The 115343-nt window shown below is 70.7% G+C and carries 89 protein-coding genes and 2 pseudogenes (2 of these 91 cut by a window edge); 56 read left to right on the top strand and 35 right to left on the bottom strand.

Annotated features, from left to right (window positions below; genetic code table 11):
* The 7 genes in view from ACFVXE_RS01410 to ACFVXE_RS01380 are tightly spaced (each overlapping or abutting the next) and all read left to right on the top strand, a layout consistent with a single transcriptional unit that may run on beyond the window.
* Positions 1-2298: the 3' portion of a type I polyketide synthase gene (locus tag ACFVXE_RS01410; RefSeq protein ID WP_389668012.1), read on the top strand. 276 nt of this gene lie to the left of the window's left edge; only the last 2298 of its 2574 coding nucleotides appear in the window; its start codon lies off the left edge, out of view; its stop codon occupies positions 2296-2298.
* Positions 2295-3032 (top strand): thioesterase II family protein, encoded by a 738-nt coding sequence (locus ACFVXE_RS01405; protein ID WP_389668010.1) that lies wholly within the window; start codon positions 2295-2297, stop codon positions 3030-3032. Before ACFVXE_RS01410 ends, ACFVXE_RS01405 begins: the two co-directional genes overlap by 4 nt.
* Positions 3033-3926 (top strand): 3-hydroxyacyl-CoA dehydrogenase family protein, encoded by an 894-nt coding sequence (locus ACFVXE_RS01400; RefSeq protein WP_389668008.1) that lies wholly within the window; start codon positions 3033-3035, stop codon positions 3924-3926.
* Positions 3919-4188, top strand: a complete 270-nt coding sequence (locus tag ACFVXE_RS01395; RefSeq protein WP_389668007.1) for a phosphopantetheine-binding protein — start codon at positions 3919-3921, stop codon at positions 4186-4188. Before ACFVXE_RS01400 ends, ACFVXE_RS01395 begins: the two co-directional genes overlap by 8 nt.
* A complete protein-coding gene (locus tag ACFVXE_RS01390) occupies positions 4173-5351 on the top strand; it encodes an acyl-CoA dehydrogenase family protein (protein ID WP_389668005.1) in 1179 nt (392 codons plus the stop codon). The genes ACFVXE_RS01395 and ACFVXE_RS01390 overlap by 16 nt, the downstream gene beginning before the upstream one ends.
* Positions 5348-6535 carry a hypothetical protein gene (locus ACFVXE_RS01385; RefSeq protein ID WP_389668003.1) on the top strand — a complete coding sequence of 396 codons (1188 nt, stop codon included), beginning with the start codon at positions 5348-5350 and terminating at the stop codon, positions 6533-6535. Before ACFVXE_RS01390 ends, ACFVXE_RS01385 begins: the two co-directional genes overlap by 4 nt.
* Positions 6532-7848 (top strand): acyltransferase domain-containing protein, encoded by a 1317-nt coding sequence (locus tag ACFVXE_RS01380; protein WP_389668002.1) that lies wholly within the window; start codon positions 6532-6534, stop codon positions 7846-7848. Before ACFVXE_RS01385 ends, ACFVXE_RS01380 begins: the two co-directional genes overlap by 4 nt.
* A 5-nt stretch (positions 7849-7853) precedes the next feature.
* Here the strand turns inward: ACFVXE_RS01380 and ACFVXE_RS01375 are convergent, their stop codons facing one another.
* Complete coding sequence (locus tag ACFVXE_RS01375) at positions 7854-9068, bottom strand: MFS transporter (protein WP_389668000.1); 1215 nt, start codon at positions 9066-9068, stop codon at positions 7854-7856.
* Positions 9069-9316: 248 nt separating this feature from the next.
* Here ACFVXE_RS01375 and ACFVXE_RS01370 point away from each other — a divergent pair, with 248 nt between their 5' ends.
* Genes ACFVXE_RS01370 through ACFVXE_RS01355 form a run of 4 tightly spaced genes read left to right on the top strand, consistent with a single transcriptional unit; the run spans position 9317 to position 14207 of the window.
* Positions 9317-10693 (top strand): condensation domain-containing protein, encoded by a 1377-nt coding sequence (locus ACFVXE_RS01370; protein WP_389667999.1) that lies wholly within the window; start codon positions 9317-9319, stop codon positions 10691-10693.
* The gene (locus ACFVXE_RS01365) at positions 10690-10929 is read left to right on the top strand and encodes an acyl carrier protein (RefSeq protein ID WP_389667997.1); all 240 of its coding nucleotides are present in this window, start codon (positions 10690-10692) and stop codon (positions 10927-10929) included. The genes ACFVXE_RS01370 and ACFVXE_RS01365 overlap by 4 nt, the downstream gene beginning before the upstream one ends.
* 17 nt (positions 10930-10946) lie before the next feature.
* On the top strand, positions 10947-12422 hold the full coding sequence (locus tag ACFVXE_RS01360; protein ID WP_389667995.1) for an AMP-binding protein: 1476 nt from the start codon (positions 10947-10949) through the stop codon (positions 12420-12422).
* Positions 12423-12452: 30 nt separating this feature from the next.
* Positions 12453-14207 carry an amino acid adenylation domain-containing protein gene (locus tag ACFVXE_RS01355; protein ID WP_389667993.1) on the top strand — a complete coding sequence of 585 codons (1755 nt, stop codon included), beginning with the start codon at positions 12453-12455 and terminating at the stop codon, positions 14205-14207.
* A gap of 117 nt (positions 14208-14324) precedes the next feature.
* Here the strand turns inward: ACFVXE_RS01355 and ACFVXE_RS01350 are convergent, their stop codons facing one another.
* A complete protein-coding gene (locus tag ACFVXE_RS01350; protein WP_389667991.1) occupies positions 14325-15389 on the bottom strand; it encodes a biotin/lipoate A/B protein ligase family protein in 1065 nt (354 codons plus the stop codon).
* Between the two features lie 901 nt (positions 15390-16290).
* On the opposite strand from ACFVXE_RS01350, the gene ACFVXE_RS01345 reads away from it, so the two are divergent.
* On the top strand, positions 16291-17040 hold the full coding sequence (locus ACFVXE_RS01345; protein ID WP_389667989.1) for a hypothetical protein: 750 nt from the start codon (positions 16291-16293) through the stop codon (positions 17038-17040).
* Between the two features lie 198 nt (positions 17041-17238).
* Complete coding sequence (locus ACFVXE_RS01340; protein ID WP_389667988.1) at positions 17239-17793, top strand: SMI1/KNR4 family protein; 555 nt, start codon at positions 17239-17241, stop codon at positions 17791-17793.
* A 66-nt stretch (positions 17794-17859) separates the two neighbouring features.
* Here the strand turns inward: ACFVXE_RS01340 and ACFVXE_RS01335 are convergent, their stop codons facing one another.
* From ACFVXE_RS01335 to ACFVXE_RS01315, 5 genes are all read right to left on the bottom strand, one after another.
* On the bottom strand, positions 17860-22260 hold the full coding sequence (locus ACFVXE_RS01335) for a hypothetical protein (RefSeq protein ID WP_389667987.1): 4401 nt from the start codon (positions 22258-22260) through the stop codon (positions 17860-17862).
* A gap of 441 nt (positions 22261-22701) precedes the next feature.
* The gene (locus ACFVXE_RS01330) at positions 22702-23262 is read right to left on the bottom strand and encodes a hypothetical protein (RefSeq protein WP_389667985.1); all 561 of its coding nucleotides are present in this window, start codon (positions 23260-23262) and stop codon (positions 22702-22704) included.
* 3 nt (positions 23263-23265) lie between these two features.
* Positions 23266-25065 (bottom strand): DEAD/DEAH box helicase, encoded by a 1800-nt coding sequence (locus ACFVXE_RS01325; RefSeq protein WP_389667984.1) that lies wholly within the window; start codon positions 25063-25065, stop codon positions 23266-23268.
* Positions 25066-25067: 2 nt separating this feature from the next.
* On the bottom strand, positions 25068-25604 hold the full coding sequence (locus ACFVXE_RS01320) for a hypothetical protein (RefSeq protein WP_389667982.1): 537 nt from the start codon (positions 25602-25604) through the stop codon (positions 25068-25070).
* Positions 25605-26231: 627 nt separating this feature from the next.
* Entirely contained in the window at positions 26232-27290 is a 1059-nt protein-coding gene (locus tag ACFVXE_RS01315; RefSeq protein ID WP_389667980.1) for an NAD(P)-dependent oxidoreductase, read from the bottom strand.
* A 309-nt stretch (positions 27291-27599) separates the two neighbouring features.
* Between ACFVXE_RS01315 and ACFVXE_RS01310 the strand changes: the two genes are divergently transcribed.
* The 7 genes from ACFVXE_RS01310 to ACFVXE_RS01280 all read left to right on the top strand — a co-directional run bounded on the left by ACFVXE_RS01310 (position 27600) and on the right by ACFVXE_RS01280 (position 35937).
* Positions 27600-29183 carry an ABC transporter substrate-binding protein gene (locus ACFVXE_RS01310; protein WP_389667978.1) on the top strand — a complete coding sequence of 528 codons (1584 nt, stop codon included), beginning with the start codon at positions 27600-27602 and terminating at the stop codon, positions 29181-29183.
* Positions 29180-30133 carry an ABC transporter permease gene (locus ACFVXE_RS01305; RefSeq protein WP_389667977.1) on the top strand — a complete coding sequence of 318 codons (954 nt, stop codon included), beginning with the start codon at positions 29180-29182 and terminating at the stop codon, positions 30131-30133. Before ACFVXE_RS01310 ends, ACFVXE_RS01305 begins: the two co-directional genes overlap by 4 nt.
* Positions 30130-31029 (top strand): ABC transporter permease, encoded by a 900-nt coding sequence (locus tag ACFVXE_RS01300; RefSeq protein ID WP_389667975.1) that lies wholly within the window; start codon positions 30130-30132, stop codon positions 31027-31029. The genes ACFVXE_RS01305 and ACFVXE_RS01300 overlap by 4 nt, the downstream gene beginning before the upstream one ends.
* Positions 31026-32105 (top strand): ABC transporter ATP-binding protein, encoded by a 1080-nt coding sequence (locus ACFVXE_RS01295; RefSeq protein WP_389667973.1) that lies wholly within the window; start codon positions 31026-31028, stop codon positions 32103-32105. Before ACFVXE_RS01300 ends, ACFVXE_RS01295 begins: the two co-directional genes overlap by 4 nt.
* 83 nt (positions 32106-32188) lie before the next feature.
* Positions 32189-33145 carry an ABC transporter ATP-binding protein gene (locus ACFVXE_RS01290; RefSeq protein WP_389668091.1) on the top strand — a complete coding sequence of 319 codons (957 nt, stop codon included), beginning with the start codon at positions 32189-32191 and terminating at the stop codon, positions 33143-33145.
* Between the two features lie 65 nt (positions 33146-33210).
* Positions 33211-35046: a gamma-glutamyltransferase family protein gene (locus ACFVXE_RS01285; RefSeq protein WP_389667971.1), complete on the top strand. Its 1836-nt coding sequence runs from the start codon at positions 33211-33213 to the stop codon at positions 35044-35046.
* A 63-nt stretch (positions 35047-35109) separates the two neighbouring features.
* Positions 35110-35937 carry an inositol monophosphatase family protein gene (locus ACFVXE_RS01280; RefSeq protein WP_389667970.1) on the top strand — a complete coding sequence of 276 codons (828 nt, stop codon included), beginning with the start codon at positions 35110-35112 and terminating at the stop codon, positions 35935-35937.
* Here the strand turns inward: ACFVXE_RS01280 and ACFVXE_RS01275 are convergent.
* Positions 35873-36795 (bottom strand): annotated as a pseudogene (locus ACFVXE_RS01275) (SDR family NAD(P)-dependent oxidoreductase). The gene ACFVXE_RS01280 and the pseudogene ACFVXE_RS01275 sit on opposite strands and share 65 nt — an antisense overlap.
* 284 nt (positions 36796-37079) lie before the next feature.
* On the bottom strand, positions 37080-37853 hold the full coding sequence (locus tag ACFVXE_RS01270) for a nucleotidyltransferase domain-containing protein (protein ID WP_389668089.1): 774 nt from the start codon (positions 37851-37853) through the stop codon (positions 37080-37082).
* 162 nt (positions 37854-38015) lie between these two features.
* Between ACFVXE_RS01270 and ACFVXE_RS01265 the strand changes: the two genes are divergently transcribed.
* The 12 genes from ACFVXE_RS01265 (at position 38016) to ACFVXE_RS01210 (ending at position 53559) form a co-directional block, all read left to right on the top strand.
* A complete protein-coding gene (locus tag ACFVXE_RS01265; protein WP_389667968.1) occupies positions 38016-39431 on the top strand; it encodes a phytoene desaturase family protein in 1416 nt (471 codons plus the stop codon).
* Between the two features lie 467 nt (positions 39432-39898).
* Entirely contained in the window at positions 39899-40834 is a 936-nt protein-coding gene (locus ACFVXE_RS01260; protein ID WP_389667966.1) for a sugar phosphate isomerase/epimerase family protein, read from the top strand.
* 304 nt (positions 40835-41138) lie between these two features.
* Positions 41139-42875 carry a dihydroxyacetone kinase family protein gene (locus ACFVXE_RS01255; RefSeq protein WP_389667964.1) on the top strand — a complete coding sequence of 579 codons (1737 nt, stop codon included), beginning with the start codon at positions 41139-41141 and terminating at the stop codon, positions 42873-42875.
* A gap of 65 nt (positions 42876-42940) precedes the next feature.
* Positions 42941-43456 carry a ribose-5-phosphate isomerase gene (locus ACFVXE_RS01250; protein WP_389667962.1) on the top strand — a complete coding sequence of 172 codons (516 nt, stop codon included), beginning with the start codon at positions 42941-42943 and terminating at the stop codon, positions 43454-43456.
* Positions 43457-43518: 62 nt separating this feature from the next.
* Positions 43519-44943, top strand: coding sequence for a gluconate:H+ symporter (locus ACFVXE_RS01245; protein WP_389667961.1), 1425 nt, complete (start codon positions 43519-43521; stop codon positions 44941-44943).
* Between the two features lie 149 nt (positions 44944-45092).
* Positions 45093-46031, top strand: coding sequence for an NAD(P)-dependent oxidoreductase (locus tag ACFVXE_RS01240; protein WP_389667959.1), 939 nt, complete (start codon positions 45093-45095; stop codon positions 46029-46031).
* A gap of 91 nt (positions 46032-46122) precedes the next feature.
* On the top strand, positions 46123-46803 hold the full coding sequence (locus ACFVXE_RS01235) for a GntR family transcriptional regulator (protein WP_389667958.1): 681 nt from the start codon (positions 46123-46125) through the stop codon (positions 46801-46803).
* A 267-nt stretch (positions 46804-47070) separates the two neighbouring features.
* Positions 47071-49389, top strand: a complete 2319-nt coding sequence (locus ACFVXE_RS01230; protein WP_389667957.1) for a beta-glucosidase — start codon at positions 47071-47073, stop codon at positions 49387-49389.
* Between the two features lie 124 nt (positions 49390-49513).
* Positions 49514-50842, top strand: coding sequence for an MFS transporter (locus tag ACFVXE_RS01225; RefSeq protein ID WP_389667955.1), 1329 nt, complete (start codon positions 49514-49516; stop codon positions 50840-50842).
* Positions 50843-50969: 127 nt separating this feature from the next.
* The gene (locus ACFVXE_RS01220; protein ID WP_389667954.1) at positions 50970-51506 is read left to right on the top strand and encodes an O-acetyl-ADP-ribose deacetylase; all 537 of its coding nucleotides are present in this window, start codon (positions 50970-50972) and stop codon (positions 51504-51506) included.
* Positions 51507-51555: 49 nt separating this feature from the next.
* On the top strand, positions 51556-53028 hold the full coding sequence (locus ACFVXE_RS01215; protein ID WP_389667952.1) for an AlkA N-terminal domain-containing protein: 1473 nt from the start codon (positions 51556-51558) through the stop codon (positions 53026-53028).
* A 12-nt stretch (positions 53029-53040) separates the two neighbouring features.
* On the top strand, positions 53041-53559 hold the full coding sequence (locus tag ACFVXE_RS01210) for a methylated-DNA--[protein]-cysteine S-methyltransferase (RefSeq protein WP_389667951.1): 519 nt from the start codon (positions 53041-53043) through the stop codon (positions 53557-53559).
* Between the two features lie 67 nt (positions 53560-53626).
* Here ACFVXE_RS01210 and ACFVXE_RS01205 read toward each other — a convergent pair whose 3' ends face one another.
* Complete coding sequence (locus tag ACFVXE_RS01205; RefSeq protein ID WP_389667949.1) at positions 53627-54211, bottom strand: TMEM165/GDT1 family protein; 585 nt, start codon at positions 54209-54211, stop codon at positions 53627-53629.
* A 349-nt stretch (positions 54212-54560) separates the two neighbouring features.
* Between ACFVXE_RS01205 and ACFVXE_RS01200 the strand changes: the two genes are divergently transcribed.
* On the top strand, positions 54561-54995 hold the full coding sequence (locus tag ACFVXE_RS01200) for a (2Fe-2S) ferredoxin domain-containing protein (RefSeq protein WP_389667948.1): 435 nt from the start codon (positions 54561-54563) through the stop codon (positions 54993-54995).
* Positions 54996-55032: 37 nt separating this feature from the next.
* On the opposite strand, the gene ACFVXE_RS01195 is transcribed toward ACFVXE_RS01200, so the two are convergent.
* Both ACFVXE_RS01195 and ACFVXE_RS01190 read right to left on the bottom strand, forming a co-directional pair.
* A complete protein-coding gene (locus ACFVXE_RS01195) occupies positions 55033-55776 on the bottom strand; it encodes an NAD-dependent deacetylase (protein ID WP_389667946.1) in 744 nt (247 codons plus the stop codon).
* Positions 55777-55816: 40 nt separating this feature from the next.
* Complete coding sequence (locus ACFVXE_RS01190) at positions 55817-56326, bottom strand: NUDIX domain-containing protein (RefSeq protein ID WP_389667944.1); 510 nt, start codon at positions 56324-56326, stop codon at positions 55817-55819.
* A 153-nt stretch (positions 56327-56479) separates the two neighbouring features.
* On the opposite strand from ACFVXE_RS01190, the gene ACFVXE_RS01185 reads away from it, so the two are divergent.
* From ACFVXE_RS01185 to ACFVXE_RS01160, 6 genes are all read left to right on the top strand, one after another.
* Positions 56480-57595 (top strand): glycerate kinase, encoded by a 1116-nt coding sequence (locus ACFVXE_RS01185; RefSeq protein WP_389668087.1) that lies wholly within the window; start codon positions 56480-56482, stop codon positions 57593-57595.
* Positions 57596-58214: 619 nt separating this feature from the next.
* The gene (locus ACFVXE_RS01180) at positions 58215-59012 is read left to right on the top strand and encodes an ABC transporter ATP-binding protein (protein ID WP_389667943.1); all 798 of its coding nucleotides are present in this window, start codon (positions 58215-58217) and stop codon (positions 59010-59012) included.
* Positions 59000-59815 (top strand): ABC transporter ATP-binding protein, encoded by an 816-nt coding sequence (locus tag ACFVXE_RS01175; protein WP_389667941.1) that lies wholly within the window; start codon positions 59000-59002, stop codon positions 59813-59815. Before ACFVXE_RS01180 ends, ACFVXE_RS01175 begins: the two co-directional genes overlap by 13 nt.
* Positions 59812-60702 carry a branched-chain amino acid ABC transporter permease gene (locus ACFVXE_RS01170; protein ID WP_389667939.1) on the top strand — a complete coding sequence of 297 codons (891 nt, stop codon included), beginning with the start codon at positions 59812-59814 and terminating at the stop codon, positions 60700-60702. The genes ACFVXE_RS01175 and ACFVXE_RS01170 overlap by 4 nt, the downstream gene beginning before the upstream one ends.
* Before the next feature lie 7 nt (positions 60703-60709).
* Entirely contained in the window at positions 60710-61822 is a 1113-nt protein-coding gene (locus ACFVXE_RS01165) for a branched-chain amino acid ABC transporter permease (RefSeq protein WP_389668085.1), read from the top strand.
* The gene (locus ACFVXE_RS01160; RefSeq protein WP_389667937.1) at positions 61819-63078 is read left to right on the top strand and encodes an ABC transporter substrate-binding protein; all 1260 of its coding nucleotides are present in this window, start codon (positions 61819-61821) and stop codon (positions 63076-63078) included. The genes ACFVXE_RS01165 and ACFVXE_RS01160 overlap by 4 nt, the downstream gene beginning before the upstream one ends.
* Positions 63079-63134: 56 nt before the next feature.
* Here the strand turns inward: ACFVXE_RS01160 and ACFVXE_RS01155 are convergent, their stop codons facing one another.
* Complete coding sequence (locus ACFVXE_RS01155) at positions 63135-65486, bottom strand: discoidin domain-containing protein (RefSeq protein ID WP_389667936.1); 2352 nt, start codon at positions 65484-65486, stop codon at positions 63135-63137.
* A gap of 339 nt (positions 65487-65825) precedes the next feature.
* On the opposite strand from ACFVXE_RS01155, the gene ACFVXE_RS01150 reads away from it, so the two are divergent.
* Positions 65826-68345 carry a SpoIIE family protein phosphatase gene (locus ACFVXE_RS01150; RefSeq protein ID WP_389668083.1) on the top strand — a complete coding sequence of 840 codons (2520 nt, stop codon included), beginning with the start codon at positions 65826-65828 and terminating at the stop codon, positions 68343-68345.
* Between the two features lie 159 nt (positions 68346-68504).
* On the opposite strand, the gene pssA is transcribed toward ACFVXE_RS01150, so the two are convergent.
* From pssA to ACFVXE_RS01100, 10 genes are all read right to left on the bottom strand, one after another.
* On the bottom strand, positions 68505-69323 hold the full coding sequence (gene pssA / locus ACFVXE_RS01145) for a CDP-diacylglycerol--serine O-phosphatidyltransferase (protein ID WP_389668081.1): 819 nt from the start codon (positions 69321-69323) through the stop codon (positions 68505-68507).
* Between the two features lie 22 nt (positions 69324-69345).
* Entirely contained in the window at positions 69346-69993 is a 648-nt protein-coding gene (locus ACFVXE_RS01140; protein WP_389667934.1) for a phosphatidylserine decarboxylase, read from the bottom strand.
* A 181-nt stretch (positions 69994-70174) separates the two neighbouring features.
* Positions 70175-71380 carry an acyl-CoA dehydrogenase family protein gene (locus tag ACFVXE_RS01135; RefSeq protein WP_389667932.1) on the bottom strand — a complete coding sequence of 402 codons (1206 nt, stop codon included), beginning with the start codon at positions 71378-71380 and terminating at the stop codon, positions 70175-70177.
* Positions 71381-71382: 2 nt separating this feature from the next.
* Entirely contained in the window at positions 71383-71910 is a 528-nt protein-coding gene (locus ACFVXE_RS01130; protein WP_259929497.1) for a MaoC family dehydratase, read from the bottom strand.
* Between the two features lies 1 nt (position 71911).
* A complete protein-coding gene (locus tag ACFVXE_RS01125; protein WP_389668079.1) occupies positions 71912-72865 on the bottom strand; it encodes an HpcH/HpaI aldolase/citrate lyase family protein in 954 nt (317 codons plus the stop codon).
* Positions 72866-72927: 62 nt separating this feature from the next.
* On the bottom strand, positions 72928-74940 hold the full coding sequence (locus ACFVXE_RS01120; RefSeq protein ID WP_389667930.1) for a protein meaA: 2013 nt from the start codon (positions 74938-74940) through the stop codon (positions 72928-72930).
* A gap of 1 nt (position 74941) precedes the next feature.
* Positions 74942-76315 (bottom strand): crotonyl-CoA carboxylase/reductase, encoded by a 1374-nt coding sequence (ccrA, locus tag ACFVXE_RS01115; RefSeq protein ID WP_389667928.1) that lies wholly within the window; start codon positions 76313-76315, stop codon positions 74942-74944.
* A 397-nt stretch (positions 76316-76712) separates the two neighbouring features.
* Complete coding sequence (locus ACFVXE_RS01110) at positions 76713-77510, bottom strand: GNAT family N-acetyltransferase (protein ID WP_389667927.1); 798 nt, start codon at positions 77508-77510, stop codon at positions 76713-76715.
* A 149-nt stretch (positions 77511-77659) separates the two neighbouring features.
* The gene (locus ACFVXE_RS01105) at positions 77660-78475 is read right to left on the bottom strand and encodes a TetR family transcriptional regulator (RefSeq protein ID WP_389667925.1); all 816 of its coding nucleotides are present in this window, start codon (positions 78473-78475) and stop codon (positions 77660-77662) included.
* Positions 78476-78566: 91 nt separating this feature from the next.
* Complete coding sequence (locus tag ACFVXE_RS01100) at positions 78567-80348, bottom strand: 3-hydroxyacyl-CoA dehydrogenase family protein (RefSeq protein ID WP_389667924.1); 1782 nt, start codon at positions 80346-80348, stop codon at positions 78567-78569.
* Positions 80349-80703: 355 nt separating this feature from the next.
* Between ACFVXE_RS01100 and ACFVXE_RS01095 the strand changes: the two genes are divergently transcribed.
* Positions 80704-81276 (top strand): adenylosuccinate lyase, encoded by a 573-nt coding sequence (locus ACFVXE_RS01095; RefSeq protein WP_389667922.1) that lies wholly within the window; start codon positions 80704-80706, stop codon positions 81274-81276.
* Here ACFVXE_RS01095 and ACFVXE_RS01090 read toward each other — a convergent pair.
* The 3 genes from ACFVXE_RS01090 to ACFVXE_RS01080 form a co-directional block, all read right to left on the bottom strand.
* Positions 81254-81817: a GNAT family N-acetyltransferase gene (locus ACFVXE_RS01090; protein WP_389667920.1), complete on the bottom strand. Its 564-nt coding sequence runs from the start codon at positions 81815-81817 to the stop codon at positions 81254-81256. The genes ACFVXE_RS01095 and ACFVXE_RS01090 overlap by 23 nt on opposite strands.
* A gap of 93 nt (positions 81818-81910) precedes the next feature.
* Positions 81911-83506 (bottom strand): alpha/beta hydrolase, encoded by a 1596-nt coding sequence (locus tag ACFVXE_RS01085; RefSeq protein ID WP_389667918.1) that lies wholly within the window; start codon positions 83504-83506, stop codon positions 81911-81913.
* A gap of 129 nt (positions 83507-83635) precedes the next feature.
* Positions 83636-84685: an Rv2578c family radical SAM protein gene (locus tag ACFVXE_RS01080; protein WP_389667916.1), complete on the bottom strand. Its 1050-nt coding sequence runs from the start codon at positions 84683-84685 to the stop codon at positions 83636-83638.
* 150 nt (positions 84686-84835) lie between these two features.
* Here ACFVXE_RS01080 and ACFVXE_RS01075 point away from each other — a divergent pair, with 150 nt between their 5' ends.
* The 4 genes and pseudogenes from ACFVXE_RS01075 to ACFVXE_RS01060 form a co-directional block, all read left to right on the top strand.
* Entirely contained in the window at positions 84836-85279 is a 444-nt protein-coding gene (locus ACFVXE_RS01075) for an SRPBCC family protein (protein ID WP_389667914.1), read from the top strand.
* 187 nt (positions 85280-85466) lie between these two features.
* Entirely contained in the window at positions 85467-87953 is a 2487-nt protein-coding gene (locus tag ACFVXE_RS01070; protein ID WP_389667912.1) for an MFS transporter, read from the top strand.
* A 62-nt stretch (positions 87954-88015) separates the two neighbouring features.
* Positions 88016-88453, top strand: a complete 438-nt coding sequence (locus tag ACFVXE_RS01065; protein ID WP_389667910.1) for an ATP-binding protein — start codon at positions 88016-88018, stop codon at positions 88451-88453.
* Between the two features lie 120 nt (positions 88454-88573).
* Positions 88574-88942, top strand: a pseudogene (locus ACFVXE_RS01060) (SAM-dependent methyltransferase); the annotation flags it as partial.
* Between the two features lie 8 nt (positions 88943-88950).
* Here ACFVXE_RS01060 and ACFVXE_RS01055 read toward each other — a convergent pair.
* Genes ACFVXE_RS01055 through ACFVXE_RS01045 form a run of 3 tightly spaced genes read right to left on the bottom strand, consistent with a single transcriptional unit; the run spans position 88951 to position 92686 of the window.
* Positions 88951-90057, bottom strand: coding sequence for an acyltransferase (locus tag ACFVXE_RS01055; RefSeq protein ID WP_389667908.1), 1107 nt, complete (start codon positions 90055-90057; stop codon positions 88951-88953).
* Positions 90057-92384, bottom strand: coding sequence for a bifunctional polysaccharide deacetylase/glycosyltransferase family 2 protein (locus ACFVXE_RS01050; RefSeq protein ID WP_389667907.1), 2328 nt, complete (start codon positions 92382-92384; stop codon positions 90057-90059). The genes ACFVXE_RS01055 and ACFVXE_RS01050 overlap by 1 nt, the downstream gene beginning before the upstream one ends.
* The gene (locus ACFVXE_RS01045; RefSeq protein WP_389667905.1) at positions 92381-92686 is read right to left on the bottom strand and encodes a hypothetical protein; all 306 of its coding nucleotides are present in this window, start codon (positions 92684-92686) and stop codon (positions 92381-92383) included. Before ACFVXE_RS01045 ends, ACFVXE_RS01050 begins: the two co-directional genes overlap by 4 nt.
* A gap of 411 nt (positions 92687-93097) precedes the next feature.
* Here ACFVXE_RS01045 and ACFVXE_RS01040 point away from each other — a divergent pair, with 411 nt between their 5' ends.
* Positions 93098-94147 (top strand): chitinase, encoded by a 1050-nt coding sequence (locus tag ACFVXE_RS01040; protein WP_389667903.1) that lies wholly within the window; start codon positions 93098-93100, stop codon positions 94145-94147.
* A 31-nt stretch (positions 94148-94178) separates the two neighbouring features.
* Here the strand turns inward: ACFVXE_RS01040 and ACFVXE_RS01035 are convergent, their stop codons facing one another.
* Positions 94179-95093 (bottom strand): LysR family transcriptional regulator, encoded by a 915-nt coding sequence (locus tag ACFVXE_RS01035; RefSeq protein WP_389667901.1) that lies wholly within the window; start codon positions 95091-95093, stop codon positions 94179-94181.
* A 117-nt stretch (positions 95094-95210) separates the two neighbouring features.
* Between ACFVXE_RS01035 and ACFVXE_RS01030 the strand changes: the two genes are divergently transcribed.
* Positions 95211-96203 carry an aldo/keto reductase gene (locus ACFVXE_RS01030; protein ID WP_389667899.1) on the top strand — a complete coding sequence of 331 codons (993 nt, stop codon included), beginning with the start codon at positions 95211-95213 and terminating at the stop codon, positions 96201-96203.
* 185 nt (positions 96204-96388) lie between these two features.
* Here the strand turns inward: ACFVXE_RS01030 and ACFVXE_RS01025 are convergent, their stop codons facing one another.
* Positions 96389-98635, bottom strand: a complete 2247-nt coding sequence (locus tag ACFVXE_RS01025) for a M4 family metallopeptidase (protein ID WP_389667897.1) — start codon at positions 98633-98635, stop codon at positions 96389-96391.
* Between the two features lie 854 nt (positions 98636-99489).
* Between ACFVXE_RS01025 and ACFVXE_RS01020 the strand changes: the two genes are divergently transcribed.
* The 8 genes from ACFVXE_RS01020 to ACFVXE_RS00985 all read left to right on the top strand — a co-directional run bounded on the left by ACFVXE_RS01020 (position 99490) and on the right by ACFVXE_RS00985 (position 109060).
* Positions 99490-100587, top strand: coding sequence for a LuxR C-terminal-related transcriptional regulator (locus ACFVXE_RS01020; protein WP_389667896.1), 1098 nt, complete (start codon positions 99490-99492; stop codon positions 100585-100587).
* A 464-nt stretch (positions 100588-101051) separates the two neighbouring features.
* Positions 101052-101885 (top strand): M55 family metallopeptidase, encoded by an 834-nt coding sequence (locus ACFVXE_RS01015; RefSeq protein WP_389667894.1) that lies wholly within the window; start codon positions 101052-101054, stop codon positions 101883-101885.
* On the top strand, positions 101878-103221 hold the full coding sequence (locus ACFVXE_RS01010; protein ID WP_389667893.1) for a M20/M25/M40 family metallo-hydrolase: 1344 nt from the start codon (positions 101878-101880) through the stop codon (positions 103219-103221). The genes ACFVXE_RS01015 and ACFVXE_RS01010 overlap by 8 nt, the downstream gene beginning before the upstream one ends.
* Positions 103222-103242: 21 nt before the next feature.
* A complete protein-coding gene (locus ACFVXE_RS01005) occupies positions 103243-105231 on the top strand; it encodes a prolyl oligopeptidase family serine peptidase (RefSeq protein ID WP_389667891.1) in 1989 nt (662 codons plus the stop codon).
* Positions 105228-106178, top strand: coding sequence for an LD-carboxypeptidase (locus tag ACFVXE_RS01000; RefSeq protein ID WP_389667890.1), 951 nt, complete (start codon positions 105228-105230; stop codon positions 106176-106178). The genes ACFVXE_RS01005 and ACFVXE_RS01000 overlap by 4 nt, the downstream gene beginning before the upstream one ends.
* A gap of 142 nt (positions 106179-106320) precedes the next feature.
* Positions 106321-108111 carry a CocE/NonD family hydrolase gene (locus ACFVXE_RS00995; RefSeq protein ID WP_389667888.1) on the top strand — a complete coding sequence of 597 codons (1791 nt, stop codon included), beginning with the start codon at positions 106321-106323 and terminating at the stop codon, positions 108109-108111.
* A gap of 113 nt (positions 108112-108224) precedes the next feature.
* Positions 108225-108464, top strand: a complete 240-nt coding sequence (locus ACFVXE_RS00990) for a lipopolysaccharide assembly protein LapA domain-containing protein (RefSeq protein WP_389667887.1) — start codon at positions 108225-108227, stop codon at positions 108462-108464.
* A gap of 26 nt (positions 108465-108490) precedes the next feature.
* On the top strand, positions 108491-109060 hold the full coding sequence (locus ACFVXE_RS00985) for a GNAT family N-acetyltransferase (protein WP_389667885.1): 570 nt from the start codon (positions 108491-108493) through the stop codon (positions 109058-109060).
* 103 nt (positions 109061-109163) lie between these two features.
* Here the strand turns inward: ACFVXE_RS00985 and ACFVXE_RS00980 are convergent, their stop codons facing one another.
* From ACFVXE_RS00980 to ACFVXE_RS00965, 4 genes are all read right to left on the bottom strand, one after another.
* On the bottom strand, positions 109164-109886 hold the full coding sequence (locus tag ACFVXE_RS00980) for a carbon-nitrogen hydrolase family protein (RefSeq protein WP_389667883.1): 723 nt from the start codon (positions 109884-109886) through the stop codon (positions 109164-109166).
* Positions 109887-110075: 189 nt separating this feature from the next.
* Positions 110076-112298 (bottom strand): NADP-dependent isocitrate dehydrogenase, encoded by a 2223-nt coding sequence (locus tag ACFVXE_RS00975; protein ID WP_389667882.1) that lies wholly within the window; start codon positions 112296-112298, stop codon positions 110076-110078.
* A gap of 199 nt (positions 112299-112497) precedes the next feature.
* Complete coding sequence (locus ACFVXE_RS00970) at positions 112498-112776, bottom strand: hypothetical protein (protein ID WP_389667880.1); 279 nt, start codon at positions 112774-112776, stop codon at positions 112498-112500.
* Between the two features lie 113 nt (positions 112777-112889).
* On the bottom strand, positions 112890-114440 hold the full coding sequence (locus ACFVXE_RS00965; protein WP_389667878.1) for an esterase: 1551 nt from the start codon (positions 114438-114440) through the stop codon (positions 112890-112892).
* A 341-nt stretch (positions 114441-114781) separates the two neighbouring features.
* Between ACFVXE_RS00965 and ACFVXE_RS00960 the strand changes: the two genes are divergently transcribed.
* Positions 114782-115343 carry the start of a PP2C family protein-serine/threonine phosphatase gene (locus ACFVXE_RS00960; protein ID WP_389667876.1) on the top strand. It continues 569 nt past the right edge of the window, so only the first 562 of its 1131 coding nucleotides appear in the window; the start codon lies at positions 114782-114784; its stop codon lies beyond the right edge, outside the window.

The raw sequence follows: 115343 nt of genomic DNA, 5'->3' as shown, positions 1-115343 counted from the left end.
GTTCTCCTGGAGTGCGCCGTGACCGCGCTCGAGAACGCCGGCTACGACCCCGCCCGTCACCCCGGCCGCATCGGCGTGTACGCGGGCAGCAGCGAGAACGAGTACGCGCAGATCCTCAAGGCGCAGCGGGCGCAGCTGCCCTCGGTGTCGGACTGGGAGATCCGGGTGGCCAACGGGCCCGACTTCCTGTGCAGCAGGATCGCCCACAAGCTGGGTCTGCGCGGTCCCGCCGTCACCGTCCAGGCCGCCTGCGCCACCTCGCTGGTAGCCGTGCACCTGGCGGTGCGGGGTCTGCTGGACGGCGACTGCGACCTCGCCCTGGCCGGCGGCGTCACGGTACGCGTCCCGTTCCGCCTCGATGCGTCCGACGAGGTGGGGATCCAGGCGCCGGACGGCGTCGCCAGGGTCTTCGACGCCGGCGCCCGCGGGGTCGTGGGCGGCGACGGAGCGGGCATCGTGGTGCTCAAGCGGCTGGCGGACGCGCTGGCCGACGGGGACCGGGTGGACGCGGTCATCCGTGGTTCCGCGGTGAACAACGACGGCGCCGACCGGATCGGTTTCACCGCCCCCGGAGTCGACGGGCAGGCCGCGGTGATCGAGCAGGCGCAGCGCGCGGCGGGGATCGAGGCGGGATCCTGCACCTACGTGGAGGCCCACGGCACCGGTACCCCGCTCGGTGACCCGGTCGAACTCGCCGCCCTGACCCAGGCGTTCAGGCGCGACACCGAGCGCCGGGGATTCTGCGGGATCGGATCGGTGAAGACCAACATCGGGCACACCGACGCCGCCGCGGGCGTGGCCGGGCTGATCAAGACGGTTCTGGCGGTGAAGCACGGGGTCATCCCGCCCAGTCTGCACTTCACGGTGCCCAACCCGGAGATCGACTTCGAGACGAGTCCGTTCCGCGTGGTCACCCGGCGGCAGGACTGGCAGCCGCAGGGGGTGCCGCGGCGCGGCGGCGTCAGCTCGTTCGGCGCGGGCGGCACCAACGCCCATGTGGTCGTGGAACAGCCGCCGGTACGGCCCGACCCCGAACCGGCCGACCTTCGCTGGCAGTTGCTTCCGCTGTCGGCGAGGACGCCCACCGCGCTGGATACCGTCACCGGCCGCCTTGCCGAGCACCTGGGCGCGGAGCCCGGGCAACCGCTCGCGGGTGTCGCCTGGACGCTGCAGGCCGGACGCCGCGAGCAAGGCCACCGGCGGTTCGCGGTGGTCCGCGATCATGCGGACGCCGTACGGGTGCTGACGGGTGATCAGTCGGCCGGGCTGATCACCGCGGACCGGGAGACTCGGTCCCGGCCGTTGCTCCTCCGGTTCCCGGCGACGGTAGACCCCCTTGCAGACAGGGACACTTGGGCGCGTCTCCAGGGCAGCGAGCCGGTGTTCCGGCACGCTGCCGGCGACTGCGGCGCGCAGGAGGCGTTCAAGGACGGTGGCAACGAGCCGGGCCCGCTCGTCGCGTTCGCGGGACAGTACGCACTGGCGTGTCTGTGGCAGCACTGGGGAGCCGAACCGGCCGCGGTCGCGGGCGAGGGCATCGGCGCGCTGGTGGCGGCGACCGTGGCCGGGGTGTTCCGGCCGGCCGACGCGGCCCGCCTCGCGGTGCAGGCCGCTGCCGGACCGGAGACCTCGCGGCTCACGGAGCTGATCGGACGAATCGGCCCGCGCGCCCCCCGGATCCCCCTCGGCGCGGCGGCCGGAGGGAGACGGACGTCCTCCGCGCAGGCCACGGATCCGGCGTACTGGGCGGAGCGTCTGAGGATGTCGTGGCGACCCGGCGACCCGGCGCCCGCCCTGCCCGACGACCCGGACCGCACGGTGCTCGACGTGGAGGCCGGGCGGGTGCCGGGTGACGAGCAGGGCGTGCTCCGCGTACTCGGGCAGCTCTGGCTGTCGGGTGCGCGGATCGACTGGGCGGGGGTGCACGAGGGCCGGCCTCCCCGGCGGGTCGCTCTGCCGGCCTACCCCTTCGAACGGCAGCGTCACCTCGTGGAGGCGGCGGTGCCAGGACCTGACGCAGGTTCCGCCGCCGTCCCCGTACCGGCGTGGTCCGCGGGGGCCGGAACGCTGGACCGGGTGGCCGCGCTGTTCGCCGAGATCCTCGACCTGCCGGACGTCGAACCGGACGACAGCTTCTTCGACCTCGGGGGCGACTCACTCATCGCCACCCAGTTCGTGGCACGGGCGCGCCTGGTCTTCCCGGTCGAACTCGTACCCCGGACACTCTTCGAGGCCCCGACGGCGGCGGAGCTCGCCGCCCTGATCGACGAGCGCGCGGCCGCGGGTGGTGAGCGATGACGCGATGGGCCGTCCGCCGGCACAGGCGGCCGGACGCGGTCACCTCCCTCTACTGCTTCCCGCACGCCGGCGGGTCGCCGGGGGAGTACGTCCGCTGGTCCGACGACCTGCCCGAGATGCAGGTCTGGGGAGTGCACCTGCCCGGCCGGACCACCCGGCTGGCCGAGCCGCCCTTCACCCGCATGGAACCCCTGGTGGACGCCCTGGTGTCGGCCGTCACCTTCGACGGACCCTTCGTCCTGCTCGGCCACAGCCTCGGGGCGCTGGTGGCGTTCGAGGTGGCGAGGGAGCTGCGCAGACGGGGGCGGCCCCAGCCGGACCGGCTGATCGTGTCGTCCTGCCCCGCTCCGCCCCCGCCGCCCGTCCGGCAGTCGGTCCGCGGCCTTCCGGACGACGTGCTGCTGGACGGGATCGAGCGGCAGGGGGGCGAGTCGATGGACCACCTGCGTGACGATCCGGGCCTGCGGGAGCACGCACTCGCCGCCTACCGGGCCGACTTCGCCCTCCTGGAGAACTACCACTACGTGCCGGACGACCCGCTCGACCTCCCGATCACCGCCCTGGCCGGCGCGGAGGAACCAAGGGCGCAGCAGGCCGGCGGCTGGGCCGCGCACACCAGCGGTCCGACGGAGCTGAGGCTCGTGCCCGGGGGGCACTTCTACTTCCGCGAGGAGCGACACGAGACGCTGCGCGTCCTGCGGGAGACCGTTTTCTCGACGAAGGGGAGGCCTTGAGTGGACCGGATAGGCGTGGTGGGCGCGGGCACCATGGGCAGCGGGGTGGCGCAGCTGTTCGCCGAGGGCGGGCACGAGGTCGTGCTCGTGGACGTCGCGGACCACATCCTCGAAGCGGCACTGGCCGGCATCAGCAGGCACGTACGGCTTGCGCCGCTCATCCGCCCCGGGACGCCACCGCGGCCGCCGGAGGAGGTCACCGGGCGCATCCGTTTCACCACCGACCTCAAGCAGCTGTGCCAGGTGGACTATCTGATCGAGAACGTCACCGAGGACTGGGGGATCAAGCGCCCGCTCTACGCCGAGCTGGACGCAGTGTGCCCGCCGCACGTGCCCTTCGGCGTCAACACGTCCGCCATCCCCATCACCCGGATCGCGTCGGCCACCGGGAGAGCGGACCGGGTGATCGGGACACACTTCATGAACCCGGCCCCGCTCAAGCCCACGGTCGAGCTCATCCGCGGTCACCACACCTCGGACAGCACGGTCGCACACACGCAGTCACTCCTCGACGGAGTCGGCAAACGGCACGTCGTGGTGGCCGATTCCCCGGGGTTCGTGACGAACCGGGTCCTGATGATCACGCTCAACGAAGCGATCTTCACGCTCCACGAGGGTGTCTCCACCGCCAGGGACATCGACCGTCTGTTCAAGGAGTGCTTCGGGCACGCGATGGGACCGCTGGAGACCGCGGACCTCATCGGGCTCGACACCGTGTACCTCTCGCTCCAGGTCCTGTACGAGGACTTCAACGACCCCAAGTACCGTCCCTGCCCGCTGCTGCGCAGGATGGTCGACGCCGGCCTGCACGGCAGGAAGACCGGTCAGGGCTTCCATTCGTACGAGCGCTCGAACGAGCCCTCCGACAAGTCGGGAGACCGCCAGCATGGCTGAGGACGACAAGGACCGGATACGCGACTTCATCGCCACGCATGTGCACGACGTGGAGGTGGACGACGACGAGGACCTCTTCGCCGCCGGGCTCGTGAACTCGCTCTTCGCCGTACAGCTCGTCATGTGGGTCGAGCGGACCTTCGACCTCCAGGTGAGCGCCAAGGAACTCGACTTCGCGAACTTCTCGACGGTCGACGCGATCGCGGGCTTCGTGGCCGGCAAGCGGACCCCGGCCGGAGACGGCGCGTGGACTTCGAACTGACCGTCGAGCAACGCGCGCTCCGCAAGGAGGTGATCGCGTTCGCACAGCAGGAGCTCGGCCGCGACGCGGCCGCGGACGACCGCGAGGGCCGCTTCCCCCGGGAGGACTGGCGCCGGTGTGCGGAGTTCGGCGTACTCGGCTGGCCGGTGCCCGAGGAGTACGGGGGGCGCGGTTTCGACCCGCTGACCACGATCGTCGCCCTGGAGGCGCTCGGTTACGGCTGCCGTGACAACGGACTCGTGTTCGCCGTCAACAACCATCTCTGGGGCTGCGCGATCTATCTGCTGCTGCACGGCACGGAGGAGCAGAAGCAGCGCTACCTGAGACCCCTGAGCGCGGGCACCCTGATCGGTGCCCACGCGCTGTCGGAGCCCGAGGCGGGCTCGGACGTCCTCAGCATGACCACCACCGCTGAACGCGACGGTGACGGCTACCGGTTGCACGGGACCAAGTGCTTCATCAGCAACGGTCCGGTCGCCGACGTCTTCGTCGTCCTCGCCCGCACCGGCGACGGGGCGCGGGCGCAGGACCAGCTGTCGGCGTTCGTCGTCACCAGCGACATGCCCGGTGTCGTCAAGGCGCGCGAACTGCCGAAGATGGGGCTGCGGACCACACCGATGGGGATCGTCGAATTCGACGGCACCCCGGTGCCTGCGGCGAACCTGCTCGGGCGGGAGGGCGCCGGCTACCCGGTCTTCACCTCGACCATCGAATGGGAGCGGTCCTTCATGTTCGCACCCCAGGTGGGCGCCATGGAGCGGATCCTGGAGACCTCGGTGCAACAGGCCAATTCCCGGGAGCAGTTCGGGCGCACCATCGGCACCTTCCAGGCCGTCTCGCACCCGATCGCGGACATGAAGATCCGGCTGGAGCTGGCCCGGACGCTGCTCTACCGGATCGGATGGCTGAAACGGGAGGGCCGGCTGGCGCTGCTCGAAGCCACGATGGCCAAGATCTTCATCAGCGAGAGCCTGGTGCAGACGGCGATGGGAGCGGTGGAGGTGCACGGAGCACGTGGATACCTGACCGACGACGGGATCGAGCGGGAGCTCCGCGACGCGCTCGGCGGCCCCATCTACGCCGGGACGAACGCCGTGCAGCGCGGCATCCTCGCCGAGCTGCTCGGAGTGCGCGGGGCGCTCTCCTCGGGCGGGCCCCGATGACCAGGATTCCGCTCGCCGCACCGGTGCCCGCGACACTCGCCGATGAGCTCGCCAAGCGCGTCTACTTCGTCTCGGACACGATCACCGGCTTCTCCCTGGTCCGTTCCGGGGACGAGATCACGGCCGTGGACGTGACCACGCGTGCGGCGGCCGGCGCCGTCGACCCCGGTGAACTCGCCCGCAAGCTCCACCTCGTCGTCGCGAACGACGTGGTCGGCCAGCGGTTGGTGGAGCCGAAGGTGGTCTGGCGTGCCGCCGCCCCGGGGGCGGTCCGGGACGTGTTCGGCGAGCTGCTGGCCCAGGGGGCCGCCACGGAGGCCGGTGAAGGTCAGATCGCCCTCGGCGAGCCCGTCCTGTCGCTGATGGACCATCTCGACCGGGAGATCCGGGCCCTGGTCATGGAAGAGTTCGGGGCACGGGAGTTCCGCTATCCCACGCTGATCCCGTCCGACGCGCTACGCCGCACCGGCTACTTCGAATCGTTCCCGCAACTGCTCATGTTCGTCTCCCGGCTGCACGGCGACGCCGACGCCTACCGGGGGTTCCTCGACACCATCGCCGACGGCGGCGATCTCTCGGAGGGGCTGCGCGCGCACGGCGGCGGCTTCGACCACTGTCTGCCGCCGACCATGTGCTTCCACACGTATCACCAGTACGCGGACCGCCCGCTGCCGTCCGGGTCACTGGTGGTGACGTCCCGGGGGAAGTCGTTCCGGCACGAGTCCCGGTACAGCCGTTCACTGGAACGGCTGTGGGACTTCACGATCCGGGAGATCGTGTTCCTCGGATCGCCCGAATTCGTCCTCGGCGCCCGCACCCGGCTGATGGAACGCACCTACGCCCTGGTGGAGTCACTCGGTCTGGGAGGCCGGTGCGAGGTCGCGGGTGACCCGTTCTTCCTCAACGACGCCACCGCGGCACGTGCCTGGTCGCAGCGGCTGCTCGAGCTGAAGTACGAGCTGCGGCTGCCGCTGGACGGGGAACGCGACGTCGCCGTCGGATCCTTCAACTACCACGAACAGCTCTTCGGGAAGTCGTTCGGGATCCGGAGCAGTACGGACGAGGCCGTCTTCACCGGCTGCGCCGGCTTCGGGCTCGAACGGTTCGCCTACGCCTTCCTGTGCCGGCACGGCGTGGACCCCGCAGACTGGCCCGCAGCCGTCAGGGAGGCGGTGGCGCCATGACCGTGCACCCCCGTCTGCTGACGCTCTCCGCCCCGACGTCCGAGGCGCTGGAACGGGCCACCGATGAGCTCGCGGGGCAGCTGGAGAGCCTGGACGACGCCGGGTTCGCCGGACTGCCGGCGGTGCCGGCCGGGCAGGCCCCACCGGGTTCCGTACGGCGGGCGGTCGCGGCGAGCACCGCGGCGGACGCGGCGCGACGACTGCGTAAGCGCGATCCACGAAGGGTGTCCACCGGCGGTCCGGGCTCCCGGTCGTCCCGTGTGTTCCTGTTCTCCGGGGTCGGGGACCAGTACCCCGGGCTCGGCGCCGGCCTCTACCGGTGTCTGCCGGCGTTCCGTGAGGAACTCGACCGCTGTTTCGGGCTGCTTGCCACCGACCACAACCTGGACCTTCGCCCCGTCCTGTTCCCGCCGGACGCTCCGGCGGCACCCGGCGACAGCGGCCCCCCGGGCCTGGCCGCGCTCTTCGACCGGCGTGAGACCGCGCAGGAGATCCACCGCACGGTCGTGGCCCAGCCCCTGATGTTCTCGCTCCAGTACGCGCTGGCCCGCGCCCTGACCTCCCTCGGCGCCGGGCCGACCGTCCTGGCCGGCTACAGCATCGGTGAGTACGCGGCTGCCTGCATCGCCGGTGTCCTCCCGCTCGACCACGCCCTGCGCCTGGTGACGTGCCGCGCCCGGTTGGTGGACGAACTGCCCGGCGGTGCGATGCTCGCCGTCATGGCCGGACCGGAGCCCCTGCGGCCGTATCTGGGCGGGCCGGTGTCACTGGCCGCGCTGAACGGCCCCGGGCAGACGGTGCTCTCCGGGCCGGTCGAGGAGATCGAGCGAACCGCACGGCAGCTGACCGACGCGGGGCTGGCCTGCCGGCGCCTGGCCACGTCGCACGCCTTCCACTCGGCGATGACGGAGCCGCTGACCGAACCTCTGGAGAAACTGCTCGGGACGCTCCCGCTCCGCCCGCCGGCCCTGCCCGTCCTGTCGAACGTGACGGGCACCTGGCTGCGCGACGAGGAGGCGACCAGCCCCGCTTACTGGGCGGGGCAGCTGAGCCGGACGATCCGGTTCGCCGACGAGGTGGCCGAAGTGTGGCGGCTCCCCGACCCGCTCCTGGTGGTACTGGGCCCGGGGCAGGCGCTGGCCGGTCTCGCCCTGCAGAACCCGAACCGTCCGGCGGACGCGGCGAGGTCCGTCGTGCAGACCCTGCCCGGCCAGTTCGAGAGCCGTACGGAGCGCGAGCTGCTGCTCACCGCCACCGGTCAGCTCTGGGCCGCGGGAGTGGAGATCGACTGGCACGGACTGCGGGAGGGGTGAACGGGTCAGACCTCGGCGGGCGCATCCGGAAGCTCGCGCAGCGCCGGGACCGGTGACCCCAGCAACGGCAGCCAGGAGACGGCACCGATGGCGGCGGCCACGACGATGGCGCCCCGCAGCCCCAGCGTCCCGGAGAGGAGACCCGAGAGAGGGCCGCCGACCGCGATGGTGCTCCAGATGACGAACCGCATGGACGCGTTCATCCTTGCGTGCAGCCGGCCGGGTGTGATCGCCTGCCGCAAGGTCACCTGGGCGATGTTGAACAGTGGTACGCCGAAGCCGAACAGCAGCTGGCCGACGGCGAGGAACGGAAGCGACAGCCCCGGCGACGCGGCGGGCATCAGGACCAGGCCCACCGCGCACAGCGCTGCGCCGCCCGTGATCGAACGACCGTACCCCAGGCGGGCTATGACCCGGCTCGCGCACAACGCCCCGCCCACCAGGCCGACACCGGCCAGCGAGAAGACCACACCGACCAGGGCGGAGGGATAGCCGAGCGTCCGCACCATGTACAGCGTCAGCAGCACCATGAGCATGGACGAGCTGAGGTTGAGCAGACTGGCGCAGGCGGCGACCGCGCGGAGCATCCGCTGCCGCAGTACGAAGCCGAGACCTTCGCCGACCTCCTTGCGCAGCGACCGAGGCGCTCCGGCGCCCGCCTTCTCCGGCGCGGGCTCGGGGTGCCGGATCGCACGGCACAGCAGGCCCGAGGCGAGGAAGCTCAGTGCGTCGAGGAGTACGGTCGCGGCGGCCCCCAGGAATCCGGCCAGGACACCGGCGGCGGCAGGACCCGCCATCTCGGCCGCCGAAGCGCTGGCGGTCAGTTTGGCGTTGGCGTCCGCCAGTTCCTCACGCCGTACCAGCGTGGGCAGATAGCTCTGGTAGGAGACGTCGAACGCCACGGTGAACACGCCGACCAGGAGGACGGCGACGTAGAGCTGGGCGAGCGAGAGCACACCCAGGGCGTACGACACCGGCACGCTCGCCAGCAGGGCCGCCCGGCACACGTCCGAGACGATGAGGACCGGCAGCCGGCGCATCTGGTCCAGCATCGCCCCCGCCGGCAGCGCGAGCACCAGGAAGGGCAGCATGCGGGCGCTGGTCAGAAACCCCAGTTCGGTGGCGGAGGCGTGCAGCGCCCCGACGGCGAGCAGGGGCACGGCCAGCTGGCCGATCTGGGTTCCTGTCTCGCTGACCGACTGCGCGGCCCACAACCGCATGAAATCCGGTGAACGCCACAGACCACCGCGGGTCACCGGGCCGTCACGGTCATTTTCGCCACCCCTCGTCGGCACAGGCGTCCCACCCTAGGGATCTCCGGCACTGCTGTCATGAGCACGAGGTGAATCATTGACACAGGGTGGGCGCTTCGCCTCTACTTGATGTGCTCATGGCCGCCCGAAAAGGGGACTTACGTATGAGTGGCGGAACCGGGCACGTTGGGGGGCGGGGCGCGGGCATCCGTCCCGTGCCGCGTAGTGGACACCTGCCGCTGTCCTGCTCCCAGGAGCGGCTGTGGTTCGTCCTGCAACTCCATCCGGGCATCCGTGCCTACCAGTTCCAGGCGACGATCGAACTCACCGGCACGCTCGACGGGGACGCCCTCGCCGGGGCCCTGACCGAAGTGGTCCGCAGGCACGAGATCTACCGCACGACCTTCGCCGACGGAGCCGAGGGTCCCCGGCAGGTGGTCCATCCGCCCTTCCGGGTCGAGCTCCCCGTCGACGATCTGCGCGGCGAACCGCACCCCGAGTCGGCGGCGCGGAGGGTGATCCGCTCGGCGGTGGACGCCGAGATCCCGGTGGAAAGACTGCCGTTGGTGCACTGGCGGCTGCTCAGGGTGACCGACGACCGGCACATCCTGCTCCACCTGGAACATCATCTGGTCCACGACGGCTGGGCGTTCAACCTCTTCATCGACGAACTGGCCACGGTGTACGAGGCGTACGCCGCCGGCCGGCCGTCGCCTCTGCCCGAACCCGAGCTCCAGTTCGCCGACTTCGCGGCGTGGCAGCGGTCGTGGCTGGACGGGCCGGCGGCCGATGAACAGCTCGCGTACTGGCGGAAGCAGCTCGACGGTGTCCCGCACTTCCTCGACCTGCCCACGGACCGCCCCCGTACCGCCGTGCGCCGGTTCACCGGCGACGCGCCCCGGTTCGTCGTCCCGGCGCACGTGGCCGACCGGGTGCGAGGCCTGGCCCGGCGGGAGCGGGTGTCGCTGTTCACCGTGATGCTCGCCGCCTTCGAGGTCCTGCTGCACCACTGGTCGGGGAAGGACGACTTCAGCGTCGCTTCGGGGGTCGCAGGGCGCGGCCGGCCCGAGACCGAGCGTCTGCTCGGCATGGTGGTCAACACGGTCGCGCTCCGCGCCGACCTGCGCGGCGATCCGTCCTTCCGTGAACTGCTCGGGCGGGTACGGGCGACCACGTTCGGTGCTCTGGAGCACCAGGACCTCCCGTTCGACCGGGTGGTCGCCGCGCTGCGTCCGCGACGCGTACCGGGGCGGCAGGCGCTGTGCGAGGTGCTGTTCGCGTTCCACGACGCCCCGATGCGCGCGGTGCGCATTCCGGGGCTGGAGGTCGAGGTGATCCCCGGAATCACCAACGGCAGCGCCAAATTCGACCTGAACGTCATCGCGATACCCCGGGCCGAGCAGGCTGTCGGACAGCGCGGCCACCAGGAGTCCGGCGCCATCGAGTTCATCTGGGAGTACGACCGGGACCTGTTCGACGCCGCGACCGTCTCGGGGGCGGCCGAGGAGTACGAGCGGCTGCTCACCGCGGTCGTCACGGATCCGGGGGCCCGGGTGTCGGCGCTCGGCAGGGACGGGGAGGACACGAAGTGACCGAGGACGAAGACCTGTTCGGCGCGGTGCGTGAGGCCTGGGCCGAGACGTTGGACATCGACAGGGAGGCGGTCCCGCTGGAGGAGGGCTTCTTCGACGCGGGCGGCAATTCGATGCTGCTGGTGCTGCTGTGCGATCAGCTCAACGAGCTGACCGGCCGCACCCTCCGGGCGACCGAACTGTTCCAGCACTCCACGGTGCGGGCGCAGGTGCGACTGCTCGCGGGCGACCTGTGAGCGGCAGCCTCCACCAGGTGTTCACGGACACCGCCGACCGTCATCCGGATGCCTCCGCCGTCGAACTGCCGGACGGGTCCATGACCTACCGCCGGCTGCGGGACGCGGCGGAGGCGGTCGCCGAGCTGATCCGGGACACGCACGGCGACGTCGCGCGGATCGGCCTGTTCGCCTCACGCGGCGCGGTTGCCTACGCGGGCTATCTGGCCGCGCTGCGGCTCGGCGCGGCGGTCGTGCCGCTCAACCCCGGCTACCCCGCCGCCCGCAACCGCGGGATCTGCGACGCGGCGGGGGTGGACGTCGTGGTGGCCGACGCGACTGCCTGGAAGCAGAGCGGACAGGAGTGGACCGGCCCCTTTCCGGTGCTCCCGCTGACCGACGACGACGTCCTGTCCGCGTCACCCGGCGGGCGGCTCCCGCCGTACGAGGCGCACCCGGACCGGCCGGCCTATCTGCTGTTCACCTCGGGCACGACCGGCCGGCCCAAAGGGATTCCGATCAGGCACCGCAACGTGCTGCCCTTCGTCACGTACAGCATCGCCCGGTACGAGGTCGGCCCCGGCTGCCGGATGTCGCACAACTTCGACCTGACCTTCGACCCCTCCCTGTTCGACCTCTTCGTCACCTGGGGCGGCGGAGCGACCCTGGTGGTGCCGGACCGGACGGAGATGTTCTCCCCGGTCGACTACCTGACCCGCCGGAAGCTCACCCACTGGTTCTCCGTCCCCTCGGCGATCTCGGTGGCTGCCGGACTCGGTCAGTTGCCCACCGGGCAGCAACTCGCTCTGCGGCACAGCTTGTTCGGCGGCGAACAGGTCACGTACGAACAGGTGGCGGCCTGGCATGCGGCAGCGCCGGAATCCGCCATCAACAACGTCTACGGCCCCTCCGAACTCTCCGTCGCCTGCGCTCATTACCGACTGCCCCGGGACCCGCGGCAGTGGCCGCGAACCTCGAACGGAACGGTTCCCATCGGTCGCGTCCACGGCGGTCTGGAGTACCTGATCACCGAGGACACCGGCGAGCTGTGCGTACGCGGCCCCCAGCGGTTCGACGGCTATCTGGACCGGCGGGACGACGCAGGCCGCTTCCTGGACCACACCGGCGCCGGCCGGCCCGACGCCGAGCACTACTACCGCACAGGGGACCGGGTCGGTGTCGAGGGCGGGCAACTGGTCCATCTGGGCCGGCTGGACGACCAGGTGAAGATCCGTGGCCACCGGGTGGAGCTGGGTGAGGTGGAGGCCGCGATGCGGAAGCTGCCCCAGGTGAGCCAGGCCGTCGCGGTCACCGCCACCCGGGACGGCCTGACCGAGCTGGTCGCCTGCTACACCGGGCAGCTCGCCCCCCGGCGGGACCTGCTGCGCGCACTGCGCGGGACGCTGCCGATCCACCTGGTGCCACGCCGCTTCCTGCACCTGGAGTTCCTGCCGCTCAACAGCAACGGCAAGGCGGACCGGGGCGCGCTCCGGGAACTCGCCGCCGAGTCCTGACACTCCGAATCGAGAACTGGAGCACACGAATTGGGCATACTGCGGGGCCCCACGACGTCCTATCCGGCCGAATCGTCACTTCCTGAGCTGTTCGCGCGACAGGTGCAGGCACGGCCGGAGGCCATTGCCGTCGTCGACGGGGAGCACTCCGTCACGTACGCGGAGCTGGATGCCCGGTCGAACCGGTTGGCGCAGTCGCTGCGGGGCCGGGGCGTGGACGCCGAGGCGCGGGTGGGAGTGCTGCTGGACCGGGGGCATGAGCTGATCACGGCGGTGCTGGGGGTGCTGAAGGCCGGTGGTGCCTATGTGCCGGTGAGCCCCGGGTATCCGCGCGAACGTCAGCGGGACATGCTGGCCGACGCCGAGGCGTCGGTGGTGGTGACGCGGGACGACGTGCGTGCGGCCGCCGTGCCGGATGCCCTTGCGGTCGCCGAGCCGGTGGCGGTTGATGCGCGGGCGCTCGCCTACGTGCTCTTCACCTCCGGGTCGACGGGCCGGCCGAAGGGCGTGATGGTCGAGCACCGTTCGGTGGTACGGCTGGTCTGCGACACCGACTATGTGGAGTTCGGGCCCGATGAGCGGGTGGCCCAGGTGGCCGACCCGTCCTTCGACGCGTTCACGTTCGAGGTCTGGGGGGCGCTGCTGCACGGGGGCACGGTCTGTGTCATCCCGACGGAGGCGGTGCTGTCTCCCGGCGGGCTGGGGCGGGCCCTGGCGTCGCACCGTGTCACCACCATGTTCCTGACCTCGGCGCTGTTCAGCGAGGTGATGGCGGACCGGCCCGACACGTTCGCCGGTCTGCGGAATCTGCTGGTCGGCGGGGACGTGGTGAGTGTGTCGTGGGCGCGTGAACTGGCCGCGCGGGAGCCGTCGTCCCGGCCGGTGCGTTTTCTGAACGGGTACGGGCCGACCGAGGCGACCACCTTCGCGGTGTGCGGGGTGATCGAGTCGGTCCCGGAGGGTGCCCGGTCGGTGCCGATCGGCAGGCCCATCGCGAACACCTCGTGCTATGTGCTGGACGCTGAGCTGACACCGGTACCGGCCGGGACGGCCGGGGAGCTGTACATCGGCGGTCCGGGCGTCGCCAGAGGGTATGCGGGGGAGCCCGGGCAGACGAAGGAGCGATTCCTCGCCGATCCCTTTGCGACCGAGGCGGACGCGCGGATGTACCGCACCGGGGACGTGGTGCGGTGCCGGGCGGAAGACGGGGTCCTCGAATTCCTGGGGCGGGTCGACGACCAGGTCAAGATCCGGGGCTACCGGGTCGAGCCGGGCGAGGTGGAAGCGGCGCTGGGCCTGCATCCCGACATCAGGCAGTTGACGGTGGTGGCGGACGTGACGGCCGACGGGCCGCGGCTGGTGGCCCATGTGGTTCCCGCCGTCCCCGGGGAGAGGCCGGTGGGGATGCGCGAGTTCCTCGCCGCGACCCTCCCCGAATGGATGATCCCCTCCGCCTTCGTGACCTCCGCCGGTCTGCCCCTGACCGCCGGCGGAAAGGTGGACAGGTCCGCGCTGCCGCCGGTCCCGGACGATGCCCTGGACACCGGAGCCGTCGCCCCGCGCACCGACCTGGAACGGCAACTGGTGGCGATCACCGCGGACATGCTCGGTCTGACCACCGTCGGCGTCACCGACGACTTCTTCGCGCTCGGCGGCCACTCACTGCTGGCCATGCGACTCGTGTCCAGGATCAACGACACCCTCTCGGCAGATGTGTCCCTCAGTGACTTCCTCTACGACCCCACGATCGCCCGACTCGCCACCGAGGCGTCGCGTGACCGATGACCATCCATGGTGTTCCCGCTCTCCACGAAGGTCGGAGGGCGAAGACACCACGAGCCTGCGTGATCACGGGCAGGGGCCTGCGCCCCGTCGGACGCCACACGGCATCCGGCGGGGTGTTCACGGCACCCGCGCGGTCCACTCCTCGGTGGCGAACTTCGTCCGCACCAGCTCCTCCGCCCGGGCCAGCTCTTCCGTCGTGAGTTCGCCTGTGGTCAGCCCGTAGCGGTTACGGAAGGAAGCGATCATGTTCTCGATCACCTGCTCACGGGCGAGGCCGGTCTGGCGGCGGAGCGGGTCGACGCGCTTCTTGGCGCTCTTGGTGCCCTTGTCGGACATCTTCTCCTTGCCGATACGCAGGACCTCAAGCATCTTGTCCGCGTCGATGTCGTACGACATGGTCACGTGGTGCAGGACGGCTCCAGGGCCACCGTCAGGGCCGACCATCCGCTTCTGGGCGGCACCGGCGATCTTGCCGGCGTCGGTGGCGATGTCGTTGAGGGGCTGGTACCAGGCCTTGATTCCCATGTCGCCGAGAGCGCCCAGGACCCAGTCGTCGAGGTAGGCGTAACTGTCGGCAAAGGAGAGGCCCAACACCAGCGACTCCGGCACGGACAGAGAGTAGGTGATCGTACTCATGGGCTCTACGAACATCGCCCCGCCACCAGAAATGCGGCGTACCACGGTCATCCCGTGCCTCGCCGCCCCTCCGGGGTCCACCTCGTTCCGCAGCGACTGGAAGCTGCCGATGACCACGGCAGGTGTGGCCCATTCCCAGACCCGCAACGTGGGTGCCCGTCGCCCGGCGGCGACCTCGGCGGTGAGGACCTCGTCCAGCGCCATGTGCAGGGCCGGGGCCTGCGGTCCCATGTGCACCAGCTGCCAGCCGTAGTCGCTCCACTCGGTCGCGTGGGCCAAGGCTCGCCGTACGGCGATGCCGACGCCTTCCGCGCTCAGTCCGAGCATGACGGTCGACGCCGGCAGCGCCGCCGTGATCCGGGCCGCCAGGCCCGCGGCGTCCATCGAAGCAGGGGCACCCTCCAGGGCTCTGTCGATCGAGAGGATCGCCTCGTCGGGCTCCAGGAAGAAGTCCCCGGCGACTCTCACGTTGCGGAGGACGCCTTCTTCGACGTCCAGATCTACGACGACCAGCTTGCCGCCGGGCACCTTGTACTCGCCATGCACGGCTTCGTTCCCTTTCCAGTGCGCGGTGTGGATCCTGAGTCCGTTGCTCCGATGTCCGGAGATATGCACTCGTATCGCACCTTAATGCTTGCCTGAGACGAGCGGCTACGCAGCCCTGACGCCGCTGGAGTGGGCCCGTGGGCACGACCGTCAGGTCGGCCATACGTCTGCGTGCCGAACAGAACCCGGCGTACAGGCCGACTCGTCCGCCGCCACCTGCGGTTTTGCTTCCGGAAGGCCTCCGATCTGCGTCGGAGGCCCTTTCCGGGCTTTCGAGGGCAAGCGCATGGAACGTGCCGACGGTGGCCGCAACTGCCCGGTGGTGGCCTGCCCTTCGGTGTGAATGTTTGATTCTGCGTGAAGTCACGTGTTTGCAAGCAAGTATTGACACTCCTCGACTGGAGGCGCCATAGTCCTCCGCAGGCAAGGGACTTCAGAGTTCCGGCGAACGAAGAAAGTGCCTACGGGTGCGGTGGCTGTCGGTGCACGGCTCTTTTCGGGGCCAAGTAGGAAGATTTCGGCATGCTTATTGTCAGGTGCATGGCGACAGTGTGGTCGCCTTCCCTTCGCTCCACGTCGATGGGAGAGAACTGGACACCGGGGCACCGGTGCTCGGGGTGCGCGCAAGGGGCCCCGGGCACCGCTACCGGATGACGTCAACCGGCGTGTTCTGTCACCGGGCTCAGCACTGCAGGCCCGAAAGGACGCCTCTGAGCATCCGTGTCGCGAAGCAACGGGAAACCAGGCTGGTCGTCGGCCCCGGAGCCGAGGCGACAGAGCCACCTCAGACATACCGCGAGCACTGTGGCGTAGTCGTCAGTGCCTGCGGACCTCATCCGAGAAGGCGTGGCCAACCGGTCACGACCAGGCTCGACTTCAACACCCCCTTGAGGAGAATCAGATGAAACGAGCGTTGACACGCACTGTGGTGGCAGCCCTGGCTGCACTCGTCCCGTTCATCGCAGCACCTGACGCACAGGCACAGACCTTCGGCGGGAACGAACTCCTGTCGTGGTCCATCAGCGGGGCTCCCAGTGGGGGACTGACATCCCTCAACTTCCCGATCACCGTGAACACCGGCACCGCCCATGTGGCCGGGACCTACTTCGCGATGCAGTACGGGTTCACCGGGCAGAGCGACCTTGGGTACGCAGGACTGCAGCCGCGGCCGGATGCGAACGGGCACCAGCGCCTGCATGGGGTGTTCTCCTCCTTCATCAGCGGCACGACAAGCACCCACGCCAACTGTTCGGACGGGGCTGACGGCGGCGCCGGCGTCAGTTGCGGAGTGGACTTCGACGCCGTGTACGGCCACACCTTCCGCGTTGTGGTCGCACAGGCCGGCACGGACACCTGGTCGGGCACCGTGGTCGACACCAACACCGGACAGCAGATCCCCATCGGCACCTACAAGTTGCCCACAGGCTCCGGCAACCTGAAGGCATCACAGGTGGGTTTCATCGAGTACTACAACGTGACCAGCTGCGACCAGCAGCAGCGGTACGACGTCACGTTCGGCGGACCGTCCTCCGGCTCCCTGTCCGGCACAACCACGTGGAGCCAGGAATACGGAGAGTGCGCCGGCTACGGCAGCACCAACGTGACCACGGTCGGCACAGGTGTGCGCGTGACCCGCGGTAGCGTGGGTTAGCGCGCCGGGCAGGGCTTTCCAGTTGCCCTTGGGATGATTTCGGGGCGGCTGGAACGTGATCGGGCTGATGGCTTTTCAGGGGCGGTCTCGCGGAGGCCGCCCCTCGATCATGTGGGAGTCAGAGGCGGTTCCAGCGTCTGGACGAAGACGACGTCGTAGGCTGCGCCTGGAGTCACACGTTTGGGGAGAGGAACGACCGTGGGAGATGTGCAGCTGGCGTGGCAGCGATTGATGGACTGGCTGGAGACGAATGCACCGGCGACTGCATCGTCGGTCCTCGCTCCCGCCGCGCCGGCAGCGATCACCGCGGCTGAGGAGCGCATGGGCGTCGGTTTCCCGGTCGAGCTTCGAACGTGGCTCCTGACCTCCGGGGCCGACAACGGCCCTGTTGGTGTCACGGAGGGGGTCGTGCCCGGCAACAACCGCGATTTGCTGGGACTCGCGGCCATGGAGCGGGCGTACCACTTCAAGATGGAGATCGAGCGCGACGACCCGTCCCCCGATCCGGAGTTTCCGTTCTGGCATGAGCAGTGGATTCCGATCATCTCGGACGATGATACTTGTTATGGCAAGTTCCTGGATGTGCGTAGCGGTCAGATCGGTTCATTCGGCGATGGGGATGAGCCATCTTTCGGAGTTCACGAGTCACTGACCGCTCTGTTCAGCGAGATGGTCGCCCTCATGGAGCAGATTTCTGCGGGGGAGCAGCGCGCTGCTGGACGTGTTCAAGACGGCAGGCTCATCTGGAACTGATGGTCGGCATACGAACAGGGCCCATGGCGTCGACCGACGCCATGGGCCCCACTGTCTTTTGCTGTGCTACTGCGGCTTGGCTATGTCGAGCCAGTACGGGTCACCGTCAAGAACGCGGAATGCGTACATGAAGGTGGTTCCGAAGCGGTTCATGGAACCTTGGTTATGCCTGCCGGACATGGCAGAGCGGCCGCACGTCTCGGTCCAGGTCGGGACCTTCTCGCCCGGCGCCGGGTGCAGTCGCCACTTGCCATCCGGATCCTTCATGGTGACGGTGTTGACACAGTCGGCTCCGGTCGTGACCGGGTTGGGGTTCTTGCCACCGTCGACCTTGGACATTCCGCCGCTCTGGTAGGTGGCAGCGAAGGTGAACTCGTCGCAGTTCGGCTTGTCCGAAGCTGTGACGAGCGTTGGATTGAATGCATTGGCCCACCCTCTGGGGCAAATGACGTCGCGGTTGACGTCCTTCTGCATCTTGGTGGGATCGCTCTTCTGGGGGGTGTCGTTGGCAAGGAAGTTCAGCGGGTCTCCTTGGCCCTTCAGCCCGAGGTGGGAAGGGAGCTTGTGCTGAAGCAGCCAGATATGGGCAGCGGCAGCGGGGTACTTGGATTCGCTGAACGTGTAGGTGGGCTTGTAGCGCGGGAAAATGCATCCCGCAGGTCGGCTGGTGAGCTGGTCGTCGCAGCGGATCGTAAGATCGTCCTCGCTCGCGGTGAGCGGGTCCGGGGCCGCCATCCCGTTGGTGCTGGCAGTACTGCTCCACGACAACTCGATATCGCTCTTGCCGGTGCCGGTCCACTCCGTGGTCTGGGTGGCCGTCAGGTGGTGTAGGTCTCCGGCACCGGTGAAGGTCTTCGAGCCGCTCCAGGTTGCGGGGTTGTTCTTGCAGTAGCCGAGTTTGCATTCGAAGTCGAGGTTGACCGTCGCGCTGGTCACGTTCGACGTGGCGCTGTCAACGCTGATGTCAACCTTCTGCGTGATGATCTTGGACTTGTAGTCGGTGTGAATCTCGTGTCGATAGTTGAACTCGACATCTATGGGCTCGTCCTGGAACACCCCGCTAAGTCCCATCTGGCTGACGATGCACGCATCGGTGCGGTCGTAGTTGATGGACAGCTGAGTGAGCGAGCAGGAGGCTGTGTCCGCCGCGCTGACGGCCGTCCGCGTGGTCGTACTGGCGGGTTCGGCTCCCTTCATCACCGGACCGGCGGCCTTTGCAGTCAAGCCGGTCACACCCGGGGTCCAGAACGGATGTCCGGAGATCTCCTGCGGGTCCTCGGGGAACTCGGGATCGGGGCCGCTCTCATCGGTGGGGTCGGAGAACGCCAGGTCGGTGGGCAGTCCCCAGTAGTCACCGGGAACGAACGCCACCGCGTCGAACGCGATGTCCGCGCTGCCGTCACCGCCGTTGAAATTGTCCAAGGAAACCTGAGGTGTCACCCCGGTGAACGAGTAAGCACCCAGGTCCACCCATTTGTTGGACTGGTTGTCGCTCTGCGAGATCACCTTCTCGGTGACGCCGCCGCCTGATGTGATCTTGTAGTGAGCTGCTCCGGTTTGCGCCCCGTGGTCCGGGATGTGCGCGTACACCCTGGCCTGGCCGTCATAGGCGGTCAGTTCCTTGCCGAGCTTCCACGTACCCGTGACCTTCATCCGGTCGCCCGGTGGCGGGTAGGACTCCGCGGAGCGGGTGTGGGTGAACCAGAAGTGGTTGCCGTAGCCGGCACCGATCTGGTGGGTGTCGACCTTGCCGGGGTAGGTGGTGATGGTCTGCCCGGTGTCGGCGTCGATGATGTCGGAGGGCTGGTAGGTCAGGTCGAACGTGCCGTCCGACTTCGCCGCGCCACACCCCCGTGAGCTTGATCCCGCTGGTGTTGTGCCGTCGGGGATGTCATCGACGATGAGCGCGTTGGACGGCAGGCCGGTGGAGCAGCGGGGTGGATAGGAGTTGCCGTCGGGCTGTTCCGGGTAGCTGGTGTTGAACCGGTGGACCTGGTGGCCGCATTCGGCCAGCTTGTCGCAGTCCTTCCACTGGGCCGACTTGTCCCACCAACAGTGCAGCCAGTGCGCGTTGGTATCGCTGTCGCCGGAGTCCAGAGTGCAGGCGCCCTGGCCGGGGTCGTTGGAGTCGCTGTCGCTGATCTTGGACGGGTCGCAGTTGTTGCTGCTGTCGCAGAACAAGTCGATCGGCGGCTTGACCGCAGCGCGCTCTGCGGTGCTGTTCCACCAGGAGGCGAGGTAGCCGGGGCCGAAGGTGTTGGGAGCGGACATCGCGGAGATGGGGCGTGCGGCCCAGCCGAGGACCTTCTCCTCGTAGGGCCAGTCCTGCGGGTGCGCGGCGTGGCTGTAGTCATCCTTGGCCGGGTCCGCCGCGTTCTGCAGGAAGGGGACACGGTTGGCCTTCCACAATGGGTTGGCCGGGTTGTTGGTCCAGCCCAGGCCCTGGTGTCCTGCGGAGTCCGGGGTGTTGTAGAAGCCGGAGTTGTAGGCCCACAGGGCGTAGAACCAGTTCTCGATCCACTGCGGGTTACCGCCGTTGATCTTCATCCCGGCGTAGTAGGTGTCATTCCACTTGTGGGAGAGGATCTGCACGCCGTAAGCGATGTTGGCGGTGTAGTCCAGGGCGACGGCTTCCTGGGTGCTGGGCGGCAGCGCAGTCTCACCCGGCTTCGTCTTGCCCGCCAGACGCATGCCGTCGGTAGCCTGGGTGATGCCGTAACCGCAGTCCGCCTCCGAGAAGTTGACCCGCCAGGGGTCGGCCTGGGTGCCGTCAGCGGTGTACTGGGTGCCGTAGTAGTTGCCGATGAGGCTGTTGGCGGTCACCCCGGGGACGGCGTATCGACCGGCCTGCCACATGTTGGATTCCTGCGCGGTGACACCGAGCATCACCTGCGAGGGGATGTGCCAGCGATCGGTGACGTCGGGGTCCTCGTTGTCGAGGGTTCCGGTGGGGTCACCTGCGAGTACGACCGGGGGGAACAGCCCGTTGGGGCTGTAGCTGTCCATCCCGGTGTTCTTCCAGTTCGCCGGACGGTCGGTGCGCAGTTCACCGACGACTGCCTGGTCCACGGCCCATTCGACCTGACGCGGCGTGGGCTGGTACGCCTGCTTCTTGACGTCGTTGCGGGCAACGGCGCAGTAGCGCTCGTCCGTTCCCTCGCCGGGTCCGGTCGGGGACGCGGCCAAGGTTCGAGGCGAGACACCGCTGCTGGATCTGGCGGTCTTCCTCTGTGAGGGAACGCCGAGGGCGGGTGACGGCTTGATGCCGGTGCCACCGTTCTTGCCCGTAACCTTCGGGGCCGTGTCCAGGACAACCGTCTTGCCCGTGGCCAGCACCGTGACTTGAGAGCGCGCGGCACGGACGGAGTCTGCACCCTTCGGGGCGATCAGGCTTGTCCTGCCATCCGCCCACGCCGTCGACACGGCGGCATGGCCCAGGCTGGACATGCGCACGCCCTCAGCCAGACCACCCGGGTTGGCGAGGCGCGCGGGCAGTTTGCCCTTGCTGGCGGCCTTGCCCGTGATGAATACACGTCCCGAGGCGGTGCCGGTCAGGTCCCAGTCGGCGAGCTTCCCGGCTGCCACCGTGGCGGCAGCAGCCTTGCCACCGCGCGTCTTGGCCGGGGTGAGGTACTTGGCCCAGCTCTCCGGCTTGCTCGATTCCTTCTTGTCCAGCTCACGCTCGATGAACGTCACCCCGCCGTCAGCATCGGCGGTGAGCTGGAAGGGGACCGTGCGCGTACGCACGAGCTCGGTCTCCTTGGCGCCGTTGAGGCGCACCAGCCTGTTGCCGTGCGCGGCGATGATGCCGCTCTTGGCCGGGATCGCGGAGGTGACCTGGCCAGGAACGGTGACCGGCGTGGACTGCTTGCCGGTCGTCGCGTCAACGGAGATCAGCCGGGACTGCTGCTTCTTGTCGCCGTCATAGCTGAGCTGCGTGAACACCGCCTGGTCGCCGTTGCCGCAGCCGGGGCTGAAGTACGCCAGCGACGCCGTGAACGGCAGCTTGGTGACCTTGCCCGAGGTGAGGTCGACCACGGCCGTGAATCCGCCGCGCACCATCAGTTCGGGCCGGTTGGTGAACGTACGCGGCGCGTAGGCGACGGCTGCGTACTTCCCCGAGGAGGTCAGGCAGGCGTTGCCGATCCACGAGTCGGCGTCGAAGCCGTCCTCCCGCAGGGTGGCGGCCGTCTTCCACCCGTACCCGTTGGTCTCGTCGGCGACGAGCAGGTGGAGACCGGCACCGTCGCCGCTGGTGGTGAAGGCGGTGTCCTTGGACGCTTTGTACTGTGCGCCAAGGGTCTTGGCGCGGTCCTTGACCGGGATCGCGGACGGCTTGGCGGGATTGTTCGTCGGCTGGCTCTGCCGGCCTTGTGCCGCATTCTTGGGCGGGGAGGGCTCAGTGGCCTGCGCGGGCAGGCCGAGCGGTATCGCCACCGCCATGGCCACTGTGGCGGTGACCGCCACACGTAGGCGGCGTATTCGTCTCTTCAACACTCTTCCTCGGGTTGGATGGACGGTCCGTTCAGTTCCGGCTGTTGGCCGAGCGGATCTCTGCCGCCCGATCACGCAGGCGGAAGCTTTGCGCGCCCTGGACACGGGACTTGGTCGACAGGGCCGCTTGAAGGGCGAGGAAAGCCACGGTGGATGGGGCCCGTAGTGCAGATTCACCGGCTGGCACCGGCAGACCGCAGTCCTCAACATCGTTTACGCGAGGGCAGGTTATTACAGAGCCGACCCGACGGGCGACCGAGCCGTTGGCCGATCGCGCTACGGAGATGCGCAGTAAGGGCGTGCAGATCGGGGACGCGCGCCGACTGGGCGAGCGGGGCATCCGGCCCGTGTTCGTGCCTCGGCCGGACCCGTGCCGGAGGTGCGTGTTCCTCTGCCTGCCGCGCGGGACCCGGGTTACTCCGCCACGATGAAATAGGCGGCGGGGTCAAGGGCGTTGAGCGCGATCCATCGTTGCGGTGTCGCCGACGTGGATGCCTCGGAGGTGTCCGCCGAGGCATGGAAGAAGCCCTGAACATCGAGAGCGATGCGCGGGTCGTCGTCGATGCGCCGCGCCATGTCGTAGTAGACGGCCAGCTCATGGATGCACCGGAGGCCGGCCGCCGGACAGGAGCAGTCGACGGAGACGAGCTCCGGTGCGGGGGCGTGACCCGCGTCGGTGATCGCGACGTACAGATCGTCGGTCAGGACGGGCTGGGCGCCGCTCAACTGGCGGGAGACCTCGGCCGTCGTCCCGGCGGACATCGGCGCCACCTCGATCGTGGTGACCGTGGTGCCGCGGCCGCGGCGCACGACGGCGCGCACGGTCCGGCCGTCGAACGTGATCTGCACCTTCCCGTCGCACGCCATCCGGCGCGCGCTCGGCAGTTGCGTATTCGGGCGGGTCTGGCGCAGGGACTCGGCGAACCGGACCCAGTCCTTCCCCCATATCGTGCAACCCAATTCGTTGTCGGCCATGGGTCAGTTGTCCCGCTTCCGCCGCAGGACCTCGATCAGGCGGTCGTCGTCCAGACGGGTCAGCTCGGCCACGCTGGACAGGTCGGCGATGTCAGAGAGGGCGGATTTCCGGGAGTGCATGGCCGCGATGTGCTCCTCGATGGTGGTTCCCGTGGTCAGGGTGGTGACGGTGACCGTGCGGGTCTGGCCGATCCGGTGGACCCGGTCGGACGCCTGCGCCTCCACGGCGGGGTTCCACCAGCGGTCGAAGTGGATGACGTCGGCCGCCCGGGTGAGCGTGAGCCCGGTGCCGCCTGCCTTCAGGCTGAGAACGAGCACCCTCGGACCGTCGTCGGCCTGGAATCGGCGGACGATGTCGGCCCGTTGCTTCTGGTTCAGACCGCCGTGGAAGAACGGCGCGCGCACGCCGAACTGTTCGTCGAAGTGCCGGATCAGCACCTCACCCGTCTGCCGGTATTGGGTGAAGACGATGGTCGGATCGCCGTTCTCCAGGTTGCCGGCCACGATGTCGGTGCACAGGTCGAGCTTTCCCGACCTCCCTGCCAGCTCATCGAGGTCGTCCGTGATCAGGCCCGGGTGGTTGCAGACCTGCTTGAGCGAGGTCAGGACGGCCAGCACCTTGGTCTGGCGCCGGGCGCCGCTGCCGAACCCGTCGTCGATGACCTGCTCCAGCAAACGGTCGTACAGCCGCTGCTGTTCCTCGGTGAGGTCGCAGATGAGGTCCGCGTGGATCTTGGGCGGGAGCGAGCTCGCGACCTGGGACTTCTTCCGCATCAGCACGACCGGCTCGATGGCCCCGCGCAGCCGGGCGGAGGCGGCGGGGGAGCCGTCCGCGACCGGCCGGACGAAGCGGCGACGGAACTGCGTCCGGTTCGCGAAGAGATGCGGGGCGACCAGATTGAGCAGGGCCCAGAGCTCGTCGAGATGATTCTCCACGGGTGTTCCGGTCAGGGCGATCCGCGCCTCGGCCGCGATGGTGCGCGCGGCCTTCGACACCTGCGTGCGGGGGTTCTTCAGCACCTGCGCCTCGTCGAAGACCGCAGTGGTCCACCGGTGCCCCGCCATGGCCGGGCTGTGTGTGCGCAGGGTCGGATAGCCGGTAAGCACCACCGTCCCGCGCTCCATCGCCTTCAGCGGGCCGCCGCGCCAGATCTCGGACCGCAGGTCCGGTGCGAACCGGGCGATCTCGTGCGCCCAGTTCCCGACCAGTGACGTGGGGCCGACCACCAGCTGCGGCCCCTCCTCGGCGCGCCCGGCGAGGCAGCCGATGGTCTGGAGCGTCTTGCCGAGCCCCATCTCGTCGGCCAGCACCGCGCCGCTGTGGGCGGCGATGGTCTCGCGCAGCCAGCTCACACCCCGTACCTGGTACGGCCGGAGCGCGGCGGTGAGCGTGGTGCGCAGTTCGGCCGCCACGGCGGTGGTGTGCCGGAAGACGGCGGCGGCGTGCTCTGCGGTCGTCACGGCGACACCCGTGGCGTCGGGCACGGCGTGTGCCGCGACCGGCAGGGCCGGTGTGCCGCCCGCGATCCACGACCGCCAGACGTCCACGGACAGGCCGGGCGCGTCGAGGGGGGTGTCCGTGAGCCGGTCGGGCTCGATCAGCGCGCAGTCGACGTCGGAGACCTTGAGCCTGCCGAGGTCCGGCGTCGGGACGGCCAGGGGGAGGGTCTCGATGTCACCGACCGGCGGGGCCGCCCCCACGGTGCCGCCGGACCAGGTCCACAGGGCGAACATGTGACGGTCCGGCAGGTACGTGGCCTGACTGTCCGACGGCGCGGCGGGGAGCTCCTGCCTGGTTGCCATGGTCAGTGGGTGCCCAACTCTTCGCCCTCACGGGCGAGGCGGTCGTCGGCCTCGGCCCGGAGAGCCGTACCGGTCGCGGAGGGAGCGGCTTCCTGGCCGGATTCCTGTACGGACTCCGCCTCGCGTACGGACGCCGTGGGCTTCTTGGCCGAGCGCAGGGCGATCAGCAGCACGGCCGCCCCGAAGAGCGCCACGAGCATGATCCAGACCGCGCCGACGTGCATGGCGTGGACGAACGCCTCCTCGGCGGAGCGCACGAGGGCCGGTCGGTCGGTGGCCTTGGCGATGGGCCGGGCCTGTTCGGCGGAGATCCGCGCCTGATCCTCTACGGCTCCGGGCACGCCGTCCAAGGAGGGTTCGATCGCGCGCCGGTAGACGATCGACATGATCGTGCCGCCGACGGCGATCCCGATGACGCTGCCGGCCCGTTCCAACGGCAGTGTGCAGACGGTGTTGTCCAGCCAGATCAGCAGGGAACACACCATGAGAACGGCAAGAATCAGCTGCCGCCCGAACTTCGGTAACGCGCATGCAGTCATGAATACCTTCGGACGCGATCGGGAAATCCTGACGAGCGGACCGTAGGCAACCGTCAGGCATGTGTCAATTCCCTGGTGCTCGGAAACAGTTGTCGATTTCCGGGCGCTGCCGAGGGCATGTCTCCACGTTCTGTGTCAATTCTTGAGCAAGTAGCGGACTGCCGGTCGAGCAGGGCCCCCGAGGCCATGCCGACAGCGCCCTGTCAAATCCTGTCCCGGTGTTTGACCTCGCGAGTATTTCGTGCCCCAGCCGAGCATGCGGCACCTCGCTCCGGGTTCCCGTATCGGCGGCCCGCTCCCGCCAGGGGCCTTGTCGGGGCTGTCGGGAACGGTGGCGGCGTACCCGGACAGCTACCCCGTACGGGCGGCTCTTTCGGCGTATCGGTTCAGCAGGCCGAACGCTCTTTCCCGTGTATCCATCGAATGAGAGATTCGGAATTCACCCGGGTCAGCGGATCGGAATTCTCTGGGTGTATGCACGGAGAAGCGAGAGGCGCGCCCGGGTGAGGGGAGATCGAAAGCACATGATTCGGGACGGCCCTGCGGAGTGATTCCGCTGCGGCGGCATGCCTTTCCTTTTTCAGGAGGCCGGGATATCTCCGCGGTGCCGAAACTCCGGTGACGAGATCAGGCGGTCACCACGGGCACCCCGTCAGGGCGGCCGGCCAGCAAGGAGGCGATGTGGTCCGCGCACCGGACGGCCGCCACGGACATGGCGGCCCGTGTCATCCCGGCCACGTGCGGGGTGAGGAGGGCGTTCGGCAGACCGAACAGCGGTGAGGCGAAGGCGGCGTGTTCATGTGCGAAGGTGTCGACGGCGGCCGCCGCGAGCGGGTGCGCCGGATCGCCCAGCGCGTCGGCCAGCGCCTCTTCGTCGACGATCTCACCCCGGGCGGTGTTCAGCAGGATCGACCCCGGACGCATCAGTGCCAGCTCCGCCCGACCGATCATGTTCCTGGTCCGCGGAGTGAGCGGGAGGTGCAGGGAGATCACGTCGCTGGTGGCCAGCAGGGTGGTGAGGGATTCGGCCCGGGGCACCGGTGCCCCGGCCGGGCGCCGCGAGAAGCCCTGGACCGCCAGGCCCAGCGCGGTCGCCCGCTCGGCCAGGGCCAGGCCGGTCCGGCCCAGCCCGATGACGCCCAGCGTCAGCTCCGACAGCTCCGTCGCAGGGGCGGCCGGTGCGCTCCAGCGCCCCTGATGCGCGGCCCCGTTGTGCGCCGGGAGATCCCGGGTCAGTGCGAGCAGCTGGGCCAGTGCGAACTCCGCGACCGCGTTCGCGTTGGAACCCGGGGTGTGGGTGACGGCCACACCGTGGCGTGCTGCGGAGTCCAGATCGACGTGGTCGGTTCCTGCGCCGGCCCGGCCGATCACCCGGAGCCGCCCGGTCAGCGCGGGGTCGGTCGCCGCCGCGAGGAAAGCCGCACGCAGCGGAACACCCGCGCGGGACTTGACCGCGTGGTAGCCGGACCCGTCCCGGACGGTCTGGGCGATCAGCGCCGGCTCGTCGAAGGCGTCGAAGTCGGCGAAGTCCACGCGCCCGGCCCAGGCGGCCCGCGCCGCCGGCCTGTCGGCCACCCGCCGGAGGTTCAGGGTGACGGCCAGCCCGTGACCGAGCAGACGCCCCACCTCCCGGTCGAGCAGCTCGCCGGGAGCGGCGTCCAGCAACAGCACCCGCAGCCGTTCCATCGGTCTCCCTTCCCAGGGGACGGACCTTACTGCGGTCCAGGGTCCCGGGGAGAGCGCTCCGCGCCCCCGGCGCCGCCCGCTCCCGTCGTTCCGTGCCGCCCGCGTGACGGCCGGCCGAGGGGGTCGGTTCGGGGCGAACCACCCATTCGGGGCCTCCGTATCCGCACCGTTACCGGATCGTCAACAAAATCCGTCCGATATGTGGGAACCGCTCTTGCCTTGCGGACTGTATGCGAAATACGGTCTGCGATATTCCTTGATCACCCTCTGCGGGAGGTAATCCTCGTGCGCCGAAAAGCGGTTGCCCTGGTGGCAGTTGCATTGGTGTCCCTCACCTCGGGATGCGCATCGCTGCAGTCCTCGGCGACCGAGGTCGGCGGTGTGCGTAAGACCGATGAACGGTCCGTGCGCGACGGCGGCACGCTCACCGTCGCTCTCAACTCCGACCCGGACAAACTGGACCCCAGCCTGGCCCAGACGCTCGTGGGCCGGACGGTCTTCGCGGGCATGTGCGAAAAGCTCTACGACATCGACGAGAGCGGCGCGCTCGTGCCGCAGCTCGCCGCCGCCATGCCCACCACCTCGGCCGACGGCCGCACCGTCACCATGCAGGTACGCCACGACCTGAAGTTCAGCGACGGCACGCGGCTCGACGCCAAGGCCGTCGTGACCTCGCTGCTGCGCCACCGTGATCTGCCCGGATCCGCGCGCGGCACCGAGCTGGCCCCGGTCAAGTCCATCGAGGCCACCGGCCCGTACACCGTGCGGATGGGACTCGAGCACCCCTATGTGCCGCTCACCGGTGTGCTCGCCGACCGGGCCGGGATGGTGATGTCACCGACCGCGCTCAAGAAGTACGGGAAGAACTTCACCAACCACCCCTCCTGCGTGGGACCCTTCCGCTTCGTCGAACGGGTCGGCGGCGACCGGATCGTGCTGAAGAAGGACCCCAACTACTACGACGCGGACAAGGTCCACCTGGACCAGGTCATCTACAAGCCCATCCCCGACGGCAACGTCCGGCTCGCCAACCTGCGCTCCGGTGACGTCCAGGTCGGCGACCAGATGGCGCCCGTCGACGTACAGAGCGCCCTCACCGAGTCCAAGCTGCAGCTCTTCAACTCGCCCTCGCTCGGTTACCAGGGCATCGGCCTCAACGTCGGCAACGTGTACGGCCTCGGCAAGAAGCCGGGCAAGCTCGACACCCCGATCGCCCGCGACGTCCGGGTCCGCGAGGCGTTCGAGCTCGCCATCGACCGCGATCTGATCAACAAGGTCGTGTTCCAGGGCATGTACGAACCGGCCTGTGGCCCGATTTCCCCGCAGTCCGCCATCGCCCCCGGCGTGAAGCCGCAGGACTGCCCCAAGCGCGATGTGGCCAAGGCCAAGAAGCTCCTGAAGGAAGCCGGGGTGAAGACCCCGCTGAAGATCGAGCTGAAGACCTCCACCACCCCGGAATCGGGGCGGGTCGCCCAGGTGCTCCAGGCCATGGTCAAGGAGGCCGGCTTCGACCTCTCGCTGCGGCCCACCGAGTACGCCACCATGCTCTCGGAGACCGACGCCGGGCACTACGACGTGTTCACCAGCGGTTGGTCGGGACGGCTCGACCCCGACGGCAACGTCTCCAACTTCCTGGGTACCGCAGGCGCAATGAACGCCTACGGACTCTCCGACCCGGTGATCGACAAGCTGATCGCCGAGGGCCGCTCCATCGCCGATCCGGCCCGGCGCACCAAGATCTACAACGAGCTGACCCAGCGCGTTCAGGATGCCCACACCATGATCTACCTCTACCGGCAGAAGAACTACGTCGTGACCACCAAGACCGTCGCGGGCGTTCGCGTCTACGGCGACGGCCTGGTCCGGGTCAAGACTGCGGGGTACGCCCGATGACGAAATACCTGCTGACGCGCCTTCGTCAGTCCCTCATCACGCTCGTCCTGGTCAGCATGGTGGTCTTCGCCGGCATCCGGGCGCTGCCCGGTGACCCGGCGCTCGCCCTGGCCGGCGAGGAGCGCAGCCCCGAGGCGCTCGCCGCGATCCGTGAGGCCTACGGCCTCAACGACAACATCGTCGTGCAGTACGGACGGTTCATCGGCCACGCCCTCACCGGCGACCTCGGCACCTCCTCCCGTACCGGGCTCCCGGTCGCCGACGCCATCGGCCAGGCGTTGCCCGTCACCCTGGAACTCGCCGCGCTCTCCCTGGTGTTCGCGGTGGTTCTCGGCATCGGAGCCGGCATCGTCGCCGCCGTGCGGCGAGGCAAGCCGGAGGAGTGGCTCGCCAACGCCATCGCGCTGATCGGGCTCTCCATCCCGACCTTCTGGCTCGGCATCGTGCTGGTGCTCGGATTCGCCATCGCCATCCCGGTGTTCGCCGCCTCCGGTTACGTACCGTTCGGCACCGATCCGCTCGACAACCTGCGCCGCATGGTGCTGCCGTCGATCGTGCTGGGCTCCGGACTCGCCGCCGTCGTGATGCGGCAGACCCGGGCCGCGATGCTCGACTCGCTCTCCGCGGACTACGTCCGCACGGCCCGCGCCAAGGGGCTGTCCCGGCGGGCCGTCGTCGGCGGACACGCGCTGCGCAATTCGCTCGTCACCGTCGTGACCGTGCTCGGCCTCCAGCTCGGCCATCTGATCTCCGGCGCCGTCGTCACCGAGCAGATCTTCGTCCTGCCGGGCTTCGGCAAGCTCACCATCGACGCCGTCTTCACCCGCGACTACGCGACACTCCAGGCCGTGGTGCTCTGCACCTCCGCCGCGTACATCCTCATCAATCTGCTGGTCGACGTGGTCTATTCGGTCATCGACCCGCGCATCAGGCTCGGAGGTGCCCGGTGACCACAGCGACCACCCCCGTCCTCACCACACCGGGGACGAAGAAGACGACGAAGAGGCGGACGGGCAGCGGCAAGCTGCGCGCCCTGCGCAAGAACCGGCTCGCCCTGATCGGCGCGGTCATCGTCGCGGTCTTCATCCTCGCCGCGCTCCTCGCGCCGCTGATCGCCCCGTACGACCCCGCCAAGCCGGACTTCGGGAACGTGCTGGCCGAGCCCAACTGGTCACACTGGCTCGGCACCGACGACCTCGGCCGTGACCAGCTCTCGCGCATCGTGTACGGGGCGCGGGCCTCGATGCAGGTCGGCGTCGTCGCCGTCGTGCTGGCCTTCGTCATCGGCGTGCCGCTCGGCCTGGTCGGCGGCTACTACGGCAAGTTCGCGGACGGCGCCGTCTCCCGGCTCACCGACACCATGCTGGCCTTCCCGTTCCTGGTGCTCGCCGTCGGCCTCGCCGCGATCCTCGGCCCGTCGCTGACCAACGCCACGATCGCCATCGGGATCTCGCAGATCCCCGCCGTCATCCGCATCACCCGGGCCGAGACCCTGCGGCTCAAGCACGTCGACTACGTCGCGGCGGCCGTCGCCAACGGCGGCGGCGACGGAACCGTGCTGTTCCGGCACATCCTGCCCAACGCCACCTCCGCGCTGATCGTCCAGGCGACCGTCGGCATCCCCGCCGCGATCATCGGTGAGGCGCTGCTCAGCTTCCTCGGCCTCGGCGTCCAGCCGCCGGCCCCGTCGCTCGGTGTGATGCTCTCCGGCGCCCAGTCCTTCCTGGCGCCCGCGCCCTGGCTCGCCGTCTTCCCCGGCCTGGCGATCGTCGCGGCGACGCTGGCCTTCAACCTGCTCGGCGACGGACTGCGTGACGTCCTCGACCCCCGTGGAGGCACCCGATGACCGAGACCGTCCTCGAACCCGTACGGGATTCCGTGAGCGAGCCCGTCCTCAGCGTCCGCGACCTGTCGGTGTCCTTCCGGTCCGACACCCGGACCGTGCACGCCGTCGACGGAGTCTCCTACGACCTCGCACCCGGCGAAGTGCTCGCCGTGGTGGGGGAGTCGGGGTGCGGCAAGTCCGTCACCTCGATGGCGACGATGGGCCTGCTCCCGCCCACCGCGCAGATCGGCGGCTCCATCCGGCTCGGCGGCCGCGAACTGGTCGGCGCCTCCGAGAAGGAGCTCCAGAAGGTCCGCGGCAAGGACATCGCGATGATCTTCCAGGAGCCGATGACCTCGCTCAACCCGGTCCTCACCATCGGTCGGCAGATCGGCGAGGTGCTCCGCAGGCACCAGGGGCTCACCAAGAAGGAGGCGAAGGCACGCGCTGTCGAACTCCTCGACCTGGTGGGCATTCCGGCGCCGCTGCGCCGCGTCGACGAGTACCCGCACCAGCTCTCCGGCGGTATGCGGCAGCGCGTGATGATCGCCATCGCGGTCGCCTGCGACCCGTCCGTACTCATCGCGGACGAGCCGACCACCGCACTCGACGTCACGGTGCAGGCCGGCATCCTCGAAGTGCTCCAGTCGCTGCGTGAACGGCTCGGCACGGCGATCGTCCTCGTCACCCACGACCTCGGCGTGGTGGCGGACGCCGCCGACCGGGTCCTGGTGATGTACGCCGGACGCTCCGTCGAACAGGCCCCGGTCCACGACCTGTTCGCCTCCGCCCGACACCCGTACACCCGTGGGCTGCTCGGCGCCGTGCTGCGGCCCGGCGGCGAGGGCAAGCGGCGGCTGCCCGAGATCCCGGGCCTGGTGCCGAGTCTCGACAGCCAGCCGGACGCCTGCACCTTCGCCCCGCGGTGCGCCCGCGCCGACGACACCTGCACGGCCGGCCGGCCCGGCTTCAAGGCCATCGACACGAAGGCGGGCACGGACGCCCTTCACCGGGCCGCCTGCTGGCACCCGTTCGGTGCGGACGACTCCGCCACCCCCGCAACCACCCCCGCACTCGACCCGGAGGCCGGACAGTGACCACCGCACAGACCGTGCCCACACCCCGCGACAGCGGTGAGGGCGCTCCCGGTCACCACTCACCGGTGCTCGAAATCACCGATATGGAACGGCACTTCGGTGCCTCGGGCGGCGGCGTCGTGCGTGCCGTCGACGGGGTCTCGATCACCATCGGACGCGGCGAGGTCGTCGGCCTGGTCGGCGAGTCCGGCAGTGGCAAGTCGACCGTCGGCCGTTGCGCCGTCCGCCTCGACGAGCCCACCGCCGGTACCGTCCACATCAACGGCACCGATGTCACTCATCTCTCCCGCCGTGCTCTGCGCCCCCTGCGCAAGGACTTCCACCTGGTCTTCCAGGACCCGTCGTCCTCGCTCGACCCGCGCATGACCATCGGCCAGATCATCGCCGAACCGATCAAGCTGCACGGCCAGGCCCGCGGCGAGGCCGTCCGGGCCCGGGTCGAGGAGCTCCTCGGCCAGGTCGGGCTGCGCCCCGAGCACGCCGACCGGCACCCGCACGAGCTCTCCGGAGGCCAGCGCCAGCGCATCTCCATCGCCCGCGCGCTCTCCTGCGACCCCGATCTGGTCGTCGCCGACGAACCGACGTCCGCACTCGACGTCTCCGTGCAGGCGTCCGTCCTCAACCTCCTCGCCGACCTGCAGCGCGACCGCGGCTTCGGCTGCCTGTTCATCACCCACGACCTGGCCGCCGTCGAGTTCCTCGCCGACCGGATCGCCGTGATGTACCTCGGGCAGATCGTCGAACAGGCCCCGACCGCCGAGCTGTTCGCCTCCCCGAAGCACCCGTACACGCAGGCCCTGCTCTCCGCCGCGCCGGTCCCCGACCCGGTCGACCAGCGCACCCGCGAGCGCATCGTGCTCCACGGCGACCTGCCCAGCCCCCTGGACCCGCCGTCGGGCTGCCGCTTCAACACCCGTTGCCCGCTCGCCACCGACCGCTGCCGCACCGAGGTGCCGGTCCTGCGCGAGCTGCCCGGCGGGCGGCAGGTCTCCTGCCACCTCGTCGGCGAGGACGGCACCGCCCCGGACGCGGCCGCCTGACCTCCCGTACGTACGATCCGAACAGCGCGCACCACGCAGCATCACCGCAACAAGGAGCCATATCCGTGTTCACCACCCGGCCGACCCTCCAGGGCACCTTCGGCATGGTGTCCTCCACCCACTGGCTCGCGTCGCAGTCCGCGATGGCCGTTCTGGAGGACGGCGGCAACGCCTACGACGCCGCCGTCGCCGCCGGATTCGTCCTGCACGTCGTCGAACCGCACCTCAACGGCCCGGCCGGTGAGGTGCCGATGATCCTGGCGCCGAAGGACGCAGAGGTGCAGGTGCTCTGCGGCCAGGGCCCCGCCCCCGCGGGTGCCACGGTCGCCCACTACCGCTCGCTCGGCCTCGACCTCGTCCCCGGCACCGGACCGCTCGCCGCCGCGGTTCCCGGCGCGTTCGACGCCTGGATGCTGCTGCTGCGCGACCACGGCACCAAGTCGGTCGCCGAGGTGCTCCGGTACGCGATCGGCTACGCCGAGGACGGCCACGCCCCCGTCGACCGGGTCGGCCAGACCGTCGAGACCGTCCGTGAGCTCTTCGAGACCGAGTGGCAGTCGTCCGCCGACGTCTACCTCCCCGGTGGCAAGTCCCCGAAGCCGGGCGAGCTCTTCCGCAACCCGGCCCTCGCCGCGACCTGGCGCCGCCTGATAGCCGAGGCGGAGGAGACCGGCGGCGACGACCGCGTCGCGCAGATCGACGCCGCCCGGAAGATCTGGAGCGAGGGCTTCATCGCCGAGGCCCTGGTCCGACAGGCCGCCCGCCCCACCATGGACACCAGCGGGACCCGCCACACCGGCACGCTCACCGCCGCCGACCTGGCCGGCTGGTCCGCGTCGTACGAGGCGCCCGCCACCTACGACTGGAACGGCTGGACGCTCGCCAAGGCCGGCGGCTGGAGCCAGGGCCCCGCCTTCCTCCAGCAGCTCGCCCTGCTCCCCGCCGAACTGCCCCGATACGGCTCCGCGGAGTACGTCCACCTGCTCATCGAGGGCTGCAAGCTCGCCATGGCCGACCGCGAGGCCTGGTACGGCGACGCCGCCGAGGTGCCCCTCGACGTACTGCTCTCGGAGCCGTACAACACCGAGCGGCGCGCACTCATCACCGACAAGGCGTCGCGCGAGCTGCGCCCCGGCAGCCCCGAGGGCCGTACCCCGGTCCTCAGCGGGCACGCGCATGCGGTGGCCGCCGGAGAGTCCGGCTTCGACGCCATGGGCATCCCGGCCGCCGGCGTCGGCGAGCCCACCGTCGCCAAGGACGGCGCCGGTGAGCCGGCCGTGGCCGAGAACGGCGCGACCCGTGGCGACACCTGCCACGTCGACGTCGTCGACCGCTGGGGCAACATGGTCTCCGCCACCCCCAGCGGCGGCTGGCTGCAGTCCAACCCGGTCGTCCCGGAGCTCGGCTTCCCGCTCGGCACCCGTCTCCAGATGGCGTGGCTCGACGAGGGCCTGCCGAACTCCCTCACCCCCGGCTGCCGCCCCCGTACCACCCTCACCCCTTCCGTCGCGCTGCGCGACGGGGTGCCGGTGATGGCGTTCGGCACGCCCGGTGGTGACCAGCAGGACCAGTGGCAGCTGCACTTCTTCCTCGCCGTCGCGCTGCGCGCCGAGGTCCGCGGCGGGCTCGACCTGCAGGGCGCCATCGACGCCCCGAACTGGCACAACGACAGCTTCCCCGGCTCGTTCTTCCCGCGGGGGATGCGGCCCGGCAGCGTCACCGTCGAGGAGCGCATGGATCCGGAGGTCGTCGAGGAGCTGCGCCGCCGCGGCCACGAGGTCACGGTCGGCGACCCGTGGTCCGAGGGGCGGATGTGCGCCGTCGCCCGCGACCCGGAGACCGGGGTGCTCTCCGCCGCCGCCAACCCGCGCGGCATGCAGGGGTACGCGGTCGGTCGCTGAGCGGCCACCTCCCCGTCATGACCAGGTCGTCAGGGACCCGGTGGACCGTGCTTAGCTGGAGTCATGATCGATGACTTTCTTGCCGGGGACCTGACCGACGTCGAGGAGGCGGTCCGCGCAGCGGCCGCCGCCGAGATCTTGCCGCGCTACCGGCAGCTCACGGCGGACGAGATCATCGAGAAGAGCGGTCCGCACGATCTCGTCACCACCGCGGACCGTCTGGCCGAGGAACACCTCACCGCGTCCCTGACCCGGCTCCTGCCGGGCTCGGTGGTCGTCGGTGAGGAGGCGGTACACGCGGATCCGAAGGTGTACGAGGCGCTGGGCGGCGACGCACCGGTCTGGATCGTCGACCCGGTCGACGGGACCCGTCAGTTCGTCCGAGGTGAGCCGGGCTTCTGCACCCTGGTCGCCCTGGCCCACCACGGAGAACTCCTCGCCTCCTGGACCTATGCCGCGGCTCTGGACGAGATGGCCGTCGCGGTGCGCGGCCGGGGCGCCGTTCTGAACGGCGCCCCGATACGCTCCGGATCGCCCGCGCCCGGCGCCGTCCTCAAGGTGGCGATGTCGCATCCCGACTACACCACCGACGCGCAGAAGCACGCCCTGCGGGGCCTGTTCATCGACGGTGTCGACGCCCGCCCCTGCGGCTCCGCGGGCCTCGAGTACCTGGCCGTCGCCCGCGGCGACCAGGACGCGGTCGCCTTCAGCTGGGAGTTCGCCTGGGACCATGCGGCAGGTCTGCTCCTGGTCACCGAGGCGGGCGGTTTCCAGGCCACGCTCTCGGGCGCGCCGTTCCGCATCATCGGCGGCAACGACCTGCCGTTCACCGCCGCCCGTGACCGGGAGACCGCCGAGCGGATCCTGGCGGCGCTGCGCACCGGGGGCTGACCTCTCCGGCGGGGCCCGGTCGGTCGACGAGCGCTCGGGTCATCGCGGCGAGTCGGGCCCGGGCCTCGATGTCGTAGGCCTGCTCATGCGCGGTGGAGTCCGTGAACCGGTCGAAGTAACGCCCGGTGACGGTGGCCAGAGCCGGATCGGTGATCAGCCGGACCACGGGCCGTACGCCGTCGTCGACCGGCACCGCGGGCGTGAACCCGCACTCGCGTACCGCCCGGGTGTCCATCAGGTGCGCCGGATGCAGCGCGTTGACGGTGACACCGGTATCCGCCAGCTCGGCCGCCAGGTCGAAGGCGACATGATCATTGCGAGTTTGCTGCGGCAGTACGCGTCGAGGCCCTCGTAGTCCCGCTCCACCATGAGGTCGTCGAGGTCGACGGGCGCCTGCCCCATCGAGGCCACGTTGACCACCCGGGCCGGCGCGGACGCGATCAGCAGCGGCAGCAGCTCACGGGTCAGCAGATACGGTGCCAGGTGGTTCACCGCGAACCGCAGCTCGTATCCCTGCCGGCTCACCTCCCGGCGGTCCGGACTGGCCCCGCCGCCGACTGCCGCGTTGTTGACCAGGACGTCGAGCCGGGGTTCGGTGCCGCGGATCCGGGCGGCCATGGCCCGGACCCGGTCGAGGTCGGCCAGATCGGCTAGCTGGGTCCGCACCTGCGTGCCGGGCGCCGCCGACCGTACCTCCGCGGCGACGGCGGCCAGCCGTCCCGCGTCCCGTCCGTGCAGCAGCAGCGTGGCGGTGCCACGGGCGGCGAGACCGAGGGCGAGATGGCGGCCCAGTCCCTGGGTGGCCCCGGTGACGAGGACCGTCCTGCCCGGCGCCGCATCGGGCCGCGAAGTATCCACGGTCCGAGTTTTCCTCGTGCGCTGCGTCACCGCCATCCGGGACGAGTGAGGGCGATGGCCCCCGCCCCGGCGCCCCGCACGGAACGGGCACCCTGCCGGACCGGCGGACCCGCCGCGGCCGTCCGGCCCGTTCCCGCCCGCCGCCCCGGTCCCGTTCGCGGCCGCCCGAGTACGGCCGGCGGAACCCGGCCGGGTGTACGGGGCCGGAGCGGTCCGGCGTCATGGGAACCGGAGTGCGCGGTTCCCGGCCGACCCCGACCGGAGCCGGGGCGCCCGCACTCTCCTCACCGGAGCGCCGCCCGCACATCACGCACCACGGACGCCGCCGTCTCCACCGCCGCCGGGTCCAGACCGCGCAGCGCGGCGCCGACCCGTTCGGTGAAGTCCGCCGGAGTGTCCGGCAGCAGCGCGGCCGCGGCCAGCGCCCCCTTCTCGTTGAGGCACCACGCGCGGTGATGGGCGTGGAGCGCCTGGGCCAGAATGCCGAACGCCCTCGACAGGCACAGGCCGACATGGAGGGTGTCGCCGGACGGCGCCGACTTGCGGGCCGCCTGCACCGAGAAGTCCGCCTCCCAGGCGGCGTCGACGACGGACCGGCGCAGCGGCTCCGGATAGGCGCGGGTGTCGGCCTGAAGCGCCGTCAGTTCGCCGTGCGGATCGGCCAGTACGCGGCCGAGGGCGACCTCGCCCGGATAGCAGGGCGACCAGAAGCCCAGGGGATGTCCGGGCTGGATGCCGATCTCGAAGCGGCCTTCGCGGCAGTCGGACCACACCTTCTCGACCCGGTCCAGATCGCGCAGGATCCAGTCCACCGCGATGCCGTCCACCCGCAGCCAGGCCCCGCCGTCGACCCACGGACCCCACCCGCCGGGACCCGCGACCTCCACCGGTGAGCCCTGCGCCTCGCAGGCGAGAGCGGTCAGGGCGGCCAGGTCCGGTGCGCCGCGGTAGTAGACGCCGAGATCCCAGTCGGAGTCCGGGCGATGGGTCCCGCGGGCCCGGCTGCCGCCCAGCACGACGGCCCGCACCCCCCTCACCGAGGTCAGCCGGGCCGCCATCCGGAGGACCAGCGATTCGCCGGCCGGTGCGGCCGGCGTTCCGGGGGATGATTCCGCAGCAGGATCCGTGTTCATCGGCCGGGACCTTACCCGCGGGCGGGCCGGTGGCGCAGCGGAATATCCTGGGGTCTCATGGCCGTCGGCTGACGAAGGAGTCCGAAGGTGCCGTCGATGCTCGATGCCGTCGTTGTGGGGGCGGGACCCAACGGGCTGACCGCCGCAGCCGAGCTGGCCCGCCGTGGTTTCGCGGTGGAGGTGTTCGAGGCGGCGGAGACGGTCGGGGGCGGCGCCCGCACCGAGGAACTCACCCTCCCCGGCTTCCGGCACGACCCGTGTTCCGCCGTGCACCCGCTGGGTATCGGCTCGCCGGCGTTCGCCGCGATGCCGCTCGCCCGGCACGGCCTGGAGTGGCTCCAGCCCGAACTGTCGCTCGCCCATCCGTTTCCCGACGGAACCGCCGCCGTGCTCTCCGGCTCGGTGGGGGAGAGCGCCATGTCGCTCGGTCCGCGGGACGCGGGGGCGTACCGCAGACTCGTCGCCCCGTACCTGGGGCACTGGGACTCGCTCGCCGAAGACTTCCTGCGTACGCCGTGGGACGGGCTGCCGCGCCATCCGTACCGATGGGCGCGGTTCGGGTTCGATGCGATCCAGCCCGCCACACTTCTCTCCCGCCGTTTCCAGGGGGCGAAGGCGCGTGGCCTGTTCGCCGGGCTCGCCGCACATGCCATCGCCCCGACCACCGGACTCGCGACCGGCGGAGTCGCCCTGCTCTTCGCGCTCGCGGCGCACGCGAACGGCTGGCCGGTGCCGCGTGGCGGCTCGCAGGCCGTCTCCGACGCCCTTGCCTCGTACCTGCGTGAGCTGGGCGGCACGATCCGTACCGGCGCGGAGGTCAAGCGTCTCGACGAGCTCCCGCCGGCCCGGGCCTATGTCTTCGACACCTCGCCGACCGCCCTCGCCCGCATCGCCGGGCTGGGGCACGCCTACCGCGGCTATCGGTACGGTGCGTCCTGCTTCAAGATCGACTATGCGTTGTCGGGTCCCGTCCCGTGGGCCTCGGAGGAGGCCCGCCGGGCCGGCACGGTCCATATCGGGCCGACGGCGGGCGAGATCGACGGCGCGTTGCGGGCGGCCGTGGCGGGGCGTGACCCGAGCGTGCCGTTCCTGATCACCGCCCAGCCCAGTCTTGTCGACCCGTCCCGGGCGCCGGAGGGCCGTCATGTCTTCTGGGTGTACGGACACGTCCCGGCGGGCTGGGAGGGCGACGCCACCGAGGTCATCGAGCGGCAACTGGAGCGGTTCGCCCCCGGATTCCGCGATCTGGTACTGGCCCGCGCCGTCGCGGGACCGCCCCAACTCGCCGCGCGCAACGCCAATTACATCGGCGGCGACATCGCCTGTGGTGCCTTCGCGGGCCTGCAGACGGTGATCCGGCCCAAGCTCGCCCGCGTCCCCTACGCGACGGTGCATCCGGCCGTGTTCCTGTGTTCCTCGGCCACCCCGCCGGGGCCGGGCGTGCACGGCATGTCCGGTCACCACGCGGCGAAGGCGGTCTGGCGTCGGCTGCGGACGGTCTGACCTCCTCCACGCCACCCCGGGGTCTTCCACGACGCCGGCTCCTTTCCTGACGGAGCGTCAAGTGCCGTTGGGGTGAACGGGTATGGGCCGGCGCCCGTGAAGAGCCGGACGACGCGGCCCGCGCGGCGCCCGAATCGACGCGCGGCTGATCCCGCACGGGGCGCGCCGGTGTCCGGTACACGGCTGCCCGGCCGTTCGCGTACCGGCGCGCTCCGCGACAGGGGCGACGGGCGCCGCAAGCGGACTCCGGCGCTCCCGGGTCCGATGCTCCCGGCTCCGGCGCTCCTGGGTCCGGCGCTCCCGGCTCCGGCGCCGGCTCCCTCCTTGCTCCGTTCCGTGAATGCGTTGCGCCCCGTCCGCCCCGGGGCCGGACGAGCCCGGGGCCCGCCTGGGGGTGCGTGACGCGGGCCACATTGACAGGCTCCACAATTCTAGATCCTATATGAAATAGAGAAAGGGAGCCGTTGATGACTCACACCGCAGAAACCTGGCCGATCGCCGCCGCCCTCCTGCAGTTCCCGAACGTGGGGCCCGATGGCGTCTCCACCCAGGAGCAGACCGCCCAGCAGTGGGCCGAGAGCCTGCAGGACGTCGTGGACGCCGGCTTCACAGAGGTCGACCTGACGGACGGGTGGCTGCGCCCCGGCGACCTCGCCCCCGCCCGCCTCGAGGAACTGCGGGCGACGCTCTCCGAGGTCGGTCTGAGCGCTCCGGCCATCTCCGCGATCCGCCGCAGCGTCATCGACCCCGTCGACGGCGACGCCAACCTCGCCTACTCGCACCGGACCATCGACGCCGCTGCCGCGCTCGGCGTGCCGCTCGTCTCGGTCGGGTTGCACCGGCCGCTCACCCCCGAGCAGCAGGCCGTGCTCTGGTTCTGGACGGTGCCCGGCCCCAAGGACCCGGTCGGCGATCGCGAGACCTGGGACAAGGCCGTCACCCGCCTGCGCGAACTCGCCGACCACGCCGCCTCGGTGGGTGTCGAGCTGTCGCTGGAGATGTACGAGGACACCTACCTCGGCACCGCGGATTCCTCCGTCGCCCTGCTCACCGACATCGGCCGCGACAACGTCGGCCTCAATCCGGACCTCGGCAACCTCATCCGGATGCAGCGCCCCATCGAGTCCTGGGAATCGATGGTCACCAAGACGCTGCCGCACGCCAACTACTGGCACGTGAAGAGCTACTACCGGGTCGAGGACCCCGCCACGGGCACCGTTCTGACCTCCCCGGCCCCCATGGAGTCCGGATTCGTCAGCTACCGCCAGGCCGTCCGGATCGCCCTCGCGCACGGCTACACCGGCGCGTTCTGCGTCGAGCACTACGGCGGCGACGGCCTGAGCGTGGCCGCCTCCAACCGCGACTACCTCAGGCGGATCCTGCCGCGCCGCACCGGGGCCTGAGGAACTCCGCGCGGCCCCGGCGCACCGCGGGACACGGAGTCCGACGCGGCGCCGTGACGCGCGGCCACCGTGCACCGCACCTCGGGGTGGCGGGGCCTGCTCGCCCCGCAGGCCCCGGCCTCCGCCCCTGTCCCGCCTGCCCCTTGCGACCGCCCCGGCCCGCTGCCGCGTCCTGGACGGTCCGGAAGCCGGCGCGTGAAGTGGCCCTCCGCCGCAAGGGACTTGCTCCACGGGCCGCTCCCGGCGCGACCACGACATCCCGCACCCGTACCCCCGTACTTTCTCCGACAAGGAACTCACCGCCATGACCCGGCTCTTCGACGACCCCGACCGCTTCAGCGAGGACCAGCTGCGAGGCTTCGCCGCGGCCTACCCGGAGCACGTCACCGTGGTGCCCGGTGGCGTCGTCCGCGCGCGGCCGCAGAGCGCGGGCCGGGTCGCGGTCGTCGTCGGCGGCGGTTCGGGGCACTACCCGGCGTTCAGCGGACTGGTGGGTGAAGGGCTCGCGGCGGGCGCCGTGGTCGGCAACATCTTCACCTCGCCCTCGGCCCGGCAGGCCGAGTCGGTGGCACGGGCCGCCGACGCCGGTGCCGGAGTCCTCTTCTCCTTCGGCAACTACGCGGGCGACCGAATGAACTTCGGTATGGCCCAGGCCCGCCTGCGCGACGCCGGGATCGACACCCGTACCGTCATGGTCACCGACGACGTGGCCAGCGCCCCTGCCGAGCGGCGCCACGAACGCCGGGGTATCGCGGGCGACTTCACCGTCTTCAAGGTCGCCGGAGCGGCCGCCGAGGAAGGCCTCGACCTGGACGGCGTCGAAGCCGCGGCCAACCACGCCAACGACCGCACGTACTCCTTCGGCATCGCCTTCGACGGCTGCACCATGCCCGGCGCCGACGCTCCGCTCTTCACGGTTCCCGAGGGCAAGATGGCCATCGGCCTCGGCATCCACGGCGAACCCGGCGTGCGCGACGCCGACATGGCCGACGCTCCGGCGATCGCCCGCACCCTTGTCGAGCGGCTCCTCGCCGAACGCCCGGAAGGGGCGGGTCCGCGCGTCGCCGCGATCCTCAACGGACTGGGCGCCACCAAGTACGAGGAACTGTTCCTGCTGTGGGGTCACGTGGCCGACGCCCTGGCCGGAGCCGGGCTCACGGTGGTGCGGCCCGAGGTCGGGGAACTCGTGACCAGCCTCGACATGGCCGCCTGCTCCCTGACCCTGATGTGGCTCGACGAGGACCTCGAACGCTGGTGGTGCTCCTCCGCCGACGCCCCCGGCTTCAGCCGTCTGCCCCTGCCGAAGGTCCCGGACGGGCCGTGCGTCCTGCCCGACGCGATCCCCGGAGCCCCGATCACCCAGGGGGACGCCGCATCGCGCGAGGCCGCGGCCGGCACCCTGGCCGCCCTGCGGGCGCTGCGCACCGCACTGCACGAGGCCGCCGCCGAACTCGGCCGCGTCGACGCGGTCGCCGGCGACGGTGACCACGGGCGCGGCATGACCAAGGGCGTCGACGCGGCCGTCCGGGCCGCCGAGGAAGCCGACTCGGACGAGGCGGGCGCCCGTTCGCTGCTGAGCGCAGCCGCCGACGCCTGGGCCGACGAGGCCGGCGGCACGTCGGGCGTGCTGTGGGGTGTCGCCCTGCGCGCCCTGGCCCAGGAGCTCGGCGACACCGGCCGGGCCGACGGGCTGCGCACCGCCGCGGGTGCCCGCGCCGCTCTCGACGCCGTCACCTCGCTCGGCGGCGCGAAGCCCGGCGACAAGACCCTCGTCGACGCCCTCGCCCCGCTCGTCGACACCTTCACCACAGGCGTCGCACGGGGTGCGAACCCCCGTGCCGCCTTCGCGGAGGCGGCAGCCGTGGCCACCGAGGCCGCCGCCGCCACCGCCGCGCTCACCCCGCGCCTGGGCCGTGCCCGCCCGCTGGCCGAACGCAGCGTCGGAACCCCCGACGCCGGAGCCCTCTCCCTGGCCCTCTGCGCCCGGACCGTCGCCGCTCTGCTCGGCAACGGCGACGCCGACAGCGACGACAACGGCTGAACGGCAGCCACGACGCACGGCCCGAACGAACCAGACCATCACCACCACCCCACGGGAAACCCGACATGACGCAGAACCAGCACCCCGTTCCGCTCCGCATCGTCATCGGCTGCGACGACGCCGGATACGCGTACAAGGAGGCCCTCAAGGCCGACCTGGAAGCCGACCCGCGCGTCGGGTCCGTCCTCGACGTCGGGGTGACCGCGGACGAGCACACCGCCTACCCGCACATCGGGGTGGCCGCCGCACGTGTGGTCGCCGACGGGGAAGCCGACCGGGCCCTGCTGCTGTGCGGCACCGGACTCGGCGTCGCGATCAGCGCCAACAAGGTGCGCGGCATCCGCGCCGTCACCGCCCACGACAGCTTCTCCGTCGAACGGGCGGTACTGAGCAACAACGCCCAGGTCCTCACCATGGGCCAGCGCGTCATCGGTCTCGAACTCGCCCGCCGGCTGGTGCGTGAGTGGCTCGGCTACCGCTTCGACGCGTCCTCGCCCTCGGGCGAGAAGGTCGCCGTCCTCGACGCGTACGACACCGCCGCGGCCGCCGGGCCCGAGGGCGGGCCGGCCACCGGCTGCTGACGCCCGCCCGTTCCGCCGCATCACCCCTGCCACCACTTACAACGACGTAAGGTGCACCCCGCATGTCTCCGCTCGCCCTGACCGGGACCGACGTCCTGGCCGCGGCGACCGCGCCCTGGACCGGACACGACACCCGGCTCATCGTCATGGTCGCCCTCGCCATCGGCGTGATCATCTCGCTGATCGCGATTCTCGACTTCCATCCGTTCGTCGCCCTCATCGGCGGTTCGGTCGTCCTCGGCATAGGTTCGGGCACCGAACTGGCCAAGGTGGTCGACTCGTTCAGCACCGGAATGGGCTCCACGCTCGGCTCCACCGGCGCCCTGATCGCGCTCGGCTCCATCCTCGGCAAGCTCCTCGCCGACTCGGGAGGCGTCGACCGCATCGTCGACACGATCGGCTCGCGCTCGGGCCCCCGGCTGCTGCCCTGGTCGATGGCGCTGATCGCCGCGGTCATCGGCCTCCCGATGTTCTTCGAGGTGGGCCTCGTCCTGCTGGTGCCGATCATCGTGGTCATGGCCAGGCGGACGAACACGCCCCTGGTGCTCCTCGCCGTGCCCGCCCTCGCGGGCCTGGGCACCATGCACGCGTTCGTGCCGCCGCACCCCGGCCCGCTGGTCGCCGTCAGCGCGCTCAACGCCGACGTCGGCACCACACTCGGCCTGGGCCTGCTCGCGGCGATACCCACCGTGATCATCGCGGGACCGCTGTACGGGAAGTTCATAGCCCGCCGGGTGCGCAGCGAGGCCCCGGCCGAACTCGTCGCCTCCCTCGTCAAGGAGGCCGACCGGGCGCGGGAGACGGGTGCGGCCCGGCGGCTGCCGAGCTTCGCCGTCTCGGTCGGCGCGGTCGCCCTGCCCGTCGTACTGATGCTCGCCAAGTCGGTCGCCGACATCGCGTTCCCCGGTGACGCCTGGTACAACCACCTGCTGGACTTCCTCGGCACCCCGCTCGTCGCGATGTTCATCGCGGTGCTCGTCGCCATGGTCGTCTTCGGTTTCCGCCTCGGACGCGACCGTGCCGAGGTCCGCGCGACCGTGACCGCGGGCCTGCCCGCGGTCGCCGGCATCCTGCTCGTCGTCGGCGCGGGCGGCGGCTTCAAGCAGCTCATCGTGGACACCGGCGTCGCCGACGCCATCGGCAAGTTCGCCGCGGAGGCGCACATGCCGCTGCTCGTCCTCGGCTGGCTGCTCGCCGTCCTGATCCGCCTGGCCACCGGCTCGGCGACCGTCGCCACCACCGCCGCCGCGGGCATCATGGCTCCGATGGCGGCGGGCGTGCCACCGGTGGAGGCCTCTCTGATCGCGCTCGCCGTGGGTGCGGGATCACTCTTCTTCTCCCACGTCAACGACGCCGGCTTCTGGCTGGCGAAGGAGTACTTCGGGATGAGCGTCTCCCAGAACATCAAGACCTGGTCTGCGCTCTCGACGATCGTCGCCGTGATGGGCCTGGCCATGTCCCTGCTCATGTACGCGGTCTTCGTCTGACCCGTCGCATCTGCGAAGTCCGCGCCCGTACGCCAGCGGCCCGCACCCGTTCCGACCTCGAACGGGAAGGGTCCGGGCTCCCGCGGACACCGTAAGAGAATCTGTCCATGCGGCCCTCACGACCGCATCCCGCAAGGAAGAAGCACCCGATGTCCGCTGAGCACCCCACCTCCGCCCCCACCACCGCCGTCCTCGGTCTCGGTGCCATGGGTCTGCCCATGGCCACCCGCCTCGCCGGCGCCTTCCCGGTCCAGGCGTTCGACGTCTTCGAGGAACGCCGCGCCCTCGCCGCGCAGGCCGGTGCCACGCCCGCCGCCACTCCGGCCGAGGCCGCACAGGGCGCCGATGTGGTCGTCATCGCCGTACGCGACCAGGAGCAGCTGGAGTCCTGTCTGTTCGGTGGGGGGATCGTCGAGCGCGGGGCCGCCGAGTCGCTGCGCGAGGGCGCGGTCGTCGTGGTCACGTCGACCGTCGGCGTCGACGGTGTCCAGGCCGTCGCGGCTCGCCTCGCCCAGCAGGGCGTACTGCTGGTGGACGCCCCCGTCAGCGGCGGTTCCGTACGCGCCGGCACCGGCGATCTGCTGATCATGGTCGGCGCGGACGACGCGGCCCTCGCCGCCTCCCGGCCGGTCCTCGCCCGGCTCGGTTCCACGCTGCACATCGTCGGACCGCGCATCGGTGACGGCCAGATCATGAAGACCGTCAACCAGCTCCTGTGCGGCATCCACACCGCGGCCGCCGCCGAGTCGCTCGCGCTCGCCCGCGCCCTCGGTATCGATCTGGACCGCGCCGTCGACGTCCTGGGCCAGGGCGCCGCGGCGTCCTTCATGCTGGCCGACCGCGGCCCGCGCATGGTCCAGCAGTACGAGGTGAAGGAGGACGGCACCGGTGGCCCCGAGCTGCGTTCCCGGCTGGACATCATCCGCAAGGACATGAACATCGTGGTGTCCCTCGCCAAGAAGGCCGGCGTCGCCACCTCCGTGGCCGCCGCGGCCGACCAGCTCTACCAGCTCGCCATCAGCCAGGGTCTGGCGGCCGAGGACGACTCGGCGCTGATCACCCTGCTGTCCCCGCGCACCGCGCACTGAACGCGGCCCCACGGGGGGAGGGGCCGCCGCTCCGACTAGGCTGAAAGCCGGTCCGCCGGAAGCGTCCGGCACATCACAGGGAGAGTCAACGATGGGACCAGTCGGCAGGCAGGTGCGTCCGGCCGGGCTCGGCAGGACCGTGCTCATGGACGAGGCGTACGACGCGTTGCTCGCCCTGATCCTCGACGAAGGTCTGGAGCCGGGCACACCCCTGCGCATCGACACCATCGCCAAGGACTGGGGCGTCTCGCCGACGCCGCTGCGCGAGGCGCTCGCCAAGCTGGAGAACACCGGCCTGGTCGTCCGGGTCCCGCACCGCGGCTACACGGTCGCCCCGCTCCTGGACGACGCGGGGTTCCGCGAACTGATGGGCGCCCGGTTGCTCATCGAGCCGTACAGCGCCCGCCAGGCGTGTGAGCGGGACGCGGCGGGCACGGCGCGCGCACTGGCCGAGAGCCACCGGCTGATGGAAGCGGCGGCGGCGCAGCGGGTGGCGGACGACTTCCGGGCCTACCTCCAGGCCGACTCGGCCTTCCACGCCACCATCGCCCGCGCGGCGGGCAACCGTTTCCTCTCCGCGGCGATCGACCCGCTGGGCGCGCACATCCAGCGCTTCCGCCGTTTCACCGGCGGCCGGGTCACCGACACCGAGGAAGCGCTCGCCGAACACGCCGCGGTGCTCGGCGCGTTCGAGTCAGCGGACGGAGACGGCTGCGAGGCGGCGATGCGCGCGCATCTGGAAGGTGTGGCGCACCGGTCGTTCGGCCACTGACGCCCGCGTCGCCCGCGGCTGCACCCCTGCGCCACCGAGGCCCGAAGCGGCTGCGCGCTGCCCCGAAAAGGGCCGCGCAGCCGCTCTTCGGCATGGCCGGAATTATCCGTTCCGGATTGTTGAAGACGATGCCGAGAACCTATTGACCTGGCCGTTTGCTCCTGTGCATGCTTCACGCGTCTTTTTGTAAATGGCGTGAATTTATCTAACCGGCCCGGACTCCCGACGTGGCGTCGCAGGCTTACGGCCGGGAGCAGGAGCCCCCCCATGAACCACTGGAACGACACCTCGCTCGGGGACGACGAGCGGGTCGAGGCCCTCATGGCCGCGATGACGCGGACCGAGAAACTCGCCCAGCTGGGCAGCTACTGGGCCAAGGCCAATGTCGGCAGCGGCGACGCCCGGGTCGCACCGATCGAGGAGGCGCTCGCCGCCCGCTCGGGCGAGTCCGCAGCCCTCGCCCACGGCATCGGCCATCTCACCCGCCCCTACGGCACCAGGCCCCTCACCCCCGAGGAGGGCCGCGCCGAGCTCGTCCGCCTGCAGCGGCTGCTGATCGACACCACCCGCCTGGGCATCCCGGCCATCGCCCACGAGGAGTGCCTCACCGGCTTCGCCGCGTTCGGCGCCACCGTCTACCCCACGCCGCTGGCCTGGGCCGCGACCTTCGACACCGCGCTGGTCGAGGAGATGGGCGCCGCGATCGGCCGCGACATGGCGTCCGTCGGCGTCCACCAGGGGCTCGCCCCGGTCCTGGACGTGGTGCGCGACTACCGCTGGGGCCGTGTCGAGGAGACCCTCGGCGAGGACCCGTACCTGACCGGGCTGGTGGGCACCGCCTATGTGCGCGGCGTGCAGTCCCAGGGCGTCATCGCGACCCTCAAGCACTTCGCCGGTCACGCGGCCTCGCGCGGGGCCCGCAACCACGCGCCCGTCTCCATCGGCGCCCGCGAGATGGCCGATGTGATCCTGCCGCCGTTCGAGATGGCGGTACGCGAAGGCGCCGTCGGTTCGGTGATGAACACCTACACCGACCAGGACGGCGTCCCCGCCTGCGCCGACGAGTCCCTCCTGACGACCGTGCTGCGCGAGCAGTGGGGCTTCACCGGAACCGTCGTCTCCGACTACGGGTCGATCGCGTTTCTGCGCACCATGCACCGCGTCGCCGCCACCGAGGGTGACGCGGCCCGCCTCGCCCTGGGCGCCGGCATGGACATCGAGCTTCCCAACACCCGCTGTTACGGCGAACCTCTCGCCCAGCAGCTCGAAGCGGGCCAGGTGGCCCCCGAGCTCCTGGACCGCGCCGTCGAACGCGTCCTGCGCCACAAGCTCCAGCTCGGCCTGCTGGACGCCGGCTACACCCCGGAGACGGACGCCGGTGTCGGCACCGCCGTCGACCTGGACTCCCCGGCCAACCGCGCCCTCGCGCGCACCCTCGCCGAACGCTCCGTCGTCCTGCTCGCCAACGAGGGCGCCGCCCTGCCGCTGGCCGCCGCCCGCACCCCGGCCATCGCCCTGATCGGCCCCGGCGCCGACGACTCCGGCACCTTCCTGGGCTGCTACTCGTTCCCCAATCACGTGCTGCCCAAGCACCCCGGCCACCCGGCCGGGCTCGCCCTGCCCAGTCTGCGTGAGGCGCTCACCGCCGAACTGCCGGACGTCACCTTCACCTACGAGCAGGGCTGCACGGTCAGCGGCACCGACCGTTCAGGCCTGCCCGCCGCCGTCCGCGCGGCCGCCTCGGCCGATCTGGCCCTGGTCGTCGTCGGCGACCGCTCCGGCATGTTCGGCAACGGCACCTCGGGGGAGGGATGCGACGCCTCCGACCTCCGACTCCCCGGCGTGCAGGTGCAGTTGGTCGAGGAGGTGCTGGCCACCGGCGTCCCGGTCGTCCTGCTCGTGGTCTCCGGACGCCCGTATGCGCTCGGCGGTCTCGCCGAACGCTGCGCGGCCGTCGTGCAGACGTTCATGCCCGGCGAGGAGGGCGGTCCCGCACTGGCCCGGGTGCTGTCGGGCCGGGTCACCCCCGGCGGCAAGCTGCCCGTGCAGATCCCGGCCTCCCCGGGGAGTGGTCCGGGTACCTACCTCAACCCGCCCCTCGGCCGCTTCAGCGACGGCATCAGTGTCCTCGACAACACGCCCCTGTATCCCTTCGGGCACGGCATCTCGTACACCTCCTTCGAGTACGAGGACCTGCGGACCGCCGAGGACGGGCGCGTACCCACCGACGGGTTCATCGAGGTCTCCTGCCTGGTACGCAACACGGGTGACCGCGCCGGCCGGGAGACGGTCCAGCTGTACTACGACGACCCGGTCGCCCAGGTGGCCCGGCCCACCCAGCAGCTGGCGGCCTTCGGCGTCGTCGACCTCGAACCCGGCGAGGCGACCCGGGTGTCGTTCCGGGTGCACGCCGACCAGACCTCGTACACCAAGGACGCCTCGGGCGACGGGCGGCGCATCGTCGAGCCCGGCACCATCCGTCTCATGGTCGGCTCCTCCAGCGGCGACATCCGGCTGAGCGCCGACATCGAACTCACCGGACCTCAGCGCCTGGTGGGCGCGGACCGCCACCTCACCCACGGCTGACCAGCTCCCGCGCGGCCCGTCGGGGACGTCTGCCCGGCCCCACGGGCGGTACGCCTCCCCGACGACGCGAGACCACCTGCCGCAGCCGACGGCATCCGAGCCCCGCCTCGCACCGTGCCTCCCCATGTCTGCGCACGTCCTGCCCGCTCAACAGGAAGCAACCCTCACCATGACCACGGACACCCTTCGCAGCGACACCGGCGCGCCCCCGCCCGGCGAGTCCGCCCCCACCGTCCAGAACCCCCGGCCCCGACTGGTGGTCGGCATGGCGGCAGGCCAACTCGGCCTGTTCCTGGCCCTCTTGACGCCCATCCTGGTCAGCCTGCAACTCAAGGTGCAGTCGATCGTCCCCGAGGACGACCAGGTCACCGCGCTCGGCATCGTCACCACGACCGGTTCGGTGGCCGCGATGCTGGCGAACCCGTTCTTCGGGCGCCTCAGCGACCGCACCACCAGCCGCTTCGGCCGCCGCAGGCCGTGGCTGGTGCTCGGCATGCTGGGCCTGCTGATCGGACTGCTGATCATCGCGACGGCGAGCAGCGTCGCCGTCGTCACCGTCGGCTTCGTCATCGCCTCCGCGTCCGCCAACGCGGCACTCGCCGCCTTCGTCGCGACCGTCGCCGACAACGTCCCCGAGCAGAAGCGCGGCAAGATCAGCGGGCTGCTCGGCATCATGCAGAACCTGGCCCCCACCGCGGGCACCTGGATCGCCAAGTGCTTCACCGACCAGATGCTGCTGCTCTTCCTGGTCCCCAGCGCCATCGGCATCCTCCTGGTGATCGGCTACGTCCTGGTCCTGCCGGACAAGCCGCTGGAGCAGAAGCTCCCGCGGGAAGGGTTCAAGGCCGTCCTGCGCACCTACTGGGTGGACCCCAGGCAGCACCCGGACTTCGCCTGGGCCTGGCTCTCACGCTTCCTGCTGACCCTCGCCAACTGGATGTTCACCACCTTCCGTCTCATCTACCTCCAGCACGAGATGCGGCTCTCCACCGCGGAGGCGACCGAGACGCTCGCCACCGGCGTCCTCATCTACGGGCTCTGCGTGATGGGCTCCGCGCAGGCCGCGGGCTGGCTCTCGGACCGCTTCGGGCGCCGCAAGCCGTTCATCGCCGTCGCCGCGGTGCTGTTCGGCGTGGGCATGCTGATCCTCAGCCAGTCCGACACGATCGGCCTCTTCTACTGCGCGGAGATCGTGCTGGGCCTGGGCTTCGGCACCTACCTCGGCGTCGACCTCGCCCTTGTCATCGACGTCCTGCCGGACCCCGGTAATCCCTCCAAGGACCTCGGCATCTTCAACATCGCGATGTCGGCCCCGCAGATCTTCGCCCCCGCGCTGGGAGCGCTGCTCATCTCCCTCGGCGGCGGCCACAACTACTCGATCCTGCTGATCACCTCCTCACTGGTGTGTCTCTGCGGCGCGCTGGCGATCCTGCCGGTGCGCAAGGTGCGCTGACGGCCCGTACGACGGCCGGTCCCCGGCAGCCCGCGGCGCGGGCTGCCGGACGTCCGGAAAAACACCAAAGTTGCACCGGAGTCCACAAGCGATGTCCGGCCGGCGAGGACACGGCATCATGGGCCACATGCGCAGAACCGAGGCCGTCGCCGTCACCCTGGTACGCGGTGACATCACAGAGCAGTCCGCCGATGTCATCGTCAACGCGGCGAACTCCTCCCTGCTCGGCGGTGGCGGGGTCGACGGAGCGATCCACCGCCGCGGCGGCCCGGAGATCCTCGCCGCCTGCCGCGAGCTGCGTGCCTCGCAGTACGGAAAGGGGCTGCGGACCGGCCGGGCCGTCGCCACCACGGCCGGGAAGCTCGACGCCCGCTGGGTGATCCACACGGTCGGTCCGGTGTGGAGCAGCGTCGAGGACCGGTCCGTTCTGCTGGCCTCGTGCTACCGCGAATCGCTGCGGGTCGCCGCCGAGCTGGGCGCCCGTACCGTCGCCTTCCCCGCCGTCTCCACCGGCATCTACGGGTGGCCCCTGGACGACGGAGCGCGGATCGCGGTCCGCACGGTCCTGGCTGAGGCGGCCGCGCCGGTGGAGGAGGTGCGGTTCGTGCTGTTCGACGCACACGCGTACGCGGAGTTCGAGGAGGCCCTGGCGGCGCAAGGCTGATGTCGGATTCCCGCCAGCCCGGCCATGTCCGGTGGCTCATGCTGGAGACATGCACACCGACACCGAGCGTTGCGTAAGGGCCGTCCGGTCCAAGGACGCCCGCTTCGACGGCTGGTTCTTCACGGCGGTTCTGACCACCCGGATCTACTGCCGTCCGAGCTGCCCCGTCGTGCCGCCCAAAGTCGAGAACATGACTTTCTACCCCAGTGCCGCCGCCTGCCAGCAGGCCGGCTTCCGGGCGTGCAAGCGGTGCCGGCCCGACACCAGCCCCGGCTCCCCGGAGTGGAACGCCCGAGCCGACTCGGTCGCCCGCGCGATGCGGCTCATCGGGGACGGCGTCGTCGACCGCGAGGGGGTGCCGGGGCTGGCCGCCAGGCTCGGCTACTCCGCCCGGCAGATCGAGCGCCAGCTGCTCGCGGAGCTGGGTGCCGGTCCGCTCGCCCTGGCCCGCGCCCAGCGCGCCCAGACCGCCCGGCTGCTCATCGAGACCACCGGGCTCCCCATGGCCGACGTGGCGTTCGCGGCCGGGTTCTCCTCCGTCCGTACCTTCAACGACACCGTCCGCGAGGTCTTCGCTCTTGTGCCGAGTGAGCTGCGCACCCGCGCCGCCCGGTCCTCGAAGCCGCCGGTGACCCCGGGAGTGATAGCGCTGCGGCTGCCGTACCGGGCACCGCTCAACCCCTCCAACCTCTTCGGCCACCTTGTCGTGACCGCGGTCCCCGGCGTCGAGGAGTGGCGCGACGGCGCCTACCGCCGCACACTCGACCTCCCCCACGGGCACGGCATCGTCGCGCTCACCCCGCAGCCCGACCACATCGGGTGCCGGCTCCTCCTCACCGATCCGCGCGATCTCACCCTCGCCATCAGCCGCTGCCGCTGGCTGCTGGACCTGGACGCCGACCCGGTGGCCGTCGACGACCAGTTGAGGTCCGACCCGCTGCTCGCGCCGCTGATCGACAAGGGGCCGGGGCGGCGGGTGCCGCGGACCGTCGACGGCGCGGAGTTCGCCGTACGGGCGGTGCTCGGCCAGCAGGTCTCGACGGCTGCCGCCCGCACCCACGCGGCCCGGCTGGTCACCGCCCACGGCGTTCCCGTCGACGACCCGGAGGGCGGCCTCACCCACCTCTTCCCGACCCCCGGGGCACTTGCCGGGCTCGACCCCGAACAGCTGGCGCTGCCGCGCAGCCGTCGTACCACCCTCACCACCCTGGTCGGTGCGCTCGCCGACGGTTCACTGCGGCTCGGCACCGACACCGACTGGGAGGGGGCCCGGGCCGAACTGGCCGCACTGCCGGGTTTCGGCCCGTGGACCGTCGAGGTCATCGCCATGCGGGCGCTCGGGGACCCGGACGCCTTCGTCCCCACCGACCTCGGCATCCGCCGGGCGGCACAGGAACTCGGTCTCCCCTCGACCCCCGCGGCGCTCACCGCACGTGCGGCGGCCTGGCGCCCATGGCGGGCGTACGCGGTCCAGTACCTCTGGACCGTCGACGACCATCCCATCAACCATCTGCCCGCGTAAGGGAGTTCACCGATGAGTGCCACACGCGCCGCGACCCGGCAGTACACGGTCGTCGACAGCCCGTACGGTCCACTGACCCTCGTGGCCACCGAGGGCGTGCTCGCGGGCCTCTACATGACCGGTCAGCGCCACCGGCCGCCCGAGGAATCCTTCGGCGACCCGGACCCGCGGCCCTTCACGGAGGCGGCCCGCCAGCTGGACGCCTATTTCGCGGGTGAGCTGAGGGAGTTCGACCTGCCGCTGCGCCTGGACGGCACCCCGTTCCAGCGCAGTGTCTGGGACCAGCTCCAGCAGATCCCGTACGGCGTGACGCGTTCGTACGGAGAACTCGCCGAACGCCTGGGCAAGCCGGGCGCATCCCGCGCGGTGGGCCTCGCCAACGGCAAGAACCCGGTCGGGATCATCGTCCCCTGCCACCGGGTCGTCGGAGCCTCGGGCAGCCTCACCGGCTACGGCGGCGGACTCGACCGCAAGCAGCGGCTGCTGGCCTTCGAGAACGGCACGGAGGGTGACACTCCGGCATTGTTCTAGACACGGCGAAGCCCGACGGCGCAAGGCGACCGTCGGGCTTCCGTCCGTCCTGCGACGCGGATCCGGCTCAGCCGGTGAAGATCTCCACGACCGACCAGATCGCCAGCCCCAGCATGCACAGTCCGCCGACGCGCTGGACCGTCTTGAGCGGAACCCGCTTGGCGATGAAGCGACCCGCGAGGAGCGCGAGCGCCGACACCGACATCAGTGCGGCCGCGGACCCGATGGCCGTGGACCAGGTGCCGTTGCTGGCGGCCAGGTTGGCGGTGGTGATCTGGGTGAGGTCACCCCATTCGCTGATGAACACGGCCATGAAGGCGGTCGAGTACACCGGCCAGAAGCCGGTCACGGTCTTCGAGTCCGCCTCGTCGTCACCGTCGTCGCCCCCGGCGCGCAGCAGCATGAAGGCGCCGAACGCGAAGAGGGACGCGGAGATGACCTTGACTGTCCAGTCGGGCAGCAGCCCGATCAGGCCGCCCGCTCCGACGGCGATCGCGACATGCACGATGAACGCGGACGAGGTGCCGAACCAGACGTACAGCGGGCGCATGCGCGTGCCCATGGCGAGCGACGCGAACATGGTCTTGTCGGGGAGCTCCGCGAGGAAGATCAGCCCGAAGGCGGTGATGATCGCCAGGGGGTCGAGATGCATTCCGGGTGGCTTTCTGTGAGAGCCGGGCCCCGGGTCTTTCCGCGAAGCGCCACTCGGGCTTTTCGGAGGACCACTCGGCCCGGCATGACTGCAGTGCCCACGGAGTGCGGGCACGTCATACCTGACCGAAGGTCTCGCCCGCCCGTAACGATCACGAGCCCGGCCACCGGGAACCCGGAGGTTCCAGTGTGTCGACGACCGGTTTGCAGGGCTACTCCCCTTCGCAGCCATCCACTCTACCCCACAGGCCCGGGCCCGCCGCGGCCGGAGGCGTGCAGCTGTTCGAGCAGGTGCACGCTGGGTACAGTCCCACGGTGATCATCCGCGCCACGACCTGGAGCACATACGCATGAGTCGCCGCACCGGCAGGGCCGCCACGCCGGACCGGGGCGCGTCCCGGCCCACCGTCAGCGTCTGCCGCGGATGCTGCTGCGGTACCCCGAAGGTCCCGGACGTGGACCACGCCGCACAGCTCGCCACCCTGCGCCGGTCGCTCGACGGAAGTGCCACGGTGCGTGCCGTGGAGTGTCTGGACGCCTGCGAGCAGGCCAACGTCGTCGTCGTGCAGCCTTCGGCCGAGGGCAGGAGGGCGGGCGGCCGCCCGGTCTGGCTCGGCCTGGTGAACGACCCCGATGCCGTCGCCGACGTCGTCGCCTGGGCCGAGGCGGGCGGGCCCGGCCTCGCGGACGCCCCCGACATCCTCGACCTGTACACGTTCCGGCCCTCGCGCCGGATACAGCAGGAACTCGAGGGCCGGGGCCCGGCCCGGCCGGGATGCGCGTGACCACCGGCCCGCCCGCCGCGGCTTGCCGTCCCGCCACTCAGCCGGTGGTCCCCGCGTCCGTCCCGGCGGACAGCCGCGCGAGCAGCGACGGCAGTGCGGTCCCGATGGGCTCGCGGATCGTCTCCTCGGCCAGTTCGTCGTACGGTGTCGGCTCGGCGTTCACCACGATCAGCCGCGCACCGTGCTCCGCGGCGATCCCGGCCAGCGACGCGGCGGGCTGCACCTGAAGCGTCGTACCGACCGCGATGAACACCTCGCACGCCTTCGCGATCGACATCGCCTCGCCCAGCACCACCGGATCGAGCCGCTCGCCGAACATGACCGTCGCCGACTTCAGGATGCCGCCGCAGACCGCGCACGGCGGATCCTCCTCGCCCTGCTCGACCCTGGTCAGCGCCTCGGTCATCGGTGAACGGGCATGGCAGCGGGTGCACACCACCTCGCGCGCGGTGCCGTGCAGTTCGAGGACCTTGCGGGCGGAGAGCCCGGCCAGCTGGTGCAGCCCGTCCACGTTCTGCGTGATCACCCGCACCGCGACCCCGGACCGCTCCAGCTCCACCACGGCGCGGTGCGCGGCGTTCGGCTCGGCCTGCCAGGTGGCGCTGGTGCGGCGCATCTGCCAGGAGCGGCGGCGGATCTCCGGATCAGCCATGTAGAAGCTGTACGTGACGAGCTTCTCCGCCTCCGGGTCCTTCCGCCACAGACCGTTCGGCCCGCGGTAGTCGGGGATGCCGGAGTCGGTGGAGATTCCGGCGCCGCTGAGGATCGCGACGAGAGTCATACGGTGAGCGTACGCAGCGGTGGCCGGGGCCCGCGAGGTCTTAAAGGGCGGGTCGCAGTCCGTCCGCGGGCCTGCCGTCCTCCAGTTCCACGGTGCCCGTTCCCGAGTCGAGCACCTGGAGCGCCGCCCGCACCCGGAGGCCCAGCGCGGCGGGCAGATACCGGTCGAGCGAGCCACGCTCCACCAGCTTCCAGGACAGGAGTTCCTCCTCCTGCAGCCGGATCTCCCGCAGCCGGGCGGCGTCCAGGATTCCGCCGTCGTACAGATAGGCGGCGATCGGGGGCCGTTGAGGGCTGCGCGCCCAGTCGATGGCGAGCAGCCGTCCGGGCTCCAGGTCGAGCCCGATCTCCTCGGCCGTCTCGCGCCGCGCGGCCTGCCGCGGGGTCTCGCCCTCGTCGGACTCGATGGTCCCGCCGGGCAGCGCCCAGCCGTCCCGGTAGTTCGGCTCGACGAGCAGCACGCGTCCCTCCTCGTCCAGGAAGACGGTTGCCGCGGCGGCCAGCACCCTGGGCAGTCCCGCGATGTACGTGGCGTAGTCAGTGGTGGTCACGTGCGCAGCGTAATCGGGCACCGCGCCGGCCACCGGACCGCAGGTCCAGGGCACGGACACCCATGGGCACGGGACGGGTGCTCCGGATAGGGTCGGGGCGGCGCGACTGCCTGTTCGAAAAACAAAGGATGCAAGGTGACGGACGGAGCAGTGATGGAGACCGCCGGTGTGCTCGTCGCGGCGGACAAGTTCAAGGGATCGCTCACCGCGGTTCAGGTCGCGGAGCGGGTGACGGCCGGACTGCGGCGCGTCGCCCCGGGGGTACGGGTCGAGACCCTGCCCGTGGCGGACGGCGGCGACGGCACGGTGGCGGCGGCGGTGGCCGCGGGATTCGAGCGGCGTGAGGCACGGGTCACCGGGCCGCGCGGGGAGAGCGTGACGGCGGCCTACGCGTTGCGGGGCACCACCGCGGTCGTGGAGATGGCCGAGGCATCGGGTCTCCAGCACCTCCCCGCGGGAGTGTTCGCCCCGTTGACGGCCACGACGTACGGCTCCGGCGAACTGCTGGCCGCAGCGCTCGACGCGGGTGCCCGGACCATTGTGTTCGGAGTCGGCGGCAGCGCCACGACGGACGGCGGCGCGGGCATGCTGACCGCCCTCGGAGCCCGCTTCCTGGATGCCGACGGCAAGCCGGTCGGCCCCGGCGGCGGTGGCCTCGCGGAGCTCGCCGAGGCCGATCTGTCCGGCCTGGACCCGCGGTTGGCCGACGTGGACCTCATCCTCGCCAGCGACGTGGACAACCCGCTGACCGGCCCGAAGGGCGCCCCGGAGGTCTACGGACGGCAGAAGGGCGCGACCGAGGACGACATCGCGGTGCTGGACGCTGCGCTCGCCCATTACGCGTCCGTGCTGGGCCCGGACCACGCGGAGCTGCCCGGGGCGGGCGCGGCGGGCGGTATCGGATACGGGGCGCTGGTCGCCCTCGGCGCGCGGTTCCGCCCCGGCATCGAAGTCATGCTCGATGTCCTCGGCTTCGCCCCCGCGCTGGCCCGAGCCACACTGGTGATCACGGGTGAGGGCTCCCTCGACGAGCAGACCCTGCACGGCAAGGCTCCGGCGGGCGTCGCGGCGGCGGCCCGCGCGGCGGGGCTGGAGGTGGTGGCGGTCTGCGGACGGCTCGCGCTGCCTCCGGAGGCACTGGGCAGGGCCGGCATCCGACGCGCTTACGCCCTCACCGATCTGGAGCCGGACCCCGCGGTGTGCATGGCGCAGGCGGGGCCGCTGCTGGAACGGCTGGCGGAAGGGCTCGCCCGCGACTTCCTGCTGTAGACCGGGCCGGACGGTCTGACGGCGGGGCGGGTCGGGGCGGTCCTGTACGGCGGGCATGCTCCCCGCCCGCCCCGCCCCCGCCCGCCCCGCCGAACCGTCCTACCTCGGCCATACGTCCGGCGCCCTCACCGGCAACGCCCGGCTCCCGGGGCTCGTGCCGAACGCGGGGTGACGCGCGGAACGCCGCGAGCGCGGCACCCGGCTCGGCGAGGCCGGCCACCTCCGCATGTCACTCCTCCACCGCATGCCCGCACCGCTCACGGCCCCGCTGACGGAGCCCGTGCCCGCCGGTGAGGATGCCATCGACGGCGACCGGGGCGACCGTAACGGCGCCTCTCTGTGCGCGTGCACAACCAGGGCCGTCAAACGCTGGTCAGTCGCAGCGAGTCGGTGTCCGGCCGTGGACGGCCGGCCCGCCGGCTGCTGGTCTGTGGCCTCACAGCGCCACGGCGCCGCCCCGGAGCGGCACGGCACCACGGCGCCATGTCGGCCGGCCAGGCCCGGCTCGACGGGCCGACGACCGGCCGACGGCAAGAGTCCTCCGTTCGGATCAGGCCGGGCCCGCGTGGTCCGGTCCGATCCGGCCGAGAGGCCCTGGGCGGAAGGAGGAGGACGACGCATGGCAACGCTCGAGATCCGCGCACTGTCCGTCGGCTACGGCCCGGTCCGGTCCCTGCGCGAGGTCTCCGTCGATGTACCCGCCGGCGCGATCACCGCCGTGCTCGGCGGCAACGGGGCAGGCAAGACCACGCTGCTGCGGGCCATCTCACGGACCCTCGGATTCCACCGAGGAACGGTCACCGGCACCGTCCGCTTCGACGGGCACCCGCTGGACGGGCTCGGCCCCGCCAGGGTGGTGGCCGCCGGAGTCGTCCAAGTGCCCGAGGGGCGGCAGGTGTTCGCCCGGATGACGGTGGCCGACAACCTGCGGGCCGGTGCCCTCGGTGCCCGTGGCGGCCGCAGGGCGTCGGCCTCCGCGCTGGCCCGTGTGCACGAGCTGTTCCCGGTGCTGGCGCAGCGCGCACACCAGCGGGCCGGGCTGCTGTCGGGCGGCGAACAGCAGATGCTGGCGATGGGCCGGGCGCTCATGGCCCGGCCGCGACTGCTGCTGCTCGACGAGCCCTCACTCGGTCTCGCCCCGCTGATGGCGACCAGGATCGCCGAGACGATCCAGGAGATCAACGCGACCGGCACCTCCGTCCTCCTCGTCGAGCAGAATGCCGCGATCGCCCTGCGGCTCGCCTCGACCGCGTACGTACTCGAGGTCGGTGAGGTCACCCTCGAAGGTCCGGCCGACGAGCTCGCGGCCTCCGACGAGGTGCGCCGTCGTTACCTCGGCGTCGTCGACGGGACGGCCGCCGAGGAGGCGGCCGCGGCCGGGCGGACCGTGCGCACCCTGAGCAGGTGGTCCGCGTGACGCCGGCCTCCACGGGTGCCGACGATGCGGCCACGGCACCCGCCGCGCTCGCGGTACGCGACGTCACGGTCCGTTTCGCCGGGATCACCGCCCTCGACGCCGTCTCGTTCACCGTCGAACCCGGCAGTGTCCACGCCGTCATCGGCCCCAACGGTGCGGGCAAGTCCACCTGCTTCAACGTGCTTTCGGGGGTGTACCGGGCCGCCTCCGGCAGCGTCCGGCTCGGCACCACCGAGCTGACCGGGCTCGCCCCGCACCGGATCGCCTCCCTCGGCGTCGCCCGCACCTTCCAGAATCTGGCGCTGCCGCCGCACGCCACGGTCGCCGACAGTCTCCTGCTCGGCCGGCACCGGCTCACCCGCGCCGGGTTCCTCGCCGCCGGCCTGCGGCTGCCGTCCGCGGTACGCGAGGCGCGGCGTCATCTCGCCCGGGTCCGAGAGATCGCCGAATTCGTCGGTCTGGAAGGGGAGTTGGACAGACAGGCCGGGGATCTTCCGTACGGGCAGCAGAAGTTGGTCGAGCTCGGCCGCGCGCTGTGCATGGAGCCGCGGGTCCTGCTCCTCGACGAACCCGTCGCCGGGATGACCGCCGACGAGCGCCGCCGTACCGCCGTCGTCGTCGCCGGTGTGCGCGACAGCCTCGGCATCTCGATCGTGCTCGTCGAACACGACATGGGGGTGGTGATGCGGCTCGCGGACGCGGTGACCGTACTCGACTTCGGACGCCGGATCGCGGCGGGCACCCCCGCCGAGGTGCAGAACGATCCGGCCGTCGTCCAGGCCTACTTGGGGGCACAGGAATGACCACCTTCATCGAACTCCTCCTCGGCGGCCTCTCCATCGGTTCGGTCTACGCACTGATCGCGCTCGGCTTCGTCGTCATCTTCAAAGCCACCGAAGTCGTCAACTTCGCCCATGCCTCGCTGCTGCTCGCGGGCGGATACGTCACCGCCGTTCTCCACGACGACATCGGCTTCTGGCCCGCGCTCGTCGTCGGCATCGCGGGCGCCGCGGCCGTCGGGGCCGGCGTCGAATTCCTCGTGATGCGGCGCTACCGGGGCAGTGACCACAGCGTCCTCGCCATCGTCACCATCGGCGTCGACATCCTCCTCACCACCGAACTCACCCGTCGGATCGGCACCGATGTGCTCTCCCTCGGCGACCCGTGGGGGGACCGGGTCATCACCATCGGCGATGTCACGCTCGCCCAGACCCGGGTCGCGGCCTTCCTCGCGGCGGGCCTGCTCATCACGGCGTTCCTGCTCGCCTTCCGTTTCACCGCGTGGGGCGTGTCGATGCGGGCCGCCGCCGAGAATCCGCAGACCGCCGCCCTGATGGGGGTACGGCTGGGCCGGGTCTCGCTCGCCGCATGGGCGGTCGCCGGAGCACTCGCCGCCGTCGCCGCCCTGTTCCTCACCGTGTTCCCGACCCCCGGGCTCGAACGCGCCACCTCCCTGGCCGCGCTCAAGGCGTTCCCCGCCGCGATCCTCGGCGGCCTCGACTCGACGACCGGGGCGCTCGCCGGCGGACTGATCGTCGGCGTCACCGAGTCGCTCGCCACCGGCTACCAGAGCGATCTCTCCTTCCTCGGTCGCGGCATCGGCGACCTGGCCCCCTACCTGACCATGGTGATCGTGCTGCTGGTGCGGCCCGCGGGACTGTTCGGCACGAAGGAGCTCGCCCGTGTCTGAGGCAACCATGACGGTCCCGGGCGTACTCGGCGCCCGGCTCCGGCAGCCCCGTACGTACGCCTGGACCGCGGGCTCGGTACTGCTCCTGGCGTTCCCGTTCTACCTGGACCGCTTCTGGCTGCAGGCGGGACTCTTCGCGATGGCCGCCGCGATCGGCGCCATCGGTCTCAATCTCCTCACCGGAGCGACCGGCCAGCTCTCCATGGGGCACGCCTTCTTCCTCGCCGTCGGTGCGTACGGCTACTGCGTCCTGGCGGGGGACGGCACCACCGAGAACGGTCACGATCTCACCGGCCTGGGCCTGCCCGGCTGGCTCGCGGCGGTCCTCGCCGTCCTCCTCGCCGGCGCCGCGGGAGGACTCTTCAGCCCCATCGCGAGCCGGTTGCGGGGCGCGTACCTCGGCATCGCCACGCTCGCGCTGATCTTCGTCGGCCAGCATGTGCTGTTCAACGCCGGCTCCCTGACCGGAGGTTTCAACGGCCGGGCCGTCCCGCCGCTCTCGCTGTTCGGCATCGACTTCGACGACACCGAGGTGGTCGTCGCGGCGGTCCCCTTCCACTCCTCCGAGAAGCTCTGGTACGCGAGCCTGCTCGCACTCCTGCTCAGCGGGGTCTTCGCCCGCGGGGTGCTGCGGGGCAGGCCGGGCAGGGCGCTGAACGCCGTGCGCGACCACCGCATCGCGGCAGGGGTGATGGGAGTGCCGGTCGCCCGCTACCGGGCGGCGGTCTTCGTCCTGTCCTCGATGTACGCGGGCCTCGCGGGCGTCCTGCTCGCGCTGGTCTTCCAGCGGACCGTCCCCGAGTACTTCGGCATGGTCCTGTCCCTCGAATACCTCGCCATGATCGTCATCGGCGGGCTCGGCACCGTGGCGGGGGCGGTCGTCGGCGCCGCGTTCGTCTCGTTGCTGCCGCAGGTGCTCACCCACTACAGCGACTCCCTGCCCCTCGTCTCCGCCCCGGGTACGGGCGGTCTGGCACCGGGCGAGGCGTCCCGATATCTGTACGGCGCCGCGGTGGTCGCGGTCGTCCTGTTCCTGCCCGGCGGCCTGACGCGTCCCGGCGGCACGGTGCGTGCCGGGGGAGCACTTGCGCGTGCCAAGACATCAGGGGAGAAGAAATGAAGCCACGTGTGTTCGGAGCCGTACTCGCGGCCCTCGCCCTCGCCCTCACGGGGTGCAGCGAGAAGGCGGGCGGGGGAGGTGGCGAAGCCCAGGACAAGGGCGGGGTGAAGACCGGCGAGGGGGTCACCGCCTCGGCGATCTCGCTGGGTGTGCTGACCGACATGACGGGCGTGTACGCGTCGCTCGGCAAGAGCGTCACCCAGGCCCAGCAGCTGTGGGCGAAGCAGACCAACGCGGCGGGCGGCATCTGCGGCCGGAAGATCGAGCTGACCGTCCGTGACCACGGCTACGACCCGCAGAAGGCGGTCGCCGCGTACACCGAACTGGAGCCCGACGTGCTGGGCTTCGTCCAGTTCATCGGCTCGCCGTTCGTCGCCGCCGTCGAACAGCGCATCGACGGCCAGGACAAGGGCCTCGTCCTGCCGCAGGCGTGGTCCGCGAACCTGCTCGGATCCAAGTACGTCCGGGTCATCGGTGCGACGTACGACGTCGAGACCATCAACGCGATCGACTACCTCCTGAGCGGGAAGCGCATCGCCGAGGGCGACAGGATCGGCCATGTGTACTTCGAGGGCGACTACGGCGAGAACGCCCTCGCCGGCTCCGAGTACGCCGCCCGGCAGGCGGGCCTCACGGTCGTCCAGCAGAAGATCAAGCCGACCGACAACGACATGACCGCCCAGGTGGCCGCGTTCAAGCAGGCCGGCGTCAAGGCGATCGTCGTCAGCGCGGGACCTCGTCAGGCGGCCTCGCTGGTCGGGATCGCGGCAGCCACCGGCTTCAAGGTCCCGGTCGTGGGCAACAACTCCGCCTTCGCCCCCCAGCTGCTGAAGACGCAGGCCGGACCGGCGCTGCTGAAGGACTACTACGTCGCCGCCTCGACCCTGCCGATCGGTGACCCGGGCGCGGGCCCGGAGAAGCTCGCCAAGGAGTACGCCGCCCAGTACCCGAAGGACGGCCTCGACAACGGCGTCATCGCCGGATACACCGCCGCTTCCCTCTACGGCGAGGCGCTCACGACGGCCTGCGCGGCCAAGGACCTCACGCGTGAGGGCGTCGACAAGGCCCTGCTGACCATCACGTCGTTCGGGAAGGACTTCGGGATGAGCCACAACTTCTCGGACCCGTCGGCGCCGTCCACCCGGGAGAGCGTGATCATGAAGCCGGACGCCACGACGCCCGGTGGTCTGAAGGTGGCCCCCCCGGCCTCGGCGGCGGCCCCCGCCACCTCCACCCCCCACAACAAGTCGCCGTAGCGGCCCCGGGCCGGCTCACCGCCGGGGCGGCCCCCGGCGGGACCCCGGCCACGTCGTCAGCTCGTGTAGGCCTCCAGTTCCGAGAGCTGGCCCGCCGGCCACCCCGTGTTGGCGGTGAACGTGAGCCGCAGGTAGCGGGTCGCGGTGCCGGGCAGGGCCACGGTCACCTTGTTGCCGCCGGCCGGGTCGAAGGTGTAGCCCGCCGATGCCTTGAGCGAGCTGTACGAGGAGTTGTCGGTACTGCCCGACACGCTCAGGGTCTGCGTGCGGGTCGCCCACGCGGTCGCCGGCGGCAGCTTCAGCACCAGCCGTTTCAGGGCCTTCGCCGCGCCCAGATCCACGGTGATGCTCTGCGGGAAGGCGTTGTTGGTGCTCTCCCAGTAGCTGTTCGCGTTGCCGTCCACGGCGTTGGCTGCACCGTAGACATCGGCATGGCCCGACTCGGTGACCGGGCGGCCCTGGGCGAGATTGCCCGAGTCGGCCGGGGGATCGGTGGGCGGGTCGGTCGGCGGATCCGTCGGACCGGTGCCGCCACCCGGCACCCCGCCGTTGGTCCACACCGGGTCGGGCCAGGTGCCGGTGCAGGCGGGCGGGTCCGCGTACCAGCCGGAGTTCCCGGTCCCGCGGGTGATCTGGAATCCGCTGCCGACACAGTTGTGGATCGGGTTCGACTGCGCGATGTGGGTGGCGACGACATTGTTGAACGTGGCCGTGCCCGGGGCCTGGATCTGCAGGGCGTAGGTACCCGCGCCGTCGATCCTGACATTGTCGAAGTGGAGCCCGTTGGTCGCGCCCTCGATGAGATGGATCGCGGCGTACGAGCTGTCCAGTATTTCGGTGTCCGAGATGTTGATCGTTGCGTTGATGGGTTCGTTGAGCCCGCTGAACCATATGGCGCCGACGCCGAACCGCCAGTTGTAGTCGTTGTTGCCGGTACGGATCAGCGTGTTGCGAGCGGCCGTCGTCGTACCCGAGACCGCCGTGCCCTGACCCGAATTCACTCCCGGATAGCGATTGGCGACGTGCAGCCCGCCGCCATTGGTGATCGTGTCCGCCATGACGTTGTCGGAGATGGTGATGTCCTTGCCGCCGTACGTCACGATGTTGTTGGCGAGGATCGGCAGGACCACGGTGTTGAACGTGAATTTGTTCTTCACATTCGGTACGTTCTCCGCCCACATCGCCAGACCGTCGTCACCGGTGTTACGGACGAAGGTGTTGGTGACGGTGGAATTCGTGACGCCGTAATGGAAATTGACGCCGTCGGCTGTCTGGTCCAGAATCCGGCTGTTCTTGACCGTGAAATTGTCCATCGGCCCGTCCATCCAGGCGCCGCACTTCGTGTGCTGCATCCAGACGTTGTCGACGACCGAATTCGACAGGGCCCCGCCGATGGCGTTGACCTGGTCGTTGTCCACCCGCTCACGGATGTCGCCGATGATCGCGAAGTCCTTGAGGGTGACATTGCTGCTGCCACCGTTCGCGGCGTACTTGCCGTAGACGCCGACGGCCTTGCTCCGGTCCGAGGGATCCCGCCCGGTCAGCACGCTGTACCAGGGTCCGGCGCCGCGCAGTGTCACCTTGTCGACGACGATGTGATCGCGGACCTGGAAGGTGCCCTGCGGGATGTACACCTCCTTGCCCTGGGTGCGGCCCGCGTCGACGGCCGCCTGGATCTTCGCCGTCGAGTCGGCGGCCCCCGTCGGGTCGGCGCCGAAGTCGCTCACCACGTCGAGTGCCCCCGACGGCTTGCCGACCGGGGCGCCGACCTGCTCGAAGTCGGCCAGATCGATGGTGAAGCCGGGCGAGGCCGACGTGGAGGACACCTGCAGCCGGACCTTCGTACCGGCGGCGAGCGTCGACCCGAACATGGTCCGGGCCTCGTCGTAGAAGTGGTGCGGGTTGGTGTCTCCCGGGTTGTTGTTGAACGGGTAGCCGCCGTAGTACCAGCCGTACTTCGACGTGACGGGAACGCTCTTCGGCGCCCCGCCGCCGACGCGCACGTCGATCGAGGCGTCCCGGCCCGTCCCGTCGGCGCTGTCCGGCAGCGAGTAGCGGAACGACATCGCGTTCGCCGGAGCGGTCAGCGTGAACTCCACGTACTCGCCGACGGCGTCCAGTGTCACGGCCTGCCGGCCCGACGCCTCGGAGGGCAGCGTGCCGTACAGCCGGTTCGGTCCGATCAGCGTGCCGTTGGTGGCCGCGTACTCGGCTTCCTGTTCCTTGAACGGAACGGTCGCACCGCGGCCGGGGACGGCGAGGGGGGAGGGGGCGGGGACGGCTGCCGCCCGGGCGGGCGGGGCGCTGGACAGTACGACCGCGGCAGCGGTGGAGAACGCGGCCAGGGCCAGGGAGAGGGAGGCGGACAGGGAGCGTCTGAGCAGAAGGCGTTTCGGTGGTGGGGTCACGTGATCGTCGTCCTTGCGGCTCGTGGGGGCTCTTCGGACGCCCCACAGGCTAGAAGCAATTCCGCAAACACGTCCATGCCGCTGCGCAAAATATCGCTCTGATCGCTCAAAATTGAGACTCTCGGTGAGCTGGTTCGCGGGGAATGGTGCGAAATGTAGCCGTCTGGGCGCGAGTGGCCGGGGTGATGGCGCAAGGAAAGGTCATGGGGTGCGTTTCGGTCACGCCTCTATGTCTGCAAAAAACTCACACAATGATGGAAAATATCGTTCATTGTCATGACCGATGGGCAGGGCGGCGGACACGGCCCCCGCCGTCCTGCCGCGGCCCGGTCCACCGACGTGCGCGGCACCGGAGCGAGGGCGCATCCTGACTGTGTGACCTGGCACGGCGGGCTCCGGCGCGCCCCGTCCGAGAACGCGGCGGAACCGGAGAGGGCGAGCGGCGGCCGAGCCCCGGACGAGCTGTCCCTGGTGCTCGCACAGGCCGTGGTGAGCGCGATCGAATACGCCGACGGGTACGCCGGCGGCATCTATCTGCGCTCCCGTAACTCCCAGCTGCTGCGCCTCGCGGTGCTGGCGGGACTGCCGAACCCGCTGTTCCGCCCCTGGTCACGCATGCATGTGAACCGGCCCTTCCCGGTGGCCGAGGCCTACACCTCCGGCCGGCCCGTCCTTCTCGCCAATGCCGAGGAGGCCATGAGCCGGTTCCCGCAGCTGACGGCGGGACTGCCGTTCCCGTTCGGCTCGCTGTACCTGCCCGTCACCGACGGCCGGGAGAGGTTCGGGGTCCTGGTCGTGCTGCGCCCGGCCACTCCCGGGCAGCCCGTCCCGTACACCGACTGCCGCGGGCTTCAGCAGATCGCCCGGCACCTCGGCACGGAACTCGCGGGTCTGGCGCGCGAGGGCGCGCGGGTCGTCTGGGACGAGGAGCCGGTCCCGGTCCAGCTGCCCTTCACCACCACGTCACCGGTACGGATCGGGCACTTCGCATGGGACATCGACACCGGCGCGGTGGAGGCCGACGACGAGCTCTGCCGCATCCTCGGCACCGACCCGGCACGGTTCCCCGGCACCATCGACGCGCTGACGGCGTTGCTGGCGCCGGAAGAGGCGTACGGACTGCGGACCCTCGCCCGCGGGACGGGGCACGCGGGCGGACCGGTCGTCCGCCGGATGCGGCTGCGCGGCCCCGACGGCCGCACCAGCCTCCTCGAACTCGCCGGTCGCCGCACCGGGCCGTCCGGCGAGGTCCCGGACAGCCGGCTGGACGGCTTCCTGGTGGACCTCGGGGCCGGGCCGGTCCACACGGAGGCTGCCGACCGGCTTCCGCGCGGCATCTTCTCCCTCGACCGGCTCGGACGGATCACGTACGTCAACCAACCGGCCGAGAAGCTGCTCGGCCGAGCGCGGGCCGAACTGGTCGGACAGGTCCTGTGGGAGGTCCTGCCGTGGTTCGGGCACCGCTCGTACGGGGACCACCACCGGGCCGCACTGCTGGCCCGTGAACCCGTGCACTTCCTCGCGCGCCGCAGTGCCGACGACTGGCTGTCGGTGTCCTTCTACCCGGGCCACGACGGCGTGACGGCCGCCCTCTGCGCCACGGAGCAGCCCGCCCACGCACCGGAGACGGGACTCGGCTTCCTGGACGAGGAGGCGGCCGGGGTGTACCGGCCGGTGGCCCTCGCCATCGCGCTCACCGAGGCCGTCACCGCACGCCAGGTCTCCGCGGTGGTCACCCAGGAGCTGCTGCCCGCGTTCGGCGGCAGGCAGCTGGCGATCTATCTGCTCAGCGAGCGCCACCTGTACCTGGCCTGGGAGACCGGCTTCCCCAAGGGCTTTCTCGACCGTTTCGACGGCGTCGGCCTCGACGCCGAACTGCCAGGGGTCCAGACGCTCACCACCGGCCGCCCCATCTTCTTCGAGTCCATGCAGCGCCTGGCCATGGCCTATCCCGGCGTCCCTCTCGACGCGGACATCGGGGCCCGCGCCTTCCTGCCGCTCATCGCCTCCGGCCGCCCCGTCGGCTCCTGCATCCTCGGCTTCGACCAGCCGCGCGGCTTCACCCCGGAGGAGCGCACGGTCCTCACGGCCCTCGCCGGACTCATCGCCCAGGCACTGCAGCGCGCCCGGCGCTACGACTCCGAGGCCGCCCTGGCCCGGGGCCTGCAGAACGCCCTGCTGCCGCACCGGCTGCCGGTGCTCGACCACGTCGACACCGCGGCGCGGTACCTCCCCGGCACCCAGGGCATGGACATCGGAGGCGACTGGTACGACGTCATCGAGACCGGCCAGGGACTGGCCCTCGTGATCGGGGACGTCCAGGGGCACGGCGTCGCAGCGGCCGCGACCATGGGCCAACTGCGCAGCGCCGTAAGGGCCTTCGCGCTGAGCGGGCACGACCCGCAGGAAGTGGTGAGCGGCACCAACCGGCTGCTCATCGACCTCGATCCGGGCCAGATCGCCAGCTGCTGCTACATCGTTCTCGAACCCGCCACCGGTGTCACCCGGGCGGTGCGGGCCGGGCACCCGCAGCCTCTGCTGCGCCGTCCCGACGGAGCCGCCGAGGTCCTGGACCTCCCCGGCGGCATCGTGCTCGGCGTCACCCCCGACGCCGCCTATCCCGTCAGCACACTCCGGCTCGCCCCGGGCTCGGTCCTGGCGCTGTTCACCGACGGGCTGGTCGAGCAGGCGGGGGTCGACATCGACGTGGGCATCGAGCGGCTGCGCGGCACGGTCGAGGCAGCCGTCGCGCCGACCCTCTCCGAAATGGCGGACCGGGTGATCCGGGAGGCGAGACAGGAACCCGACCGGCCCGACGACATCGCACTGCTGCTCGCCGCCCGCCGGTCCCACCCGTAGCGGCCGCCGGTGCGGACCCGGGACGCGGTGCGGCCCCGCAGTGTCGGCGCGGCCCGGGCCGGCCGCGAGGACGCGCCACCGCGGCACGCGGAAGGGCCCGGGTGCTTGGGGAAGCACCCGGGCCCTCGTCGTCGTTCTGTGCGGCTTCGCCGCGCAGCCCTAGGGCAGCTGAGCCGCCCGGGCCTCGCGTCGGTTGTCGCGGAAGGAGTTCACCCGCCGCGCCGTCGCGAAGAGCGGGATGACCGCTCCCAGGACCACCTGCAGCGCGCAGCCGGTCTGCAGGAGCAGCTGACCGCCGGGGGCGTCGAACGCCCACGCGGCGAGCAGACCCATCGCGCCCACGATCCAGCTGAGCATCGCCACCGCGAGGACGCCCCGCGGCTTGGGGTACTCGACCCGGCTGACCATCAGCCACGCCACTCCGATGATCGCGAGCAGCGTCGGTACGAAGGGCAGCTCCAGGAGCACGATCGAGACGACCGTGAGCGCTCCGAAGGGGCTCGGCATGCCCTGGAACATGCCGTCCTTCATCGTCACGCAGGAGAATCTCGCCAGCCTCAGCACCACGGCCAGCAGCACGACGATCGCCGCGAGCGCCGACACCCGCTGGTACGCGTCGTCCGCGACCATGCCGTACACGAGCACGAAGTAGGCCGGAGCCAGCCCGAAGCTGATCAGGTCCGAGAGGTTGTCCAGCTCCGCGCCCATCGGGGAGCTGCGGAGCTTGCGCGCCACGAGCCCGTCGAAGAGGTCGAAGACCGCGGCGAGGAGCATCAGGATCACGGCGGTGGCCGCGGAGTGCCTGGCCATGCCGCTCTCGTCGCTGCCCGTGAGGTGCGGGATGAGGATGCCCGTGGTGGTGAAGTACACCGCCATGAAACCGCAGGTGGCGTTACCGAGGGTAAGGGTGTCCGCTATCGACAGCCGCATGGAGAGCGGCATGTCCTCGGCGTCGTCGTCCGACTCCGCCTCGGGCACCCAGCCGGCCTGTGTGTCGGGATCAATCACGGTCAATTCGAGTCACCCCCGCGGTGGTGGCCTGGCCGACCTCGACCGCGACCTCGACACCCTCCGGAAGGTAGATGTCGACCCGGGATCCGAAGCGGATCAGGCCGATGCGTTCGCCCTGCTCGACCTTCGTGCCCTGCGGGAGGTACGGGACGATGCGCCGCGCGACCGCACCCGCGATCTGGATCATCTCGATGTCACCGAGCTCGGTGTCGAAGTGCCAGACAACGCGCTCGTTGTTCTCGCTCTCCTTGTTGAACGCCGGGACGAACCCACCGGGGACGTGCTCGACCGAGGTCACCGTGCCGGCCAGGGGCGCGCGGTTGACGTGGACGTTCAGCGGGCTCATGAAGATCGCGACGCGGGTACGTCCGTCCTTCCACGGCATGATGCTCTGCACCACACCGTCGGCCGGCGAAATGACGCGCCCCTGAGTGATCTCGCGCTCGGGGTCGCGGAAGAACCACAGCATGCCCGCCGCGAGGGCGGTGGTGGGTACGGCCACAGCGGCCCAGCGTCCGGACCTGCGGGCCCGGACGAGGCTGAGCGCCGCGGTGGCGACGGTCGGGAGGAGCCACGGCGAAGCTCCGCGCGCAAGGCGGACCCCGCCGCGTGGTGCAGAGGTTTGGCTGTCGGGCATGGATGACCTTCGTAGCGGATGAGGCCGCGCTGGCAACGGGGGACGGCGGCTTTTCCGGCGATGTTATCGGTTGCGAGCCGCAACTGGGCAAGCCAGCAGCCGAGTCGGACGGCTGGAAGGCACCGGCAGAGGATGACAGGGTGTGATCTTCTTCGCGACTAAATCGGCGCAAAGGGGACAATCAGCCCTGGAACCGGTATTCCTCGAGGAGTCGGCGCCCAATGATCATTTTCTGGATCTCGGCGGTACCTTCACCGATCAGCAGCATCGGGGCCTCTCGGTAGAGGCGCTCGATCTCGTACTCCTTGGAGAAGCCGTAACCGCCGTGGATACGGAAGGCGTCCTCGACGACTTCCTTGCAGTATTCGGAGGCGAGGTACTTCGCCATCCCTGCCTCCAGGTCGTTTCGTTCCCCGGAGTCCTTTTTGCGCGCTGCATTCACCATCATCGCATGGGCGGCCTCGACCTTGGTGGCCATTTCGGCCAGCTTGAACTGGATGGCCTGGTGCTGGGCGATCGGCTTTCCGAAGGTATGACGCTGCTGGGCGTAGGAAACGCCCAGTTCGAATGCACGCTGTGCGACACCGCAGCCACGCGCAGCCACATTTACCCGGCCGACCTCGACTCCGTCCATCATTTGGTAAAACCCTCGGCCGGTGGTGCCGCCGAGTACACGATTGGCCGGAATGCGTAGTCCGTCCATGATGAGTTCGGTCGTGTCGACGCCCTTGTAACCCATCTTGTCGATCTTTCCGGGGATGGTGAGCCCCGGGCACACCTCGCCGAAGCCGGGCTCCTTCTCCACCAGGAAGGTCGTCATCGACTTGTGCGGGGCGGTCCCCTCGGGGTGGCCTTCGTCACTCCGGCACAGCACGGCGACGAGCGAGGACGTGCCCCCGTTCGTCAGCCACATCTTCTGACCGTTCAGGACGTACTCGTCGCCGTCCCTGACGCCCTTGGAAGTGATCGCCGAGACGTCCGAGCCCAGCGCCGGCTCGGACATCGAGAAGGCGCCGCGCACCTCGCCCAGGGCCATTCGCGGCAGGAACGTGTCCTTCTGTTCCTGGGTGCCGTGCTGCTTGAGCATGTACGCCACGATGAAGTGCGTGTTGATGATTCCCGACACGCTCATCCAGCCGCGGGCGATTTCCTCCACGCACAGCGCGTATGTGAGAAGCGACTCACCCAGACCCCCGTACTCCTCGGGAATCATCAGTCCGAAGAGGCCGAGTTCCTTGAGCCCCTCGACGATCTCCGTCGGATACTCGTCCCGGTGCTCCAGCTGGGTCGCGACCGGAATGATCTCCTTGTCGACGAAATCCCGGACCGTGGAGAGGATTTCCTGCTGGATGTCGGTCAGGCCGGCGGTCTGGGCGAGTCGCGTCATGGCTACTTCTCCACGTTCTTCTGCGAAGGCTGGTTCAGCTCCGGGCGGCCGGGCTGTTCGCCGCCGCGCTCCTTGATGTACGTCTCGGTGGGGACCATCACCTTGCGGCGGAACACGCAGACGAGCGTTCCGTCCTGCTTGTAGCCCTTGGTCTCCACGTAAACGATTCCGCGGTCACTCTTGGACTTTGACGGAGTCTTGTCGAGGACGGTGGTCTCGCCGTAGATCGTGTCGCCGTGGAAGGTCGGCGCCACATGCTTGAGCGACTCGACCTCCAGATTGGCGATCGCCTTTCCGGAGACGTCCGGCACGGACATGCCGAGCAGCAGCGAGTAGATGTAGTTGCCGACTACAACGTTCTTGCCGAAATCCGTCGTCCGCTCCGCGTAGTTGCTGTCCATGTGCAGCGGGTGGTGATTCATGGTCAGCAGGCAGAAAAGATGGTCGTCGTACTCGGTGACGGTCTTTCCCGGCCAGTGCTTGTAGACCGCGCCGACCTCGAACTCCTCGTAGGTGCGTCCGAACTGCATGTCAGGCCTCCGGGGCTTCGAACTTGGAGGTGCGCTGCATGCCGGCCGCGCGGCCCTTGCCCGCGATGACGAGCGCCATCTTCCGGCTGGCCTCGTCGATCATCTCGTCGCCGAGCATCGCCGAGCCCTTCTTGCCGCCGGCCTCCGAGGTGCACCACTCGTAGGCGTCGAGGATCAGCTCGGCGTGGTCGTAGTCCTCCTGCGAGGGCGAGAAGACCTCGTTGGCCGCGTCGACCTGTCCGGGGTGGAGCACCCACTTGCCGTCGAAGCCGAGTGCCGCCGCACGGCCGGCGACCTCGCGGTACGCGTCCACGTCACGGATCTGCAGGAAGGGGCCGTCGATCGCCTGGAGGTCGTGCGTACGGGCCGCCATCAGGATCCGCATGAGGATGTAGTGGTACGCGTCCGCGCCGTAGCCGGGCGGCTGCTGGCCGACGACCAGGGTCTTCATGTTGATCGACGCCATGAAGTCGGCCGGGCCGAAGATCAGCGTCTCCAGGCGCGGTGAGGCCGCGGCGATGTCGTCGATGTTCACCAGGCCCTTGGCGTTCTCGATCTGCGCCTCGATGCCGATCCTCCCGACCTCGAAGCCCATGGTCTTCTCGATCTGGGTGAGCAGCAGATCGAGGGCGACGACCTGCTGGGCGTCCTGGACCTTCGGCAGCATGATGCAGTCGAGGTTCTGGCCGGCGCCCTCGACGACCGTGATGACGTCGCGGTACGTCCAGTGCGTCGTCCAGTCGTTGACCCGCACGACCCGGGTCTTGTCCGTCCAGTCGCCGTTGTTCAGCGCGTCGACGATGTGGTGCCGTGCGCCCTCCTTGGCGAGAGGTGCGCAGGCGTCCTCCAGGTCGAGGAAGACCTGGTCGGCCGGAAGGCCCTGGGCCTTCTCCAGGAACCGCGGGTTCGAGCCGGGCACGGCCAGACAGGAGCGGCGCGGCCGCAGACGGTTCACGGGGTGCGCGGCGGAGCCGCTCCCTGAAAGCGCGGTGGCGGGAGACGGGTGGGCGGACTGGGTCATGCGGGGACCTCCAGAGGGTCGAGCTTGTTCGCTTTCCGGATCTCGTCGACGATACGGCCGATGATCTCCGTGATACCGAAGTCCTTCGGGGTGAATACGGCGGCGACACCCGCATCGATCAGCGCGGAGGCGTCGGCGGGCGGAATGATCCCGCCCGCGATCACCGGGATGTCGTTCGCGCCGGCCTCGCGCAGCCGGCTCAGCACGTCCGGGACCAGCTCGGCGTGCGAGCCGGACAGGATCGACAGACCGACACAGTGCACGTCCTCGGCGAGCGCCGCCGAGACGATCTGTTCAGGGGTCAGCCGTATCCCCTGGTAGACGACCTCGAATCCGGCGTCACGGGCCCGTACGGCGATCTGCTCGGCGCCGTTGGAGTGGCCGTCCAGGCCCGGCTTGCCGACGAGCAGCCGCAGCCGTCCGGCGCCCAGCTCCTCGGCGGTGCGGGCGACCTTCTCCCGTACGAGGGCGAGCGGCGTGCCCGCTTCCGCGGTGACCGCGACCGGGGCGGACGAGACACCCGTCGGGGCCCGGAACTCGCCGAACACATCGCGCAGCGCCCACGACCACTCGCCGGTGGTGACGCCCGCGCGGGCGCACTCCACGGTCGCTTCCATCATGTTCTCGGTGCCCGCCGCGGCCTTCTTCAGTGCCGCGAGAGCCTCGGAGGCCCGGGCCTCGTCCCGGTTGTCGCGCCACTCGTGGAGCGCCGCGACCACCCGTGCCTCGTTGGCGGGGTCGACCGTCATGATCGCGCCGTCGAGGTCCGCGGTGAGCGGGTTCGGCTCGGTCGTCTCGTAGATGTTGACGCCGACGATCTTCTCCTCGCCGCCCTCTATCCGGGCCCGCCGCTGCGCGTGAGAGGAGACCAGCTCCGACTTGAGATAGCCGGACTCGACGGCCGCCATCGCGCCGCCCATCTGCTGGATCCGGTCGATCTCCGCGAGCGAATCGGTGACCAGGGCGGCCACCTTGGCCTCGATCACATGCGAACCCGCGAAGATGTCCTCGTACTCCAGCAGATCGCTCTCGTGCGCGAGGACCTGCTGGATGCGGAGCGACCACTGCTGGTCCCAGGGCCGGGGGAGCCCCAGTGCCTCGTTCCACGCGGGCAGCTGCACCGCCCGGGCGCGGGCGTCCTTGGAGAGGGTGACGGCCAGCATCTCCAGGACGATGCGCTGGACGTTGTTCTCCGGCTGCGCCTCGGTCAGCCCGAGGGAGTTGACCTGGACGCCGTAGCGGAAGCGGCGCTGCTTGGCGTCGGTGATGCCGTAGCGCTCGCGGGTGACCTGGTCCCAGATGCGGCCGAAGGCGCGCATCTTGCACATCTCCTCGATGAAGCGGACACCCGCGTTCACGAAGAAGGAGATGCGGGCGACGACGTCGCCGAACTTCTCCTCGGCCACCTGCCCGGAGTCACGGACCGCGTCGAGCACGGCGATCGCCGTCGACATGGCGTACGCGATCTCCTGGACCGGGGTCGCCCCCGCCTCCTGCAGGTGGTAGCTGCAGATGTTGATCGGGTTCCACTTCGGGATGCGGTTGACCGTGTACGTGATCATGTCGGTGGTCAGCCGCAGCGAGGGACCGGGCGGGAAGACGTGCGTCCCGCGCGAGAGGTACTCCTTGACGATGTCGTTCTGCGTCGTGCCCTGGAGCTTCCCGGCATCGGCGCCCTGCTCCTCGGCGACCACCTGATAGAGCGCCAGCAGCCACATCGCGGTGGCGTTGATCGTCATCGAGGTGTTCATCTGCTCCAGCGGGATGTCCTGGAACAGCCGCCGCATGTCTCCGAGGTGCGAGACGGGGACACCGACCCGGCCGACCTCGCCGCGGGCGAGGATGTGGTCGGGGTCGTATCCCGTCTGGGTCGGCAGGTCGAAGGCGACCGACAGACCGGTCTGGCCCTTGGCGAGGTTGCGCCGGTACAGCTCGTTGGACGCCTCGGCCGTCGAGTGGCCGGCGTACGTCCGCATGAGCCAGGGGCGGTCCTTCTGACGGCCGCTCATGTCAGACATTCCTGCTGTGCTCGTCGGTCCGCTCCGCCGACGCGTCACGGAACAGGTTGATCGCGTCGATGTGCTGTTCGCGCAGCTCCGCGTTGCGCACGCCCAGGCCCTCGCGGGGGGCGAGCGCGAGGACGCCGACCTTGCCCTGGTGGAGGTTGCGGTGCACGTCGTACGCGGCCTGGCCGGTCTCCTCCAGGGAGTAGACCTTCGACAGCGTCGGGTGGATCTTTCCCTTGGCGACCAACCGGTTGGCTTCCCACGCCTCGCGGTAGTTGGCGAAGTGCGAGCCCACGATCTTCTTCAGCGACATCCACAGGTAGCGGTTGTCGTACTCGTGGTTGTAGCCCGACGTGGACGCGCAGGTGACGATCGTGCCGCCCTTGCGGGTCACGTACACGGAGGCGCCGAACGTCTCGCGGCCCGGGTGCTCGAAGACGATGTCCACGTCCTCGCCGCCGGTCAGCTCACGGATGCGCTTGCCGAACCGCTTCCACTCGCGCGGGTCCTGGTTGTGCTCGTCCTTCCAGAACTTGTAGCCCTCGGCGTTGCGGTCGATGATCGCCTCGGCGCCCATCTTCCGGCAGATCTCCGCCTTCTGCTCGCTGGAGACGACGCAGATCGGGTTGGCGCCACCGGCCAGCGCGAACTGCGTGGCGTATGAACCGAGTCCGCCGCTGGCGCCCCAGATCAGCACGTTGTCGCCCTGCTTCATGCCCGCGCCGTTGCGCGACACGAGTTGGCGGTACGCGGTGGAGTTGACCAGTCCCGGGGCGGCGGCCTCCTCCCAGCTGAGGTGGTCCGGCTTCGGCATCAGCTGGTTCGACTTGACGAGCGCGATCTCGGCGAGCCCGCCGAAGTTGGTCTCGAAGCCCCAGATCCGCTGCTCCGGGTCGAGCATCGTGTCGTTGTGGCCGTCCGAGGACTCCAGCTCGACCGAGAGGCAGTGCGCGACGACCTCGTCACCGGGGTGCCAGGCGTTGACGCCGGGGCCGGTGCGCAGGACGACGCCCGCGAGGTCGGAGCCGATGACGTGGTAGGGCAGGTCGTGGCGCTTGGTGAGCTCGCTGAGCTTCCCGTAGCGCTCCAGGAACCCGAAGGTGGACATCGGCTCGAAGATCGAGGTCCAGACGGAGTTGTAGTTCACCGAGCTCGCCATGACGGCGACCAGCGCCTCGCCGGGCCCCAGCTCCGGGACCGGCACGTCGTCGATGTGCAGCGACTTGCGCGGGTCCTTGTCGCGGGTGGCGAGCCCGGTGAACATCTCGGTCTCGTCCTTGTGCACGGTCACCGCGCGGTACGACTCGGGGATGGACAGGGCCGCAAAGTCTGCGGTGGTGCTGTCCTGCGATTGGATCGCGTCCAGGATTTCCTTCACGGTGTTGCCTCCGGCAGGTGAGGTCTCCCCTGTGCTCGGAGCGGAGCCGAGGGTCCGGGGAGGCGTCGAGGGAACGCTTGAGGTTCCCTGTCGGCGGGGGAGCGGTGAGGTGTGGAGGTGCTGCCGTCGGTTCGGCTGGTAAGGCTTCGGCCTGCTCTGTGGAGCAGAAGGGTTTGCCTGTGACGCAGGCGCCCGGGCGCGCAGGCACGTGGCTTGCGGGGACAGCCGGCGTACGGGAGATCTCTGTACGCCGGCCGCCCGGACAACTTCAACGTATGGCACTCCGTGACACCTGGCAAGGCACTGGGTGCCAACAATTTCTCTCAGTTGTCATCCCGCGGTCACGCATGAGCGGTAAGCGGGGCCATATGGGCCGTTATGGCCCGAAGGGCGCGGGTCAGGCGGGGCGCCGGTACACATACGGCGTGGTGGTGGAGAGCTTCTGAAATCCGAGCCGCAACAGGATGGGGCGGCTCATGTCGGACGCGTCGACCTGGAGGTACCGGTAGCCACGCTCGGCGGCGATCCGGGCGCGGAAGGCGACCAGGGCCCGGTAGATGCCCTTCCCGCGCCACGGCTCCACCGTGCCGCCGCCCCAGAGTCCGGCGAACCCGGTGCCCGGATACAGCTCCATCCGGGCCGAGGAGACCGGCTCGTCGCCCACCATGGCCAGCACCCCGACAAAACTGTCCGGGGCCTCGGCCAGCCTGGCCAGCACCTGGCGCCGCAGCCGTGACCCGTCCGAGCCGAACGCCTGCTCGTGGGCCCGGACCATCAGTTCCACGTCGGACGCGTCGGTCACCGTACGCAGCCGGACACCCCCGGGGAGTTCCGCGCCTGTCGGGAGCTCCGCGACCGGGGCGACCAGCAGGGTCTCCGGCTCCTCCGCGACGAAGCCGGCCGCCCGCAGCCGCCGGCCCAGGTCCGCCGGCCGGTCGTGCCCGTACAGCTTCCACTCGAACTCGTCGTGACCGAGCGCGGTGAAGTGCTCCACCTGCTCCGCGATCGCCGCGTCCGCGCGGACGGCGTCCAGGTCCGGCGCGGACCAGACGACGCCGTTCCAGTCGTCCGGCGCGCCGACCTGCCGTACGACATCGGCGGTGCGCTCGACGTGGACTCCGGGGTCGTCGGGGCGGGCGTGCTCGCGCATCTCGCGGTCGAAGCGGGACAGAAGTGAAATGTGATCCTGGTTCATCCGCACACCACAGCACCGGGGGACGCGGACGGCAACCAGGTTCGGGGCCTCTCACCCGGATCGGACCGGGCCCGCGGGCGCCGGGCGGGCGCGGCCGGGGCCCGTCCCGGCCGGGGGTGATGGTGAACGGTGGGCCGACGGGCCCCCGGTCAGCGGTCCCTGAGCGCCTGCTGGATCGTGCGCATCACTTCGTCGAGCGGTGCGTCGGTCCGCGCCACCGCGACCAGCACCTCGCCCTCCGCAGCCACCGTCGCGGCCGGGGCCTTCGCGGGCTCGGTCCCGGCGATGCGCCCGGCCCCGATCCCGGTCCCGAACGTGTCCCTGACGATCGCGAAGGCGTGGTCCAACTGAGCCTCCACGTCACCCTGCCCGTCCGCCCGCAGCCAGCGGCGCAGCACATGGTTGTGCGCGGTGACGACGGCCGACGCCGCGACCTCCGCCAGCAGCGGGTCGTCATTGCCGACATGGTGGTCGCGCTCGTCGAAGTGGCCCAGTAGATAGCGCGTGAACAGCCGCTCGTAGCGGGCCACCGAGGCGATCTCCGCCTCCCGCAGCGTGGGGACCTCGCGGGTCAGCTTGTAGCGGGCCACGGAGACCGCGGGCTTCGCCGCGTACATCTTCATGACTTCCTTGATGCCCCGGCAGACGGTGTCGAGCGGATGCTCGTGCGCGGGGGCGGCGTTGAGGACCGCCTCGGCCCGGACGAGGGTGTCGTCGTGGTCCGGGAAGATCGCCTCTTCCTTGGAGCGGAAGTGCCGGAAGAAGGTACGCCGGGCCACCCCCGCGGCACCCGCGATCTCGTCGACCGTCGTCGCCTCGTACCCCTTCGTGGCGAAGAGCTCCATCGCCGCGGCGGCCAGTTCGCGGCGCATTTTGAGCCGTTGAGCGGCGGCGCGCGTGCCTGCGGCACTCTCCGGAGCGTCGGGCGCGGCGGAGACACGGGGGGACCTGGCGGGCTGGGACATGGTGTGAACGTACTGCATCAGCGCAGGGGAGCGCGCCTGTGGGGGAGGGCCGCCCGAAGGATCGAGCAGCCCTCCCCACCCGGCTCCCGGCTCAGCGCCGGGCATATTCGCGGAAGCCACGCCCCGTCTTGCGGCCCAGGCAGCCCGCCGCCACCAAGTGCTCCAGGAGAGGCGCCGGGGCCAGGCCCGGGTCGCGGAACTCGCTGTGCAGCACCTTCTCGATGGCGAGCGAGACATCGAGCCCGACGACGTCCAGAAGCTCGAACGGGCCCATCGGGTAGCCGCCGCCCAGCTTCATCGCGGCGTCGATGTCGTCGAGGGTCGCGTAGTGCTCCTCGACCATCTTGATCGCGTTGTTGAGGTACGGGAACAGCAGCGCGTTGACGATGAAACCGGCCCGGTCCCCGCAGTCCACCGGGTGCTTGCGGATCTTCACGCACACCTCGCGGACGGTGGCGTGGACGTCGTCCGCGGTCAGCACCGTACGGATAACCTCGACCAGCTTCATCGCGGGCGCCGGGTTGAAGAAGTGCATCCCGATGACGTCCTGCGGACGCGACGTCGCCCGTGCGCACGCCACGACCGGCAGCGACGAGGTGGTGGTGGCGAGCACCGCACCCGGCTTGCAGACCTTGTCCAGCGTGCCGAAGAGCTGCTGCTTGACCAGGAGGTCCTCGGCGACCGCCTCGACCGCGAGATCGACATCGGCGAACGCGTCCAGCGAGCCGGCCGGGGTGATCCGGCCGAGCGTCTCGTCCCGTGCCTCGGCGGTCAGCCGGCCCTTGGCGACCGAACGGTCCAGCGACTTGGCGATCCTCCCCTTCGCCGTATCCGCCTTCTCCTGACTGCGTGCGGCGAGCACCACGTCGTACCCGGCCTTCGCGAAGACCTCCGCGATGCCGGAGGCCATCGTCCCGGAGCCCGCGACACCCACCGACCGCACCGTGCGCCCGGTCGCCGACCCGCCGCTCTCCAGCGGAGTCTGCGCGTCCGGCACCACGGCCTGGCTGCCCGGTGCGGCGTACGTGTAGAAACCGCGGCCCGACTTGCGGCCGGTCAGCCCGGCCTCGCTGAGCTGTCTGAGGATCGGCGCGGGGGCGTGCAGCCGGTCGTGCGACGCGGAGTACATCGCCTCCAGGACGGTACGGGCGGTGTCGACGCCGATCAGGTCGAGCAGTGCCAGGGGGCCCATCGGCAGCCCGCAGCCCAGCTTCATCGCCGCGTCGATGTCCTCGCGGGACGCGTAGTTCGCCTCGTACATCGCGGCGGCCTGGTTGAGGTAGCCGAACAGCAGCCCGTCGGCCACGAAACCCGGCCGGTCGCCCACCGCGACCGGCTCCTTGCCCAGCTCACGGGCGAGTTCGGTGACCGCGGCGACGGCCGGCGGCGCGGTCAGCACCGAGGAGACCACCTCGACCAGCCTCATCGCGGGCGCCGGGTTGAAGAAGTGCAGACCCAGCACGCGCTCGGGATGCTGCGACTCGGCGGCGAGCCGGGTCACCGACAGGGCGTTGGTGCCCGTCGCGAGGATCGCGTCCGGGGAGACGACCGCGTCGAGCTCGCGGAAGAGCTGCTGCTTGATCTCGTACGACTCGGGCACGACCTCGATGACGAGCTGCGCGTCCGCCGCGGCCTGCAGATCGGAGAAGGTGCGGAACCGGGCGAGCACGTCCCGGCGTTCCTCCTCGGTGATCCGCTCCTTCTGCACGGCGCGGGCGGTGGCGGCCTCCAGGGCGGCCACCGCCCGGCGGGCGGCCGCGTCGTCGATGTCGATGCCTATGACCTCGCGGCCGGCCCGGACCAGGACCTCGGCGATGCCGGTGCCCATGGTGCCGAGACCGACGACGGCGATGGTGGAGAGAGGGATGTCCATCACGGGACTCCAGAGAATGAGTGACGACTGAGGGTGGGCGCACAGCCGCACGGATCCGGCGGGCCGGAGGGGTCCGGCCGCGCTCGGCGTGCCTGATGTGCGTGTCGCGGTGCTCATGGCCGGGGCGCGTGCAACACGCCCGGACCGGGGAAGGGGTGACGGACTCTGTCCCGGAGTCACGTCTCACAAAGCTGCCGAACCGACAAGCACTCCGGGTGGCTGCGTCACCAGGCCACTGGAGTCGGCGGGAGGGTGTCCCGCTCACATGAGGTTAACCGGCGAGTAACGAGCGCGCCAGTCCCGAGTTCCTGTGGTCCGGCTCACATCCGCCGTCCCCGCCGATACGCTGACCGCCATGGACGAGGAGTACCTGTCGCTGGCCGGCCGGCTGCGCGACGAGACGGGGGAATCGGCGGAGTGCCGCAGACTGCTCGCCGTCGAGGACGACGAGGAACTCGCCCGGGTCCTCGTCGAACCGGAGCGCCCGCTCTGGGCGCGCGAGATCGCCGCGTTCAGGCTCGGCTGCGGTGGCGACCGGCGGGCCTTCGAGGCGCTGGTCCTGCTGCTCAACCACCGCGACCCGCAGCGCTGCGTCTCCGCCGCCCACGCCTTGGCGCGCCTCGGCGACCCCCGCACGCCGCGCGCCGCCGCCGCCCTCGCGACGAACACCCTGCGCACCGCGTACGCCCTGCACCCGGTGCGGCTGCTCACCGCCCTGCGGGCCCCGGAGTCCGTCCCGGCGCTGATCAGCACCCTCGAACGGCTTCTGGAGCCGGGCGAGCCGCACTGGCGCGTCGCGCTGGCCTGCGTGGAAGGGCTGGGGCAGCTCGGTGACGCACAGGCCCGCCCGGTCCTGGAGGCGGCGCTGCCCCATCCGAGGCTGGCCGGGGCGGCGGAGGACGCGATCAGCCGGCTGCCGGCGGACTGAGGGGGCGTACGTACCGCATCTCGGGCACGAGGACACCGCCCACCTCGAAGGGCTCCTCGGCGCCGTCCGGCGCGAAGCCCGCACGCTCGTAGAAGCGGCGGGCCGGCGCGTTCTCCTTGAGGACCCAGAGCGACAGATCGGGAAAACCCTCCGCGGCGGCGCGGGCCAGCATCTCCGCCATCAGGGCGCGCCCCACCCCGGTCCCGCGCTGCTCGGGCAGCACATAGATCGCGTACAGCTCGCCGCGCGCGTACCGTCTGCCGTCCGCGCGGTAGGGGCCGTAGCAGGCCCAGCCGATCACCCCGAGGCCCGGCCGCTCGGCCACCGCGTTGACGACCGTGTTGCGTTCGGCGAGGAACCTGCGGCGCCGCTCCGCGTCCTCGGCGATGTCCAGGGCGTCCAGATACGCCTGCGGCATCATCCCCGCGTACGCGGCCTGCCAGCCGCGTACCCGGACCGTGGCGACCGCCTCGCAGTCGTCGGCGGTCATGTCCCGGACGGTGATGTCGGAGGTGTGTGCGGTGATCGGCCGTGTCGTCATGCGGCCCATCCTCGCGTACCCCCAAGGGGCCCCGCGAACGAGTTCCGGGGCCCCGGATTCTGCGGGGCCCCGCCGGACCAGGGCTTGGATTCGTCAGCCCCGGAAGCCGATCAGCCCGTGCAGTACGCCGCCCTTGCTCGCCGCCGACCGTGCCCGCTTCGCCGCCGCGGCCGTCAGCGGCTGCGGGTCGGGCAGCTTCGCGCAGACCGCGTCCGCCTCGTCCCGGCCGCCGCTGCCGCGCGGGACCTTGCCCTCGGCGAGGTAGTCCTTCAAGTACCCGTCCAGACAGGCGTTCCCGCTCAGCGTGACACCGTGGTTGCCTCCGCCCTGCTCGACGACCAGGCTGGACCTGCCGAGACTGCGGTGCAGCGTGACCGCGCCCTCGTACGGGGTGGCCGCGTCCTCCGTGGCCTGGAAGAGCAGGACCGGCGGCAGCGCGTCGTTCGAGACCCGTACCGGATTCAGCGGTTCCACCGGCCAGTACGCGCAGGGTGCGTTGTACCAGGCGTTGTTCCAGGCGAAGAAGGGTGCCTTCGCGTGCACCCGCCAGCTCTCGTTGCGCCAGGTGTTCCAGACCCGCGGCCACTGGGAGTCGCGGCACTGCACGGCCGCGTAGACGGAGTAGCCGTTGTCGCCCGCCGTGTCCACGGCGCCGAACCGGTCGTACGCGGTGACGAGCGCGTCCGCGTCCTGATGGTTCACATACGCGGCGAACGCGTCCGCCAGATAGGGCCAGTAGCCGTTGTAGTACCCGCCCGGCAGGAAGGTGTCCTCCAGCTCGCTCGCGCCGACCTTCTTGCCGGCGGGGTGCTTCTTCACCGCGTCCCGCATCCGGTACCAGGCAGCTTCGACCTTCGCCGGGTCGCTGCCGAGCCGGTACGTCGAGTCGTGCCGCGCGACCCACGCGGCGAACGCCTTCTGGCGGGCGTCGAAGGCGTAGTCCTGGCCGATGTTGTCGTCGTACCAGATGCCTTCCGGGTCCACGTTCGAGTCGAGCACCAGCCGCCGCACCCGCTCCGGGAACAGCTTGGCGTACACCGCGCCCAGGTAGGTGCCGTACGAGTACCCGAAGTAGTTGATCTGCCGGGTGCCGAGCGCCCGTCGGATCACATCGAGGTCCTTGGCGGCGCTGACGGTGTCCATGTACGGCAGCAGATCCGGGTACTTCCTGCCGCACTCCTCGGCGAAGTTGCGCGCCCGGTCCCGATTGGCCTGCTCCTCCCCGACGGTCTGCGGCACCGAGTCGGGGCGCAGCGGCTTGAAGTACTTCGGTACGCAGTTCAGCGCCGGCGAACTCTTTCCGACCCCACGCGGGTCGAACCCGATCACGTCGTACTGCGAGGCCACGTCCTTCGGCAGCGTGGCCGCCACGAAGCCGGCCATCGTCCGACCGCTGCCGCCGGGGCCGCCGGGGTTGACGAACAGCGGGCCCTGCGAGGTCTTCGCGGTGTGCGGGACACGGGTCAGGGCGAGCGTGATCATCCGGCCCGACGGGTCGTCATGGTCGAGTGGTGTGGCCACAGTCGAGCACTGCAGCTTCGGATACTTCTCGGTGCCGCAGCCGGTCCAGCGGAGCTGCGCGGCAGGCGGTGCGGCGGCGGTGCCCGCGGCCGCCGGGGTCGGCGCCGCGGTCACCAGACCTGCGACCGTCGCACCGACGGCGAACAGAATTCCCGGACGATTCGTCATATGGCCTCCCGTGGTGGAGGGAACGCGGCTGCGCAGGGCACAGCCCCCCGCCGCATGCTCCCCGGATTCGGACACAGAAGGACATGTTGTGGTGAGAGTTGACCCATTTGCCGGGATGGGTTGCGCGGCTCAGAGCAGAGTCAGCTGGGTGTCTCCAGGGCCGTCGATTGACGGCCACGGGCCGGACCGTTCCTGCGGCGCCCGGATCCGGCGGGACTCGCCGCGGTGCGCCGGCCCGATGCCGGACTCGGCGGCCAGCTCGTGCACCCGGCGCGTGACGGCGCGCTGGTACCAGGTGGGTGCGTACGCCCCGTCCGCGTACAGCTGCTCGTACCGCCCCACCAGCCGGGGGTGGTGCCGGGCGAGCCACCGCATGAACCACTCCCGGGCGCCGGGCCGCAGGTGCAGGACGAGCGGGGTCACCGATGTGGCCCCGGCGGCGGCGATCGCGCCGACCGTGGCCCGCAGCTGGTCCGGCCGGTCGCCGAGGAAGGGGATGACGGGCGCCATCAGCACCCCGCAGTCGATGCCGTTCGCACTCAGGGTGCGGACGACGTCGAGCCGCCGCTCGGGGGACGGGGTACCGGGCTCCACCGTGCGCCACAGCTCCAGGTCGACGAAGCCGACCGAGACGGAGATGCCGACCTCGGCGACCTCCGCCGCCTGCCGGAGCAGCTCCAGGTCGCGCAGGATCAGCGTGCCCTTGGTGAGGATCGAGAACGGGTTCGCGTGATCGCGCAGGGCGGCGATGATGCCGGGCATCAGCCGATAGCGGCCCTCTGCGCGCTGGTAGCAGTCGACGTTGGTGCCCATCGCGATGTGCGCGCCGTGCCAGCGACTGGATGCGAGCTCGCGGCGGACCAGCTCCGGTGCGTTGACCTTGACGACGATCTGCGAGTCGAAGTCGAGCCCGGTGTCGAGATCCAGATAGCTGTGAGTCTTCCGGGCGAAGCAGTAGACACAGGCGTGCGTACAGCCCCGGTACGGGTTCACGGTCCACTCGAACGGCATCCGGGATGCGCCGGGCACCCGGTTCACGATCGACCGGGCCCGGATCTCGTGGAAGGTGATCCCTTGGAATTCGGGGGTGTCGAAGGTGCGCGTGGTCACCGCGTCCGCGGCGAAGAGCGCGCCGCTCCCGGCCTCCCCGGTGTTCTCGGCCAGATTGTCCCAGCGCATGGACGCCTCCCTCGGTAGCGCTGGCGACAGAATAGAACACTTGTTCCCTTGATCGTTTTCTCCCGTTCGTCCCGGGCCCGGATTTTGAGCGTTGTGCCGGAGGTGATTGGCTCAGCACACCCCGAACAACCGAGTGGTGGAGGAACAGCCATGGCGCAGGTCGAGGCCACGACAGAGCGGATCATCGCGGCGGACGCGGAGACGGTGTTCGACGCGCTGGCCGACTACAAGGAGGTCCGGGGCAAGGTGCTGCCCGGCCAGTTCAGCGAGTACGAGGTGCGCGGGGGCGGTGACGGCGAGGGCACCCTCGTCCACTGGAAGCTCCAGGCCACCAGCAAGCGGGTCCGTGACTGCCTGCTCGAGGTCGCCGAGCCGACCGACGGCCGGCTCGTGGAGAAGGACCGCAACTCCTCGATGGTCACCACCTGGACCGTCACCCCGGCCGGTGAGGGCAGGTCCAGGGTGGTCGTCTCGACCGTCTGGAACGGCGCCGGCGGCATCGGCGGGTTCTTCGAGAAGACCTTTGCGCCCAAGGGACTTGGCCGCATCTACGACGAGCTGCTGCAGAACCTCGCGACCGAGGTCGAGAAGTAGCCCCCACTCGTCTCCGGCCGGCTTCACCGGTTCGGGTGGTTTTTCCGGCCGGTCGGTTGTGCGCCGTAGTGGCTCCCACCGGGGGATAAGCCCCCTGAGTGCGCCGTCAGCGCCCCCCGTCGTGTTTGCCTCTCTTGTCGCGTAATGCGAGAAATGGGCGGCGCGGATGCGACGAGGGGAGCGGCACGTGGCGGGTGGAATCACTCTGGTGAAGGACGAGCCGGACGGTGGCGGTGGCATCGAGGCGGCGGCCGTCCCGGCCGGCGCCGGAGGTGTCGGAGCGGCGACCGCGCCGGACGGTACGCGGACCGCGCCCCCGCCGTCACCGGATCCCGGCGCTGCGGACCCCGCCGACCAGGAGGCCGGACCCCGCCGGATCCGGCTCGTCTTCCTCGGGCTGATGCTCACCCTGCTGCTGGCGGCGCTCGACCAGATGATCGTCGCCACCGCACTGCCGAAGATCGTCGGTGAACTGCACGGCCTGGAGAAGATGTCCTGGGCGGTCACCGCCTATCTCCTCGCCTCCACCATCGGACTGCCGATCTACGGCAAGCTCGGCGATCTCTTCGGCCGCAAGGGCGTCTTCCAGTTCGCGATCGTCGTCTTCGTCGTCGGCTCCGCGCTCGCCGGCTGGTCCCGCACCATGGACGAGCTGATCGCCTTCCGGGCCATCCAGGGCATCGGCGGCGGCGGACTCATGATCGGGGTCCAGGCGATCATCGCGGACATCGTTCCGCCCCGCGAACGCGGCCGGTTCATGGGACTGATCGGTGCCGCCTTCGGCCTCGCCTCCGTCGCCGGGCCGCTGCTCGGCGGCTTCTTCACCGACCACGCGTCCTGGCGCTGGTGCTTCTACATCAACGTCCCGTTCGGTCTGGTCACCCTCGCCGTCATCACCGTCGTACTGAAGCTCCCCAAGCCCACGGTCCGGCCACGCCTCGACGTGCTCGGCGCGCTGCTGCTGGCCGCCGCCTCCACCTGCCTGGTCCTGCTGACCAGCTGGGGCGGCACGGAGTACGCCTGGGGTTCGCGCACCATCCTGGGTCTGGCCGCCGGGGCCGCCGGAACGACACTGCTCTTCCTGGCCGTCGAGCACCGCGCGGCCCAACCGGTCATCCCGCTCCGGCTGTTCCGCGACTCGATCTTCAACGTCAGCGCACTCGTCGGCGCGGTCGTCGGTGTCGCGCTGTTCGGCGCCGCCAGCTATCTCCCGACGTACTTGCAAATGGTCGACGGCGCCACCGCCACCGAATCCGGGCTGCTGATGCTCCCGATGATGGGCGGCATCGTCGGCGCGTCAGTCGTCTCCGGGCAGCTGATCTCCCGCACCGGCCGCTACCGCGCCTATCCGATCCTCGGCAGCGCCGTCGCGGCCGTCGGCATGTGGCTGCTCTCCCGCCTCGAAACCGACACCCCGCGCCTCGAATACAGCGTCGCGCAGGCGGTGCTCGGCATCGGGATCGGCCTGATCATGCCGGTCCTCGTCCTGGCCGTGCAGAACTCCGTGCCGCCCACCGACCTCGGCACCGCCACCAGTGCGAACAACTACTTCCGGCAGATCGGCGGCAGCGTCGGGGCCGCCGTCTTCGGGACGCTCTTCGCGGGCCGCCTCGCGGACGCCCTGGCTGTCCGTCTGCCGTCCGGCGCGGATCTCCCCGACCCCGAGTCGATCACCCCGCAGCTGGTCCACGCGATGGATCCCGCGCTCCGTGACAGCTACATCCAGGCGTACGCCGACGCCATGCCGCGGATCTTCCTCTACCTCGTGCCGGTGCTCGCGCTCGGCCTCGTCATCGCCTTCTTCCTCAAGGAGAAACCGCTGGTGTCCCACCACAGCCCCGAAACCGCCGCAGCCGAGCCGTCCCCGATCCCCGGCGCCCGCACCATCCCCGTACCCCCGTCGCCCGTCCACGCCTCCGGCGTCCCGGTGTGCGGCTACGTCCAGCACCCCGACGGCACGAAGGTGCCGCGTGCCGCCCTCACCCTGATCGACGTCCAGGGGCAGCAGGTCGGCCGGGGCGCCAGCGGTGACGACGGGCGGTACGCGCTCAGCGCACCGGGCTCCGGTTCGTACGTTCTCATCGCGGCCGCCGGCGGCCACCAGCCGCAGGCCGTCAGCGTCACCGTCGGCGAACGGCCCGTCGAGCTCGATGTGGTGCTCGGCGGGGCGGGCAGGCTGGCCGGGACCGTCGTCACAGCCGACGGGATCCCGGTGCGGGACGCCGCCGTCACGCTCACCGATGTGCGCGGCGAGGTCGTCGCGTCCACCCGCAGCGGCCGCGAAGGCGGTTATGTGATCTCGGAGCTGGTGGCAGGCGAGTACACCCTCGCCGCCAGTGCGCCCGCCTTCCGGCCCGCCGCGCTGCCGGTCAGCGTGCAGGCGGCCAGGGAGACCCGGCAGGACATCGAGCTGGCCGGCGGGGCGGTGCTGCGCGGGGTCGTACGGGCGAGCGGCGGGCGGCCCGTCGAGGATGCCCGGGTCACGCTCCTCGACGCGGCGGGCAATGTCGTCGACACGCTCACCACCGGCCTCGACGGGGCGTTCCGCTTCGTGGATCTGTCGACCGGTGAGTACACCGTGATCGCGGCCGGGTATCCGCCGGTGGCGACCGTGCTCCAGGTGGCCGGCGGCGGTCGCACCGAACGCGACCTCCAGCTGGGACACGAGGACTGACGCCGCATCCGGGCGACACGATCATCCGGGCCCTGAATCCGGAGGGCGGCCGCAAGGACGACGTGGCGTTGCTGATGGCCCGGCTGAACGGCATCCCGGACGACGACGTCGCCGAATGGCAATTCGCCCTGGACGCACGGGAAGTGGCGCGCGTCCGACGTCCGGTGCGCGGCAAACTGCTCGACTGGGAACTCCCGGACGCGGTGGAGTCGGCCGTGCTGATGGTCGGCGAGCTCGTCACCAACGCCGAGAACCACGGGCGCAGTCGCCGGACCGGGCTGCGTCTGGTGCGGACCGGCGCCCTGCTCTGTGAGGTCAGCGACGACGAACCGGCGCCCGCCGCGCTCCTCGGCGCCGGTGACCAGGACGAGTCCGGCCGGGGGCTGATGATGAGCGGCCTCGCCCGCGAGTGGGGCACGAGCGCCACGGCACACGGCAGGACCGTTTGGTTCGAACGGGTGCTCGCCCGTTCTCCGCGTCCCGCTTCGAACACCAGGTGAAAAGAGGTGCGCCGTACGGCGGATGATGCGTGCGCCCTTGCCCCGAAGCGCGCCGGGGCGGTAGTCCGGAGCCGAGCATTTGGCTGTCGGTGAACGGACTGGGGAGCGCTTATGGACGTGTCACATGTCTACATGCGGGCGGTGATCCACCAGAGTGAGCCGGAGGCCCGGCCCGCCGTGGCCGCAGCGGTGGCGACACTCGTGGGGCATCGGGGCCGGGCCTTCGTCACCGAGCTGACCCCGGCATCGAAGACCGTGCTCCAGCGGGCCGCCCAGTCGCCGGGCGGCCCGCCCGAGAAGCTGCGGCGGGTCTTCGAGCACGGGCTCCGCCCGGCGGGCGCCACGGAGGAGGAGGTGCCGGAGCTGCTGCGGGTGGCGGGGCTGAGGACCCTCGCCAGTGGTGACACCGCGCTCGCCCAGACCGAGCATCTGCCGGACGGAACCCGGATCGACCTGCCCGCCCGCTGGTTCGTACTCACCGGCGGCTGACCCGGGGATCACGGCAGCAGTTTCGGCCCCCGTCTCGCCGCGAGGTCCTCCACCCAGCCGAATAGGGCCACGGCTGCCGCGATCAGCACCCAGGCGATCGTGAACTGGAACCACATGCTGTCCAGCGGAAGATCTTGTTCGAACGCGGGAACGTTCCACATCAGATCGATCAGCGGGACGCTCGCCATCAGCGCGACCTCATGCCACAGATAGATCGTCACGGCGCGGGCATTGAAGACCTTCACGACGCGGTCGGCCACGCGATGGCGGGCGAGCCCGGCGAAGCCGGGCCGGAAGCGGAGCAGCAGCAGGACGAATCCCGCGGACCACAGTGCCTGGGCGAGCGGGATGTCGTCGAGATCGTAGGAACCGTCCACCCGGTGGCGGAAGGCCCACCAGGCGCCCGCCGTGAGGAGGACCGGCGCCACCGTGACGACGAGTGCCGGGCGCATCCGGTCGAGGACGCCGTCGCGGTGGGCGAATCCCAGCAGCCAGCAGAACAGGAAGACGGACAGGTCGCTGACGGCGCTGCCGAGGCGCCCGTCCGGCACACGACCCACGGTCTCCAGGACCAGGACAGGTACCAGGGACAGCGCGAGCAAGGGCAGCGGTGCCCAGCGGAAAGCGCGCAGCAGCACCGGCGACAGCAGCACGAACCACAGATACGTCCGCAGGTACCAGAGCACCGCCCAGGCCTGCTCGCCCCAGGCGTTGCCGGGCGGGTCGCCGACCGGCAGCACCCAGTACAGGACATCGGGGCCCGGTAGCCAGCCGTGCAGCAGCATCGCCGTACCGAGGACCAGCGCGAACACCCAGAGGGGGATCAGGAGTCTGCGCAGCCGGCTGTGGACGACGCGCAGCGCGGGCCGCTCCAGCGAACGCGCCATGAGCGATCCGGCGAGTGCGAACATCACGCCCATGGAGGGGAAGACCAGCCCCAGCCAGGGCCACTCGAATGTGTGGTACGTGATGACGCGGACCAGCGCGAACGCGCGCAGCGCGTCGAAGTAGCGGTCGCGGCCGTTCCTCGGCGCAGCCGCTGCCACGGGCTCGCCGACGGCCTCCTCCGTACGGATCGCGGCCTGTGGTTCACCCCGGCGGTGTGCGCCCCCCATCAGCGCACCCCCGTGCCGGGTGTCGGTGTGCCGACCTCTCCGGTGCGCTTCAGCTTCTGCCAGCGCAGCCTGCCGCCGGTCGCGGCAGTGACGCACGAGTGGATCAGCACCAGATACATGAGCTGCCGGTAGGCGATCTGCTGCAACGGCAGCATCAGCAGATACCGGTACCGCTCGCGGTCGAGACGGAACGCGTAGGCGGCACAGACCAGTTGGACGAGAAGCACCGCCAGCCAGGCGAGCAGTGACGCCTTGAAGTCCACAAAGATCATCGCGTAGACCGTGAACACGTCGATGAGCGGCGCGAAGAGGGGTGTCACGATCTGGAAGAGGACCACCAGTGGCATCCCGACCCGGCCGAAGCGGCCGGACGGCCCCCGGTCCGTGACCGATTTCCGGTGCTTCCAGAGTGCCTGCATCGTGCCGTAGCTCCAGCGGTATCGCTGGCGCCACAGCTGCCCCAGGGAGGCGGGCGCCTCGGTCCAGGCGCGGGCGTGCTCGGCGTAGACCACCTGCCATCCGGCGCGGTGCAGGGCGATCGTGATGTCGGTGTCCTCGGCGAGCGTGTCCTCACTCATCCCGCCGACCCCGAGGACGGCTTCGCGGCGGAACGCCCCGATCGCGCCCGGGATGGTGGGCATGCAGCGCAGCAGGTCGTACATCCGCCGGTCGAGGTTGAAGCCCATCACGTACTCGATGTGCTGCCAGGCGCCGATCACGGTGTTGCGGTTGCCGACCTTGGCATTGCCTGCGACCGCACCGACCTCCGGGTCGCCGAACGGCTGCACGAGCCGCTGAACGGTATCGGGTTCGAAGACGGTGTCGCCGTCCATCATCACCACGATGTCGTAACGCGCGTGCCGTACACCGTTGTTGAGCGCCGCGGACTTGCCGGCGTTCGGCTGGCGCACCACCCGCAGGTTCGCCAGCCCGAGCGACTCCGCGATCTCGGCCGTGCCGTCGGTCGATCCGTCGTCGACGACCACGATCTCGATGGGATGAGTGCTTGCGGCAAGGGAGTTGAGGGTGTTGGCGATGCACTCCTTCTCGTTGTACGCGGGAACGATCACGCTGACCGGCTCGGTGACCGGGGGCCCCCAGGCGAACCGGCGTCTGTTGCGTCGCCGGTGGTGGCGCCGCGCGAGGACGAGCATCATCGCGAACCTGGCCAGCACGGCGACCCCCACGACCGCCAGCACCGAGGCCAGACCGGGGACGGTCCACTCGGCGACGGCGACCGCACCGAGGAGGGCGCGGCCCTCCCAGAGTGTCGCCGTGTCCGCGGTGCGGTGCGCGGCCTGCTCGGGGTTGCTCTGCCGGGCGTCGGCCGGTGCGCTCCCGGCGTCCGGCGAACCGGCCCGCGCATCCTGTCGCACCTGGCCCTGTGCCTGCTGCTGGGCGCCGCTGACCGTCGTGAAGGTGTAGCCCCGCGCCTTCATCTTCTTTATGTACCGCGGTAGCGCTTCGAGGGTCTGCGCACGGTTGCCGCCCGCGTCGTGGAAGAGCACCGAAGCGCCCTTGCCGCTCTTCGGCGTGGCCCCCTCGATGATTTCGGACACGCCGGGCTGCTGCCAGTCCTCGCTGTCCTTGTCGATGAAGACGCTGGTGTAGCCCATCGCCCCGAGTTTCTTGTAGACGGGCCAGCTGTAGTTGTCGATCGCGTCGTTCGTCGACGAGTACGGGGCGCGGAAGAGCGTCGTCGTGATGCCGGCGGCGCCCGCGAGCGCGAGCTGTGTCTGCGCGATCTCCCGTGTGACGCGGGCCGCGCTCCGGTAGGAGAGATCGACGTGGGTGAAGGTGTGGACGCCCACCTCGTCGCCGTCGTCGACCATCCGGCGCACCAGGTCCGGGTAGCGCGACACCATCGAGCCGACCAGGAAGAACGTGCCCGGCACATCGTTGTCGTCGAGGATGTCGAGCACCTTCTGCGTCCACTCGGGGTCCGGACCGTCGTCGAAGGTGAGCACGATCGTCTTGTCCGGCACGGACCCGGTCCGTGCCGTGCCGCCCTCGAAGCTGAGGAAGGGCCCGCCGTCGAGGACGCTCTGCGGCACCTTGCTCGCGCTCGCGTCGGAGCGGACCCGCTGGTCGTTCCCGACCTCGGCCCGCAGATAGCCGTCGAGCAGCATCACGGAGACGAGGCCGAGCAGGAGCAGGAGGGCGATGACCACCCGCGGCCCGGGGACCGCCCGGCGGCGGACGCGTCCGAGCCTGCCCGGCGTGGCATGCCGCCGCTTCGGCGGTGTGGGGGAAGACGTCGTGGCCGGGTGGCTGCCGCGGTCCGGCAGCTGATCCGTGACCGGGCCGTTCGCCCGTTCCGTCTTCATCGGCCCGCTCCGGTGGTGGCCGACACGGACCCGGCGGAAGCCGGAATGGTCGAGAGGGCCGTCGCGGCCGCCGCGCCGGCCGGAGGACCGCTCGGCGGCGCGACCGCACCGTCCGGCGGTGTCTCCGCGCCGGGACCGCCCTGGGCGGAGGGGGCGCCGCCGAACGGGATCAGCTCCGAGGGCGACATGGATATGCCGCCCATGAAGGCGAGGCCCAGCACGGCGACGTAACCGGCACAGCCGAGACCCAGGGCGATGCCCGCCCGCCGGAGCAGCCGGGCCCGGCGCCCGGAGCTGTCCACGAAGACGGGGCCTTCCTGCGACCCGGCCCGGGACCTCGGGGTACCGGCGTGTCTGCGGCGATCAGGTCGGGGCTGATCTTTCTCGAAGGCGGTGTCGGAATGCATTTGCACATGCTGACGAACTGCTATGTGCGAAGTCTGGGGCATTTCTGGCCGAATGCTGTGAGAGTACGGGAATCCTGTGGGCGACCTGAGAGCGCCGGTGTCCTGCGGGCTCCCTCCTATCCGGCTTCCGCTCGGTCATTTCCCTTGCACGGCAAGGAGGATGGAGAATGCGCGGAGGGCTTCGGCGCCTTCTCCGGTGAAATTCTTCCCGGTTCGGACGCGTGTCGAAGTGTGAGAGGTTTTTGGCGTTTCGTTTTTCATCGTTACTGTTTTGGGACAGTTCTCATGAGAGCAGGTGCAAACTTTATGCGTATTTCACCGAAGCGCTCTCCGGGTGGCGCGGCCGGTCGCGCGAAGCGGGTGGCCTCAGTCGTCGCCGGACTCGTCGCGCTCGGTCTTGCCTGCTCGGCCTGTACGACGGGCGCGGCGGCGAAGCAGACAGGCGGTTCCGCCTCCCGCACGGGCGGTTCCTCGGCCGCGGCCGCCGCGACCGGCTACGCCCCGTATGTCAGCGCCACGACCGCGGCCGCCACCGACTCCGCCGGTTCCCCCGACACGTACAACCTCGCCTTCGTCGTCGCCGACGGCGACAGCTGTGCTCCGCTCTGGGGCGGCTCCGCCGCGGTCACCAGTGCGTCGGTGGCGTCGCGGGTCTCCCGGCTCACCTCGACCGGTGCGGACGTCCGCGTCTCGTTCGGCGGCGCCGCGGGAACGGAGCTGGCGCTCGCCTGCGGCAGCGCGGAGGAACTGGCCGACGCCTACGCCCGGGCGCTCGACGCCGTCGGTGCCACCAAGGCCGACTTCGACATCGAGGGCGACACACTCACCGACCGGGCGTCCATCACGCTCCGCGACAAGGCGCTGCGGATCCTGCAGAAGCGACGGCAGCTCGATGTCACGTACACCCTGCCCGTGATGCCGGACGGTCTTGAGTCCACCGGTACGGCCCTGCTGCGCGACGCGCGTGATCAGAAGGTCGACATCTCGGCGGTGAACATCATGGCCATGAGCTACGGCGCATCCCACGACGGCGACATGGGTGACTACGCGCGCGAGGCGGCCGAAGCCACCCATGACCAGCTCACCGACGTGCTCGGGCTGACGGACGCCGGCGCCTGGCGAGCGCTGCACATCACGGTGATGCTCGGCGTCAACGACACGGCCGGCGAGACGTTCACGCTCTCCGACGCCGCGTCGCTCCGCGACTTCGCCCGGCGGACCGGCGTCGGAGAGCTCTCCCTCTGGGCGACCTTCCGCGACCGGCAGTGCGCCGGCGAGCCCACCTCGACGGCGAGCGACACCTGCAGCGGGGTCGAGCAGAAGCCGGGAGCGTTCGCGGCCGCGCTGGGCGGATGACCGCGCTCGGTGCCAGGCGTCACCGTGCGCATCACCGCGTGCGGTGATCGGCGTCACCGTGCGCGTCACCGCGGAGCAACGCCATCAGCGACCGGGCGCCGGGGCTCGTCGCTCCCGCCGCCGGAAGCAGTACGACGCTTTCGTAGTACGGCTGTTCCGGACCGTCCAGCTCCACCGGGACCAGCCCGCGGGCCTCCGGCTTCCGCGAGAAGTGGTGTGGCACCACCGCGATCCCCAGCCCTTCCTGCACCAGGTCCAGCAGGCTGTGCACATCGGTCACCTCCAGCCCCACCGTGCGGCGCACCCGCGCGGTGGCGAACGCCTCGTCCGCGGCCCGGCGCGGCCCCCAGTCCGGATGGAAGTCGATGAAGGACTCACCCGGCAGCTCAGCCCAGGCCACCCGGCCCGCGGCCTGCGCGAACCGATGACCGGGAGCGCACAGCACGACCATGCGTTCACGCGCCAGCGGCATGAGTTCGCCACGCCACTCCCCGGCACTCACCGCCGCCGCGAACGCGACATCGAGGCGGCCGCCCGCGACCCCGTCCACCAGGCTCGATGTGCCTTCCTGGCGGAGCCGGATCTCCATCTGCGGGTGTGTCCGGTGGAAAGCGGCGAGCAGTCGCGGCACCTGGACGCCGGCCACGCACTGCTCGGCCCCGACCGTCAGAGTGCCGCGCAGCAGTCCGCGCACCGCGTCGACGGCGTCCCGTGCCGCCCGCGCGCCCGCCAGGGTGCGCTCCGCCTCCACCAGCAGGGCGCGCCCCGCCTCGGTCAGCCGGACCGTGCGGGTGGTCCGGCTGAAGAGCGGCGTCCTCAGCTCCTGCTCCAGGGAGCGGATCGAGGCCGACAGTCCGGACTGCGACACGGCGACGCGCTCGGCGGCACGGGTGAAGTGCCGCTCCTCGGCGACGGCGATGAAATGTTCCAGCTGGCGCAACTCCATGATTGAGAAACATAGACGATAAATCCAACCTGAATCTTCTGTTGGACTGCTGGATCGTTGTCGGGGAGTCTGGACACCGCGCACGTCCCGCGCACCTCTTCGCCTCTGGAGCCCCGCATGTACATCCCGTCGCCCGACCGCTACCAGGACATGCCGTACCGGCGCACCGGACGCAGCGGTCTGCGGCTTCCCGCGCTCTCGCTCGGCCTCTGGCACAACTTCGGGAGTGACCGGACCGCGGACAGCCAGGGGCAGATCCTGCGCAGGGCGTTCGACCTCGGCATCACGCACTTCGACCTCGCGAACAACTACGGCCCGCCGCCCGGCGCCGCCGAGACCGCGATGGGCCGCGCGCTGAGCACGGACTTCGCCCGGCTCCGGGACGAGATCGTCGTCTCCACCAAGGCCGGCTACCTGATGTGGGACGGGCCGTACGGGGAGTGGGGATCCCGGAAGTCCGTGCTCTCCTCGCTCGACCGGAGCCTGACCCGGCTCGGACTCGACTACGTCGACATCTTCTACTCCCACCGCCCCGACCCGGACACCCCGCTCGAGGAGACGATGGGCGCACTGGACTCGGCGGTACGCCAGGGCAAGGCGCTCTACGTGGGCCTCTCCAACTACTCGCCGGAGCAGACCCGGGAGGCGGCCCGCATCCTCAAGGAGCTCGGCACCCCGCTGCTGATCCACCAGCCGCGCTACTCGATGCTGGACCGCCGCCCCGAGGACGGACTGCTCACGGCGCTGGACGAACTGGGCGTCGGCTCCATCGCCTACTCGCCCCTGGAGCAGGGCATCCTCTCGGACCGCTACCTGAAGGGCATTCCGGCGGGTTCGCGCGCGGCGGGCAGCAGTCCCTTCCTGTCCGCCGAGTCGGTCACCCCCGAACTGGTCGCCCGGCTGAGCGCACTGGACGCGGTCGCCTCGGAGCGCGGGCAGTCCCTGGCGCAGATGGCTCTCGCCTGGGTGCTGCGCGGCGGCCGGGTGACGTCCGCCGTGGTCGGGGCGAGCAGCGTCGCCCAGTTGGAGAACAGCGTCGAGACCGTGCGCAACCTGGAGTTCAGTGACGAGGAACTGGTCCGCATCGAGGAAGTTCTGAAGGCCTCCTGAAGGGCCTGGACCGGCGCTCGACGACCCGCCGTAGGACCAGTCGTCCCCGGGTCCGTCGACCCGGGACGCGCTCGGGAAGCCCCTCACCCCTGCCTTGCGACCGGCCGTCGGCAGGGAGGTATACGAACCGCCGCGCCCGGTTGACCGGGCGCGGCGGGTGCGGGTGGCGCGGTGGTGAAGAAGGGTCAGAAGGTGAGGCTCCAGCTGTCGAGGTAGCCGGGGTCGACGCTGAAGATGCCGGGGGTGTTGTCCACCACCCGCAGCTTCCAGGTGCCGTTGGCGGGGACCGCCGACGCGTCGACCGTGTAGGTGGTGTGCAGCTCGCCCTCGCCGGTGTCCCAGTACCAGTCCTTGACCGGGATCTCCGTGCCGTCCTCGCTGACGAGGCTGATCACCTGACCACCGACCCACGGGTGGTAGAGGTCGACCGTGACCTTGAGGTCGCTGGGGGCGTGGCCCTTGCGGCCGCTGACGACGATCGGTGACTCGATGGTTCCCCAGTTGGGGATGTCGAATCGGTCCGGATCGACGAAGAAGTCACCGCCGGAGGCCAGCACGGTCCATACGAATCGCACCGTGCGCTTGACCTTCGGGGAGTTCTTGATGGTGACGGCCGCCTTGAAGTCGCCGGCCTTCCTCGGAGTGCCGGTGATCAGTCCCGTTGCGGCGTTGATGGACAGGCCCTTGGGCAGCCCGTGCGTGGAGTACGTCAGGCGGCCCGGCCGGGAGCTCGTCGCCTCGATCTGCCGGCTGGTCGGCAGGCCGACGGCCGACTTCCGCGTGGAGGGCGCGACCACGGCGATGTGGTTCACGTAGCGCGGGCCGACGTTGACGGCCGCCCAGGCGTCGCCGACGGTTTCGTATGCGTCGCTGGTCCGGCCGAACAGGTCGGCGGCGGCCTGGAGGGTGGCGACGCGGGCGCCCGCGTAGTCGGTGCTACTGGTCATGTAGAGCGTCAGCGCCCGGTACCAGACGGCGGTCGCGTCGCGCTGCCCGAGACCGACGACCGGCAGGCCGTCGAACGTGGGGCTGTCGTAGGCGACGCCGTTGATGGTCTTCTTCCCGCTGCCCTCGGCGAGCAGGTAGAAGAAGTGGTTGGCCACGCCGGAGCTGAGGTGCGGATCGAGCTTCCTGGTTTCGGGGGTCCAGTAGTCCTGGGAGGTGCCCTTGACGGAGGCGTCCTTGGAGGGCTGGTCCATGTAGCGCAGCGGCTTGCCGGTGCCGCGGACGTCGGCGAGTTCGCCGATGGTGTAGTCGGGTACGTCGGTGGGGTTGGCGGTGAAGAATTCCACGGAGGTGCCCATGATGTCGCTGGTGGCCTCGTTCAGGCCACCGGACTCACCGGAGTACGTCAGGTTCGCGGTGGCGTAGGTGACACCGTGAGTCATCTCGTGGGCGGCAATGTCGAGTTCGGTGAGCGGCATGGTGTTGTTCAGGCCGTCGCCGTAGGTCATGCAGAAACAGCCGTCGTCCCAGAAGGCGTTGGCGTATCCGTTGCCGTAGTGGACCCGGGAGAAGGCCCCGACACCGTTGTCGGCGATGCCGTTGCGGCCGAACCGGTCGCGGTAGAAGTCCCAGGTCTGCCGCTGGCCGAAGGCGGCGTCCACGGCTGCGGTCTGGCGGTCGGCAGTGGTTCCGTCGCCCCAGACGTCGTCGTCGTCCGTGACGAGGACGCCGTTGCCGCCGATGTCGGTCAGGTCGTACGTCTTGTGGCCGCCGCGCTCGGGATCGGTCAGCTCGTAGAGGCTTCCGTTGGGCGCGGTGCCGAGCCGCACCTCGCCGCTGTACTGGCTGTGGCCGGTGCCGGTGCGGATCTGCTCGACGCTCTGGAGCCGCTTGCCGGTCGTGGCGTCGGTCACCACGCTCAGGCTGCTCGGGGTGCTGTCCTCCTGGACGCCGCTGACGAGGGACCGCCAGGCGAGCACGGGCTTTCCGTCCCCGAGCCAGACGACCAGCTTCGGCGAGCCGTCCGGGGCCGCGTCCTCGGTCTTCTCGGTCTTCGCGGCGGCGAGGGCGGACTTCTTCGCCGTCGCGGCCGTGACAGCGGCCCTGGTCGTCGGCACCGACACCTTCGCGTCCGAGGCCTTGGTGACGGTACGGGACGCGCCCTGCTCATGGACCACCAGGTCCCCGCCGATGACGGGCAGGCCGGCGTAGGTGCGCTCGTAGCGGGTGTGCACGGTGCCGTCGGCGTCCTTGACGACATCCTTGGGTATCAGCTCCTCCCGATCGCCCAGTTTCAGCGAACGCGCGGTGGCGGCACGTGCGTCGTTCGCGGCCTCGAGGAGCTTCTTCCGCTGAGCGGGGGACAGCTCCACGGCCTTGGCGCCGGGTCTGGGTTCCGCCGCTGTCCGCCGTGGTGCTCGGTCCGTGCCGACCGGGGCGGAGGCGGTGCCCGAGGCCGGGAGGACCGAGACGACGAGCGCGGCCATGGCGACAGCCGAAATTGCCGCGACGCGGCCGTACCGGGAGACTCCGCGACGGGGTTCGTGACGACACGCGGCCCTGCTGGTGGGGAAGTTGATCGGCACTGCTGTAACTCCTTCTGTCCGGACGTGTGGTGACGGCCGGCGGGGGTGGGGAACCGGAGGCCGGGAGTGCCTCCGGCGTGAAGGCGTGCGATGTGACGCTGGTGTGGGCCGACGCGGTCGCCCCGGCGATGGTCGGGACGGCCTGTGACTGCTCTCTGCGAGGGCCGCGAAGGAGAGGGCCGCCGCCGGCTGTCGGCTGAAGCGGCGGGCTGCCCCAGGACCTCGCCGGCGTCGTCGGCCCTCCTGCTGCCGGACATGGCGGCGTGCGACCGCTCGGCGATGCGGCGCATACATCGGTCCTTGTGGCGCTGCTGCGCCAACTCACTTGCTCCGGCGAAAGGTCGGACGATCGAAGTCGGGGGCGGCCCTCCGGGCCGTCGTCAGCGCCGCAGAGAGGGCGGCGGCGTCGAGCACAGCGACGAGCCGGAGGTCCGTCTCCCGCGTAGCGGGGCGGGGTTGAGCTGTGGCATGGGTGTCTCCAACGTGCCGGCAGGTCTCGACTGGGTCCTGATTGACCGAACAGGTTTCGACGCACCGTCGCGTCGGCGGCTCGTGATCACCTTGTCCGAGGCGTGATCCGCCGGGCAAGGAGGTCCGGCCTGCGGGACCGCGCAACTGCGCAGATGTGAACAGGAGCAGGCAGGCACGGAACGGGTCCGCCCCGGCCGTACAGGCATGTGGTGAGCACATGATCACTTCGGCCGACTCCGCCGCGTACGATCGGCCTCGCCGGCACGCCGAAAGGGGCAGCAGTGGTGGAGTCGTCGGATTTGCCGTGGGCCGGTACCGGTCTGGGCCCCTTGGCCGGCCGGGTGCTCGAGCGCCTGGTCACGCAGCCGGAGTTGAGCAGCGAGGCGGTTGCCGAAGCGCTCGGGGTCACCCTGGCGGCGGCCGAACGCGCCTTGCAGGCACTGGAGAACGAACGCCTGGTCGTCCGCGTCTGTGACCGTCCCACGCGCTGGAGCGCGGGCCCGCCCCGCTCCACCCTCGGATCGCTGCTGGCCCAGAGGCGGCAGGAACTGGCACGGGCGGAGTTGTACATGGAGCGGTTGCACGAGGCATACCGCTCGGCGTCGCACCGTCGGGTCACCTCCGACCTGTTCGAGGTGGTGGAGAGCCCCGAGCGGGTCGCGGTGCGCTACGCGCAGCTGCTCGCGTCCAGCCGGCACGAGGTGCTCCACCTCGCCAAACCTCCGTACGTCACCGGGTCCGCGCGGCTCGACAGCGCCTCGGTGCCGACCGACCCGGCAGCGGTTCCGGACGCGTCGGCTCCGGAGGTGCTCGTGCCCGACGGAGTGCGGTTCCGGTCGGTGTACGACACCGACGGGATGACCGACACCGTTTCGCTGCGTACCGCCCTGAGCGGCACAGCCCGGGGCGGGGAACTGCGGCTGCTGGCCGGGCTCCCGATGAAACTGGTGGTGTTCGACGTGACGGCCGGCATCATCCCGCTGCGGCAGGAGGACCCGTCTGCGGGTTCGCTCATCGTGCACTCGGCCACGCTTCTCGAAGTGCTCACCGCGCTCTTCGAAAGCGTCTGGGAACGGGCGACCCCGGTGTCGCTGGACAGCGGCCCCGGCCGGCCGCCGATCACTGCGACGGAACCGGACGGCCGGCCTCCGGGGCGGATGCGCGACATCCTCTCGCTGATGTGCGCGGGGCTGACGGACGACGCGATCGCCCGGGTCCTGGGGCTGAGCCGACGGACGATCCAGAAGCACATCAGCGAGACCGCCGAACTTCTCGGCGTGCGGACCCGCTTCCAGATCGCGCTGCTGGCACGTGAACGAGGCTGGCTCGGGGACGCCCCGGGCGTGGTGGTGGCGGCCCCCGCCGAACGAACGGCCGGGTGACCGGCCCGAGGTCCCGGCGTGTTCGGCGCGACACGCCGGGGGCATCCGTACGGCCGGGCCTGGCGCCGAGGCATGAGAGTGCGTGGGCGAGGGCCTTGACCAGGGCGAAGCTCGGCGTCGCCGTGACCCGCGCTCATGACGTCCTGGGGCTCGGCGGCATCCGCCCGGAGCCGCGGAGCGAACCGGCTCGAGGTGTCGGGCAGCGGTGCCGTCAGGACGCCCCCGCCTCCCCACCGCGCGCACTTCCTTGCTCACCGGTCGGCCTCCAGCGGACTGGACCTCTGGAGGTACCAACAGCTCTGGCCTGGGCGTTCGTCGACGCGTACCGTGATGTGGAATGAAGATCCTCGCCCCGGAAGGGGCAAGGATCGGGAACCTGCCCTGTGCTTCTGCGGACGATGTCATCCCACTGATGTCACCATCGAGGCGCACCGCCTCCGACCTGCGATGGGACCCCGTTCACAGTGAAGATTCTTATCAGCGCCGACATGGAAGGCGCCACGGGCGTGACCTGGCCGGCCGATGTGCTGCCCGGAACCCCGCAGTGGGAGCGCTGCCGCTCGATGTTCACCTCCGATGTGAACGCGGCGGCCCTCGGCTTCTACGACGGGGGTGCCGATGAGGTGCTCGTCAACGAGGCCCACTGGTCCATGCGCAATCTCCTGCTGGAACGGCTCGACGAGCGGGTCCAGATGCTCACGGGGCGGCACAAGTCCCTCAGCATGGTGGAGGGCATCCAGCACGGCGACGTCGACGCGATCGCGTTCATCGGCTATCACACGGGCGCCGGCACCGAGGGCGTGCTCGCCCACACCTACCTGGCCAACTCCATCACCGGCGTCTGGGTCAACGGGGTCCGTGCCAGCGAGGGGCTGCTCAACGCGCACGTCGCCGCCGAGTACGGCGTGCCCGTCGTCCTCGTCACCGGTGACGACCTGACCTGCGTGGACGCCGACGGCTACGCACCCGACTCCCGCAAGGTCGCGGTGAAGGACTACGTGTCGCGGTACGCCGCGGTGTGCCGGACTCCGACCCGTACCGCCGCCGACATCCGTGCGGCGGCCAAGGAAGCGACCGCCCTGGCCGGGCGGTACACGCCGGTCGAGGGCGGGCCGTTCACCGTGGAGCTGGAGTTCGACGCCGAGCACCTGGCCGCGGCGGCCACCGTCGTCCCCGGTGTGGCACCCAGTGGCGAGCGGCGCGTCGCCTACACGAGCGCGACGATGTACGAAGGCATCCGCACGTTCAAGGCGGTGACGACGATCGTGTCGTCCGCGGTGGAGGAACAGTATGGCTGACGCGACCACCCCCACGGATTCCGTCGACGACCTGGCCCTCGACGAGGCGGTGACGTTCACCTCCGAACTGATCCGGATCGACACGACCAACCGGGGTGGCGGCGACTGCCGGGAACGCCCGGCCGCCGAGTACGTCGCCGAGCGGCTGGCAGCCGCCGGACTGGAACCCGCGCTGCTGGAACGCACCCCGGGCCGCACCAATGTGGTCGCCAGGATCGAGGGCACCGACCCGACCGCCGACGCGCTCCTGGTACACGGACATCTCGACGTCGTGCCCGCCGAGGCGGACGACTGGACCGTGCACCCGTTCTCCGGGGAAGTCCGGGACGGTGTGGTCTGGGGCCGCGGCGCCATCGACATGAAGAACATGGACGCGATGGTCCTGGCCGTCGTCCGCGCCTGGGCGCGGGCCGGCGTCCGGCCCCGCCGGGACATCGTGATCGCCTACACCGCCGACGAGGAGGCCAGCGCCGTCGACGGCTCCGACTTCCTGGCCGGCCGGCACCCCGAACTCTTCGAAGGGTGCACGGAGGGCATCAGCGAGTCCGGCGCCTTCACCTTCCACGCCGGACCGGAGATGCCGCTCTACCCCATCGGTGCGGGCGAGCGCGGGACCGGATGGCTGAAGCTCACCGCGCACGGCAAGGCCGGGCACGGCTCCAAGGTCAACAGGGCGAACGCGGTCACCGCGCTCGCCGCGGCCGTCGCCAGGATCGGTGCGCACGAATGGCCGGTGCGGCTCACCCCGACCGTACGGGCCGCACTCGCCGAGATCGCCGCGCTGCAGGGCGTCCGTGCCGAACTCGACGCCCCCGGCTTCGATGTGGACGAACTCCTCGGAAAGCTCGGACCGGCCGCCGCGCTGGTGGAGCCGACCGTCCGGAACAGCTCCAACCCGACGATGCTGGACGCCGGATACAAGGTCAACGTGGTCCCCGGCCACGCGAGCGCGTACATCGACGGCCGGACGGTGCCCGGCGGCGAGGACGAGTTCCGCGCCACCCTGGACCGGCTCACCGGCCCCGGCGTCGACTGGGAGTTCCACCACCGCGAGCTCGCCCTGCAGGCGCCGGTCGACTCACCGACCTTCGCGAAACTGCGGGCCGCCATCGAGCGCTTCGACCCGGACGGCCATGTCGTGCCGTACTGCATGTCGGGCGGCACCGACGCCAAGCAGTTCTCCCGGCTCGGCATCACCGGCTACGGCTTCTCACCGCTGAAGCTCCCGGTCGGTTTCGACTACCAGGCGCTCTTCCACGGCGTCGACGAACGCGTGCCCGTCGAGGCGCTCCACTTCGGCGTCCGGGTGCTCGACCACTATCTGCGCACGGCCTGACCCGCACGGGGGGAATGCACCATGATGTCCGCATCGGCCTACGGAACCTGGCCGTCACCGATCGACGCACGGCTGGCCGCCTCGCACGACGGCCGCCCGGAATTCGTCGGCTCGGTCGGCGACGAGGTGTGGTGGACGGAACCGCGCCCCACCGAGGCGGGCCGCCGCGCCCTGGTGCGCCGGCGCGCGGACGGGACCACCGAGTCCGTGCTGCCCGTTCCGTGGAACGTACGCAGCCGTGTCATCGAGTACGGCGGCCGGCCCTGGGCGGGGGCCGACCGCGCCGACGACGGACCGCTGGTCGTCTTCGTGAACTTCGCCGATCAGCGGCTGTACGCCTACGCACCGGACGGCAGCGACGAACCGTGGCCGCTCACCCCGGTGTCGGCGGTCGGCGGCGGGCTGCGCTGGGCCGATCCGCAGCTGCGTCTCGACCGGGGCGATCAGGGCGAAGTGTGGTGCGTCCTGGAGGAGTTCACCGGCGAGGCGCCGACCGATGTGCGCCGGGTGATCGCCGCGGTCCCGCTGGACGGATCGGCCGCCGCCGACCGCGGCGCGGTGCGTGAACTCTCCGACGGGCGGCACCGCTTCGTCACCGGGCCGAAGCTCGCGCCCGACGGACGACAGGTGGCGTGGATCGCCTGGGACCACCCGCGGATGCCGTGGGACGGGACCGAGGTGATGCTCGGTGACCTCGCCGACGACGGCACGTTCCACAACGCCCGGCGTCTGGCCGGCGGACCGGAGGAATCGGTGCCGCAGGTCGAATGGACCACCGACGGGCAGGTGCTGTTCGTCAGCGACCGCAGCGGCTGGTGGAACCTGTACCGCGCCGATCCGCACCGGGGCACGGTGGCGCTCTGCCCGCGGGAGGAGGAGTTCGCCGGTCCGATGTGGCGGGTCGGACTCAGCTGGTTCCGGCCGCTGGAGAACGGCCTGATCGCCACCATCCACGGAAAAGGCACCACCACCCTCGGCATCCTCGACCCGGAGACCGGTGAGCTGGCCGACATCGCCGGACCCTGGACCGAATGGGCCGAGACGCTCGCCGTGCACGGCAGCCGGGTCGTCGGCGTCGCCGCGAGCCCGCACAGCGCGTACGAGGTGGTGGAGCTCGACACCGCCACGGGCCGCACCCGGATCATCGGCGCACACCACCGCGACGAGGTCGACCCCGCGTACTACCCCGCCCCCCGGGACCGCGTCTTCACCGGACCCGACGGCCGTGAGATCCACGCCCACATCTATCCGCCCCGCAGCCCCGACCGCGTCCTGCCCGACGATGAGCTGCCGCCCTACGTGGTGTGGGCGCACGGTGGTCCCACCGGACATGCCGCGCTCGTCCTCGACCTGGAGATCGCGTACTTCACCTCGCGCGGCATCGGCGTCGCCGAGGTCAACTACGGAGGTTCCACCGGCTACGGCAGGGCCTACCGCAACCGGCTGCGGGAGGAGTGGGGCGTCGTCGACGTGGAGGACTGCGCCGCCGTCGCCCTGGCGTTGGCCGCCGAGGGCACGGCCGACCGGGAGCGGCTCGCCATCCGCGGCGGCAGCGCCGGCGGCTGGACCACGGCCGCCTCGCTGACCGGCACCGACGTGTACGCCTGCGGCACCGTCAGCTACCCGATCCTCGACCTGACCGGCTGGGGCACCGACGAGACCCATGACTTCGAGTCGCAGTATCTGGAGTCCCTGGTCGGCCCGCTCGCCGAGGTCCCGGAACGCTACCGCGCACGGTCGCCGATCAACCGCTCCGACCGGCTGACCGTTCCGTTCGTGCTGCTCCAGGGGCTGGACGACGTGATCTGCCCGCCGGTCCAGTGCGAGCGGTTCCTGGCCGCTCTCGAAGGGCGCGGCATCCCGCACGCCTATCTCGCCTTCGAGGGGGAGAGCCATGGATTCCGGCGCGCCGACACCATGATCGCCGCCTTGGAGGCCGAACTCTCCCTCTACCTGCAGACATTCGACATCGACCGGTCCGACGTACCGCGGCTGGAGCTGAAGAAGTGACCCGGGAACGCCTGGAGCCCCTGACCCGCGCCGCCCGTCTGCGGCCCGGGGCCAGGATCGCCGTCGTGTTCCCCAGTGGACCGGTCCCGGGTGACCGTCTGGAAGCCGGGCTCGACGTGCTGCGCGGCTGGGGTCTGGAACCCGTGGTGATGCCCCATGTCCGCGACGGGCATCCGGAACTGCGCTATCTCGCCGGCGCGGACGGGGTGCGAGCCCGCGATCTCGAGCGGGCCTGGTGCGATCCGTCGGTCGACGCCGTGATCTGTGCCCGCGGCGGGTACGGTGCGCACCGCATGGTCGACCTGGTCGACTGGGCGGCGATGCGCGCCGCCGGGCCCAAGGCGTTCATCGGCTACAGCGACATCACCGTGCTGCACGAGGCGTTCGCGCGGCTCATGGGGCTCGCGACGCTGCACGGTCCGATGGTCGCGACGGAGGCCTTCCGCGAGGATCCGGAGAGCCAGGAGTCGTTGCGGGCCACCTTGTTCGAGCCGGAGTCGGTCCGGACCCTGGGCCTGCCCGGGGCGCGGCCGCTGGTACCGGGGCGGGCCCGCGGCATCACGTACGGCGGCTGCGTGAGCCTGCTCGCCGCCGACATCGGCACCCCGCACGCCAGAACCTCCGCCCACGGCGGGCTGCTGATGATCGAGGACGCGGCGGAGGCTCCGTACCGGCTCGACCGGATCTTCACCCAACTGCTGCGGGCCGGGGCGCTCTCCGGGATCTCCGGGGTCGCCTGCGGTTCCTGGCGGGGCTGCGAACCGTACGCGGAAGTGCGGGCGGTCCTCGCCGACCGGCTCGGCGGGCTGGGCGTGCCCGTCGTCGAGGAACTGGGCTTCGGCCACGGCCCTACGGCGCTGACGATTCCGCTCGGGGTGCCCGCGGTGCTGGACGCGCCGGAGGGCGGCCCCGGCACGCTCACGCTCGAGGTGCCCGCGCTGATCTGAACGCACCACGACTGCGAAGAAGTTGAACATCCTTCAGGAAACGCCGTTCCGAGCGTTGACACCCGTATGACGCGTGTCACAGCATGAGCGCGCCCCAGTGCTTACCGGCCGGTAGGGGCGCCCTCGATGTGGAGGTCTCTTCGTGTCACGTGCTGCTCGCAGGTCCCGGTACCGGAAGGCCTTCGCCCACGCGGCCGGGGCGGCGCTCGCCGTGCCCCTGGCGGTCGCCGGCCCGGCGCACGCCGCCTCCTCCTCCGCGGGATCCGAATACACCGTCACCGCGCTGAAGTTCACCGTCCGTGCGGGTGACCGCTCCTGCACCGTCGACGCCGACCTCTACCGCCCTGTCGGGGTCGACGCACACCACACCGCCCCCGCCGTCCTCGCCACCAACGGCTTCGGCGGAAGCAAGTCGGACGGCTCGACCGACGTCATCGGCAAGGCCTTCGCCTCCCGCGGCTATGTCGGCCTCGTCTACTCCGGCCTCGGCTTCGGCCGGTCCGGCTGCCTGATCACTCTCGACGACCCGGCGATCGACGGACGCGCCGCCACCGGCCTCATCGACTTCCTCGCCGGGATCCGGGCGGCCGACGACGGGACCGAGGCCGACTTCGTCACCAGGGACGGCAAGGGCGACCCGCGCGTCGGCATGATCGGTGGCTCGTACGGCGGCGCCATCCAGATGGCCACGGCCGCCGTCGACCGGCGCGTCGACGCGCTCGTTCCCCTGATCACCTGGAACGACCTGTCGTACGCGCTGGCCCCCAACAACACGGCCACGTCCACGGGCGTCTCGTCGGACACCCCCGGTGTCTTCAAGTGGCAGTGGACCAACGGCTTCTACCTGATGGGGGAGGGGCAGCCCGTCCTTAACCCCGCACTCGACCCGTCGCGGTTCGGCAATCTCACCTGTCTGCACTTCGCCACCAGGGCCTGCGACACGATCCGGTTGCTCAACTCCGGCCGGTACCCGGCCGGCAAGGCCGACGCGATGCTCGACTACGCGCGCAGCGTCTCGCCCGTCTCCTACCTCGACAAGGTCGAGGCGCCCACCCTGCTGGTGCAGGGCCAGACCGACAGCCTGTTCAACCTGAACGAGGCCACCGCCACGTACCGGACGCTCAAGGCGCAGGGCGTCACGGCCAAGATGATCTGGCAGTCCTGGGGGCACAGCGGTGGTCAGGTGGCCGGTGAACTCGACCTGAGCCAGGGCAATCTGGAGACCAGCTACGTCGGGCAGCGTGTCCTCGCCTGGTTCGACCACTACCTGCGACAGCACAAGAACACCGACACCGGGCCCGAGTTCGCCTACTACCGCGACTGGCGGAGCGGCTACGGAACGGCGGCCACCGTGCCCGCGCTCTCCCGGAAGCTCTACCTCTCCGGTGACGGCGGACTCGTCGACACCCGCGCCGAGGTCATCCGCGGCAGCCGCCGGTACGCCAACGGACCGGTGGCGACCAGCCACTCGGAGAGCTCGCTCGCCGGCATCATCGGACTGCCGGACCCGAAGCCGTACGACACCGAAGGCACCTACCTCGGCTGGACCAGCGCCCCGCTGGACTCTGCCGTCGACGTCGTCGGAGCACCGAAGGCCACTCTGAAGGTGGTCTCGCCGAGGACGGAGCGGGTACAGAACAGTGGGGACGCCGCCGACAAGCTGGTGCTGTTCGCCAAGGTGTACGACGTGGCGCCGGACGGCTCGAAGACACTGGTGAACCGACTGGTCTCGCCGGTGCGGGTGCCCGACGTCACCCGGCCGTTCACCGTGCAGCTGCCGGGCATCGTGCACCGGTACGAGGCGGGACACCGGCTCCGGTTCGTGATCGCGGGCAGCGACAGCGCCTACCTCGGCAACCGTGGCATCAAGCCGGTCACGGTCGTCAGCAGCCCTGAGGACACCGGCGTGCTGCAGCTGCCCGTGGTGGGGTGAACGGAGCCGGACCGTCACCCGTGCGGCCGCACGCCACCGCCCGCCGGGCGTGGGACGGAGGCATCCTGGAGTCGGGGGGCGGTTGCGTACCAGGACCAGGAAGGGGCCCGGCCATGAGCCCGAAGGATGTGTCGAGCAGCGGCAGGGGCAGCGGCGGCCCTTTCACCCTGTCCCGCGTCGTCGTCATCGTCATCGCGGTCCTGTCGGTCGTCTTCATCGCCGAGAACACCGGCGACGTCACCATCCGGTTGCTGATCCCGCTGGTGACGCTGCCCCTCTACGTGGTGCTGCTCGTGATGTTCGCGGCCGGGATGGTGTGCGGCGGCTATCTCTTCCGCCGCCGTCCCAAGTGAGCCGGGCACCTGTCTAGGCTGTCCGGATGTCTGACAACCTCTATCTGGCCGAGGGCCCGCACGTGGGGATCCGCCCCTTCACCCCCGCGGACGCGGAGGAGTTCACCGCCCGCGCCAAGGAGAGCGGCGCCCTGCACCACCCGTGGCTGTTCCCGCCCGACGACGCGCGCGCGTACGCCACCTACGCGAGTCGGCTGACCGAGGACCGGGCGAAGGTGGGCTTCCTCGTCTGCGAACGGATGACGACCGACGGTGACGAGGCCGGGAGCGGGCCGATCGCCGGCTTCATCAACATCAACAACATCGTCGGCGGTGCGTTCCGCTGCGGAGCGCTGGGGTACGGGGCGTTCGCCCACGCCGCCGGGCGCGGACTGATGAGCGAGGGGCTCGGCCTGGTACTGCGGTACGCGTTCGGCCCGCTCGGCCTGCACCGCCTGGAAGCGAACATCCAGCCCGGCAACGAAGCCTCCGTCGCCCTGGTGCGACGGGCCGGATTCCGTCTCGAAGGCCTCTCGCCGGACTTCCTCCTCATCGACGGGGCATGGCGCGATCACGAGCGCTGGGCGATCACGGCGGAGATGCTCGACACGCCCTGAGGACCGGCCCGGTCCTGGGCCGCTGCTCGGCACCGGACGCGGGAGCCGTCTCCGGCCGTCACCGCGGGTCGCTGATGACCTTGATCATCCTGGCGGCCCCACCTCAGGACGCCGTGGCGCCTCCGAGCGCCGCGGACACCACGGCGCCGGGCTCCGGACCGGCCTGGACCAGCACCGCCCCGTCCGGAGCCCAGATGCCGGAGCCGCCCGAGGTCGTCGGATACGTACCACTCGCTCCCGCAGAGGTGGCCAGCACCACCCACACACCGTGGGCGACCGCCCGCTCCCTCATGTGTCCGTCGCGCCGGTCCGCGGACCCGGCACCCGCGCCGTAGAGGGTGCTCGCCACATAGGCGTCCATGCCCGATGCGGCGGTGGCGGCGGCGTGCTCCGGGACCGCCGCGTCGTAACACACCGCGAGTCCGAGCCGCACTCCGTCGACCACCAGGATCTCCTGCTTCCCGCCCGGCGTGAAGCGGTCGAACTCCTCGCCGTGCAGCCACATCTTCCGGTACGCGACCCGCGCGCCCTCCCCTGTGACGGCGAGCGTGGCAATGTGCTCCCGTCCGTCCTCGTCCCGCACGGGGGCGCCCGCCAGGGCGGTCGCTCCTGTGGCGCGGCAGGCGGAGACGATCGGCCGGAGACGGGGGTCGTCGGGGGAGACGGCCGGGGCAGCGAGGTCGTAACCCGTCAGTGAGAGCTCCGGGAAGACGACCAGTCGCGCCCCCGACTCCGTGATCGCCTCGGCGTGCGCCGAGGCGTTCGCCGCGACATCGAGGTGGAGACAGAGCGGCTGGGCGACGGCGACGGTGAGTGGTGCGGGCACGTGATGCTCCGGATCGGTCGGCTGCTCGGGCTGCGGGCCGTCCAGGCAGGGGCCCTGTGACAGGGTCGCAGGCCGCCGGTGGTCACCACGACGCCGGGGCGGTACGCCGCGGAGACGGGACCGCCCCGGCCGCGCAGAAGCGCGACCGGGGCGGAACGGGCGCCGCCGTGTGCCGCGGCGGCCCGACGATCAGGCGAGGGACGCGATGGCCTCGTTGAACGTCGCCGACGGACGCATGACGGCCGAGGCCTTCGCGGCGTCGGGGCGGTAGTAGCCGCCGATGTCGGCCGGCGAGCCCTGGACCGCGACGAGCTCGTCGACGATCGTCTGCTCCTGCTCGGTCAGCGTCTTGGCGAGAGCCGCGAACGCCTCCGCGAGCTGCGCGTCGTCGGTCTGCTTCGCCAGCTCCTGGGCCCAGTACAGCGCCAGGTAGAAGTGGCTGCCGCGGTTGTCGATGCCACCCAGCTTGCGGCTCGGCGACTTGTCCTCGTTGAGGAAGCTGCCGGTGGCGCGGTCGAGGGTGTCGGCGAGCACCTGGGCGCGTGCGTTGCCCGTGGTCTGCGCGAGGTGCTCGAAGCTGACCGCGAGCGCGAGGAACTCGCCCAGGCTGTCCCAGCGCAGGTAGTTCTCCTTGACCAGCTGCTGGACGTGCTTGGGAGCGGAGCCGCCGGCGCCGGTCTCGAAGAGGCCGCCGCCGTTCATCAGGGGTACGACCGAGAGCATCTTGGCGCTCGTGCCGAGCTCCAGGATCGGGAACAGGTCGGTCAGGTAGTCACGCAGCACGTTGCCGGTGACCGAGATCGTGTCCTCGCCCCGGCGGATCCGCTCCAGCGAGAAGGCGGTCGCCTCGACCGGCGACAGGATCTCGATCTGCAGACCCTCGGTGTCGTGGTCGGCGAGGTACGTCTTGACCTTGCCGATGAGCACCGCGTCGTGCGCGCGCTCCTCGTCCAGCCAGAACACGGCCGGGTTGCCGGTGGCGCGGGCGCGGGTGACGGCGAGCTTGACCCAGTCCTGGATCGGCGCGTCCTTGGTCTGGCACATGCGGAAGATGTCACCGGCGGCGACCGTCTGCTTGAGCACCGCGTTGCCGGAGCCGTCGACGACACGGACCGTGCCCGGGGCGGCGATCTCGAAGGTCTTGTCGTGGCTGCCGTACTCCTCGGCCTTCTGCGCCATCAGACCGACGTTGGGCACCGAGCCCATGGTCGACGGGTCGAAGGCGCCGTGCGCGCGGCAGTCGTCGATGACGGCCTGGTAGACGCCCGAGTAGCTGCTGTCCGGCAGGACGGCCAGGGTGTCGGCCTCGTTGCCGTCCGGGCCCCACATGTGACCGGAGGTGCGGATCATGGCCGGCATGGAGGCGTCGACGATGACATCGCTCGGCACGTGCAGGTTGGTGATGCCGCGGTCCGAGTCGACCATCGCGAGGGCGGGGCCCTCGGCGATCTCGGCCTCGAAGGACGCGGCGATCTCGGCGCCGAGGTCCGGCACGCCGTCCAGACCGTTCAGGACGGTGCCGAGGCCGTCGTTCGGGGACAGGCCGGCGGCGGCCAGCGCCTGGCCGTACTTCGCGAACGTCTTCGGGAAGAAGGCGCGCACCACGTGGCCGAAGACGATCGGGTCGGAGACCTTCATCATCGTGGCCTTGAGGTGCACCGAGAACAGCACACCGTCGGCCTTGGCACGGGCGACCTGCGCCGTGAGGAACTCCCGCAGGGCCGCCACCCGCATCACGGACGCGTCCACGACCTCGCCCGCGAGCACGGGTACCGACTCGCGCAGGACGGTGGTGGTGCCGTCCTGACCGGCGAGCTCGATCCGCAGGGAGCCGGGCTCGGTGACGACGGCGGACTTCTCGGTGGAGCGGAAGTCGTCGGCGGACATCGTGGCGACGTTCGTCTTCGAGTCCGCGGTCCAGGCACCCATGCGGTGCGGGTGCGCCTTGGCGTAGTTCTTGACCGAGGCGGGGGCACGGCGGTCGGAGTTGCCCTCGCGCAGGACCGGGTTGACGGCGCTGCCCTTGATCTTGTCGTAGCGCGCGCGGACGTCCTTGTCCTCGTCCGTCTGCGGGTCGTCCGGGTAGTCCGGCAGCGCGTAGCCCTGCTGCTGCAGCTCGGCGATGGCCGCCTTCATCTGCGGGATCGACGCCGAGACGTTCGGCAGCTTGATGATGTTCGCGCCGGGCGTCTTGGCCAGCTCGCCGAGCTCGGCGAGAGCGTCATCGATGCGCTGGTTCTCGTCGAGACGCTCCGGGAAGCTGGCAATGATCCGCCCCGACAGGGAGATGTCGCGGTTCTCCACGGTGACCCCGGCCGTCGAGGCGTACGCCTCGATCACAGGCAAGAACGAATACGTCGCCAGGGCCGGGGCCTCGTCGGTGTGCGTATAGATGATGGTCGAGTCAGTCACCGGGTGCTCCGCTCCACGTCTGCAACATTGCTTGACATCAAGATATCCCGTGACGGTCGCCCGTTCGACAGGACCCTGTCCCGGCCGGTGGCGGGAATCGCCGAAGAGGGCGGTCCGCCCGTTCGGGGCCGTCGTTTTGTGGGGCGTCCGGGCGGCCCGGAGTGTTTCCGCCCCGGGCGGGAGGCCGCGGTGGTGCGGTTCAGCTGCCGGGGTTCCGGCGGCCGGCCGAGCGGCCCGAGCCGCGCCGCCGGCGATCGCCGGGCGACAGGACCGGGGCCTGCCGTTCGGTCTGCGCCCGGATCTCGTAGTGCGCCTCGTGGGCGGTCACACGGAAGGCCTCGTCGTACGAGGCGAGAGCCGCGGTGATCGCCGCGCCTGCCGCGCCGCGGCGACGGACGACGGACGCCAGCCATGTGAACACTCCCATGACCGCGGCGAGGACGCCCACGACGGCCAGCAGCGGCAGGAAATCGTCCATGGGGCCGAGCCTACCCAGCGGCAACCGGACGCATCGGTGCGTCCGGTTGCCGCTGGGGCACCGGTGCGTCCGGACGGGACGGCGCCATCCGGCCCATCCCGTGCCGCGCCGCGTCAGTCGTCGATCGTCGCCCCGTACGACGCGTCGGCGGAAGAGCCGCCGAAGGCGCTCGCGCCGTAGTTCCACGAACCGGAGGTGGTGATGCCGCCGGCACCCGCGGAGAAGACCCAGACGTAACCGTCGTTCGTGTTCTCGCCGGGCGCCGAGGCGAGCAGGCCGAAGCGGCCGTCGTCGTTGGGGTCGGTGAAGGAGACCTGCTCGCCGAACTTGTCGCCCTTCTCGACGGTGCCCGGGACGTTCGTGGTGCCCTCGGTCGCCGACAGCACGCCCTTCGCCGTCAGGCCCTGGCCCGAGCCGCGCAGGACGGTGAAGGCCCCCGCGTCCGCGACGCTGCCGACGTCCTCGCCCGGAATGCCGATCGCCAGGTCCGCGAGTCCGTCCCCGTTCGTGTCGCCGAGGGAGAGATCGGCGCCGAAGCCGTCGCCCTGCTCGCTCGCGCCCGGCACACCCGCCGAGTCCTGCGTCCACCACACGGGCGGGGTGCCCGGCCCCTCCTGGCCCGCGGGCCCGGACGCGCTGCCGTAGTAGACACCGACCAGGCCGCCGGTCATGCTCGCGCCGCCGTCGTCGGGGCTGTGCGGCTCACCGGTGGCCAGGTCGTCGTAACCGTCACCGTTGATGTCCCCGGAGGCGACGACCGGGCCGCCGCGGACAGCGGTGACCGGCAGCGGTTCGTCGCCGGAGGCGGAGCCGGGGAGGATGTACGACCAGCCGTGGCCCGGCTCGCCGCCGACGCTGGTACCGGAGACGACCAGGTCGGCGTAGCCGTTGTCGTCGTAGTCGCCGGTGGTCATCGACCGCGGCCGGATGCCCGGCGCCTCGGCGGGCGCGGATCCGCTGCGCGCCTTCTTCGACGGGGAGTCGAGTGCCGTACGCGACTTCTGCTCGGGTTGCCGCGCCTGCGGAACGAGGCTCTTCGCGGCGGGCTCGGTGGCCGGCTCGAACTGGTAGGTGGTCAGTCCGACCGAGTCCAGCACCGCCAGCAGGTCGCCGGGGGTGGTGTCGGAGAACCGGGCTGCGGCGAGCGATCCACCGAATGTGCCGCCCGCAGTGGGTTCGTCGGCCTCCAGCCAGTTGCTCACCGACCCGGTGAGGCCCTTGGGCGTGCCCCACAGGACGACCGCACCGCCCGCGTCGGCGACGTCACCGATGTCCTCGCCGGGGATGCCGACGACCGCGTCGTCGTAGCCGTCGCTGTCGAGGTCTCCGGTGGCCAGGGCCTTGCCGAAGCTGTCTCCGGCCTCGGCGGCGCCGGCCACACCCGAGGAGTTCTGGCTGAAGGACCTGGCATTGGTGGTGCCCATCCCACGGGGCCCGCCGTACTGCACGGTGATCATGCCCGCGCCCCTGTGCCCCCCTACTGCGGCGCCGGGAGCCCCGACCAGTACGTCGTCGTAGCCGTCCCCGTTGAAGTCGGTGTTGCGGTCATCGGCGTGCGTGCCGCCAGGGGTGCCGGCGTACGCCGAGGGGGCCAGGGTGATGGCCGCCCCGGTCACGAGAAGAAACGATGCCGCGGCAACGGCGGCCGAGCGGTGCTTGCGCATGAGCGGCTCCTTGGCTCACGAAGGGCCGGGCTTGCACGGGGGGCGCGGGGGTTGCCGGAAAGGGCCCGTTCCTTGTCCGGCGCCGTGTTTGACAGCGCGTGAACGGCAAGGGTTGTACGCGGGGCGAGTCCTGATTTCCGGGGAAGATCACCTCTGTGCCGTTCACGGGCCGTCGCCATTGTTCGAGGCATATGTCGCAGGGCGGAGGGAGTCCGGCCTGCCCGGCCGCCGGGGAAGACGTCCCGGGGGACGGACGAGCGTGCGCGGCGGCGCCGGCCGCCGCACGTCCCTGCCGTACGCCCCGGTCGTCAGCCGCGCCGAGGCGGTGCACTCTGGAGGTTATGGGACGCGGGCGGAGCTTTGCCGACCGGCGGCGGTGGCGGTCGAGCCATGCGTTGCTCGCCATTCCCCTCGCACTGATCGTGGTGATCACGGTCGTGGACATGCTGCTTCCCCAGGACATCCACCTCGGTCCGCTGCTGGTCATCGCGCCCGCGATCACCGCCTCGTTCGCCGGTCCCCGGCTGACCGGAATGATCGGGGCCCTGGCCGTCGTGGCGCAGGCATGCATCGGATGGCACTTCGGCGAGAATTTCTCCCGCAACGTGGTGGTGCAGGTCGTCGCGCTGGCGCTGCTGTCGTGCCTGATCGTGTTCTTCTGCGTGGTGCGTGAACGGCGCGAAGGGGAGCTCGCCCAGGTGCGGTCGGTCGCCGAGGCCGCACAGCACGTGCTCCTGTGGCCCATCCCGGACCGCATCGGTCCGCTGCGGACGGCCTGCCTGTACCTGGCCGCCGAGGACGAGGCCGAGATCGGCGGTGACCTGTACGCCGCCACCCGCACCGCAGACGGAGCCCGCGTGATGATCGGGGACGTACGGGGCAAGGGCCTGGCCGCCATCGGGG

This window comes from Streptomyces sp. NPDC058231 (assembly GCF_042882275.1).
Taxonomy (GTDB): Bacteria; Actinomycetota; Actinomycetes; order Streptomycetales; family Streptomycetaceae; genus Streptomyces.
This window is presented reverse-complemented; position numbering and strand designations above follow the sequence as displayed.

Bases quoted from the DNA above. Each gene is read 5' to 3' on its own strand.
- ACFVXE_RS01105 (WP_389667925.1), bottom strand. From the start codon at position 78,475: ATGTCCCAGCCCGCCAGGTCCCCCCGTGTCTCCGCCGCGCCCGACGCT.
- ACFVXE_RS01185 (WP_389668087.1), top strand. From the start codon at position 56,480: ATGGAGACCGCCGGTGTGCTCGTCGCGGCGGACAAGTTCAAGGGATCG.
- ACFVXE_RS01220 (WP_389667954.1), top strand. From the start codon at position 50,970: ATGCGCAGAACCGAGGCCGTCGCCGTCACCCTGGTACGCGGTGACATC.
- ACFVXE_RS01160 (WP_389667937.1), top strand. From the start codon at position 61,819: ATGAAGCCACGTGTGTTCGGAGCCGTACTCGCGGCCCTCGCCCTCGCC.
- ACFVXE_RS01195 (WP_389667946.1), bottom strand. From the start codon at position 55,776: ATGACTCTCGTCGCGATCCTCAGCGGCGCCGGAATCTCCACCGACTCC.
- ACFVXE_RS01345 (WP_389667989.1), top strand. From the start codon at position 16,291: ATGAAACGAGCGTTGACACGCACTGTGGTGGCAGCCCTGGCTGCACTC.
- ACFVXE_RS01200 (WP_389667948.1), top strand. From the start codon at position 54,561: ATGAGTCGCCGCACCGGCAGGGCCGCCACGCCGGACCGGGGCGCGTCC.
- ACFVXE_RS01110 (WP_389667927.1), bottom strand. From the start codon at position 77,510: ATGAACCAGGATCACATTTCACTTCTGTCCCGCTTCGACCGCGAGATG.
- ACFVXE_RS00985 (WP_389667885.1), top strand. From the start codon at position 108,491: ATGTCTGACAACCTCTATCTGGCCGAGGGCCCGCACGTGGGGATCCGC.
- ACFVXE_RS01375 (WP_389668000.1), bottom strand. From the start codon at position 9,068: ATGCGGTTGTGGGCCGCGCAGTCGGTCAGCGAGACAGGAACCCAGATC.
- ACFVXE_RS01315 (WP_389667980.1), bottom strand. From the start codon at position 27,290: ATGGAACGGCTGCGGGTGCTGTTGCTGGACGCCGCTCCCGGCGAGCTG.
- ACFVXE_RS01055 (WP_389667908.1), bottom strand. From the start codon at position 90,057: ATGGGGGGCGCACACCGCCGGGGTGAACCACAGGCCGCGATCCGTACG.
- ACFVXE_RS01030 (WP_389667899.1), top strand. From the start codon at position 95,211: ATGTACATCCCGTCGCCCGACCGCTACCAGGACATGCCGTACCGGCGC.
- ACFVXE_RS01170 (WP_389667939.1), top strand. From the start codon at position 59,812: ATGACCACCTTCATCGAACTCCTCCTCGGCGGCCTCTCCATCGGTTCG.
- ACFVXE_RS01330 (WP_389667985.1), bottom strand. From the start codon at position 23,262: ATGGCCGACAACGAATTGGGTTGCACGATATGGGGGAAGGACTGGGTC.
- ACFVXE_RS01320 (WP_389667982.1), bottom strand. From the start codon at position 25,604: ATGACTGCATGCGCGTTACCGAAGTTCGGGCGGCAGCTGATTCTTGCC.
- ACFVXE_RS01050 (WP_389667907.1), bottom strand. From the start codon at position 92,384: ATGAAGACGGAACGGGCGAACGGCCCGGTCACGGATCAGCTGCCGGAC.
- ACFVXE_RS01075 (WP_389667914.1), top strand. From the start codon at position 84,836: ATGGCGCAGGTCGAGGCCACGACAGAGCGGATCATCGCGGCGGACGCG.
- ACFVXE_RS01090 (WP_389667920.1), bottom strand. From the start codon at position 81,817: ATGACGACACGGCCGATCACCGCACACACCTCCGACATCACCGTCCGG.
- ACFVXE_RS01405 (WP_389668010.1), top strand. From the start codon at position 2,295: ATGACGCGATGGGCCGTCCGCCGGCACAGGCGGCCGGACGCGGTCACC.
- ACFVXE_RS01240 (WP_389667959.1), top strand. From the start codon at position 45,093: ATGTCCGCTGAGCACCCCACCTCCGCCCCCACCACCGCCGTCCTCGGT.
- ACFVXE_RS01035 (WP_389667901.1), bottom strand. From the start codon at position 95,093: ATGGAGTTGCGCCAGCTGGAACATTTCATCGCCGTCGCCGAGGAGCGG.
- ACFVXE_RS01245 (WP_389667961.1), top strand. From the start codon at position 43,519: ATGTCTCCGCTCGCCCTGACCGGGACCGACGTCCTGGCCGCGGCGACC.
- ACFVXE_RS01095 (WP_389667922.1), top strand. From the start codon at position 80,704: ATGGACGAGGAGTACCTGTCGCTGGCCGGCCGGCTGCGCGACGAGACG.
- ACFVXE_RS01205 (WP_389667949.1), bottom strand. From the start codon at position 54,211: ATGCATCTCGACCCCCTGGCGATCATCACCGCCTTCGGGCTGATCTTC.
- ACFVXE_RS01080 (WP_389667916.1), bottom strand. From the start codon at position 84,685: ATGCGCTGGGACAATCTGGCCGAGAACACCGGGGAGGCCGGGAGCGGC.
- ACFVXE_RS01085 (WP_389667918.1), bottom strand. From the start codon at position 83,506: ATGACGAATCGTCCGGGAATTCTGTTCGCCGTCGGTGCGACGGTCGCA.
- ACFVXE_RS01270 (WP_389668089.1), bottom strand. From the start codon at position 37,853: ATGGCGGCCCGGCTGACCTCGGTGAGGGGGGTGCGGGCCGTCGTGCTG.
- ACFVXE_RS01230 (WP_389667957.1), top strand. From the start codon at position 47,071: ATGAACCACTGGAACGACACCTCGCTCGGGGACGACGAGCGGGTCGAG.
- ACFVXE_RS01135 (WP_389667932.1), bottom strand. From the start codon at position 71,380: ATGACGCGACTCGCCCAGACCGCCGGCCTGACCGACATCCAGCAGGAA.
- ACFVXE_RS01225 (WP_389667955.1), top strand. From the start codon at position 49,514: ATGTCTGCGCACGTCCTGCCCGCTCAACAGGAAGCAACCCTCACCATG.
- ACFVXE_RS01180 (WP_389667943.1), top strand. From the start codon at position 58,215: ATGGCAACGCTCGAGATCCGCGCACTGTCCGTCGGCTACGGCCCGGTC.
- ACFVXE_RS01305 (WP_389667977.1), top strand. From the start codon at position 29,180: ATGACGAAATACCTGCTGACGCGCCTTCGTCAGTCCCTCATCACGCTC.
- ACFVXE_RS01260 (WP_389667966.1), top strand. From the start codon at position 39,899: ATGACTCACACCGCAGAAACCTGGCCGATCGCCGCCGCCCTCCTGCAG.
- ACFVXE_RS01395 (WP_389668007.1), top strand. From the start codon at position 3,919: ATGGCTGAGGACGACAAGGACCGGATACGCGACTTCATCGCCACGCAT.
- ACFVXE_RS00990 (WP_389667887.1), top strand. From the start codon at position 108,225: ATGAGCCCGAAGGATGTGTCGAGCAGCGGCAGGGGCAGCGGCGGCCCT.
- ACFVXE_RS01025 (WP_389667897.1), bottom strand. From the start codon at position 98,635: ATGGCCGCGCTCGTCGTCTCGGTCCTCCCGGCCTCGGGCACCGCCTCC.
- ACFVXE_RS01005 (WP_389667891.1), top strand. From the start codon at position 103,243: ATGATGTCCGCATCGGCCTACGGAACCTGGCCGTCACCGATCGACGCA.
- ACFVXE_RS01165 (WP_389668085.1), top strand. From the start codon at position 60,710: ATGACGGTCCCGGGCGTACTCGGCGCCCGGCTCCGGCAGCCCCGTACG.
- ACFVXE_RS01235 (WP_389667958.1), top strand. From the start codon at position 46,123: ATGGGACCAGTCGGCAGGCAGGTGCGTCCGGCCGGGCTCGGCAGGACC.
- ACFVXE_RS01130 (WP_259929497.1), bottom strand. From the start codon at position 71,910: ATGCAGTTCGGACGCACCTACGAGGAGTTCGAGGTCGGCGCGGTCTAC.
- ACFVXE_RS01140 (WP_389667934.1), bottom strand. From the start codon at position 69,993: ATGCCCGACAGCCAAACCTCTGCACCACGCGGCGGGGTCCGCCTTGCG.
- ACFVXE_RS01040 (WP_389667903.1), top strand. From the start codon at position 93,098: ATGCGTATTTCACCGAAGCGCTCTCCGGGTGGCGCGGCCGGTCGCGCG.
- ACFVXE_RS01100 (WP_389667924.1), bottom strand. From the start codon at position 80,348: ATGGACATCCCTCTCTCCACCATCGCCGTCGTCGGTCTCGGCACCATG.
- ACFVXE_RS01325 (WP_389667984.1), bottom strand. From the start codon at position 25,065: ATGGCAACCAGGCAGGAGCTCCCCGCCGCGCCGTCGGACAGTCAGGCC.
- ACFVXE_RS01120 (WP_389667930.1), bottom strand. From the start codon at position 74,940: ATGAGCGGCCGTCAGAAGGACCGCCCCTGGCTCATGCGGACGTACGCC.
- ACFVXE_RS01210 (WP_389667951.1), top strand. From the start codon at position 53,041: ATGAGTGCCACACGCGCCGCGACCCGGCAGTACACGGTCGTCGACAGC.
- ACFVXE_RS01215 (WP_389667952.1), top strand. From the start codon at position 51,556: ATGCACACCGACACCGAGCGTTGCGTAAGGGCCGTCCGGTCCAAGGAC.
- ACFVXE_RS01385 (WP_389668003.1), top strand. From the start codon at position 5,348: ATGACCAGGATTCCGCTCGCCGCACCGGTGCCCGCGACACTCGCCGAT.
- ACFVXE_RS01255 (WP_389667964.1), top strand. From the start codon at position 41,139: ATGACCCGGCTCTTCGACGACCCCGACCGCTTCAGCGAGGACCAGCTG.
- ACFVXE_RS01280 (WP_389667970.1), top strand. From the start codon at position 35,110: ATGATCGATGACTTTCTTGCCGGGGACCTGACCGACGTCGAGGAGGCG.
- ACFVXE_RS01290 (WP_389668091.1), top strand. From the start codon at position 32,189: ATGGAACGGCACTTCGGTGCCTCGGGCGGCGGCGTCGTGCGTGCCGTC.
- ACFVXE_RS01250 (WP_389667962.1), top strand. From the start codon at position 42,941: ATGACGCAGAACCAGCACCCCGTTCCGCTCCGCATCGTCATCGGCTGC.
- ACFVXE_RS00965 (WP_389667878.1), bottom strand. From the start codon at position 114,440: ATGCGCAAGCACCGCTCGGCCGCCGTTGCCGCGGCATCGTTTCTTCTC.
- ACFVXE_RS00970 (WP_389667880.1), bottom strand. From the start codon at position 112,776: ATGGACGATTTCCTGCCGCTGCTGGCCGTCGTGGGCGTCCTCGCCGCG.
- ACFVXE_RS01010 (WP_389667893.1), top strand. From the start codon at position 101,878: ATGGCTGACGCGACCACCCCCACGGATTCCGTCGACGACCTGGCCCTC.
- ACFVXE_RS01295 (WP_389667973.1), top strand. From the start codon at position 31,026: ATGACCGAGACCGTCCTCGAACCCGTACGGGATTCCGTGAGCGAGCCC.
- ACFVXE_RS01380 (WP_389668002.1), top strand. From the start codon at position 6,532: ATGACCGTGCACCCCCGTCTGCTGACGCTCTCCGCCCCGACGTCCGAG.